The 97,838-nt window shown below is 70.0% G+C and carries 84 protein-coding genes, 1 tRNA gene, 4 pseudogenes and 1 riboswitch (1 of these 90 running past the window's edge); of the genes and pseudogenes, 42 read left to right on the plus strand and 47 right to left on the minus strand.

The window, feature by feature from the left end; translation table 11 throughout:
• From ACIQBL_RS35475 to ACIQBL_RS35485, 3 genes are all read right to left on the minus strand, one after another.
• A protein-coding gene (locus tag ACIQBL_RS35475; protein ID WP_401949405.1) for a methionine synthase crosses the window boundary here: on the minus strand, nt 1–901 show its 5' portion. It extends 107 nt beyond the left edge of the window; the window shows 901 of its 1,008 coding nt (coding positions 1–901); its start codon is at nt 899–901; its stop codon lies off the left edge, out of view.
• Between the two features lie 115 nt (nt 902–1,016).
• Complete coding sequence (locus ACIQBL_RS35480; RefSeq protein WP_401949407.1) at nt 1,017–1,715, minus strand: SDR family oxidoreductase; 699 nt, start codon at nt 1,713–1,715, stop codon at nt 1,017–1,019.
• Between the two features lie 7 nt (nt 1,716–1,722).
• Nucleotides 1,723–2,262 (minus strand): TIGR00730 family Rossman fold protein, encoded by a 540-nt coding sequence (locus ACIQBL_RS35485; protein ID WP_401949410.1) that lies wholly within the window; start codon nt 2,260–2,262, stop codon nt 1,723–1,725.
• Nucleotides 2,263–2,312: 50 nt separating this feature from the next.
• Between ACIQBL_RS35485 and ACIQBL_RS35490 the strand changes: the two genes are divergently transcribed.
• Complete coding sequence (locus ACIQBL_RS35490) at nt 2,313–2,636, plus strand: DUF427 domain-containing protein (RefSeq protein ID WP_401949413.1); 324 nt, start codon at nt 2,313–2,315, stop codon at nt 2,634–2,636.
• A gap of 55 nt (nt 2,637–2,691) precedes the next feature.
• Nucleotides 2,692–3,391, plus strand: a pseudogene (locus tag ACIQBL_RS35495) (alpha/beta fold hydrolase); the annotation flags it as partial.
• 28 nt (nt 3,392–3,419) lie between these two features.
• Here the strand turns inward: ACIQBL_RS35495 and mnmA are convergent.
• Nucleotides 3,420–4,550, minus strand: coding sequence for a tRNA 2-thiouridine(34) synthase MnmA (gene mnmA / locus ACIQBL_RS35500; RefSeq protein ID WP_401949416.1), 1,131 nt, complete (start codon nt 4,548–4,550; stop codon nt 3,420–3,422).
• 60 nt (nt 4,551–4,610) lie between these two features.
• Between mnmA and ACIQBL_RS35505 the strand changes: the two genes are divergently transcribed.
• Both ACIQBL_RS35505 and ACIQBL_RS35510 read left to right on the plus strand, forming a co-directional pair.
• Entirely contained in the window at nt 4,611–5,279 is a 669-nt protein-coding gene (locus tag ACIQBL_RS35505; RefSeq protein ID WP_401949419.1) for an N-acetylmuramoyl-L-alanine amidase, read from the plus strand.
• A gap of 214 nt (nt 5,280–5,493) precedes the next feature.
• Nucleotides 5,494–7,053 (plus strand): multicopper oxidase family protein, encoded by a 1,560-nt coding sequence (locus ACIQBL_RS35510; RefSeq protein ID WP_401949422.1) that lies wholly within the window; start codon nt 5,494–5,496, stop codon nt 7,051–7,053.
• Between the two features lie 10 nt (nt 7,054–7,063).
• Here the strand turns inward: ACIQBL_RS35510 and ACIQBL_RS35515 are convergent, their stop codons facing one another.
• The 3 genes from ACIQBL_RS35515 to ACIQBL_RS35525 form a co-directional block, all read right to left on the minus strand.
• Complete coding sequence (locus ACIQBL_RS35515; protein WP_401949424.1) at nt 7,064–8,227, minus strand: cysteine desulfurase family protein; 1,164 nt, start codon at nt 8,225–8,227, stop codon at nt 7,064–7,066.
• Between the two features lie 74 nt (nt 8,228–8,301).
• Nucleotides 8,302–8,586, minus strand: coding sequence for a DUF4190 domain-containing protein (locus ACIQBL_RS35520; RefSeq protein WP_401949427.1), 285 nt, complete (start codon nt 8,584–8,586; stop codon nt 8,302–8,304).
• Between the two features lie 49 nt (nt 8,587–8,635).
• On the minus strand, nt 8,636–8,803 hold the full coding sequence (locus ACIQBL_RS35525) for a hypothetical protein (RefSeq protein ID WP_401949429.1): 168 nt from the start codon (nt 8,801–8,803) through the stop codon (nt 8,636–8,638).
• A 152-nt stretch (nt 8,804–8,955) separates the two neighbouring features.
• Here ACIQBL_RS35525 and ACIQBL_RS35530 point away from each other — a divergent pair, with 152 nt between their 5' ends.
• A complete protein-coding gene (locus tag ACIQBL_RS35530) occupies nt 8,956–9,579 on the plus strand; it encodes a TetR family transcriptional regulator (RefSeq protein WP_401949431.1) in 624 nt (207 codons plus the stop codon).
• Between the two features lie 82 nt (nt 9,580–9,661).
• On the opposite strand, the gene ACIQBL_RS35535 is transcribed toward ACIQBL_RS35530, so the two are convergent.
• Both ACIQBL_RS35535 and ACIQBL_RS35540 read right to left on the minus strand, forming a co-directional pair.
• Complete coding sequence (locus ACIQBL_RS35535) at nt 9,662–10,027, minus strand: hypothetical protein (protein WP_401949434.1); 366 nt, start codon at nt 10,025–10,027, stop codon at nt 9,662–9,664.
• 140 nt (nt 10,028–10,167) lie between these two features.
• On the minus strand, nt 10,168–11,157 hold the full coding sequence (locus ACIQBL_RS35540) for a helix-turn-helix transcriptional regulator (RefSeq protein ID WP_401949436.1): 990 nt from the start codon (nt 11,155–11,157) through the stop codon (nt 10,168–10,170).
• Between the two features lie 78 nt (nt 11,158–11,235).
• Between ACIQBL_RS35540 and ACIQBL_RS35545 the strand changes: the two genes are divergently transcribed.
• Nucleotides 11,236–11,823, plus strand: a complete 588-nt coding sequence (locus ACIQBL_RS35545; RefSeq protein WP_401949439.1) for a TIGR03086 family metal-binding protein — start codon at nt 11,236–11,238, stop codon at nt 11,821–11,823.
• On the opposite strand, the gene ACIQBL_RS35550 is transcribed toward ACIQBL_RS35545, so the two are convergent.
• Complete coding sequence (locus tag ACIQBL_RS35550; RefSeq protein WP_401949441.1) at nt 11,816–12,688, minus strand: thioesterase family protein; 873 nt, start codon at nt 12,686–12,688, stop codon at nt 11,816–11,818. The genes ACIQBL_RS35545 and ACIQBL_RS35550 overlap by 8 nt on opposite strands.
• Before the next feature lie 163 nt (nt 12,689–12,851).
• On the opposite strand from ACIQBL_RS35550, the gene ACIQBL_RS35555 reads away from it, so the two are divergent.
• Entirely contained in the window at nt 12,852–14,090 is a 1,239-nt protein-coding gene (locus tag ACIQBL_RS35555; RefSeq protein ID WP_401949630.1) for an alpha/beta hydrolase, read from the plus strand.
• On the opposite strand, the gene ACIQBL_RS35560 is transcribed toward ACIQBL_RS35555, so the two are convergent.
• Together ACIQBL_RS35560 and ACIQBL_RS35565 are read right to left on the minus strand one after the other, a co-directional pair.
• Complete coding sequence (locus tag ACIQBL_RS35560; protein WP_401949443.1) at nt 13,984–14,655, minus strand: trimeric intracellular cation channel family protein; 672 nt, start codon at nt 14,653–14,655, stop codon at nt 13,984–13,986. The two genes, ACIQBL_RS35555 and ACIQBL_RS35560, sit on opposite strands and share 107 nt — an antisense overlap.
• Before the next feature lie 36 nt (nt 14,656–14,691).
• Complete coding sequence (locus tag ACIQBL_RS35565; protein ID WP_401949446.1) at nt 14,692–16,083, minus strand: M1 family metallopeptidase; 1,392 nt, start codon at nt 16,081–16,083, stop codon at nt 14,692–14,694.
• Nucleotides 16,084–16,375: 292 nt separating this feature from the next.
• Between ACIQBL_RS35565 and ACIQBL_RS35570 the strand changes: the two genes are divergently transcribed.
• Entirely contained in the window at nt 16,376–16,672 is a 297-nt protein-coding gene (locus ACIQBL_RS35570) for a hypothetical protein (RefSeq protein ID WP_401949448.1), read from the plus strand.
• Nucleotides 16,669–16,896, plus strand: a complete 228-nt coding sequence (locus ACIQBL_RS35575; RefSeq protein ID WP_401949451.1) for a hypothetical protein — start codon at nt 16,669–16,671, stop codon at nt 16,894–16,896. The genes ACIQBL_RS35570 and ACIQBL_RS35575 overlap by 4 nt, the downstream gene beginning before the upstream one ends.
• Before the next feature lie 89 nt (nt 16,897–16,985).
• Here the strand turns inward: ACIQBL_RS35575 and ACIQBL_RS35580 are convergent, their stop codons facing one another.
• The 8 genes from ACIQBL_RS35580 to ACIQBL_RS35615 form a co-directional block, all read right to left on the minus strand.
• Nucleotides 16,986–18,224, minus strand: coding sequence for an ABC transporter ATP-binding protein (locus tag ACIQBL_RS35580; RefSeq protein WP_401949454.1), 1,239 nt, complete (start codon nt 18,222–18,224; stop codon nt 16,986–16,988).
• 23 nt (nt 18,225–18,247) lie between these two features.
• A complete protein-coding gene (locus ACIQBL_RS35585; protein WP_401949457.1) occupies nt 18,248–19,345 on the minus strand; it encodes an ABC transporter ATP-binding protein in 1,098 nt (365 codons plus the stop codon).
• The gene (locus tag ACIQBL_RS35590; protein WP_401949460.1) at nt 19,342–20,340 is read right to left on the minus strand and encodes an ABC transporter permease; all 999 of its coding nucleotides are present in this window, start codon (nt 20,338–20,340) and stop codon (nt 19,342–19,344) included. Before ACIQBL_RS35590 ends, ACIQBL_RS35585 begins: the two co-directional genes overlap by 4 nt.
• Before the next feature lie 143 nt (nt 20,341–20,483).
• Complete coding sequence (locus ACIQBL_RS35595; protein ID WP_401949462.1) at nt 20,484–22,277, minus strand: ABC transporter substrate-binding protein; 1,794 nt, start codon at nt 22,275–22,277, stop codon at nt 20,484–20,486.
• 69 nt (nt 22,278–22,346) lie between these two features.
• Nucleotides 22,347–23,354, minus strand: coding sequence for an ABC transporter permease (locus ACIQBL_RS35600; RefSeq protein ID WP_401949464.1), 1,008 nt, complete (start codon nt 23,352–23,354; stop codon nt 22,347–22,349).
• 347 nt (nt 23,355–23,701) lie between these two features.
• Nucleotides 23,702–24,490, minus strand: coding sequence for an enhanced serine sensitivity protein SseB C-terminal domain-containing protein (locus ACIQBL_RS35605; protein ID WP_401949467.1), 789 nt, complete (start codon nt 24,488–24,490; stop codon nt 23,702–23,704).
• Between the two features lie 170 nt (nt 24,491–24,660).
• Nucleotides 24,661–25,446 (minus strand): enhanced serine sensitivity protein SseB, encoded by a 786-nt coding sequence (locus tag ACIQBL_RS35610; protein WP_401949470.1) that lies wholly within the window; start codon nt 25,444–25,446, stop codon nt 24,661–24,663.
• Nucleotides 25,447–25,510: 64 nt separating this feature from the next.
• Nucleotides 25,511–26,200: an AAA family ATPase gene (locus ACIQBL_RS35615; protein ID WP_401949632.1), complete on the minus strand. Its 690-nt coding sequence runs from the start codon at nt 26,198–26,200 to the stop codon at nt 25,511–25,513.
• A gap of 148 nt (nt 26,201–26,348) precedes the next feature.
• Nucleotides 26,349–26,462, plus strand: a riboswitch (glycine riboswitch).
• Nucleotides 26,463–26,615: 153 nt separating this feature from the next.
• Between ACIQBL_RS35615 and gcvT the strand changes: the two genes are divergently transcribed.
• The 6 genes and pseudogenes from gcvT to ACIQBL_RS35645 all read left to right on the plus strand — a co-directional run bounded on the left by gcvT (nt 26,616) and on the right by ACIQBL_RS35645 (nt 32,853).
• Nucleotides 26,616–27,782: a glycine cleavage system aminomethyltransferase GcvT gene (gene gcvT / locus ACIQBL_RS35620; RefSeq protein WP_401949472.1), complete on the plus strand. Its 1,167-nt coding sequence runs from the start codon at nt 26,616–26,618 to the stop codon at nt 27,780–27,782.
• A 111-nt stretch (nt 27,783–27,893) separates the two neighbouring features.
• Nucleotides 27,894–28,271 (plus strand): glycine cleavage system protein GcvH, encoded by a 378-nt coding sequence (gene gcvH / locus ACIQBL_RS35625; RefSeq protein WP_401949475.1) that lies wholly within the window; start codon nt 27,894–27,896, stop codon nt 28,269–28,271.
• Between the two features lie 27 nt (nt 28,272–28,298).
• A complete protein-coding gene (glyA, locus tag ACIQBL_RS35630) occupies nt 28,299–29,573 on the plus strand; it encodes a serine hydroxymethyltransferase (protein ID WP_401949635.1) in 1,275 nt (424 codons plus the stop codon).
• Nucleotides 29,574–29,754: 181 nt separating this feature from the next.
• Nucleotides 29,755–31,122, plus strand: a complete 1,368-nt coding sequence (locus tag ACIQBL_RS35635; protein ID WP_401949478.1) for an L-serine ammonia-lyase — start codon at nt 29,755–29,757, stop codon at nt 31,120–31,122.
• A 218-nt stretch (nt 31,123–31,340) separates the two neighbouring features.
• Nucleotides 31,341–31,955, plus strand: coding sequence for a type IV toxin-antitoxin system AbiEi family antitoxin domain-containing protein (locus tag ACIQBL_RS35640; RefSeq protein WP_401949481.1), 615 nt, complete (start codon nt 31,341–31,343; stop codon nt 31,953–31,955).
• 92 nt (nt 31,956–32,047) lie between these two features.
• Nucleotides 32,048–32,853, plus strand: a pseudogene (locus ACIQBL_RS35645) (nucleotidyl transferase AbiEii/AbiGii toxin family protein).
• A gap of 430 nt (nt 32,854–33,283) precedes the next feature.
• Here ACIQBL_RS35645 and ACIQBL_RS35650 read toward each other — a convergent pair.
• Both ACIQBL_RS35650 and ACIQBL_RS35655 read right to left on the minus strand, forming a co-directional pair.
• Nucleotides 33,284–34,015, minus strand: a complete 732-nt coding sequence (locus ACIQBL_RS35650; RefSeq protein ID WP_401949484.1) for a nucleotidyl transferase AbiEii/AbiGii toxin family protein — start codon at nt 34,013–34,015, stop codon at nt 33,284–33,286.
• Entirely contained in the window at nt 33,934–34,257 is a 324-nt protein-coding gene (locus ACIQBL_RS35655) for a hypothetical protein (protein ID WP_401949486.1), read from the minus strand. The genes ACIQBL_RS35650 and ACIQBL_RS35655 overlap by 82 nt, the downstream gene beginning before the upstream one ends.
• A gap of 583 nt (nt 34,258–34,840) precedes the next feature.
• Here ACIQBL_RS35655 and ACIQBL_RS35660 point away from each other — a divergent pair.
• The 7 genes from ACIQBL_RS35660 (at nt 34,841) to ACIQBL_RS35690 (ending at nt 41,104) form a co-directional block, all read left to right on the plus strand.
• The gene (locus tag ACIQBL_RS35660; protein WP_401949489.1) at nt 34,841–36,226 is read left to right on the plus strand and encodes a TOTE conflict system archaeo-eukaryotic primase domain-containing protein; all 1,386 of its coding nucleotides are present in this window, start codon (nt 34,841–34,843) and stop codon (nt 36,224–36,226) included.
• Complete coding sequence (locus ACIQBL_RS35665; RefSeq protein ID WP_401949492.1) at nt 36,223–37,083, plus strand: DEAD/DEAH box helicase; 861 nt, start codon at nt 36,223–36,225, stop codon at nt 37,081–37,083. Before ACIQBL_RS35660 ends, ACIQBL_RS35665 begins: the two co-directional genes overlap by 4 nt.
• A 115-nt stretch (nt 37,084–37,198) precedes the next feature.
• Nucleotides 37,199–38,266, plus strand: coding sequence for a tyrosine-type recombinase/integrase (locus ACIQBL_RS35670; RefSeq protein ID WP_401949495.1), 1,068 nt, complete (start codon nt 37,199–37,201; stop codon nt 38,264–38,266).
• The gene (locus tag ACIQBL_RS35675) at nt 38,263–38,598 is read left to right on the plus strand and encodes a helix-turn-helix domain-containing protein (protein WP_401949498.1); all 336 of its coding nucleotides are present in this window, start codon (nt 38,263–38,265) and stop codon (nt 38,596–38,598) included. Before ACIQBL_RS35670 ends, ACIQBL_RS35675 begins: the two co-directional genes overlap by 4 nt.
• A gap of 242 nt (nt 38,599–38,840) precedes the next feature.
• Entirely contained in the window at nt 38,841–40,232 is a 1,392-nt protein-coding gene (locus ACIQBL_RS35680; RefSeq protein ID WP_401949500.1) for a hypothetical protein, read from the plus strand.
• Nucleotides 40,233–40,308: 76 nt separating this feature from the next.
• A complete protein-coding gene (locus tag ACIQBL_RS35685) occupies nt 40,309–40,773 on the plus strand; it encodes a histone-like nucleoid-structuring protein Lsr2 (RefSeq protein ID WP_401949503.1) in 465 nt (154 codons plus the stop codon).
• Nucleotides 40,774–40,870: 97 nt separating this feature from the next.
• On the plus strand, nt 40,871–41,104 hold the full coding sequence (locus tag ACIQBL_RS35690; RefSeq protein ID WP_401949505.1) for a histidine kinase: 234 nt from the start codon (nt 40,871–40,873) through the stop codon (nt 41,102–41,104).
• 195 nt (nt 41,105–41,299) lie between these two features.
• Here the strand turns inward: ACIQBL_RS35690 and ACIQBL_RS35695 are convergent, their stop codons facing one another.
• Nucleotides 41,300–43,594: a 2OG-Fe(II) oxygenase gene (locus ACIQBL_RS35695; RefSeq protein WP_401949508.1), complete on the minus strand. Its 2,295-nt coding sequence runs from the start codon at nt 43,592–43,594 to the stop codon at nt 41,300–41,302.
• 158 nt (nt 43,595–43,752) lie between these two features.
• Here ACIQBL_RS35695 and ACIQBL_RS35700 point away from each other — a divergent pair, with 158 nt between their 5' ends.
• On the plus strand, nt 43,753–44,922 hold the full coding sequence (locus ACIQBL_RS35700) for a hypothetical protein (RefSeq protein WP_401949511.1): 1,170 nt from the start codon (nt 43,753–43,755) through the stop codon (nt 44,920–44,922).
• A gap of 67 nt (nt 44,923–44,989) precedes the next feature.
• On the opposite strand, the pseudogene ACIQBL_RS35705 reads toward ACIQBL_RS35700, so the two are convergent.
• The 3 genes and pseudogenes from ACIQBL_RS35705 to ACIQBL_RS35715 form a co-directional block, all read right to left on the minus strand.
• A pseudogene (locus ACIQBL_RS35705) lies at nt 44,990–45,264 on the minus strand (ATP-dependent RecD-like DNA helicase); the annotation flags it as partial.
• Nucleotides 45,265–45,686: 422 nt separating this feature from the next.
• Nucleotides 45,687–45,788: transfer RNA gene (locus tag ACIQBL_RS35710), tRNA-Thr, on the minus strand.
• A 415-nt stretch (nt 45,789–46,203) separates the two neighbouring features.
• A complete protein-coding gene (locus ACIQBL_RS35715) occupies nt 46,204–47,226 on the minus strand; it encodes an LLM class flavin-dependent oxidoreductase (RefSeq protein ID WP_401949514.1) in 1,023 nt (340 codons plus the stop codon).
• Between the two features lie 221 nt (nt 47,227–47,447).
• Between ACIQBL_RS35715 and ACIQBL_RS35720 the strand changes: the two genes are divergently transcribed.
• A complete protein-coding gene (locus ACIQBL_RS35720) occupies nt 47,448–49,031 on the plus strand; it encodes a protein kinase (protein ID WP_401949517.1) in 1,584 nt (527 codons plus the stop codon).
• Here the strand turns inward: ACIQBL_RS35720 and ACIQBL_RS35725 are convergent.
• Together ACIQBL_RS35725 and ACIQBL_RS35730 are read right to left on the minus strand one after the other, a co-directional pair.
• The gene (locus tag ACIQBL_RS35725; protein ID WP_401949520.1) at nt 49,011–49,418 is read right to left on the minus strand and encodes a hypothetical protein; all 408 of its coding nucleotides are present in this window, start codon (nt 49,416–49,418) and stop codon (nt 49,011–49,013) included. The genes ACIQBL_RS35720 and ACIQBL_RS35725 overlap by 21 nt on opposite strands.
• 662 nt (nt 49,419–50,080) lie before the next feature.
• Nucleotides 50,081–50,503 (minus strand): hypothetical protein, encoded by a 423-nt coding sequence (locus ACIQBL_RS35730; protein ID WP_401949523.1) that lies wholly within the window; start codon nt 50,501–50,503, stop codon nt 50,081–50,083.
• Between the two features lie 190 nt (nt 50,504–50,693).
• On the opposite strand from ACIQBL_RS35730, the gene ACIQBL_RS35735 reads away from it, so the two are divergent.
• Complete coding sequence (locus tag ACIQBL_RS35735) at nt 50,694–52,460, plus strand: translation initiation factor 2 (protein WP_401949525.1); 1,767 nt, start codon at nt 50,694–50,696, stop codon at nt 52,458–52,460.
• On the opposite strand, the gene ACIQBL_RS35740 is transcribed toward ACIQBL_RS35735, so the two are convergent.
• Nucleotides 52,457–54,442: a tetratricopeptide repeat protein gene (locus ACIQBL_RS35740; protein ID WP_401949527.1), complete on the minus strand. Its 1,986-nt coding sequence runs from the start codon at nt 54,440–54,442 to the stop codon at nt 52,457–52,459. The two genes, ACIQBL_RS35735 and ACIQBL_RS35740, sit on opposite strands and share 4 nt — an antisense overlap.
• 267 nt (nt 54,443–54,709) lie before the next feature.
• Here ACIQBL_RS35740 and ACIQBL_RS35745 point away from each other — a divergent pair.
• Nucleotides 54,710–55,846, plus strand: a pseudogene (locus ACIQBL_RS35745) (N(5)-(carboxyethyl)ornithine synthase); the annotation flags it as partial.
• Between the two features lie 39 nt (nt 55,847–55,885).
• On the opposite strand, the gene ACIQBL_RS35750 reads toward ACIQBL_RS35745, so the two are convergent.
• A complete protein-coding gene (locus ACIQBL_RS35750) occupies nt 55,886–56,173 on the minus strand; it encodes a hypothetical protein (RefSeq protein ID WP_401949530.1) in 288 nt (95 codons plus the stop codon).
• Nucleotides 56,174–56,366: 193 nt separating this feature from the next.
• Entirely contained in the window at nt 56,367–56,645 is a 279-nt protein-coding gene (locus ACIQBL_RS35755) for a hypothetical protein (protein WP_401949533.1), read from the minus strand.
• Nucleotides 56,646–57,287: 642 nt separating this feature from the next.
• Between ACIQBL_RS35755 and ACIQBL_RS35760 the strand changes: the two genes are divergently transcribed.
• The 3 genes from ACIQBL_RS35760 (at nt 57,288) to ACIQBL_RS35770 (ending at nt 59,956) form a co-directional block, all read left to right on the plus strand.
• Nucleotides 57,288–58,208 (plus strand): aminoglycoside phosphotransferase family protein, encoded by a 921-nt coding sequence (locus ACIQBL_RS35760; protein WP_401949536.1) that lies wholly within the window; start codon nt 57,288–57,290, stop codon nt 58,206–58,208.
• A gap of 114 nt (nt 58,209–58,322) precedes the next feature.
• Nucleotides 58,323–59,363: a phosphatidylinositol-specific phospholipase C domain-containing protein gene (locus ACIQBL_RS35765; RefSeq protein WP_401949538.1), complete on the plus strand. Its 1,041-nt coding sequence runs from the start codon at nt 58,323–58,325 to the stop codon at nt 59,361–59,363.
• A 35-nt stretch (nt 59,364–59,398) separates the two neighbouring features.
• The gene (locus ACIQBL_RS35770; protein WP_401949541.1) at nt 59,399–59,956 is read left to right on the plus strand and encodes a GH25 family lysozyme; all 558 of its coding nucleotides are present in this window, start codon (nt 59,399–59,401) and stop codon (nt 59,954–59,956) included.
• 55 nt (nt 59,957–60,011) lie between these two features.
• On the opposite strand, the gene ACIQBL_RS35775 is transcribed toward ACIQBL_RS35770, so the two are convergent.
• Both ACIQBL_RS35775 and ACIQBL_RS35780 read right to left on the minus strand, forming a co-directional pair.
• Nucleotides 60,012–60,671 (minus strand): NADPH-dependent F420 reductase, encoded by a 660-nt coding sequence (locus tag ACIQBL_RS35775; protein WP_401949543.1) that lies wholly within the window; start codon nt 60,669–60,671, stop codon nt 60,012–60,014.
• A gap of 151 nt (nt 60,672–60,822) precedes the next feature.
• The gene (locus ACIQBL_RS35780; RefSeq protein ID WP_401949545.1) at nt 60,823–61,035 is read right to left on the minus strand and encodes an EF-hand domain-containing protein; all 213 of its coding nucleotides are present in this window, start codon (nt 61,033–61,035) and stop codon (nt 60,823–60,825) included.
• Between the two features lie 276 nt (nt 61,036–61,311).
• Here ACIQBL_RS35780 and ACIQBL_RS35785 point away from each other — a divergent pair, with 276 nt between their 5' ends.
• Nucleotides 61,312–61,947 carry a GNAT family N-acetyltransferase gene (locus ACIQBL_RS35785; RefSeq protein WP_401949547.1) on the plus strand — a complete coding sequence of 212 codons (636 nt, stop codon included), beginning with the start codon at nt 61,312–61,314 and terminating at the stop codon, nt 61,945–61,947.
• Nucleotides 61,948–61,981: 34 nt separating this feature from the next.
• Here ACIQBL_RS35785 and ACIQBL_RS35790 read toward each other — a convergent pair whose 3' ends face one another.
• The 7 genes from ACIQBL_RS35790 to ACIQBL_RS35820 all read right to left on the minus strand — a co-directional run bounded on the left by ACIQBL_RS35790 (nt 61,982) and on the right by ACIQBL_RS35820 (nt 69,143).
• Nucleotides 61,982–62,584 carry an ADP-ribosyltransferase gene (locus tag ACIQBL_RS35790; RefSeq protein WP_401949549.1) on the minus strand — a complete coding sequence of 201 codons (603 nt, stop codon included), beginning with the start codon at nt 62,582–62,584 and terminating at the stop codon, nt 61,982–61,984.
• Between the two features lie 88 nt (nt 62,585–62,672).
• Entirely contained in the window at nt 62,673–63,872 is a 1,200-nt protein-coding gene (locus ACIQBL_RS35795) for a YncE family protein (protein WP_401949552.1), read from the minus strand.
• Entirely contained in the window at nt 63,872–64,678 is an 807-nt protein-coding gene (locus ACIQBL_RS35800) for a polysaccharide deacetylase family protein (RefSeq protein WP_401949554.1), read from the minus strand. The genes ACIQBL_RS35795 and ACIQBL_RS35800 overlap by 1 nt, the downstream gene beginning before the upstream one ends.
• A 147-nt stretch (nt 64,679–64,825) precedes the next feature.
• Nucleotides 64,826–65,434, minus strand: coding sequence for an ATP-binding protein (locus ACIQBL_RS35805; RefSeq protein ID WP_401949638.1), 609 nt, complete (start codon nt 65,432–65,434; stop codon nt 64,826–64,828).
• Nucleotides 65,435–65,614: 180 nt separating this feature from the next.
• The gene (locus tag ACIQBL_RS35810) at nt 65,615–66,382 is read right to left on the minus strand and encodes an enoyl-CoA hydratase/isomerase family protein (protein WP_401949556.1); all 768 of its coding nucleotides are present in this window, start codon (nt 66,380–66,382) and stop codon (nt 65,615–65,617) included.
• A gap of 79 nt (nt 66,383–66,461) precedes the next feature.
• Nucleotides 66,462–67,709, minus strand: coding sequence for an Ig-like domain-containing protein (locus tag ACIQBL_RS35815; protein WP_401949558.1), 1,248 nt, complete (start codon nt 67,707–67,709; stop codon nt 66,462–66,464).
• A gap of 201 nt (nt 67,710–67,910) precedes the next feature.
• Complete coding sequence (locus ACIQBL_RS35820; RefSeq protein WP_401949560.1) at nt 67,911–69,143, minus strand: Ig-like domain-containing protein; 1,233 nt, start codon at nt 69,141–69,143, stop codon at nt 67,911–67,913.
• Between the two features lie 152 nt (nt 69,144–69,295).
• Between ACIQBL_RS35820 and glgX the strand changes: the two genes are divergently transcribed.
• The 3 genes from glgX (at nt 69,296) to ACIQBL_RS35835 (ending at nt 73,447) form a co-directional block, all read left to right on the plus strand.
• On the plus strand, nt 69,296–71,593 hold the full coding sequence (glgX, locus tag ACIQBL_RS35825; protein WP_401949562.1) for a glycogen debranching protein GlgX: 2,298 nt from the start codon (nt 69,296–69,298) through the stop codon (nt 71,591–71,593).
• Nucleotides 71,594–71,755: 162 nt separating this feature from the next.
• The gene (locus tag ACIQBL_RS35830; protein ID WP_401949564.1) at nt 71,756–72,706 is read left to right on the plus strand and encodes a hypothetical protein; all 951 of its coding nucleotides are present in this window, start codon (nt 71,756–71,758) and stop codon (nt 72,704–72,706) included.
• A gap of 9 nt (nt 72,707–72,715) precedes the next feature.
• Entirely contained in the window at nt 72,716–73,447 is a 732-nt protein-coding gene (locus ACIQBL_RS35835) for a hypothetical protein (RefSeq protein ID WP_401949566.1), read from the plus strand.
• Nucleotides 73,448–73,456: 9 nt separating this feature from the next.
• Here the strand turns inward: ACIQBL_RS35835 and ACIQBL_RS35840 are convergent, their stop codons facing one another.
• The 4 genes from ACIQBL_RS35840 to ACIQBL_RS35855 are packed head-to-tail and all read right to left on the minus strand — an operon-like array spanning nt 73,457 to nt 77,037.
• On the minus strand, nt 73,457–74,110 hold the full coding sequence (locus ACIQBL_RS35840) for a response regulator (protein ID WP_401949568.1): 654 nt from the start codon (nt 74,108–74,110) through the stop codon (nt 73,457–73,459).
• A complete protein-coding gene (locus tag ACIQBL_RS35845) occupies nt 74,103–75,368 on the minus strand; it encodes a sensor histidine kinase (protein WP_401949571.1) in 1,266 nt (421 codons plus the stop codon). Before ACIQBL_RS35845 ends, ACIQBL_RS35840 begins: the two co-directional genes overlap by 8 nt.
• A 26-nt stretch (nt 75,369–75,394) precedes the next feature.
• On the minus strand, nt 75,395–76,129 hold the full coding sequence (locus ACIQBL_RS35850) for an ABC transporter permease (RefSeq protein ID WP_401949574.1): 735 nt from the start codon (nt 76,127–76,129) through the stop codon (nt 75,395–75,397).
• Entirely contained in the window at nt 76,126–77,037 is a 912-nt protein-coding gene (locus ACIQBL_RS35855; RefSeq protein ID WP_401949577.1) for an ATP-binding cassette domain-containing protein, read from the minus strand. The genes ACIQBL_RS35850 and ACIQBL_RS35855 overlap by 4 nt, the downstream gene beginning before the upstream one ends.
• A 183-nt stretch (nt 77,038–77,220) precedes the next feature.
• Here ACIQBL_RS35855 and ACIQBL_RS35860 point away from each other — a divergent pair, with 183 nt between their 5' ends.
• The 4 genes from ACIQBL_RS35860 to ACIQBL_RS35875 are packed head-to-tail and all read left to right on the plus strand — an operon-like array spanning nt 77,221 to nt 84,422.
• On the plus strand, nt 77,221–79,062 hold the full coding sequence (locus ACIQBL_RS35860; RefSeq protein ID WP_401949580.1) for an ABC transporter ATP-binding protein: 1,842 nt from the start codon (nt 77,221–77,223) through the stop codon (nt 79,060–79,062).
• The gene (locus tag ACIQBL_RS35865) at nt 79,059–80,921 is read left to right on the plus strand and encodes an ABC transporter ATP-binding protein (protein WP_401949582.1); all 1,863 of its coding nucleotides are present in this window, start codon (nt 79,059–79,061) and stop codon (nt 80,919–80,921) included. Before ACIQBL_RS35860 ends, ACIQBL_RS35865 begins: the two co-directional genes overlap by 4 nt.
• A gap of 25 nt (nt 80,922–80,946) precedes the next feature.
• Nucleotides 80,947–82,659 carry an ABC transporter ATP-binding protein gene (locus ACIQBL_RS35870; protein WP_401949585.1) on the plus strand — a complete coding sequence of 571 codons (1,713 nt, stop codon included), beginning with the start codon at nt 80,947–80,949 and terminating at the stop codon, nt 82,657–82,659.
• Nucleotides 82,656–84,422: an ABC transporter ATP-binding protein gene (locus ACIQBL_RS35875; protein WP_401949587.1), complete on the plus strand. Its 1,767-nt coding sequence runs from the start codon at nt 82,656–82,658 to the stop codon at nt 84,420–84,422. Before ACIQBL_RS35870 ends, ACIQBL_RS35875 begins: the two co-directional genes overlap by 4 nt.
• A gap of 103 nt (nt 84,423–84,525) precedes the next feature.
• On the opposite strand, the gene ACIQBL_RS35880 is transcribed toward ACIQBL_RS35875, so the two are convergent.
• Both ACIQBL_RS35880 and ACIQBL_RS35885 read right to left on the minus strand, forming a co-directional pair.
• Nucleotides 84,526–84,861: a P-II family nitrogen regulator gene (locus ACIQBL_RS35880; protein ID WP_401949590.1), complete on the minus strand. Its 336-nt coding sequence runs from the start codon at nt 84,859–84,861 to the stop codon at nt 84,526–84,528.
• Nucleotides 84,862–84,885: 24 nt separating this feature from the next.
• Nucleotides 84,886–86,322, minus strand: coding sequence for an ammonium transporter (locus ACIQBL_RS35885; protein WP_401949593.1), 1,437 nt, complete (start codon nt 86,320–86,322; stop codon nt 84,886–84,888).
• A gap of 340 nt (nt 86,323–86,662) precedes the next feature.
• On the opposite strand from ACIQBL_RS35885, the gene ACIQBL_RS35890 reads away from it, so the two are divergent.
• From ACIQBL_RS35890 to ACIQBL_RS35900, 3 genes are all read left to right on the plus strand, one after another.
• Complete coding sequence (locus tag ACIQBL_RS35890) at nt 86,663–88,693, plus strand: M4 family metallopeptidase (protein WP_401949595.1); 2,031 nt, start codon at nt 86,663–86,665, stop codon at nt 88,691–88,693.
• A 257-nt stretch (nt 88,694–88,950) separates the two neighbouring features.
• Complete coding sequence (locus tag ACIQBL_RS35895; protein WP_401949597.1) at nt 88,951–90,609, plus strand: M4 family metallopeptidase; 1,659 nt, start codon at nt 88,951–88,953, stop codon at nt 90,607–90,609.
• Between the two features lie 82 nt (nt 90,610–90,691).
• Nucleotides 90,692–91,201 (plus strand): DUF1990 family protein, encoded by a 510-nt coding sequence (locus tag ACIQBL_RS35900; protein WP_401949600.1) that lies wholly within the window; start codon nt 90,692–90,694, stop codon nt 91,199–91,201.
• 114 nt (nt 91,202–91,315) lie between these two features.
• Here ACIQBL_RS35900 and ACIQBL_RS35905 read toward each other — a convergent pair whose 3' ends face one another.
• Nucleotides 91,316–93,934, minus strand: coding sequence for a glycosyltransferase family 1 protein (locus ACIQBL_RS35905; protein ID WP_401949602.1), 2,619 nt, complete (start codon nt 93,932–93,934; stop codon nt 91,316–91,318).
• A gap of 260 nt (nt 93,935–94,194) precedes the next feature.
• Here ACIQBL_RS35905 and ACIQBL_RS35910 point away from each other — a divergent pair, with 260 nt between their 5' ends.
• Both ACIQBL_RS35910 and ACIQBL_RS35915 read left to right on the plus strand, forming a co-directional pair.
• Entirely contained in the window at nt 94,195–95,406 is a 1,212-nt protein-coding gene (locus ACIQBL_RS35910) for a S8 family peptidase (RefSeq protein WP_401949605.1), read from the plus strand.
• 217 nt (nt 95,407–95,623) lie between these two features.
• Entirely contained in the window at nt 95,624–97,723 is a 2,100-nt protein-coding gene (locus tag ACIQBL_RS35915; protein ID WP_401949608.1) for an alpha-1,4-glucan--maltose-1-phosphate maltosyltransferase, read from the plus strand.
• Nucleotides 97,724–97,838 lie beyond the last annotated feature (115 nt).

Below are 97,838 nucleotides of genomic sequence, written 5' to 3' on the forward strand. Positions count from 1 at the left end.
TGACCGCCTCCGCGAGAAGTCCCGGTCGCAGCCCCAGCCTGCGCCACAGCGTCCTGACACCCATGACGCTACCGGCAGGGTCTGACAATGCGGTGTCCGTGCCCGGCACGACACCGGCGAACAGCCGGGTACCGGCCTCGACCGCCTCACCGATCACGTCGTCGTCACGCTCGGTGAGGAGCGAGAAGTCGAAGGAGACCCCGGTGGCGCCCGCCCGGCGCAACAGGGCGAACGGCACGTCCGGCGCGCAGGAGTGCACGACGACCGGGCCGCGCTCGTGCACCCCGACGACCTCGCGGAGCGTGCCCTCGACGAGTTGGCGGTCGACGGCGCGGTGCGTGCGGTAGCCGCTGGCGGACCTGATGTGTCCGCGCAGGACGGCGATGAGGGACGGCTCGTCGAGTTGCAGCACGATCTGGGCGCCCGGGACGCGGCGCTGGACGTCGTCGAGATGGTTGCGCAGGCCCTCGGCGAGCGAGCCGGCGAGGTCCCGGCAGGCGCCGAGGTCGGAGAGCACGGCCTCGCCGTTCCTCAACTCCAGATTGGCGGCGAGGGTCCAGGGCCCCACGGCCTGCACCTTGAGCGGGCCCTCGTACCCCTGCGTGAACTCCTCGAAGGCGTCGAGGTCCTCCCCCAGCCACGCCCACGCCCGCTTCGTGTCCCGCCCCGGCCGGTCCCCGATCCGCCACCCGCTGGGCTCCACACGCGCGTACACCTCGACGAGCAGCCCGGCGGTCCGCCCGATCATGTCCGCGCCGGGTCCCCGGGCGGGCAGCTCGGGCAGGAACGGGAAGTCCTCGAAGGCCCCGGTCGCGGTCTTCGCGGCCTCACGGGCGTCGGTGCCGGGCAGGGAACCGATGCCGGTGGCTGCGCCGAAGCTGAACGTAGGTTTGTTGCTCACCCGGGCAGCCTACGGAACCCTGGGGCACGCGCACCGCCCCTGGGGGCTCCGCCCCCAGACCCCCGGCCTTTGCCCACCCACCACCCGACTCGGTTGCCTGAATGGTTGAGCAACCTCAGCGTCCCGGTCGTACCGTCACGTCGTTGACCTCGGCGTCCCCCGGCAGATCGATCGCCATCAGGATCGTCGTCGCGACCGACTCGGGGTCGATCCACTGGGCGGGGTCGTACTGCTTGCCCTCCTGTTGGTGGACCTTGGCCTGCATGGGGCTGGCGGTGCGGCCGGGGTAGACCGAGGTGACGCGGACGCCGTGGGGGTGTTCCTCGTGGCGGAGGGAGTCCGCCAGGGCCTTCAGGCCGTGTTTGGAGGCGGCGTACGCGGACCAGTCGGCGCTCGCCCGCAAACCGGCGCCGGAGTTCACGAAGAGGACATGGCCGCCGGACACCCGCAGTTGGGGCAGGAAGTGCCGGGTCAGTTCGGCGGGGGCGATCAGGTTGACGTTGAGCTGGTGGCGCCAGGTCTTCGGGGTCAGGTCGCCCACCGGGCCGAGGTCGACGACCCCGGCGATGTGCAGGAGCGTGTCCACCCGGTCGGGCAGGCCCTGGTGCGAGAACGCCCAGCTGAGCCGGTCCGGGTCCGCGAGGTCGCCGACCAGGGTGCCCGCTCCGGGAAACCGCGCCGCGAGTTCCTTCGCGCGGCCCGCGTCGCGCGCGTGGAGCACGAGTTCGTCCCCGCGCGCGTGCAGCCGGCGGGCGACGGCCGCGCCGATGCCGGAACCGGCCCCGGTGATCACATGTGTAGCCATGTGCGCCATGCTCGCATCAGCGGGTACCGACCGACGCCTCCAGGTAGGCCAGCGCCCCCACCGGCTCCTCCGCGAAGAACACCAGGTCGGTGAGCGGGACGGGCAGGAACCCCTCGTCCTCCATGCGCCGGAACTGCGTCTTCAGGCCGTCGTAGAAGCCCGCCGTGTTGAGCAGGACGACCGGCTTGCCGGTGTGGCCGTGCTTCTTCAGTTCCAGGATCTCGGTCGCCTCGTCCAGCGTCCCGGTACCGCCCACCATGATCACCACAGCGTCGGCCTTCTCCAGGAGCAGCTTCTTACGTTCGGCGAGGTCGGCCGCGATCACCATCTCGTCGGCGCCCGGACGCGTCTTCGCCGCCAGGAAGTCCACCGAGACGCCCACCAGCCGTCCGCCGGCCGCCTGTACACCGTCGGCGACCACCTTCATCAGGCCGACGTCGGAACCGCCCCACACGAGGGTGTGCCCGCCCTTGCCGACGAGTTCCGCGAACTCCCGCGCGGGGCGCGTGTAGCGCTCGTCCAGGTCGGCGGCCGAGAGAAAGACACAGATCTTCATGTCGTCACCGTACGCGGGAAGAACCAGGGGCCCGCGAGTGCTTTTCCGGTATGGCTGACGGACACACGATCACGATCGAGCAGGGCGACAAGCACGTACGCGTCGTCCACGGCGACCAGGTGCTGGCGGAGACCGACCGGGCCCTCGTCCTCAAGGAGACCGGCTGTCCCGTGCGGTACTACCTCCCCCCGGAGGACGTACGACTGGACCTGCTGACCCCCTCCGAGACCCACACCCACTGCCCCTTCAAGGGCGACGCGTCCTACTGGTCCCTGCCGGACGCGCCGGACCTGGTGTGGGCGTACCCCGACCCCAAGCCGGACGTGGCGCAGATCAAGGACCACCTCTGCTTCTACGTATTAGAAGTGTCGTGACCGATTAGTCGGCGTTCCTTGGGCAGTCTTCACGGACATGGACAAGAAGACTGTTTCGGGCTACGGCCTGCTGCCGCTGGCCGCGCAGCTCGCGCACCGATGCGGTCGTACGCGAGGGCGGTGCCGTCCCGTACGACCGCCGGGGTCGTGGCGCCAGCGGCGACACGGCCCCGTTCTCGGTGGCCCGCGAGGTCGAGGGCCTCGCGGCGCTGATCGACGCCGTGGGCGGCAGCGCGGCCCTGTACGGCCACTCCTCGGGCGCCGCCCTGGTCCTGCACGCGGCGGCGAGCGGCCTGCCGGTCACCGAAGTCGCCCTGTACGAGCCGCCGTTCGCCCTCGACGCGTCCGGCGCCAAGGAGCGCGCCGAATACACCGAGCGGCTGACCGAACTACTCGCCGAAGGCCGTCACGGAGACGCCGTGGAGCTGTTCATGGCGCTCACCGGCGCGCCCCCGGAGATGATCGCGGGCGCCCGCCGCTCCCCCATGTGGTCCGGTATGGAGGCCATCGCCCCCACCCTCGCCTACGACGACGCGGCCATGGGTGACGGTCTGGTGCCGGCGGAGCGGCTGGCGTCGCTGTCCGTCCCGGTGCTCACGATCGCGGGCGGCGCGAGCCCGGAGTGGATGCGGCAGGCCGCGCGGGCCGCGGCGGAGGCGGCGCCGGACGGGACGTATCGCACCCTGGACGGTCAGACCCACATGGTGGACCCGGCCGTCCTGGCGCCGCTGCTCACGGAGTTCTTCGCGGGTTAGCCGCGAACCGGCCCTGTACGGAGCCGTGTCACGCCATCGCCGTCGCCGCGCGCGTGGTCGTCGCGATCGTCGCGGAGCCGACCACGCGTGTGCCGTCGTAGAGCACGATCGCCTGGCCGGGGGCCACGCCCCGCACCGGCTCCCTGAACGACACCTCCAGCGTGCCGTCGACGAGTTCGGCGGTGACCTCGGTCTCGCCGCCGTGGGCGCGGAGCTGGGCGGTGTAGGTGCCGGGGCCGGAGGGCGCTGTGCCGCACCAGCGCGGCTTGACGGCCGTCAGGGCGCTGACGTCCAGGGAGGCGGCCGGGCCCACCGTCACCGTGTTGTCGACCGGGGAGATGTCCAGGACGTAGCGCGGCTTGCCGTCGGCGGCCGGGGTGCCGATGCGCAGGCCCTTGCGCTGGCCGATGGTGAAGCCGTAGGCGCCCTCGTGGGAGCCGATGACGGAGCCGGACTCGTCGACGATGTCGCCCTCGGCCTTGCCCAGGCGGTTCGCGAGGAAGCCCTGGGTGTCGCCGTCGGCGATGAAGCAGATGTCGTGCGAGTCGGGCTTCTTGGCGACCGCGAGGCCGCGGCGCTCGGCCTCCGCGCGGATCTCGTCCTTCGTCGTCACCGTGTCGCCGAGCGGGAACAGCGCGTGCGCGAGCTGCCGCTCGTCCAGGACGCCGAGGACGTACGACTGGTCCTTGGCCATGTCGGAGGCGCGGTGGAGTTCGCGGGTGCCGTCCTCGTTCACGATCACCTGGGCGTAGTGGCCGGTACAGACGGCGTCGAAACCGAGGGCGAGCGCCTTGTCGAGGAGCGCGGCGAACTTGATCTTCTCGTTGCAGCGCAGGCAGGGGTTCGGGGTGCGGCCGGCCTCGTACTCGGCGACGAAGTCCTCGACGACGTCCTCGCGGAAGCGGTCGGCGAGGTCCCAGACGTAGAACGGGATGCCGATGACGTCGGCGGCGCGGCGGGCGTCCCGTGAGTCCTCGATGGTGCAGCAGCCACGCGCGCCCGTGCGGAACGATTGCGGGTTCGCGGAGAGCGCGAGGTGGACGCCGGTCACGTCGTGGCCGGCTTCGGCGGCTCGGGCGGCGGCGACGGCCGAGTCGACCCCGCCGGACATGGCGGCGAGTACGCGAAGGGAGCGGGGGCGCTGGGAGGTCTCAGTCATAACCCTTCCAGGGTACGGGGCGTCGGGAACCGGAACCCGCGAGTATCCGTTGACGATCACATGGGGGACACGAAGGACGACGGGGAAGCTAAGGGCGGGCGGCCCGGGCGGCGCGCGCTGCTGATCGGCGGGGCGGTGGCCGCCGCGGGGACGGCCGCGTTGGCGCGGGACGAGTTGTCGCGGTTGTGGTGGCGGCTGCCGGGGGTGGAGAAGCCGCGGACTCCGGGAGCGGTCGACTTCGCGGGGGCGTCGTGGGTGGCGGCGTCCTCGGCGAACTACCGGCGGGCGGACCGGCCGGACGACTACGCCATAGACCGGGTGGTCATCCATGTCACGCAGGGCAGTTTCGATAGTGCGGTGAAGGCCTTCCAGGACCCCGCGCACGCGGCGGCGGCGCACTACATAGTCCGGAAGAGCGGGCACGTCACACAGATGATCCGCGAGCTGGACGTGGCCTTCCATGCGGGCAACCGCGAGTACAACGAACGCAGTGTCGGCATCGAGCACGAGGGCTTCGTGGAGCGGGCGTCCTCGTTCACGGACGCGATGTACGCAGGCTCCGCGCGGCTGACGGCCCGGATCTGCCGGCGGTACGGCATGCCCGTCGACCGCAAGCACGTCATCGGGCACGTGGAGGTGCCGGGGACGGATCACACGGACCCCGGGCGGTACTGGGACTGGGACCGGTACATGGCGCTCGTAAGGCGGGCACACCGGACACAAGTGTGACTCTGGTCACACCTCGGTTTGGCTATGAGTCATTTCAGTCACGGCCGTGTCCGATGCGTCCCCCGCTCCGGATGTGACCTGGGGTACGCCAACTCGACTTCCGGCCAAGGGGAGTTGGGGAGGGATCGGGCACGCTCACCTTTCACAGGTCGCCTTGCCCGCTCCTAATTACCGCCCAGTTTTTACACAGTCCTTAGGTCAAATCTCTGGCGCCATGACACACACCAGCGAGCCCGCGTCCGGAGCGAACGACAAGGGCATCCACCGGAAGAACACGGCCGAGAAGCGCGAACACGGCAAGGAGATCGCGGCCCGGGGCAAGGGTCTGCACCGGCGCAAGTTCCTCGGCGGCATGGCCGGAGCCGGTATCGCGGCGGTCGCCGCGGCCGGAGGCGCCTTCTCGCTGCTGAACGACGCGGCGAAGAACAAGGCGTCCGCGGCGGACACCACCCTCACGATCCCGGATCTCCTGGAGGGCACCACCTCCGACAGCACCACCACCTTCACCCTGGAGGCCAAGACCGGCACCAGTGAGGTGCTGAGCGGTGTCACCAGCTCGACCATGGGCTACAACCAGTCGTTCCTCGGCCCCACCATGAAGTGGACCAACGGCGACGTGGTCCTGCTGAACATCACCAACAGCCTCGGCGCGGACACCACGGTCCACTTCCACGGCGCGCACGTCCCGGCCAAGATGGACGGCGGCCCCCAGGTGGCCTTCTCCAGCGGCACGACCTGGTCCCCCACCTTCACGGTCAAGGACGACGCCAAGACCCTCTGGTACCACCCGCACGCGCTGGGCACCACGGCGCAGCAGGCGGTGCACGGGCTGGCCGGCATGATCATCGTCGAGGACGACTCGACCACCTCCTCGGACCTGCCGAGCGACTACGGCGTGGACGACATCCCGCTGATCTTCCAGTGTCTCGCCGTCGACAGCGCCGGCGACATCAAGTACGACCTCACCGGCTACCTGAGCAGCGGACTCAGCTACCCGGTGCTGCTGAACGGCACGAACGTCGACTCCACCACGCTCGGCTTCACCGCCACCAAGACCCGCACCCGGTTCCGGGCGCTGAACGCCTCGCCGTCGGACATCATCACCATCCAGCGCAGCGACGGCGGCACGCTCACCCAGATCGCCTCCGACCAGGGCTACCTCGCCGAAGCCGTCGACGTGACGACGATCCGCCTGGTGGCGGGCGCCCGCGCCGAGTTCGTGATGGACCTGACGGCGGACGCCACGCTCCAGGCCGTCATCACCACCGGCTGGGTCCGCGGTGGCAGCGGCACCTACGACGTCCTCGCGATCACCGCCAGCGGCACGGACACCCCGGACGACCTGCCGACCACCCTCAACACCATCGACCGCTACGACACCAGCGACTTCACCGCCCGCACCATCACGCTCGGCCAGAGCGGCACGAAGATGCTGATCAACGGCTCGGCCGGCACCAGCATGTCGTCCATGGCGATGATCAGCACCACGGTGGGGGCGAAGGAGGTCTGGACGATCAAGAACAGCACCCAGCTGGAACACTCGTTCCATCTCCACGACGTGCCGTACCAGCTCATATCGATCAACGGCGACACCCCGACCGGGGTCGAACTCGGCTGGTACGACACCTACGAAGTCGTCGGTGGCGGCTCGATCGAGATCGCCATGGAGTTCACCGACTTCAGCGACGACACGTACATGTACATGCTGCACTGCCATCTCCTCCAGCACGAGGACGAAGGCATGATGGCCGCCCTCATGGTGACGGAAAGTTAGGGACCGGCCGTCAGGTCAGCCCGGCGGCGCGCGCACGCTCCACCGCCGGGCCGATCGCCTTCGCGACGGCCTCCACGTCGGCCTCCGTGGAGGTGTGGCCGAGGGAGAAGCGCAGGGTGCCGCGGGCCAGGTCGGGATCGGTGCCCGTGGCGAGCAGGACATGGCTGGGCTGGGCGACGCCCGCCGTGCAGGCGGAACCGGTGGAGCACTCGATGCCCTGGGCGTCCAGCAGGAGCAGCAGGGAGTCGCCCTCGCAGCCCGGGAACGTGAAGTGGGCGTTGGCCGGCAGCCGGTCCACCGGGTCGCCGCCGAGGATCGCGTCCGGGACCGCCGTACGCACCGCGTCGACCAGGCTGTCGCGCAGGGCGCCGATCTCGCGGGCGAACCACTCGCGCTGTTCGGCGGCGAGGCGGCCGGCGACCGCGAAGGAGGCGATCGCGGGGACGTCGAGGGTGCCGGAGCGGACATGGCGTTCCTGGCCGCCGCCGTGCAGGACGGGTACGGGGGTGTACTCGCGGCCCAGCAGCAGGGCGCCGATGCCGTACGGGCCGCCGATCTTGTGCCCGGAGACCGTCGCCGCGGCGAGGCCGGAGGCGGCGAAGTCGACGGGGACCTGGCCGAATGCCTGGACCGCGTCCGCGTGCAGCGGGATGCCGAACTCCCCTGCCACCTCGGCGAGTTCACGGACCGGCAGGACCGTGCCGATCTCGTTGTTGGCCCACATCACGGTGGCCAGGGCCACGTCCTCGGGGTTGCGGGCGATCGCCTCGCGCAGTGCCCCGGGGTGGACACGGCCGTAGGAGTCGACCGGGAGGTACTCGACGGTGGCGCCCTCGTGCTCGCCCAGCCAGTGCACGGCGTCCAGGACGGCGTGGTGCTCGACGGGGCTGGCCAGGACGCGGGTGCGGGCCGGGTCGGCGTCGCGGCGGGACCAGTACAGGCCCTTCACCGCGAGGTTGTCGGCCTCGGTGCCGCCGGAGGTGAACACCACCTCGCTGGGCCGGGCGCCGAGCGCCTCGGCGAGCGTTTCCCGGGCCTCTTCGACCGTACGGCGGGCCTTGCGGCCGGAAGCGTGGAGGGCGGAGGCGTTGCCCGTGATGCTCAGGTGGGCCGTCATCGCCTCGACTGCCTCGGGAAGCATCGGGGTGGTCGCGGCGTGGTCGAGGTATGCCATGGTGACGCCGATTCTACGGGCCCCGGTGCGCGCCTCGAAGGGGCGGGCGCCTCGATGGGATCCGGCCCTGCCTCCTAGAAGCTCCAGGAGAGCGTGCTGTCGATCTGCATGAAGGCGACGAGGACCAGCAGATCGGCGATGCCGAGCCCCAGTCCGAGGAGGGCACGGCCGCGACGGGCGGTGCCGCGCCACAGCGCCGCGCCGGCCAGGGCGATGGCGATCGGGCCGAGGAAGACGTTGAGCACGAGCAGGCCGACGAGGCCGAGGATGAAGGACGCGACGGCCATGCCGTCGGCGTCGCGGCGGCCGGTGGGCTTGACGGCGGCGGCGCTGCCGGCTGCCGGTGCGGTGAGCTGCATGGTGGATCGACTCCCGACGATCGGGGGGTGGACGGGTGTGGGCGGGCGGTCAGTTGGCGGGCGTACGGCCGCGGCGGCCGTGCCGCTCGCGGAGCGCGAAGATGCCCAGCCATACGGCGATGACGGTGGCGGCGACTGCGGTGAAGGCGAGCGGCGCGTGGGCCACGGCGCCCACCACGACGCCGAACAGCAGGAGCGCCACGACGAGGAACAGCATGGGATGAATCCCCCTCCGAGAGGTCCGGGACGGCTCTCGTCTCGTTGTCGTTTCGTTTCGGTGAACGGTTGTAGTAACACTTGTTCACTGAACTTGAGTCTAGCGCGTCCGGCGACTTTCCAATTACGGAGAACAGTTGTTAACTGGATGACATGAGTCACACCCTCGGCATCCGGCAGGTACAGAAGCAGAAGACCCGACAGGCGTTGCTGGACGCCGCGTTGGGACTGCTGGAGGAGCAGAGCCTGAGCAGTCTCGGCCTGCGCGAGGTCACCCGGGCCGTCGGTGTCGCCCCGACCGCCTTCTACCGGCACTTCCGCTCCACGGCCGACCTCGGGGTCGCGCTCGTGGAGGAGGCGCTGGGCAGTCTGCATCCGATGATCCGGCAGACGGTGTCCCCGGCGGACAGCGACCAACGCATCGCGCGCGCCGTCCAGTTGATCGCCCATCACGTGGAGACGTACCCGGCCCACGTCCGCTTCCTCGCGCGCGAGCGGCACGGCGGGGTGCAGCCGGTGCGGGAGGCCATCCGGGAGCAACTCGCCCGGTTCGCCGAGGAGGTGAAGGCCGAACTCGCCGAGGACCCGGAGTCCGGCGGCTGGAACGACGACGACCTGCTGATGCTGGCCCACCTCTATGTCGACCAGATGCTCGTCACGGCCTCGCTCTTCCTGGAGGCTCAGGAGGCACCGGCCGAGGAGCGCGAGCGGGTCACCCGACTCGCCACGCGCCAGATGCGGTTGATCAGCGTCGGCCGCCGCCACTGGCTCGGCTGACCGCCGCACCGGAGACGGGCATACGACAGGGGCGGCACGCCCGGTGTACGAGCGTGCCGCCCCTGTCGTGCGGGAGCCGCGGTCAGCCCTGCTGCGGGGCCCCGCTCATCCGGCCGCCGCCCTGCCCGCCGCCGCACCCGCCGCCGGGGCCGCCGCCCTGGCCGCCGCCTCCGCCGGGGCCGCCGCTCGGCATGCCGGAGGGGTTGCCGGTCGGCATGCCCGTCGGCTTGCCCGAGGCCGCGGCACCCGTGGGCGCACCGGACGGGGCGCCGGACGGAGCCCCGCTGGGCCGTGCCGTCGCGTTGCCGGTCGGCGCCGAACAGGACTGTGTGGAGCCGGAGTTGCCGCTGCCGGAGGACGACGAGGAGCCGCTGGAGCCACAGGCCGCCAGGGCCAGGGGCGAGAGCGCCAGCAGGGCCACTGCGGGGACGAGACGCGCACGCTTCATGAGAAACAACTCCAAAAACGATGAGGAGGCCTTGTGGCGGGAACTCAATCAACGCCGCTTAGGGCTTCCTTGTCGGCGCCCTGTCCCCACCCTGTACGCCGAGTAAAGGGCAGCCCAAGAGACCGTGCTGACCTGCGACTTCACAAACGAGCCTCGCCTACTCGCTGGTACAGCTCCGTGACAGAAGCGGCTGCCGCGGCCACCTCCGCGCGTACCTCGGGCGGCGATACGACCTCCAACGCGTCGGCGAACTGCAGCAGTTGACGCGCCTGGCGGACGAAGCCGTACGACAGCCGGACCGTCACCCAGTCGTCCTCGCCGTCGACAGCGCTGTCGGGCGTGGGGAGTTCCGCCAGCGAGGAGCCGCTGAGGCGTACGAACATGTCGAGGCGGGAGCGGCGGACGCGGACGGTGACGTCGATTCCGCCGGGGCGGTCCTCGACCTGGCGGCGCAACTCCTCCCAGGCGTGGGCGAGTTCGACGCCCGGGCGGCGCTTCACCGGGTCGGGCAGGAGGGTGGCCGAGTGCACCCGGTCGGCGCGGAAGAGACGGGGTCGCGCACGGCGGTCGGCGACCAGGTACCAGACGCCCGCCTTGGAGACCAGGCCGTACGGGTCGACGGTGTAGGTGCTGGGCTCCTTGGCGCCGCTGTGCCGGTAGCGCAGGCGCAGCCGCCGGTCGGCGAAGACCGCGTCCTGCAACACGTCCAGATCCGCGGCGGGTTGGGGCCCGCCCTTCCAGCGCGTGGCGTCGACCAGGATCCGCCGGGAGGTCACCTCGGCCGCCGGTCGGTAGGGCGCCGGCAGCGCGGCCATCACCTTGCGCAGCGCGGAACCGAGCGCCGCGTCGAGACCCAGCGCGGCGTGGGCGCCCCGCGCGGCCAGGATGAACAGGGCGCGTGACTCGTCGGCGGTCAGTCCCGTGACGTCCGTACGGAACCCGGCGAGCAGCTCGATCCCGCCGTGCCGCCCGCGCTCGGCGTACACCGGCACCCCGGAGGCGGACAGCGCCTCGACGTCCCGGTAGACGGTCCGCACCGACACCTCCAGCCGGTCGGCGAGTTCATGCGCGGGAACGCGGCCCCGGGTCTGCAGGAGCAGCAGGATCGAGAGCAGTCGGTCGGCCTTCACACCCCCAGGATCCGCCTCCCGAAAACCCCGCGCAAATGTTGACGGGAACTGTCAGGTTATGGATCCAGCATTGCCGCCATGAACCCAAACACCACGGACCCCCGCCCCCTCTACACCCGCACCACCGAGCAGGCCGCCGCGCTGATCAGGACGGTACGACCGGAGCAGCTCACCTCCCCCACCCCCTGCACGGAGTTCGACGTACGCACCCTGCTGAGCCATCTCGTCGGCGGCACCCACCGCATCGCGACCGTCGGCGAGGGCGGCGACGGCATGGCCGTACACCCCTTCGTGGACGGAGTCGCCGACGAGGGCTGGCCGGCCGTGTACGACGAGGCCCGCGTCCGGGTCCTGAAGGCCTGGGCGGACGACACCCGCCTGGACGCCCTGGTCCAGGTGCCCTGGGGCGAGACCCCCGGCCGCATCGCACTCTCCGGCTACGTGATGGAAGCGGTCACCCACACCTGGGACCTCTCCGAGTCCCTCGGCCACCCCGTCCCACTCGACCCGGAACTCGCCGAGTTCGCCCTCACCATCGCCCGCCGCGTCCTCCCGGACGAGCAACGGGACGCCGACACACCCTTCGACACGGCACAGCCGGTGCACGAAGGAGCCGACGCCTACGGGCAGTTGGCGGCCTGGCTGGGGCGGAAGCCGGTCAGGTGAGTCTGGCTCGGGCCAGTTGCCGTGACTGGGCGACCAGTCGGTCGGTGGTGTCCCAGACCTCGGCGTCCTCCTCCAGGAAGCCGCCGGCCAGGTTGCGGGTGGTGATGGAGACCCGGAGGGGGCCCGGGGCCGGGCGGGAGCGGACGTGGACCGTCAACTCCACCGTGGGGACCCAGCCCTTGAGGCCGATCTCGAACGCGGTCGGGGGCAGGGCGTCCACCGCGAGGAGGAGGGAGAGGGGGTCGGCGTCGCGGCCGTCCGCGAGGCCGAACCAGGAGCGCATCTCCCCCTTGCCGGAGGGGGCGCCCAGGGCCCAGCCGAGGGTGGACGGGTCGAGCTTGAGCATCAGGCGGTCGACGATGGCCGAGCTGCCGGAGACCGGGGCCGGTCCGTCCTCGGGGCCGAAGCACTGGTCCATGGGCGGGAAGGAGGGCGGGCGGGCCGTCGTGCGCACGTCGTCCGGGAGGGTGTCCAGGTCGCCGTAGGAAGCCAGGACGCGGATGCGCTCGACCTCTCCGCCCTCCTCGTCGTACTGGAAGAGGGAGGCCTGGCCCGTGGAGAGGGTGCGGCCGGTGCGGACGGTGTCCGTGCGGATGACCGCGGGGCCCGGCTGGGACGCCGTCAGGTAGTGCGCGGAGATCGTGAACGGGTCGCTGTGGGGCAGGGCGTCCGCGAGGGCTCGGCCCAGGACGGCGAGGAGGTACCCGCCGTTGACGGCGTCGATGATCGTCCAGCCGGCCGAGAGGTCGAGGTCGTAGACGCCCGGGGCGCGACGGGTGACCGCCGTGTCGCGGTCGAACTCGCTGTCGCCGATCGTGGCCCGTGGAGCCCGCGTGGCCGTCGGCGCGGATGCTGCTTCTCGCATGGATGAACCGTACAACAGTCGATTACTAAGCGGTAGCTTTGTTGTTGCGGATATATGAACACACCGGCATATCATCGGCCGCCCGGGTGAGGAACCGGCAATTTCTTGGTAAGTGTCCGTACTCGTCCGTGACCTCGGGCCCGTGATCCCCCTCTTTGGGGACATGAGCCTCACCGGGACTCCGTTCCTCTACACCGCCATCGTGCTGTCCGTCGTCGCCCTCATACTGCCGCTCGTGCTGTGGTCGAGACTGCGCGGCCCCAAGGCCGTACGAGTGGCGGCACGGACCCTGATGCTGCTGTTCGCCCAGGGCACGGCCGTCACCCTGGTGTTCGTCCTGGTCAACAACCAGAACAACCTCTACGACAACTGGGCCGACCTCCTCGGCACCGGCAACCACGTCCAGCAGGCCGCAAACCTCGGCAAGGACGGCACCGGCGGGATCGCCCTGAAGCGGCTGCCCAAGGTGAAGCAGGCGTTCGCCCCGGCCACGGGTCCCGGCATGAGTTCCGCGGGCCAGGTGGAGGTCACCCAGCTCAAGGGCCGGGTGTCGGGCGTGAACGCCGAGGTCTACGTCTGGACCCCGCCGCAGTACAAGGAAGCGGCCTACCGCCACAAGAAGTTCCCCGTCGTGGAACTGCTGCCGGGCTGGCCCGGCTCGGCGAAGGCCTGGTTCGGGTCGATGCACGTGACCCAGCAGCTGGAGCCGCTGATGAGGAGCGGACGGATCGCGCCCTTCATCCTCGTCGCGCCGCGCTACAACCTGCTGGCCGGCGTGGACACCGGCTGCGCCAACATCCCCGGCACGGTCAACGCCGACACCTGGCTCAGCATCGACGTGCCGAAGATGGTCACGGACAACTTCCGCACCCAGCCCGCGCCGAAGGGCTGGGGGGTCGCCGGTTACTCGGCCGGCGCGCACTGCGCGGTCAAGCTCGCCGTCGCCCACCCCGACCGCTACCAGGCCGCGGTGAGCATGTCCGGCTACAACGACCCGATCGGCGAGCGCAACTCGCTGGCCGCGCAGAACATGGCCCTGCGCGACGCGAACAACCCGTACCTGCTGCTCAAGAAGGCGGCGACGCCGCCGCCGATCGCGATGTACCTCTCCGGCGAGTCCGGCGACGGTTATCAGGCGGCCGTGGGCCTCGAACAGATCGCGAAGGCGCCGACGAGCGTGCACGTGGTGTTCCTGCCGCGCAGCGACGGCGGGCACACCATGGCGCTGTGGCGGCCACAGGTGAAGACGGTCTTCCGCTGGCTGACCCTGGAGCTGGGCCAGAACCACCCCAGGATCACGAAGTCGGCGTCCGATCCTCTCGGACATTCGACCGCCGGTTCCACGCGCGAGGCGCTCGCCAGTGGAACCTCATCGCGAGCAGGCGCAACACGAAAGCGGTGACGACCGCGAGCCCGCTGGTGAACGGGCCCACCAGGTCGTAGCGGATGCACAGGGCGATCATGGTGGCGCCGACGATCGCGGGGACCGCGTACAGGTCGCGGTCCCAGCGCAGCAGCGACGGCACCTCGTTGGCCAGCACGTCCCGCAGCACACCGCCACCGACGGCGGACCCGAGACCCAGGGCGACGGAGGAGGTCAGGCCGAGCCCGTAGTCGTACGCCTTCACCGTGCCCGTGACGCAGAACAGGCCGAGGCCCGCCGCGTCGAAGACGTTCACCCCGAACTGGATCCGCTCCACCTGCGGGTGGAGGAAGAAGACGAGCAGGGCGGCGAGGAACGGAGTGAGGAAGTACCCCAGGTCGGTGAAGGCGGCCGGGGGCACCGCCCCGATGACGAGGTCCCGGAAGACCCCTCCGCCCAGCGCGGTGACCTCGGCGAGCACGGCGATGCCGAACACGTCGAAGTTCTTGCGGACGGCCAGCAGCGCGCCGGAGATGGCGAACACGAAGATGCCGACGAGGTCGAGCGTGTGCTGGACGGAGGGGCTGAACAGTTGCTGAAGCACCCCACATTGTTACCCGTGGGAATCAGCGGGGTGGAGCTACAGGGTGGGCTTGCCCGGTGTGGAGAGCCAGGTCCGGAACAGGTCGTCGAGCTGCTGCCCGCTGATCTTCTCGGCCAGCTGGATGAAGTCGGCGGTGCTCGCGTTGCCGTAGCGGTGCAGCTTCGTCCAGGTCGGCAGCAGCTTGAAGAACGCGGTGTCGCCGATGCGTTCGCGGAGCATCTGGAGGGTCATCGCGCCGCGCTGGTAGACCGCGGAGGAGAACATCGTGTCGCGCTGCGGGTCGGCGACGGTGATCTGCCAGAAGGCGGCGTCGGCCGGGCGGGCGTTGTAGCCGGCCAGGAACGAGTCGTGCGCGGTGCGGGTGCCCTGGTGTTCGGCCCACAGCCACTGGGCGTAGGTCGCGAAGCCCTCGTTGAGCCAGATGTCCTTCCAGTGCGCCACCGACACGGAGTCCCCGAACCACTGGTGGGACAGCTCGTGCACGATCGTCGACTCGCTGCGCACGGCCGAGTAGGCGGGCTTGCTCTGCACCTCCAGCGAGAACCCCGCCTCCGGCATGTCGTCGACGATCGCGCCGGTCTCCTCGAAGGGGTACGGCCCGAAGACCTGCGACCAGTAGTCGGTGGCGGCGGCCGTCACGGCGTACACGTCGACGCTGTTGCTGTTGGCGAGGACGGGGTCGATGGCGACGTAGATCGGGGTGCCGCCGGGGGTCGTCCCCGTCTTCACGTCGAACTTCCCGATGGTGGCGGTGGCGAGATAGGTCGCCATGGGCTTCGACTCCCGCCAGTGGGTGTACGTCGAGTCGCCCTTGTCGTACGTCGAGACGAGCCGGCCGTTGGAGACGCCCGTGAGCCCCTTGGGGGCCTTGATGCGGATGTCGTAGGTGGCCTTGTCGGAGGGGTGGTCGCTGGACGGGAACCAGGTGGAGGCGGCGTTGGGTTCGCAGGCGACGAAGACGCCGTCGGTGGTCTTCATCCAGCCGTAGTCGGAGCCGAACACGATGGGTCCGTTGAGGGGTTCGGGCACTCCGCCGTAGGTGACGGCGACCGTGAAGTCCCTGCCCTTGCGGAGGAAGTCCCTTGGGGTGATGCGCAGTTCGTCACCGGTACGGGTGAAGTCGGCCCGTCTTCCGTTCACTTGGACCTTGGTGACCTCCAGCTTCTGCAGGTCCAGGTCGAAGGAGGAGAGGTTCTGGGTGGCGCGGGCGGTGAGTGTCGTACGGCCGTCGAGGCGGTCGGTGTCGGGGTTGTAGGCGACGTCGAGGGCGTAGTGCCGGGCGTCGAAGCCGCCGTTGCCGAGCTGCGGGAAGTAGCTGTCACCGATGCCGTCGGCGCCGGGGGTGGGGGCGGAGGAAGCGGCTATGACAAGAAAAGAGGCCGCCGCGGTCGCGAGGGCCCCTAAACGTGCCGAACGGGAGAGTGCCATGAGTCGTCCCTTCGGGTGCGTTTCCGATCAGTCGGACACGCTCGACTCTGCCGCACCTCCGTGCGTCATGTCCATGACTTTACCAACTCGCCATACGCCTCGCGGTAGTTGACCACGACGGCCGCAGGGTTTTTTCGACATCTTTGCCAGAGATTTCACCGCACAATGCGGCAACCTCAATTCTTGCTCAACGCTCCCATTATCGATTGACCTGCCTCCGTCAAAGTCCATAGTGTCGCCCGCACTTGAAGTTTTCGCGGGAGCGGAAACAGAAAACTCACAGGGGGAATTCATGCGCAAGAGCGCGAAGCTCGCCACGCTCATTCTGGCCGGGACCATGCCCATGGTCGCCGGCGCGGCGCCGGCGTCCGCGATCGTCACACCGAAGAGATCCTGCCCGATCACCTACGGGGTTCTCATCACTTCCCACTCGCAGTACCGGCTTCCCGCGAAGGGTGCCTACTTCAAGGACGGCCCGGGCGGAACCATCACGGCCTCGGTGACCAAGGCCACCACCATCTCCTACAGCGTCTCCGGCTCCCTGGAGGTGAGCGCGAGCACCTGGTCGCCTCGGTCAAGGCGAACGTGAGCAAGACCGTCACCAAGTCCGTCGCGGTCACCACCGGGCACACGTACTCGCACAACATCAGCGCGCACAAGTACGGCAACCTGCAGTACGGCTCCAACGGCTTCAAGGTCGGCTGGCAGTCGAACAAGACGAACCCGAACTGCAGCAATACGGTTCTGGCGACAGGGACGGCCAAGTTTCCGGTGACTTCCGTCGGCTGGTACTACTGGGAAACCAAGTCGTGAATGAGGAATACCCGGTAAAACCCCGGCATGACATGGGAATGCCCCGGCGACCTTTCGGCCGCCGGGGCATTCCCGTGCTCGAATTCCCTTTACTTGTCGCCGTCGGTCTCCGACTCGGCTGATTCCGCGACCGGCTCTACGGCGTCCGCGACCGGTTCGGCGGTCTCTTCGGCGAGCGTGGCCGCCACCGCCACCGACGTCTCCGCCGACTCCTGGAGCGCCGTCTCGCCGACCAGCTTCTCGGCCTCCTTCGCGGCCGTCAGCAGCACGGTGTCCTGCGGGGCCTGGTCCGCGAAGTTCTCCGGGTGGTGGCACGCGACCTGCTGGCCCGGCTTCAGCTCCAGCAGCGGCGGCTCGGTCGTCGTGCAGATCTCCGTCGCCTTCCAGCACCGGGTGTGGAAGCGGCAACCGCTCGGCGGGGAGATCGGCGAGGGCACGTCACCCTTGAGCAGGATGCGGTCGCTCTTCGCGTTCTTCCGCCTCGGGTCCGGGATCGGCACCGCCGACATCAGCGCCTTGGTGTACGGGTGCATCGGCGCCTTGTACAGGGCCTCGCGGTCGGCCAGCTCGACGATCTTGCCGAGGTACATCACCGCGATGCGGTCCGAGACGTGCCGGACGACCGAGAGGTCGTGCGCGATGATCACATACGTCAGGCCGAGCTCCTGCTGGAGGTCGTCCAGCAGGTTCACCACCTGCGCCTGGATCGACACGTCGAGCGCGGACACCGGCTCGTCCGCAACGACCAGCCGCGGGTTGAGCGCGAGCGCGCGGGCGATGCCGATGCGCTGACGCTGGCCGCCGGAGAACTCGTGCGGATAGCGGTTGTAGTGCTCGGGGTTGAGCCCGACCACCTCCAGCATCCGCTGCACTTCCTTCTTGATCCCGCCCTCGGGCTCGACGCCCTGGAGCTTGAAGGGAGCGCCGACGATCGTGCCGATGGTGTGGCGCGGGTTCAGCGAGGAGTACGGGTCCTGGAAGATCATCTGCATGTCGCGGCGCAGCGGACGCATCCCGCCGACCCCGAGGTGCGTGATGTCCCTGCCCTGGAACTCGACCTTGCCGCCGGTCGGCTCCAGCAGCCGGGTGATCAGCCGGCCCATCGTCGACTTGCCGCAGCCGGACTCGCCCACCACGCCCAGCGTCTCGCCGGCCTTGACCTCGAAATCGAGACCGTCGACCGCGTGCACGGCGCCGACCTGCCGCTGAAGCAGGCCCTTTTTGATCGGGAAGTGCTTCTGGAGCCCGGTCACCTTCAGCAGGGTCTCGCCGGGGGCGACACCGTCCTTGGCGGCCACGGTGCCTTCACTGTGCACAGGGATGCTCACTGCTGTGTCCTTGGGTTTCTCGCTCACAGCTTCGGCGCAATCTCTTCGGTCCAGATACGCTCCCGCTGCTCCGCGCTCAGGTGGCAGGCGGCCCAGTGCTGGCTGCCGACCTCGCTCAGCTCGGGGCGGACCGTACGGGTGACGTTGTCCTTCGGGATGTCGGCGTACGGGCACCGCGGGTTGAAGGCACAGCCGGACGGGATGTTGATCAGGGAGGGCGGGGAGCCCTTGACCGGGATCAGGCGCTCCTGCTGCTCGCGGTCCAGCCGGGGCATCGAGCCCAACAGGCCCCAGGTGTAGGGGTGTCGGGGCTCGTAGAAGACCTTCTCGGCCGGGCCGCGCTCGACGCAACGGCCGCCGTACATCACCAGGATGTCGTCCGCGAGCTCCGCGACGACGCCCAGGTCGTGGGTGATGATGACGACCGCGGAGCCGAACTCCGTCTGCAGATCGCGGATCAGGTCGAGGATCTGCGCCTGGACGGTCACGTCGAGGGCGGTCGTCGGCTCGTCCGCGATGAGCAGTTCGGGGTTGTTGACCAGCGACATCGCGATCATCGCGCGCTGGCGCATACCGCCGGAGAACTCGTGCGGGTAGCTGTCCACGCGCTTGTCCGGCTGCGGGATGCCCACCCGGTCGAGCATCTCGACCGCGCGGCGCTTGGCGGTCTTCTTGTCCACGTTGTGGTGGATCCGGTACGCCTCCACGATCTGCGCGCCGATCGTGTAGTACGGGTGCAGCGCCGACAGCGGGTCCTGGAAGATCATCGACATCTGACGGCCGCGCAGCTTGCGCACGTGGTCGGGGTCGGCGGACAGCAGCTCGGTGCCGTCCAGCCAGATCTCGCCGGAGATCTGCGCCTTGCGCTTGCCGTACTGGCCGGCGGTGTGCAGGCCCATGATGCCGAGCGAGGTCACCGACTTGCCGGAACCCGACTCGCCCACGATGCCGAGGGTCTTGCCCTTCTCCAGCTGGAAGCTGAGCCCGTCGACGGACTTGACCAGGCCGTCGTCGGTCGGGAAGTGCACCTTCAGGTCGCGCACTTCCAGGAAGGCCGTGGGCGCGGGAGAGGCGGACGTGGGTTCGCCCACCGCGGCCCCGCTCTTGCTGAGTTCCGTCATGAGAGCCTCACTCGGGGGTCGATCACGGCGTACAGGATGTCCACCACGAGGTTGGCGAGAAGCACCGCGAGAGAAGTGATGAGGGTGACGCCCAGAATGATGGGCAGGTCCTGGTTCTTGATGGCGGTGAGCACCGCCTGGCCGAGGCCGGGCAGGCTGAACGTCGTCTCCGTCAGGATGGCGCCGCCGATGAGGGCGCCGAGGTCCATGCCGAGCATGGTCAGGATCGGCGTCATCGTGGAGCGCATGGCGTGCTTGCCGATGACGACCGGTTCGGTCAGGCCCTTCGCGCGGGCGGTCCGGATGTAGTCCTCACCGAGGATCTCCAGCATGGTGGCGCGGGTGATGCGGGCGTACATCGCGGCATAGAGGAAGGCGAGGGTGATCCAGGGCAGGATCATGCCGCCGAGCCAGCCGGAGAAGCTCTGGTCCAGTGGCACGTACTGGCCATTGATCCATTTCAGCCCGTAACTGAAGACCGCCAGCGAGAGCAGACCCGTGAAGTAGATGGGCAGGGACACACCACCGAGCGCGACGACCATGGCCGTACGGTCCCAGACGGAGCCCCGCTTGAGCGCGGAGAGCACACCCGCCGCGACACCGAAGACCAGCCACAGCACGGCGGCACCGAGCGCGAGACCCAGGGTCACCGGGAAGCGGTCGGTCAGCACCGGCCATACGGACTGCTCGCTACGGAAGGAGTAGCCGAAGCAGGGGGCGGCACAGTGGGTGACGTCGCCGCCGGCCGAGTAGGTGCGGCCGACGAAGATGCCCTTGAAGAAGTGCCAGACCTGCACGAAGATCGGGTCGCTCAGACCCAGCTTCTCCCGCACCGCCGCGACGGCGTGCGGGTCGGCCTGCTTGCCCACGAAACTCGTGGCGATGTCCACGCCCGCCCACTTGGGGACGAGGAAGAAGATGCTGAAGACCACCAGGATGATGACCACCAGCATCACTGCGGCGGCGAACAGCCGCCTGATGAGGTAAGCGAGCACAGCTAACGGCCCGCTGCGGGGCCGGGGCCACCGGTGGGGGTCCCCCCACGCCTTTTGGGCTGTGGGGGAGTCTTCCGGTGGCCCACGGCCCCGCCGCGCCGGCCTTCACCTGCCTTTCGTGCCGTACGGCGGGTGTGCCGGGATTACTTCGTGGACTTCAGACCGATGTTGACGAAGTCGTAGTAGCCGCTGTACGCGTTCGTCGTGTACACGTTGGCGATACGCGAGGAGCGCCAGTTCAGGAGCCGCTCGAAGGTGAAGGGCAGGTAGTACGCGCCCTCGCTCACCTTGTGGTTGATCTCCGTGGCGATCTGCGTCTTCTTCGACTCGTCCAGCGCGGCGTTGTACTGGTTGAACAGCCCGTCGATCGTCTTGTCCTTGATCAGGCCGAAGTTGTTGTTGCCGCTCTGCAGGATGTAGTTGCTGTCCCACAGCGGGGCGCCGTAGCCCTGGACGGTCGGGAAGTCCGCACCCCAGCCCATGATGATGATGCCGAGCTTCTTCTTCGCGACGTTCGAGGGGGAGCCGATGATGCCGGAGCTCTGCGAACCGTCGTACTGGTAGATGTCGGCCTGGATGCCGACCTTCTTCAGCGCCGCCTGCAGGGACGTGGCCGTGGCCACCTCCTGCTGCTTGTTGTTGCGGACGGCGATGGTGGTCTTGAAACCGTTCGGCTGACCGCAGGCCTTCAGCGCCGTCTTGGCCAGGCCGTCGTTGCCGGTCTTGTTGGCACCGGAGATCCCGTACGGGTCGTACTTCTGGCCCTCGCCACCGGCGATGGAAGGCGGGAGCATGTTGGTGCCGATGTCACCACCGGCGATCGGGCCACCGCGCGCGGTCTGCAGCGACACGTGGTCGGCCGCGTAGATGACCGCCTTGCGGCACTCGATGTTGTCGAACGGCTTGACGCTCTGCGGGAAGACCGCGTAGCGGATGAAGCCGGAGATCGGGTTGTCCAGGTTGGCCTTGTGCTGCTTCAGGGCGATGGTGCGGCCCTGCGGACCCAGACCCGTCTGGCCGGCGTCGATGTCGTAGTCGCCGTTGATCAGACGCTGGTCCATGTCGGACTGGTTCGAGGAGATCGTCAGCGAGATCGTGTCCGGGTACGCCTTGCGCACCGGGTCGGACGACGCCTTCCAGTTGGTGTTGCGCACCAGCACCAGCTTCTTGCCGGGGCTGTACGACTGGAACTTGTACGGGCCGGAGGAGAAGGGGTGCAGCGTGTACTTCGCCTTGGTGTCCATGTCCTGGCGGACCGGGGACGCCGTGACCATGGCGAGGACCTGCTTGAAGTCCGAGTTCGCCGTGGGCAGGTGGAAGATGATCGTCTTGGCGTCGGGCGTGGAGATCGCCTTCAGGCCGAGCTTGTCCTTCGAGGTGTCCTTGTAGGGACCCTTGTAGGTGTTCTTCGGGTCGAGCATCTGCTGGAGGTAGATCGGACCGCCGGACAGCACGTCCTGCGCCCAGACCCGCTCGATGCCGTACTTGATGTCCTGGGAGGTGATGGCCTTGCCGTCCTCCCAGGTGATCCCGTCACGCAGGTGGAACGTGTAGGTCTTGCCGTCGGCCGAGACCTGGCCCATGTCGGTGGAGAGGTCGGGCGTGAGCTCGGCGCCCGCGGCGCCCGGCTCGGTCTTGAAGGTGAGCAGCTGACGGCTGTAGTACCGCGAGAAGTCCCACATGAAGCCGTAGTAACCGCGCGTGGTGTCCCAGAAGTCGGCGTCCTGGGCGGAGACGAACTTCAGCTCGCCGCCCTTCTTGACCAGCGAGGCCTGGGCGACCTTGTTGTTCGCCGCGTCGAAGCCGGCGGCGCCGCTCTTCGTACCGCCGTCGCTGCTGCCGCTGCCGCCGCACGCCGCCAAGGCCAGCATGCCTGCGACCGCGGCAGCAGCGGCCAGTGCCTGCTTACGCCGCCCTGAGGTGCGTTGGGTAGTCACGATCTCGGATCCTCCGGATTTGATGAGAGACCCCGTGTAGATGGCACGGGAGGCTTGGGGTAACGCGGTTCAGCGGGAGCCCTTCGGGTCCAGCGCGTCCCGCACGCCGTCGCCGAGGAGGTTGAAGGCCAGAACGGTGATGAAGATCGCCACGCCGGGGACGACCATGTACATGGGGTCCGAGTCGTAGTAGTCGATCGCGGTGGAGAGCATCTGGCCCCAGGAGGACGTGGGCGGCTTGACGCCCACGCCCAGGAAGCTGAGGGCCGCCTCGGTGAGGATGTTCGTGGGGATCATCATCGTCGTGTAGACGATGATCGGCGCGACCAGGTTGGGCAGCAGCTCCTTGAACAGGATGTAGAAGCGCCCGGCGCCCAGCGATCGGGCGGCCTCGACGTACTCGCGCTCACGCATCGAGAGCGTCTGGCCGCGCACCACGCGTCCGATGTACGGCCAGCCGAAGAAGCCGATGACCAGGATCATCACGAACACACGCACGTTGGACCCGCTCAGGCCCAGCATCTCGTTCGGCATCACGGAGACCAGCGCGATGATGAAGAGCAGCTGCGGGAAGGCCAGCAGACCGTCCATGACGCGGCTGATCGCCGAGTCGACCCAGCCGCCGAAGAAGCCGGCCAGGATGCCGAGGACGGTGCCGAGCACGATGGCGACGATCGCGGACAGGAAGCCGACGAGGAGCGAGATCCGGGAGCCGTAGAGGATTCGCGCGAAGATGTCGCGGCCGTTGACGGGCTCGACGCCCAGCAGGTGGTCGCCGCTGATGCCGCCGAGGGACCCCTTGGGGGTGCCGAACAGCGGGTCGATCAGGCTCTCGTGGAAGGTGTCCGGATCCTGCCCGATCAGGTTGGCGATCACGGGGGCGAGGATCGCGACGAGCACGAGGAGGAGCACGACGATGCCGCCCGCGAGGGCGAGCTTGTCGCGCTTCAGGCGCTCCCACGCGATCCGGCCCAGGGAACGGCCCTGTACGCCCTTCGTATCGGCGCTCGCTACCGCCGCTTCCTCGGCCGCACTCGGGGCCGTATCCGCAGTCGGCTCGTGCAATGGTGCCGTCATCTGGCAGGGACCCCTCTCAACCGGCGGTAGCCGGCCCACACTTGCCGCTGTGGCGGCATGATCAGTCCGTCGTACACGGGGGCGAACCGCCCCTGGTGCGGGAGTCTTCAACGCTTTGGTGATCTGTTGCCAGACTTGGCGGTGAATGGATGCGTAAACGTGATGCGGGCTGGAGGGTTCCGTTATACGGACACGGGGTAACGCCCCCCGGACGCCGGGCAGTTTGGACAGAACGACAATTCAGCGACTTTTACGGCATCCCGTCGCGATCTACGCGCGAAGAAATGTGTCGTAGACGTAAATCCTGCGGAGAGGCTGAGAAGAGGCTGAGAAGAAGACTCGCGGGCTCAGTATCCACCACGGGCGGGCGGGTATCCGTACCCACCCGCCTGGGCGGGTGCCGCGTGGGCCTCGCGGTCGTAGAACGGGCGGGCGTTCGCCCGCAGCCAGAGCGCCACCGGGTCGTAGTCGTCGGACATCGCCACGGTCGACACCGGCAGCCCCTCCGGGACCGCGCCGATGGACTGCTGCATCATGCCGCGCACCGAGTCCACGGCGGGCGGGCTGGTGTCGTAGACGTCCAGACCGATCGCGAGATACGGCGCCCCGAGCGCGGGCTGCACCCAGGCGCGGCGGAGGGTGCGGACCGCCGGGGTGCGGTGGGCGTTCTGCGTGAGCAGGGCGTAGAACTGCGGGACCTCGATCGCCGGTTCCGTCAGGCGCAGCGGGCCCGCGGGCTGGCGCTCCAGGCCGGTGGCGATCCGGCGCAGGTCGAGCCAGGGGATGCCGACGCCGCCGCCGGGGGCGTGCGGGTTGAGCCAGAGGCCGAAGTGGTCGGGGTAGAGGGTGCGGGCCACGTCCAGGCCGTCGACCACCTCGTACGAGCGGTTCCAGCCGCTGGCCGACAGCTCCTGGGCGGAGGTGACGCAGGGGGCGTAGCCGTACCCCTCGACGTGCATGTTCCCGTACTGGGCGTCCGGGGAGCCGGACTGGCCGTGCCACAGGAGCATCCAGATCTGGCCGGAGTGGGGGGTCGCGAGGGCGCGGAGGAGTGCCTCGTAGGCGTCGTAGCGCCCGGGCGTCACCTGGCGCAGCATGTGCTCGACCTGGCCGGTCGCGGTGCCGCTGGCGCTCACGTGTCCGCTCCTTTTGGTAGGTGCCCTGCGTTTCTGCGGTGATGGAAACAGCTTAAGCGCCCAAGGGGTGGGGGCCTCGGGTGCGTTGGCGAGTGCGGGTGCGTCGTGGCTGGGTGCTCGCAGCGGCGGAGCCGCGCATCGACACAGCCCCGCGCCCCTTTGGGGCGCTCTCAGTGACCCTGTGTATAGAAGGGGCGCACCGTCTGGCGCATCCAGTCCGCCACCGGGTCCTGGGTTACGTCCAGGAGGACCAGGTTGACCGGCCATTTGACCTGGGTCGTGGTGAGGGCCCGGGACAGGGCGTCCATGGGGGCCGCCCTCAAGTCGCCGTCCCAGTTGGTGAGTTCTACACCTACGAACATCACGGGGGCCGCGGTTTCGATGGCGGCGAGGCAGCGGCGCGCCGTGCCGACCACGCCCGTGCCGGCGAACTCGGCGGAGGCCGCGGCGAGGAAGTCGACCGGGTCGTCCTGCCAGTCGGGTTCGAAGAGGCGGACCCGGCCGCCGCTGGTGGGGCCGTCGAGGGCGCTGCGGCCGACGCGGCACAGCTCGGCGACGGCGGGCGGGGGAAGGGGAACGCCGACCATGCCGTCCGGGTTCACCGCGAGGCCGACCTGCGGGGGCAGCCCGCGGGCGAACTCCACCGCGGGCGCGATGGTGAACGACAGATGCGAGCCGACGACCCGGCGGAACTGCTCCTCCGAGCTGAAGACCGGGACGTAGGCCTGCCCGTCGATCTCCAGCGTGGGCAGGTCCAGGGGGCCGCTCTGCGGGCCGCCGCCGTTGGGCAGCGGGATCCAGATGAAGCTGCGGCCGAGCACCTCGATGATCCGGCCGCCGGCCGAGGGCATGCCCAGGGAGACCGAGAGTACCTCCTCCAGCTCGTTGCCGGGCCATCCGCCGTGCGGATGGGGGTGGGGGTACGCCTGTCCGGGGAAGTCCGCCGGGAAGTCCATCTACCTACCGCCTGCTGGTGAAACCGCCTGCTGTAACCCTGCTGTGGCTCAAAAGGCTAGCGGCTCAGTCCCCGAAGTCGATCCGGCGCAGCACGTCCGCCGCGTCCCGGTCCAGCAGGACCGCCGAGGCGACACCCCGGGGCAGGTCACCGCGCTCCACGGCTCGGAGCAGACCGGTGGCCGCCCGGCGGTGGCGCAGGAACGCGTACCGCGAGACTCCGCGACCCCGTTCGCGCTGGCCGTCGAGCGCGGTGTCCGGGCTGACGTCGAGGAACACCAGGTGCAGCGAGCCGCCCCGGCGGTGCGCCGCGCGGGCCAGCCAGCCGCGCACCCAGCTCTGCGTGCCGCAGTCGTGCACGACGGCTCCGGACGCGGAGCGCAGGACGCGGTGCAGCCCGGCGTAGTGGGCTAGGCGGACCAGGGGGCGGTAGACCGCGTACGGAAGGAGACCGGACATGCGGGACATACGGGCGTCCCAGCGGTCGCGGGTGTCCTGGCTGTCCACGCGGACCGCGTCGCCCGCGACCGCGCGCCGCATCAGCGTGGACTTGCCGCTGCCGGGCAGGCCCGTGACGACGACCAGGTCACGGGGGCCGAAGAGGAGTCCGTGCGGGCTGTGTCCGGCGCGCTCGCGAAGATCGCGGACTGTCGGTACCGGGCGGGCCGGGCATGCCTCCCTGGCCGGGGCCGAGGGCTGCTTGGGCAGCGCGACGGCCGAGGTCGTGGCGTACGCCGTGGTCCTTGTCACCGTGATCGTCCTCCCTGCGGGGTCAGGAAAGGTTCTCCCCACTTAATGTAAAGAGAAGGTAATGCACGGTGTCTCGCGGTTCCGTTCGCTTCCGGCCACAGGCCTGTTACAAAGCCTGTGCGATGATGTGCGCGCCAACTGCATACCGGCCGCTTGAATCCGCGCGGGAGAGTCCCCAGTCATACGTCGTCAGGCGTACGACGTCCGGGGCGCCGAAGGAGCAAGTCCCTCCCTTGAATCTCTCAGGCCCAGTTACCGCGCGGGCGAGGCACATCTGAAAAGCGGACCGCCCGTCCCGGTGGTCCCACCCAAGGTGCAACCCATGTCCCGTGCGTATCCCGTGCGGTCATGGCGAACCTCTCAGGTTCCGATGACAGATGGGGAGGAACGACCTCGCCGTCATGCCTTGGGAGACCGACCGATGAGCAGTACCGCCACCCCTGAGAAGCGCCGCACCGCGCTCGACGCGCTGCACCGCTCGCTCGGTGCGACGATGACCGACTTCGCCGGCTGGGACATGCCGCTGCGCTACGGCTCGGAGCGCGACGAGCACCTCGCCGTCCGTACGAAGGCCGGCCTCTTCGACCTCTCGCACATGGGCGAGATCACGGTCACGGGACCGGACGCGGCCCGTCTCCTCAACTACGCCCTCGTCGGCAACATCGCTTCCGTGGGCGTCGGCCGCGCCCGCTACACCATGATCTGCCAGGCCGACGGCGGGATTCTTGACGACCTGATCGTCTATCGGCTGGCCGACCACGAGTACATGGTGGTGGCCAACGCGTCCAACGCGCAGATTGTCCTGGACTCGTTGGTGGAGCGCGCCGAGGGCTTCGACGCCGTCGTCCGCGACGACCGTGACGCGTACGCGCTGCTCGCCGTGCAGGGCCCCGAGTCCCCCGGCATCCTCGCCTCGCTGTCCCCCAGAGTCTCGACTTCGCTCGATCCGGGAGGTGCCCCCATCGCCGACCTCGACGGCCTGAAGTACTACGCCGGTCTGCCCGGCACGGTCGCGGGTGTCCCGGCGCTGATCGCGCGCACCGGCTACACCGGCGAGGACGGCTTCGAGCTGTTCGTCGCCCCCGGTGACGCGGAGAAGCTGTGGGAGGCGCTGACCGAGGCAGGCGCGGGCACCGGGCTGATCCCGTGCGGCCTGTCCTGCCGGGACACGCTGCGCCTGGAGGCGGGCATGCCGCTGTACGGGCACGAACTGTCCACCTCCCTCACCCCGTTCGACGCCGGGCTCGGCCGGGTCGTCAAGTTCGAGAAGGACGGCGACTTCGTCGGGCGCGGCGCCCTGGAGGCCGCCGCCGAGCGCGCCGCCTCGCAGCCCCCGCGCGTCCTGGTCGGACTCGTCGCCGAGGGCCGCCGGGTCCCGCGCGCCGGGTACTCCGTGGTCGCCGGCGGACAGGTGATCGGCGAGATCACCTCCGGCGCCCCCTCCCCCACCCTGGGCAGGCCCATCGCCATGGCCTACGTCGACGCGGCGCACTCGGCGCCGGGCACGACCGGTGTCGGCGTGGACATCCGGGGCAGTCACGAGCCGTACGAGGTCGTGGCACTGCCGTTCTACAAGCGCGAGAAGTGACAGTCGTCGTAGCGTCACGTCTGTGACCCGGGGCGGATCGCCCCTGTTCGCCGATGCCCTCCGCAGTGCCCCATTCATCAGCACTCCCCCGCGTACAGGAGAATTCAGGCCATGAACAACCCCCAGCAGCTGCGCTACAGCAAGGAGCACGAGTGGCTGTCGGTCGCCGAGGACGGCGTCTCGACGGTCGGCATCACCGAGTTCGCGGCCAACGCGCTCGGCGATGTCGTCTACGCCCAGCTTCCCGAGGTGGGCTCCACCGTGACCGCGGGCGAGTCCTGCGGTGAGCTGGAGTCGACCAAGTCGGTGTCCGACCTGTACTCGCCGGTCGGCGGCGAGGTCACCGAGATCAACGAGGACGTGGTGAACGACCCGTCGCTGGTGAACTCGGCTCCCTTCGAAGGGGGTTGGCTGTTCAAGGTGCGTGTCGCGGAGGAGCCGGCCGACCTGCTCTCCGCCGACGAGTACACCGCTTTTTCCGCCGGCTGAGGAGTCGTACCACCGATGTCTGATCACCTGTCCGTCCTGAACACTCCCCTGCACGAGCTCGACCCGGACATCGCCGCCGCGGTCGACGCCGAGCTGCGCCGGCAGCAGTCCACGCTGGAGATGATCGCCTCGGAGAACTTCGCTCCGGTCGCGGTCATGGAGGCGCAGGGCTCGGTCCTCACCAACAAGTACGCCGAGGGCTACCCGGGCCGCCGTTACTACGGCGGCTGCGAGCACGTCGACGTGGCCGAGCAGATCGCGATCGACCGGGTCAAGGAGCTGTTCGGCGCCGAGTACGCCAACGTGCAGCCGCACTCGGGCGCCTCCGCCAACCAGGCCGCCCTGTTCGCGCTGGCCCAGCCCGGCGACACGATCCTCGGCCTGGACCTGGCGCACGGCGGCCACCTCACCCACGGGATGCGGCTGAACTTCTCCGGCAAGCAGTTCAACGTGGTCGCCTACCACGTGGACGCGCAGACCGGTCTGGTCGACATGGCCGAGCTGGAGAAGCTCGCCAAGGAGCACCGCCCGAAGGTCATCATCGCGGGCTGGTCGGCGTATCCGCGGCAGCTGGACTTCGCCGAGTTCCGCCGGATCGCGGACGAGGTCGAGGCCTTTCTGTGGGTCGACATGGCGCACTTCGCGGGTCTGGTGGCCGCGGGTCTGCACCCGAACCCGGTCCCGTACGCGGACGTCGTGACGTCCACGACCCACAAGACGCTGGGCGGCCCGCGCGGCGGAATCATCCTCGCGAAGCAGTCGTTCGCGAAGAAGCTCAACTCCTCCGTCTTCCCGGGCTTCCAGGGCGGTCCGCTGGAGCATGTGATCGCCGCGAAGGCGGTCTCCTTCAAAGTCGCGGCGGGCGAGGACTTCAAGGAGCGCCAGCGGCGTACCGTGGAGGGGGCGCGGCTGCTGGCCGAGCGCCTGGTGCGGGACGACGTGAAGGCCGTAGGCGTCGATGTCCTGTCCGGCGGCACGGACGTGCACCTCGTCCTGGTCGATCTGCGGAAATCCGAACTGGACGGTCAGCAGGCCGAGGACCGGCTCCACGAGGTCGGCATCACGGTCAACCGCAACGCCGTCCCGAACGACCCGCGTCCGCCGATGGTCACCTCGGGCCTGCGCATCGGCACGCCGGCGCTGGCGACCCGCGGCTTCACGGCCGAGGACTTCGCCGAGGTCGCGGACGTCATCGCGGAGACGCTGAAGGCGCCCTCTCCCTTCGGGGAGGCCGACGTGGAGGATCTGAAGGCCCGCGTGACCGCGCTGGCGGAGAAGTACCCGCTGTATCCCGGGCTGTAGGTCGGCCCACCGGGCGCTGCAGTCGACCCACCGGGCTGTAGTCGCCCGCCCGGGGCGCCGCGCACACTGGAAGGTGCGCGCGGTGCCCCGCCCACCCGTCGCCCGCCACCGCCCTGTTCGAAGCGCTTCGCGCCCTTGAATCCCGCACCACCCCGCACGTCCTGCGTTCTGAGGAGTCTCCGTGGCCATCTCGGTCTTCGACCTGTTCTCGATCGGCATCGGCCCGTCCAGCTCCCATACGGTCGGCCCGATGCGGGCGGCCCGCATGTTCGCGCGCCGGCTGCGCAACGACGAACTGCTGGACGCCGTCGCCTCGGTCCGCACCGAGCTGTACGGCTCCCTCGGCGCGACCGGCCACGGGCACGGCACCCCCAAGGCGGTGCTGCTCGGCCTGGAGGGCGAGTCTCCGCGCACGGTGGATGTGGAGGGGGCCGATGAACGGGTCGAGCGGATCAAGGAGTCGGGACGCATCAGCCTCCTCGGCGAGCACGAGATCCCGTTCTCCTTCGACGCCGACCTGAAGCTGCACCGCCGTAAAGCCCTGCCGTACCACGCGAACGGCATGACGCTGTGGGCGTACGACGCGGCCGGCGAGGAACTGCTGTCGAAGACGTACTACTCGGTGGGCGGCGGTTTCGTCGTCGACGAGGAGGCGGTGGGCGCCGATCGCATCAAGCTGGACGACACGGTCCTCAAGTACCCGTTCCGCACGGGCGACGAGTTGCTGCGCCTGACGCAGGAGACCGGTCTGTCGATCTCCGCGCTGATGCTGGAGAACGAGCGCGCCTGGCGCACGGAGGAGGAGATCCGGACCGGGCTGCTGGAGATCTGGCGCGTGATGCAGGCGTGCGTGTCGCGGGGCATGTCGCGGGAGGGCATCCTGCCCGGCGGCCTCCGGGTCCGGCGCAGGGCCGCCATGTCGGCACGTCAACTCCGGGCGGAGGGCGACCCGTTGGCACACGCGATGGAGTGGATCACGCTCTACGCGATGGCGGTGAACGAGGAGAACGCGGCGGGCGGACGCGTGGTCACCGCCCCCACGAACGGTGCCGCCGGCATCATCCCGGCGGTCCTGCACTACTACATCAACTTCGTGCCCGGCGCCGACGAGGAGGGCGTGGTCCGCTTCATGCTCGCGGCCGGCGCGATCGGCATGCTCTTCAAGGAGAACGCCTCCATCTCCGGCGCCGAGGTCGGCTGCCAGGGTGAGGTCGGCTCCGCCTGCTCCATGGCGGCGGGCGCCCTCGCCGAAGTCCTGGGCGGCAGCCCGGAACAGGTCGAGAACGCGGCCGAGATCGGCATGGAACACAACCTCGGCCTCACGTGCGACCCCGTCGGCGGCCTCGTCCAGATCCCCTGCATCGAACGCAACGGCATGGCGGCGGTGAAGGCGGTGACCGCTGCGCGGATGGCGATGCGGGGGGACGGATCACACAAGGTGTCCCTGGACAAGGTCATCAAGACCATGAAGGAGACGGGGGCGGATATGAGCGTGAAGTACAAGGAGACGGCGCGGGGCGGGCTTGCGGTGAACATCATCGAGTGTTGAGGGGGTGGGGGCTGAGCTGTGCGTTCTTGTCTTTCGGCGCTGTCGGGAGCTTGCGTGTCCACGCGGTGGAAAGTCCTCAGGAAATCCCACAGGATGTGCGTCTGACCTGGGGATCCGCAACACCTTCGATCACTGTCCCTCTTCGACAGGGCCGCCGACAGTCGCAAGACTGTATCAAATCGATCCCCCATGACCGCCAGAGGGGTACCATTCGATACATGAGTGCTGCGGAGAACTCGCGCCTGGAGCAGCGGCTGGCAAGCCTGCCCCCCACGTTCACGACGGCGCAGGCACGCCAGGTCCTGCTCTCCCCCCGTGATCTGGCGTCCTTGGTCACGGCGGGAGAGATAGACGAACTGTCCCGGGGGGTCTACCGGCGGGCAGACGCACCGGAGACCGCGCACGCAGATCTGCTGGCCGTGTGCGCACGAGCTCCGCGTGCCGTCGTGTGCGGTGAGTCCGCCCTGGCCCTGCATGAGCTCATCGACGACATCCCTACAGCGGTACACATCGCCGTGCCGCGCGGTACACGCCGCCCCACAATTTCCTACCCGCCGACCGTAGTGGCGCAGTACGCCCCGACGACCTTCGCCCTCGGCGTCGAACGATTCGCAACAGCCCCGGGAGAAACCTTCCCCGTGTACAACGCCGCCCGCAGCGTCGTCGACGCGATGCGCCACCGCAGCCGCGTCGGCGAGACCCTCGCCCTGTCCGCGCTCGGCCGCTATCTGCGCCGGGGCGGACGCCGTAGCGTCGGCGAACTCCAGGACGTCGCACGCGAGTTGGGTGCCCTCTCCGTCATCCGCCCTGCCGTTGAGGCGGTGCTCGCCTGATGGCCAACCCCACGCGTGACACCACCGCCGGCCACGTCTACAACGACCTGCGCAACCTGGCCCGCCGCACCGGCCGGTCCACGGACGAGATCATGGTCGAGTACGTCCTCGAACGCTTCCTCTACCGCCTGGCCGCATCGCCCCTCGGTCAGGAACACTTCGTCCTCAAGGGTGGCCTGCTCCTCGCCCAGTTCGGCGCACGCCGGATGACCCGCGACATCGACATCCTCGGCCGCTCGTTCCCAGGCACCGAAACCGAGATCGTCCACAGGATCGCGGCCATCGCCGCCACCGAGATCGACGACGGAGTCGTATTCGATCCCGCGACGCTCAAGACCGTGCCCATCCGCGAGGAGGACGAGTACCACGGTCTACGCCTGTCGATGGCCGCATCCATCGCCCGAGCACGACTCAAGCTCCCATTGGACGTCAGCTTCGGCGACCCCGTCACCCCCGGCCTCAGACCATCAACTACCCGCAGCACCTCACCGCGGAGAGCTTCCCACTCTTCGGCTACCCGCTCGCTACGGTCATCGCCGAGAAACTCTCCACCGCCGTCTCACTCGGCGATCTCAACACCCGCGACCGCGACTACGGCGACCTCTACCGCCTGCTCACCCTCAACGACCTCGACGGCCAGGAACTCACCACGGCGCTGACCGCCACGGCCGCACACCGCGGCATCACCCTGAAACCCCTCAGCACCGCCATCAGCGACCTGGGCGAACGTCGCCAGACCTCGTACGCCGCCTGGCGCCGCAGACAGGGCCCTGCCGCGACCGGCTACCCCGAACGCTTCACCGACGTCGTCCGGCAGGTCACCACCTTCGCAGACACACTTCTCAACGGCGACGCCGCCACCCGTACATGGAGCGCAGCAACCCTCACATGGTCATGAACCAGTCCTGGCCGACCGACCAAGCCTTCGGGCGCGAACCCGAGACCTACGCATCACGAGACCATGAGGGCTCGTGTTGCGTGGTGTTTCGTCGTGCTGCCCGGTGACGTTCTGCCTGATCAGAGCACATGCGACAGGTTGACCCGTGCTACCTCGTGACGCACCGTCCAAAGGCGTCTGTCCACCGGTTGTCCACCGACAGGGTTGTCACCGGCCCACCATAGAGACTGGAACTAGGCTCCCGACGGCGCTGTCGACCGATAGGAGAGTCGCACGGAAGCCGCTGTAGGACCTCCACCAGCGCCCCTTCTCCGGAGTTCCGACGCTCTGTCCTCCCCTGTGCAGATGGTCGACGCCGTAGCTGCGAAGGAGCCGCGCCAGTTCGCGCTCAGGTCAACACGGCCGATTGGGTCATTTCTCGTCGAGCCGTTCATCGAGGATCTCGGCAGCCCAGGCGCGCAACCGCCGGCGCATGTCCTCCACCTGGCCGCCGTTGATGCCGTATGCCTCGTACTCCCGGTCCGGCCAACGGTCGACCGCCCTCAGCCGCTTGGGCGAAGTAACGCGGATCGAACCCGGCGTCGTGCTCCAACGCCAACTCCAGCAGTTGCCCACCCGAGTACCGTCCGGAGGCGAGCGCGGCATTCACGTCGAGGTAATCCCGTGGCGCGGCCCGTCCGAAGAGGGTGGTCACTTTGTTGGCCACGGCGTCATCGGCATGCAGGACCGGACCGATCTCCAACACGGCAGGCGGGTGAGCCCTCCAGTCGCACCCGAACTCCACCTTCGCCGTGCGCCCCTGTCCATCAGCAACCGCGAACCGGGCGAACACCCCACCGGACTTCTCCACCTCAACGGTGAGGCCCGCCGCCCGGTAGGCCGCAGCCACCGCATCGACGGCCTCGGAGAAGGCGACCGGGTCAGCGATGTCCGTGAAGAGGTCGACGTCATCCGACAGCCGTTCCAGGAACCCGTGCGCCTGAACCGCGTACCCGCCGGCCAGGACGAAGCCGTATCCCGCGGCGGCTCCAAGACCGATACGGGCAAGACGGGCATGAAAGGGATCCATACAGGCGGATACTACGCAGCCCTGCGGGCCAGTTGCGGGAATCGCCCTTCCCACATCAACCGCGCGCGCGGCGGAAGCCACAGCCTCTGCCACACGGCCGAGAGCAGCACCGGGTCCAGGAACTTCCGCAGCTCCCCCGCATGCATGGCCTCCCGGATGACCGTCTCATAGAACATCCGCAGGTCCACGTCGTCCGACAGGTCGTAGACACGCTTCGGCGTCCAGTCCAGCACAGTCGGCAAAGCCACCACCCCGGCTGCCGGACCGGCCAGCTCCTCCAGCGTCTCCGGAACCGTGTAGGGCCGGATCTCCGCGTACCGCACCCGAGACTCCATACGCTCAGTATGCCCCTGCACGAGACCTGTCCGCCGGTCGCTGTGGTGTCCATGACGTCATCGACGCCCGTGTGGAGAGCACCCACCAGGAGCGCGCCCTCCACAGGCTCACCCCCTACCGATTGCACCAGCTGAGAGCCCCAGTGCTGCGCCTGTCCCTGGACGTACGGCGCGGAAAGCGACGCTACCCGCTGGACCTGGACTGGCTGCTGCCCGCCGAGGGGTTCGCCCCGCTGCGCTGCCCGGCCTGCGCCCAGAGCGGTGCCCCGCTCGTCGCGGCCAAGACCCACCTGGGCTGCGCCTGGTGCCTGGTTCCCAAGCGCCTGGCCACGCCTCCGACCGGGGAAACCGTGCCGCCACCTTGCCTTGGCACCGCCGCGGACACTGTCTACTTTCGAAGTGGATGGCCCTGCGGATCGGCGCGCCTTCCTGGTCGCTGGTCCTGCATGCCCGACTACCTTCCTCGTAGAGCCCTCATTGGTCGATGTCTCCGGCGGCCACGCGGACCAGAAGTGCGATGGACACGAGGACGGAAATGCCGTGATCGGCTGCGGTCCGGTCAGGATTTTTGGATCATTGACCCGTGGATGACTGGTCCGGGTGGGACGACCCCGCCGAGTTGCGGATCCGGCTCGACGTCGCGCTCGAGCAGATCGCCGAGCTGACGGACGAGAATCGGCGGCTCCGGGAACGTCTCGGAATGCCGGCACCCGACACCGTGCCCGAGCGGCCCGAGGCGGTGGAAAGGCCGGCGCCGCCCACGTTGCCCGAGATACTGCACGGCAGCGGCCTGCCCTATGCGGACGCTGCCTCCGCCCCGCAGGCCAAGGTCGCCCTGTTTCGCGCACTGTTCGTCGGCCGCACGGACGTGTACGCGAACCGGTGGGTGAGCGCGAAGAACGGCCGGATCGGATGGAGCCCGGCCGAGGAGAACCCCTGGGACAAGGCCAAGTCGGAAGCTGAGCGGGTGTTCTTCCCGCTCACCGACCAGGTGATCTTCCAGCACCTGAGTCGGCCCGAGGCGGGACAGCGCGAGCTACATGTGGGCCTGTACCCGATGTTCCCCGACGACACGACCCAGTTGCTGGCGTGCGACTTCGACGACAAGGACTGGCAGGGCGACGCCGCCGCCTACGTGGCGGCCTGCACGGAAGCCGGAGTCCCCGCCTTGGCGGAGGTCTCCCGCTCCGGGTCCGGCGCACACGTATGGATCTTCTTCACCGCGCCGGTACCGGCCAGCCTGGCCCGCGCACTGGGCATGGCCTTGCTGCGGCGCGCGATCGACGCTCGCGACGGGATGTCCCTGGCCAGTTACGACCGGCTCTTCCCCGCCCAGGACTTCCTTCCCACGCACTCCAAGGGCGGGGCCCGGTTCGGGAATCTGATCGCGCTGCCGATGCACGGAGTCTCCCGCACCTCGGGCACCACGCTCTTCTGCGACCCTGCCACCTGGACGCCGTACGAGGACCAGTTCGCTTACCTGTCGCGCACCGAACGCCTGACGCCCGAGCGAGTGCAGGAGTTGGTGGAAACGTTGGGCCCGCTGCAGGCCGGCCCCAGCCCGACCACGCCGGTGCTGCCGGCCCGGCCGCGCCGCAGCGCGCTGGGCAAGGCCCCCAAGACGGTCAGGGCCAAGGCAGGAGCGATGCTCCACGTCTCCACCACCGGACTGCCACCGCAACTGATCGCGGCGCTCAAGCACGCCGCGTCCTTCCACAACCCCGAGTTCTACCGACGCCAGAACCAGCGGTTCTCCACCTTCAACACCCCACGCCTGATCTGCTGCTTCGACGCCACCGACCCGAAGTGGATCGCCCTGCCCCGGGGGCTTCGCGACGAAGCCGCCAGCCTGGTCACCGCCGCCGGCGGCACCTTGAAGTCACCGGCGCCTTCCCCGACCGGGCCCCGATCGGTGCCCGGTTCACCGGCGAACTCACCGCCGTACAGGCCCGGGCCGTCGAAGCGATGATCGCCCACCCCACTGGAGTCCTGGTCGCCCAACCCGGTGCGGGTAAAACAGTGATGGCCTGTGCGCTGATCGCGGTTCATGCCCGGCCCACAGCGATCATCGTCAACCGGGCCGAGCTGCTGGCCCAGTGGCGCGAGCGTCTGGCGACGTTTCTCGACCTCGGTGAGCACACAGTCGGGTCGCTCGGTGCGGGCAAGGACCGCCGCGGCGGTGTGGTTGACCTGATCATGCTGCAGTCCCTGGCCCATCGTGAGGCTGCCGCAGGGCTACTGGACGGCTACGGCTTGATTGTCGTCGACGAGTGCCACGCCATCGGGGCTCCGGCCGCCGAGGCCGCGATCCGCAAGGTCAAGGCTGAGCGGTGGATCGGCCTGTCCGCCACCCCGTACCGGGCCGACCAGATGGACGCTCTGATCACCATGCAGTGCGGTCCGATCCGCCACGAGATCGAAGATGAGAGCCGCTTCGCCAAACACCTCATCGTGCACCGCTGCCACTTCACCACCGAAGAGCCCGGCACCGACGGCGCTTCCATCCAGGCCATCTACGGCGAACTCGCCGCCGACCAGGCGCGCAACCAGCAGATCGCCGCCGACTACCGGCGTGGCCGGTGCAGCCTGACCCTCACCAATCGCATCGAGCACGTCAACCAACTCTCATCTGCGCTCCAAGGGCACGGCATCGAAGCACTGCTCCTGCACGGCGGCCTCCCCACGGCCGATCGGGACCGCGTCCGTGCCGCGCTGTCCGGCGCCCGTACCGGTCCCTTGGTGCTGCTGGCGATCGACAAGGTTGACCCTCCTCCCGAGAGTTCCCGGCCCCCGGCCCAGCGTGCCCTTGCCCTTGCGGGCACGTGACCTGCAGATCTGATCCCCCCACCACAGACCGGTGATGGACCGATGATCACTCGGGATTCCTGAGATGTTATCGTCTATCTCGATCAAGATGTCAGATAGTCGAGCTGGAGGTTCCGTGTCCCTGGCGGTCGTACGGGACATGCGCCCCGAACTGCGTCTGTCCACCCCGGAGGAGGTAGCGGACTTCGAGCAGGACCTGCTGTCGGAGTTCGTGCTCGCCCGGGCCTCGGCGGGTACGGGCGACGGCACGATCTCCGGCGACGTGTATGTGATCGTCGAGGTCCGCTCGTGGTTCGGCCGGCCGCTGTGGGAGATGGAGCCCCGCGACCTCGACCGGTTCTTCGGCGAGCACCAGAAGGGGCTGGAGAACGCGACGAAGGTCCGCAAGGCCCAGTCGCTGAGCGTCTACTTCGAGTTCCTCGAACTCCGCCACAAGCCCGCCATCCACGCGGCGACCGGCTACGTCGTCGAGTCCCCGCTGGACGAGATCAACCGGCCTCGCGGGTCGGCACTGTCCCGGTTGAGGATTCCGCCCCCGGCCCGGCAGATCGACCATCTGTTCACGTCGTGGCGGGATGAGATACCCAAGGCCCGCAAGCCGTTGCCGGTCGTACGCAGTTACACCGCGATGCGGCTGGCGAGCCTGATCGGGCCACGCGTGTCGGAGCTGACCCTGGCGAACGTGGACGATATCCACTGGGACCTCGGGCAGTTCGGCAAGATCCTGCTGAAGGGCAAGGGGAAGCGGGGCAAGAAGAAGGAGCGACTGGTCCCGCTGATCAACGGGAGCCGTCAGCTGCTGGAGTGGTGGGTCGACGGACCCCGGTGGGAGTACGACAACCGGGTCAACGAGCCCGGGGCGCCGCTGTTTCCCTCGGAGCGGCGTGCGGCCGACGGCAGCAGCCTGCGGGCGGACACGGACACACTCCGCCTACACCTGAAGCAGAAGGTCGCGCTCTATCTGCCCTCTCAGGCTGGCAACCTGACGCCGCACACGATGAGGCACTTCGCGGCCTCCGAGCTCTACCGGCAGGGCGTGGACGTGGTCGCGATCCAGGAACTGCTCGGACACAAGTGGATCAGCACGACCATGATTTATGTGCATGTCAACCAGACTCACATCGAGGACGCGTGGGTCCGCGCCGGCCAGCGGGCGCACACGCGGTTCGGAGGGACATCATGAAGTGGAACCTGCGGATGGCCGCGGCCAAGCGGGACATCTGGAAGTCCTCCGAGCTCCAGCGCATGCTGGCCGAGGCGGGCCTGGTGATCAGCGCGGGCAAGATGTCCAACCTGTGGGCCGGACAGCCGGTGACGATCCGTCTGGACGACCTCGACGTGATCTGCGAAGTACTGCACTGCGAGCCCAATGACCTTCTCGTCCGTGAACCCGAGAAGGCCCGCGCGCGACGTCCAGAGCAGGCCGGCGACGCGGCGGAACTCCGTCCGGCCGTCGGCGAGCACCGTCGGCACGGTGGCGGAGCGGCCCCACGAGGGCTGGTCCCACCGCTGTGAAGAAGTCGCGGAAGCACATTCGGAGCGCGGTCGCGGACAGCTGCGAGACCTGCGGTGCGTGGGGGTTGCACCTCCACCCCCACGCCTCCAGCACTCTGTGCGTGCCATGCCGAACGTGGCGCCACAGGTACCCCAGCGGTTCCTGCGGCACCTGTCGGAGAACGGCCCCGCTGTGGCATGGAGTCTGCCGGACCTGCCGCCACCAGGCCGCGTTCATCGTCGGTCGCGTTAAAGATCCCTCCGTGGGAAAGCCCAGGCTCGATCTCAAGGCCGCGGCCGCGACCGGCCAGCAGATGTTCCTCGCCAGCCTGATTCATTGGGGCGGACGCTCCAACAAGACAGTAGATACTGGCCAGTTGATGTTGGCCGTGGATGCAGCGACTGCTGTTCGTCCGGCGTTGCTGACAGCGCCGCGAGGCAGACAACTCGCACTCTTCGAACCCGTCTGGGACTTCCGCCACCTGAGCACCTGCGAGCGCCAGAAGGGACGGGCCTGGAACGGCACCACTCCAATTGATCCGCAGTACGCAGACTTCCTCACCCACCGGGCCAGGGAACTCGCAGTGTCCCGCGGCTGGGGTCATGACACCCACAAGAGAGTCAAGCGCGGCTTGATGCTCCTGGCCGCACTGCATCAGCCCTTCGAGAAGATCAAAGCGACCACCGTGCACGCACTCGCCCAGCACACAGAAGTCTCCGTCATCCACCTCATCGACATGCTCGACGACCTGGAGCTGCTGCTGGACGACGCCCCCGACACCGTCGCCGAGCTCGTCAACACCCACCTCGCGCCGCTTCCCGACCAGATACGCAGCGAAGCCGCCGCCTACTTCGACGTCCTCCGCAACGGCACCGACCGCCGCCGCCCCAGATCACGCGACACGGTCGACGTCCACCTGCGAATGATCGTCCCGTTCGCCCTCGAATACTGCGCTCCGCGCTACTCGACGCTGCGGCAGGTCACGCGCAACGACCTGACGGACTGGCTCTCCACCCGCAAAGAGCACACCCAGCGTGAACTCGTCGCGCTGCGCGACCTGTTCAAGGTCCTCAAGGCCCAGCGGCTGATCTTCGTCGACCCGGCCCGAGGCATCAAGCCTGGAACCACCCACGTCAACCTGCCCACGCCCCTCCCCGAAGACGGGATACAGCAGGTCGCCACGGCCGCTCGCAGCAGCCTGCCGCTTCGAGTCGTCCTCGCGCTGGCCGGCATCCACGCACTCTTCCCCCGCGAGATCAGGCTCCTCCAGGACGCAGACATCGACCTGGGCGCTCGCCGTCTCCGCCGAGGCGACAGCAGCCGGCCGCTGGACGACTTCACGGCCCAGGCCATCCGCGAGTACCGGTGCTACCGCGATACGCGCTGGCCCAGCTCGTCGAACCCACACCTCCTCCGCACCCAGCAGACCGCCCGGCGCGACACTCCCGTCAGCAAATTCTGGCTCAAGGGGCTCTTCAAGAACCTGCCTGCCACAGCCGACAGCCTCCGCCAGGACCGCGTCCTCGAAGAGGCCACCGCAGTCGGCCCGGATCCTCTCCACATCGCCACCATGTTCAACCTCAGCTCCGAGACCAGCATGCGCTACATCCGCGCCACAGCCCCCGAGGACGCCGGCAGCACCGCAACCGCATAGCCCTCGAACCCACGGCCAAGGAGCCCCAAATGGCCACACCACACCTACAGTTCACCCCTCGACACCTTCAGAAATCGTGAACTCTCGGGGATTCGCCGGGGAAGGGCTGGACGCACCCGTGTTGGACACGTTGTTCCTGGCCAGCCCCATCTCGTTCAAGGGCCGGGTGATTCAGCAGGTCGGCCGGATCATGCGCAACACCGAGGCCAAGAAGAGCCACGTCGAGGTCCACGACTACCTCGACTCGGAGGTACCGCTGCTGGAGCGAATGCACCACAAACGCCGCAGGATCCTCGACCGCCGAGGATTCACCACCGCGGCCCCGCCACGATCGGACCCGCAGCCGAGTCGGACACCGCGTCCCGGCGGCGAATGTGGCACGCCCCGCGAGGCCCCCGTAGCCGAGGACGGAGCGCAGGAACCAACCACCGCCCAGATCCGCTCGTGGGCCCGAGGCCAGGGGATCGACGTCCCGCCCCGGGGAAAGCTGCGGGCGGCGATCTGGGACGCCTACCAAGCCGCCCACCCCACACGTCCGTGAGGATGAACCGTTCCGGGTGCGGTGGACAACTCTGAAAGCACCGGCGCTGGTGCAGCCGAAGCCCAGCGCTGGCACCGTGATTTGTCCGAAGCCACCTATGCCTGCGGACAGCGGGCCAGCTGTCGCCAAGGCCGACGGCGCCGCGGCCCTCGCTGCCCACCCCAACGAGCGGTCCGCCGAAGCCCTGCACATCCTGGTCGATGCCGGCCGCCAGGCCATGGGCGAGCTACGCCGCGTCCTGGGCGTGCTGCGCGAGGAGCAGGAGAGCGAGGGGCTACGCAGCCCGCAGCCCAGGGTCCGTGACGTGGACCTCCGTTGGGCGCGGGGCTGACCGTGGCTACCGGGCCGTGGGCGATCTCGACGCGCCGGGCAGCGGTGTCCAGCTCGCCGTCCACCGCACAGCCCAGGAAGCCCGGACCAACACGCTCAAGCACGCCAGCACCGACTCCACCGCCGCAGTGACTGCGGCCGCACACGCCGACCGGGGCGTATCCGCGCGACAAGGCCGCCGAGCCGGAAGCCGCGGTCATCCATTCCGCAGGGACATCAGCCATGCCAGGTCCGCCGCGGCCTGACTGCGGACCGTCTGTTCACGGGTGAACAGCTCCTGGGTCTTCGTCAGTACCAGCGTGTACGGGCGCCCCTGCCGCCTGGTCCGGTGGCGCACCGGCAGCTCGGCGGAGTCGAGCCTGGCGTGCACATGCCGCCGCCCCTCCTTCGCCAGCGGCCATTCAAAGACCCGCCGGGACCGGGAGCCGAGGAACGCACCGAGGACACCGCACAGCTCGCAGCCGCACCCGTCCCAGGCCGCTGACCAGTCGTCAGCAGCGCGCGACGGCCGCTCGCACACCGCGCGGAGCCGGTCCGCGCTGTCCTGTGCGATCGCGTCGAGCCCCGCCACGCCCCACTCGGCCGACGTGCTCGCCTCCGCGGCGCGGCGCAGCAGTGGCATCAGGCACTCGAGTACCGTGTCCCCGCGTTCGCGCAGCGCTGCCAGGATCCCGTCCCGCAGCTCTTCGTCGGCCGCCGCCAGGACGTGTCGCAGCGGCAGGGCCAACTGCTGCAGTTGCGCTCGGCGGATCTCGGCCGGCCCGGTCGTGGTCCACAACCGCAGGCCACTGTCCACCGCAGCCCAGACCCCGGCGGACAGCCGCCGTGCCACCGCCGGCGCCCGATGGGCGCGCAGCGCCGCGCACAGTTCCGGCAACCGCTCGGTCCACTGGTACTGCTCCGGTCGGAGGCGGTCCTCCGATACGAACCAGGCGTCGACGACCCGGCCCGTCCACCCGGTTCCGTACCGCTCGGCTGCCGCGGCCAGTGCGCCCGCGTGCTCCGGGCTGAGCCCGCCCGCCGTGAACGGCTCCAGCAGCATCGCTGCGGTCTCGGCCGCATCCAGGCCCCCGGCCACCTGCAGCGCGCAGTCCAGCAGCTCGGGTTGCGGACAGGTGTGCTTCCAGAACGGTGCGAGGGTCTGGGCTTGGTTGCGCGCCCGGTCCAGGTCGCCCCGCGCGATGCCGACGCGCAGTTCCTCCAGGGCCCACCGCGATCCGGCCTCGCCGCGTGCCGCGAAGGCTCGCTCACGCGGCCACACGACAACCGCGGCCCGCCGGTACCACCGGTCCAGCGTGTTGCCGTAGTTGCCCATGTATCCCTCGTACTGGGAGTCGTAGGGCGTCAGGTCCGCGCTTTCGGTACTCGCGCACACCTCGTAGTCCTGAACCCGCAACAAGATCTCTTCGCCACCGGTGCCGTCCGGACCGGTCCACCAGCCCAGGGTGATCTCGTCGTCGATCAGCTCCTGGAGGACGTAGTCCCCGTCCTCGCCGGCCTCGCCCGCATCACCGTCGTCGTCCTCGCCGTACCCGTCGTACCCGTGGTCGTCCCAGGGATCGTCCCCTTCGGGATAGGCATCCCAGGTCTCCTTCACCTCGGCCAGGGCGAGCACCGACTCGCACCCGGCCTGCCCGGAGGCGGCACGCAGCAGAGCGGCACGCCCCGCGTCGGCGCCCTTGAGCCGCTCCCAACTCAGACCCCGCTGGGTGTACTCGTGATCGAGCAGGTACACGAGCCGGGTCGGCGGATCCAACTCGCGGGTGCCGTAGCGCGGTTTGGCGGGCGAGCCGAAGTGCCGACCCAGACTGTGTGCCAGCTCCGCCAGCGGTCCGGACGCCTCCGCCGAAGTCCCCGGCTCGGCGAGCAGGTTGAAGGTGAGCGTCACCCGGTACCCGGTTCGGACCGGAGTGACCTGGTGCCGGCAGTCGGCGTAGAAGGCGACGAGGGTCAGGTCCGTCTTCGAGGCACGGTATGCGCACTGGTGCCCGGCGTGCTCGATGACCAGCTCTCCCCCCGTGTGCGCCGAGGGCAGGGAGAGCACCAGCGTGCCCACCATGGCGTCGTCCTTCTCCGAATCCTGGTGCGGAAGGAAGAACTGGCCCTTGCCATACACCAGCATCGCGTGCGGCTCAGCCCGCAGCCGGGTCGCCGGCGGGAGACCGAGAGCGTCCCGAAAATGCTCCAGCGCGCCGCTCAGCAGCGACGACCAGGAAGGACCGGCAAGACTGATCTGATCCGGCAGGATCTGCCAGGTGTCACGCACACTGGTGTCGCTCAGCGTCTGTTCGCCCCGCCCGAACAACGCAGGCCGTGCCACCGAGATCAGCCGCTTCACCTGGGGCGCCCGCAGCGGAAGGTTCACCGGCCCGACCCCTGCCACCTCAAAGCCCAGTCCGGCCACAGGTGCCTCCAGCCGGGCACTGAAAGCCCCCGCCTTCTTCGCCCCGCCGAGCAGCCCAGCCAGCCGTTCCCTCGGTGTCACCACCACGTGCCTGCCCTCCGCCCCCTGCGGGTCCGTCGTTCTCGGCTCGATCCTACGAACCCGACGGCACCGCCAGGACCGTAACCGTGGATGGGCCCCGAACGAGGCATCACAGCCAGGTTCCGTGAGATGAGCCGCAGCGCCTGTCGGTAGGCTGAACGGCCGTGAGCGAGTACCAGTACTACGAGTTCCAGGCCATCGACCGACCGTTGACCAAGGATGAGCTCGAAGGGGTGCGGGCGCTGTCGAGCCGAGCCAGGATCAGCGCGACGCACTTCGTCAACGAGTACCAGTACGGCAACTTCCGCGGCGATGAGCACAGACTGATGGAGCAGCTGTACGACGCCCACTTGTACTTCGCCAACTGGGGCTCGCGGCGCCTGATGCTGCGCCTGCCCACCACGCTGCTGCCCGCCCGCAGCGCCGAACCGTACTGTGTGGAAGACGCCTTGACCTGCTGGACCAGGAACGGGCATCTGCTGCTCGACTTTGCCTACTCGTCCGAAGACGGCGGCGAGTGGGACTTCGAGACCTCCTTCACCCTCGCCTCATTTACCACCCTGCGTACCGAACTCGCCGCGGGCGACCTGCGTCCCCTCTATCTGGCCTGGCTTTCCGCGCTCACCCGCTGGGAGCTGGAGGAGGACGTCGACGAGGACGAGTACACCTCCACCGTCGAGCCGCCCGTACCCGCAGGCCTTGCCCAACTCACCGGTCCGCAGCAGACCTTGGCCGACTTCCTGCACATCGACCCGCACCTGCTCACCGCTGCTGCCCACGCCAGCGGTGCCGCCCCTTCCCAGGCAATCGACAAGGACGCACTCGCCGCCTGGATCCGCGCCCTGCCACCACGCGAGAAGGACACCCTGCTGCTGGACGCCGCCCTGGGCACCGCCCCACAGCCGGGCCCCGCACTCCTGGCCCGCCACCGCGCCGCGTCCCACGGCACAGCCGAACCGTCCACGGCCGCCCGGCGCCGCTCAGCCGCAGAGCTCCTCGACGCCGCCCACGAGGTGCGCAGCGAGCACACACGGCAGCAAGAGCAGGCCCGCGCCCAGGCCCGCCGAGCCGAGCAGCGGGCTCACGAGAGCCACCTGAACGCCCTGGCCGAGAACGCCGAGCAAGCCTGGCAGAACATCGCCCACCTGATCGGGCAGAAACAGCCCGGCCCCTACGACAACGCCGTCACCCTCCTGAAGGATCTCCGCGAGGTCCACGACCGGGCGGGTACCCCCGAGGAGTTCGCCCGGCGCCTCCACGACCTGCGCGATCAGCACCGCGCCAAGTCCTCGCTGATGCGACGCCTCACCAACGCCGGCCTGACGGCCCGCTGAGGCGCGCTCAGATCTGGTCGCGTGAACCCTCGGTCAGGAGGCGGAGGGCGGCGAGAGCGGTAGGGCGGCCGGTGGGGCAGCGGTGCATGAGGGCCAGCGCCTGGACGTCGCGGCGCGGGTCGAGGCCGAATTTCCGCGGGATCCGCCTGGCCACCACGTCGACGTTAAGACCGGCCGCATCAATGTCGGTGCCGTCCTCCACGAAGACGAAGAAGTCGGGCAGGCCGTCTGTCAGCGGGGGCAGGCCCTGGTTGATCCGGTGGGTGCTCGTCACCACCCCGGCCTGTCGGCGACGGGCCGCTGGGCCTGTCGGAAGATCCTGGTCAGCCGTACCGAGGGGATCGAACCGTGAGGGGGGCCACCCATGAAGCGTCTGCACGAGTTCATTGACGCTCACCACAGAAACCCGCCAAGCCCAGCAACCAGCCTTGCTGTCTGTCGAAACTGCACAGCCCCATGCCGCCGGTCCCCTTCGGACACGCAACCCGTCACACACCGGTCGAGACGAGCGAGAGAATTCTGACGAAGCATCACGCACAGCTGTCCACCGGCTGTCCACCGGACGCGCCGCCCCTCGGACCAATTCAACGCTTCAGTGCAGCAAAACTGCAGGTCAAGACCCCTTGGACTACCCAGACCCGACAGGTAGTAGATCAACGACCTACGCATTGCGATGCATAGAAGCCAACTGACCGAATAACCCGAATTCCAAGGTCACCCAAAAGAAGAAACCCCAGGTCAGAGGCCCAACCTGGGGTTCACCATGGAGCCGCCTTCGGGATTCGAACCCGAGACCTACGCATTACGAGTACGCCGGTTCGTCGGATCGAGCGTCCGCAAGAAGTCCCCGACGCCACGTAAGCCGCGCTTATCGAAACAAAACCCCAAGTCAACACCGTGATCACAGACAGCCGACATGTCCGTGACGTACAAGGAGACGGCGCGGGGCGAGCTCGCGGTGGACATCATCGAGTGTTGAGGGGGTGGGGGCTGAGCAGCGCGTTCGTGTCTTTCGGCGCTGTCGGGGCCTTGCGTGTCCACGCGGTGGAAGGTCCCGCCCGAGCTTGGTGATCCCGTGGGTGCCGGACGCCGCCGGTGCCTGCGGAGGCAGGAAGCCGTCGGTACCGGCCGCATCGGCCGCCTCGGGGCGGGCGATGTGGCGGTGCGCGTCGCCTCGGCAGTCGGCTTGGGGAAGGCGGGTCCGCTGATCCGTCGGGCATGCGAGGTCGCCCGACCACCACCACGGTGCCGAGCCGCCCCGCGCGCAGGGCGGCAGAGCACTCAGCGCCAGCCGAGCTCCGGTGCCACCTGGGTCAGGATGCTCTCCAGCACGTGGGCGTTGTAGTCGACCCCGAGCTGGTTCGGGACGGTCAGCAGGAGGGTGTCCGCGGCCTGGATGGCCTCGTCCTCCCGGAGTTGCTTGACCAGCGCGTCCGGCTCGGCGGCGTACGAGCGTCCGAAGATCGCCCTGGTCGTGTCGTCGATCATGCCGACCTGGTCCCGCGAGTCGCGGTCGCGGCCGAAGTAGGCCCGGTCCACGTCGTCGGTCAGGGCGAAGATGCTGCGGCTGACCGACACGCGCGGCTCGCGCGCGTGGCCCGCCTCCTTGTACGCCTCGCGGTACGCCTCGATCTGCTTGCGCTGCTGGACGTGCAGCGGCTCGCCCGTCTCGTCGTCCTTCAGGGTGGAACTCTGCAGGTTCATCCCCAGCGTCGCGGCCCAGACGGCGGTCGCGTTCGAGCTGGAGCCCCACCAGATCCGTTCGCGCAGCCCCTCGGAGTGCGGCTCGACGCGCAGCAGCCCCGGCGGGTTGGGGAACATCGGCCGCGGGTTCGGCCGCGCGAAACCCTCGCCCTCGATCACCTTGAGGAACGTCTCGGCGTGCCGGCGGGCCATGTCCGCGCCGCTCTCCCCCTCCTCAGGCGCGTAACCGAAGTAGCGCCAGCCGTCGATCACCTGTTCCGGTGAGCCACGGCTGATGCCGAGCTGCAGCCTGCCGCCGGAGATGAGGTCGGCGGCGCCCGCGTTCTCGGCCATGTACAGCGGGTTCTCATAGCGCATGTCGATCACGCCGGTGCCGATCTCGATCTTCGAGGTCCGCGCGCCGATGGCCGAGAGCAGCGGGAACGGGCTGCCCGCCTGCTGCGCGAAGTGGTGCACCCGGAAGTACGCGCCGTCCACGCCCAGCTCCTCGGCGGCGACCGCCAGGTCGATGGACTGGTGCAGGAAGTCGGCGGCGGACCGGGTCTGGGAATGCGGACTCGGCGACCAGTGACCGAACGAAAGAAAACCTATCTTCTTCACGCAGGCCAGAGCGCCCGGAGGCCACGATTGATTCCCCGCGCCGGCACACCGTGACCAGGCCAACCGGCATCACCCTGCGGAAGCGCCTCACGTCGTGTTGACGCATGGCCTTCATGGTCCGGTTCGGCGCGACAACGCCGAGCGGTCGGCACAGCATGGAAGGAGGCGGGATCCTCGGCCGCGTCGCGGCGGAAGTGAGGAACCATGAACATGCATACACCATGAGCGGCGAGGAGCAGCGGCTGCTGGCCGGAAGGTATCTCCTCGTCGAGCAGCTCGGCCGCGGTGGGATGGGGACCGTGTGGCGGGCCCGGGATCAGGTGCTCGGCCGCGAGGTGGCGGTGAAGGAGCTGACGGTCAGCGGTCTGCCGCGCGAAGAGCTCGCGGTACTGCACACCCGGATGGAGCAGGAGGCTCGGGCCGCGGCGCGGGTCAAGCATCCAGGGGTCGTCACCGTATTCGACGTGCTGGAAGAGGACGGCCGGCCGTGGATCGTGATGGAGCTGATCGACGGACGGTCGCTGGCCGACGTCCTCGCCACTGAGGGGACGCTGCTGCCACGGGACGCCGCCCGACTCGGGGTGCAGCTGCTGTCGGCGCTTGACCGCGCGCATCAACTGGGGGTTCTCCACCGGGATGTGAAACCCGCCAACGTGCTGCTCGAGCGTGGCGGCCGGGTGGTGCTCACCGACTTCGGCATCGCCGTCGTGGAAGGCTCCAGCGGTCCGACTCGCACCGGCGACGTCGTCGGTTCGCCGGACTATCTCGCTCCGGAGCGCGCCATGGGCCACCGCCCGGGTCCGGAGTCCGATCTGTGGTCGCTCGGTGTGACGCTTTACGCCGCGGTGGAGGGGGAGTCCCCGTTCCACCGCACTACGACGATGAGCACCTTGCAGGCGGTGGTCGCCGAGGAGCTTCCCGAACCTCGGCACGCGGGCCCCCTCGCTCCTGTCATCGAAGCACTGCTTCGCAAGGACCCGACCGAACGGCCCACCGCTGAGCAGGCCCGGCGCATGCTGAACGAGGTGGCGGCCGAGCTGCCGGTGGACGCGGCGGCAGCCGGGGCAGCGGCGCATCCGGCCACGCAGGTGGTGGTGTCGGCGGAAGGCACCGCCGAGGAACGTCTCCCCCAGGCACCCACCCGGGCCACACCTCCCACACCGGTGCCCTCGCAGGCGCCGGTCGACCGACCCGAGGCCGATCCGGCGGCGTACGACCAACAGCGGGGGCCCACGCGGAGGCGACGCACGTCGCTGCTGATCGCCGGGGCCGCACTCGCGGTGGCCCTGGTGGGAGGCGGCGGCGCGGCCATGGTGCTGAGCGGCACTTCCCATGACCCCTCCCAGTCAGCGCCCGCCACCTCCCGGAGCACGGCCCGGACGGCCGCGCAGACCCCTCCCCGTGCGGCCGTCCGGACTGCGGTGCCAGTGCCAGTGCCAGTGCCGGTGCGGACGGTGACCAGCACCCCGACGGTGACGAAAGCGCCGCCGGTCACGGTGACGGCGACGGTCGCCCCGCCGACGGGCACCTTGCCACGGGGCCCTGCCACGTCCTGCGGCTACACCGACAGCCGTCCGACGATCAAGAATGGCTCATCCGGCGCGGCGGTCCAGCAGGCGCAGTGCTATCTCAACCTTTCGATGGCAGGAGGCACGATTCCCGAGGACGGGGACTTCGGGCCCGTCACGGAGGCGGCGACGAGGCGGTTCCAGGCCTGCGCGGCCATCACGGTGGACGGGCTCATCGGCCCGGAGACATGGTCCTACCTCGTCTACTGGGCCAGTTCACCGAACTACCTGTGCTGAGTCCGATGCCGGGGGTGTCGTGGGACAGGAACTCGCGGCGGGCGGGTCCCAGTCGAAGGTGAGGCACACGTGCTGCTTCCTGATGACGGCCGGTTCCTCGCCCGGTGTGCCACCCGGTGCGGGACGGACCGTCAGGCGTGGCCGGTGTCCGCGCGTGCCTCGCGGCCCCAGGAACTCCCACAACGGCGAGCCGGATGTGCGGAGCGGGAGTTTCCGGGTCAGGAGGCGGGCGGGGGAACGGTCCCGGACGTGGCCGGCGGCATCCCAACTGCCGGTCCGGGTGAGGATGTCGGGGTCGTGGCCGGGGGCGACGGAGACGCGAGCGAAGCCGGCGAGGCGGGTCGCCGGCCACAGCAGGAGCGTGTCGAAGGGCGTGCCGCTGGGCATGGTGATGCCGGTCCAGTGTTCCGGGGGGCATGTCGAGGGCGTCGTCGAGCCGGCTGGTGTCGGCGGGGGTGTTGTCGGCGAGCCGTACGGTGACTTCGCCGCCGCAGAGCGGGGTGACGGCGTCCTGGCGCTGGCCGGGCCTTGGAGGGGCCGAACCCGCACACCGTGTACGTGTCCGCGGTCAGCAGCCCGTCGCGTTGGATGAGATGAAGGGGATGGACCAGGTCTAGCCGTGGTCTAGCCGTGGATGCGCAGCGGCACCACGAGGTGGCCGCCCTCGGTGAGCCGATCGGTCCAGGAGGGTGGGATGTCGCGGCCTCGACGGTGACGATGACGGCGTCCACGCTGTCGGGGGCGGCAAGTTGAGCGGGGCGCGGTCGCCGTCGCCGTCGCCGAGGTGGACGCGGACCTGCTGGTAGCCGGTGTCGTCGAGGAAGCGGCGGGCGCGGTCGGTGACGTAGGGGGCGATGTCGATCGTCGGACGAAAGTTCGAGGATGCGGGTGTTGCCCCAGGGGCCGCCGGGAGGTGCGATCACCATGTGGTGTTCGATCGGCCGCGCGGAGAGCTGTCACCTGATCGAGGATTGCCGGACCGCCCGGCGTGCACCCTGCCCGGACGCCGGGCACCTCGCGGATGCCTCACCGGCGCCGGCCCCGGACAGTCACCGGGACGCACAGCACTCCTGTGCCACCGAGACGAACGTCAGCTTCGCGCGGTTGAGTTCGTCCGGCTTCTCGTGGCGTCGCAGGCAGTCGACGAGGTGCTGTGCCGCCGCGACGGCATCGGCGGGGCCCTCCAACAGGACTCCGCTCAGGGCCCGTTGGAGCAGAACCTCGTCGTCGGGCCCGCCCCGGCCGTTCCGCTCGGCGAGGATCCTGGCCTCCGCCGCGCCGAGGAACTCCGCGTAGGTCTGACGGCGGAGGGCGAACTCGCGGTGGTCGGACTCCGCGCGGAGCGTCATCCGCACCGATTCGAGCAGCGCGTCCGCCTGGCGGATGCCGGCGCTCCGGGTGTACCAGCCGGTCACGACGCTGCCCGCGATCGCCGATGCCGCGGCGATCAGCGCGATTGCCCACTCACTCATTCCGCCATCCTCGCGATCGGCCACGGCCTGTCACACCACCCTTGCCCAATGTACGGCGCGGATCACTCCCGGCGACCTTCGAACAGCGCGCGATAGGATCGGATCATGTCGCCCGACGACGTGAACGAACCTCCCCCGACCAGCGGAAACAGCTCCTTCCGCGCACCGGATGGCAGTAGGCTGGAGACTCATGCACGACGGGCGACGGGCGACGGGCGACGGGCGACGGGCGACGGGCGACGGGCGACGGGCGACGGGCGACGGGCGACGGGCGACGGGCGACGGGCGGTCGGTGTTGTTCGCGGCTCGGTCAGCCGTGGCCCTGTACCGCCTGCTCGATGTGCTCCCCGTCTTCTCCGGTGACGACCGGATCAGCCGCCGCTTCACCCTCGTCCCCGGCTCCGCCTTCGGAGCCGACGCTCTCGCCGCGCTAGACGCCCTCGGCGGCCGGACCGTGCCCTGGAGCGAAGCGCTCACGCGCACCTACGACCTGGTCGTCGCCGCGAGCCCGAAGGGCGACCTGAGGCTGCTGCGCGGCCCGCACGTCCTCCTCCCGCACGGCGCGGGCTTCAACAAGTCGATCCCCGGCGAGGGTTCGGCCGACTCGGCGTCCGGACTGGACCGGTCCTACCTCCAACGCGCCGACCACGACGCCCCGATAGCGCTGCACGCCCTCGCCCACCCCGACCAGGTCACCAGGCTGGCCGCGACGAACCCGCAGGCCGCCCGGCAGGCGAAGGTGATCGGCGATCTCACCCTGGAACGCGTCCTCGCCTCGTCGCCTCTACGGGAGCGCTACCGGGCCGCGTTGGGCACCGGAGCCCGCAAACTCCTGGTCCTGAACTCCACTTGGGGCCCCGAGTCCCTCATCCGGCGACACCCCGGACTGCCGGCCGAACTCGCGGCCCGACTCCCCTACGACGAGTACCAGTTGGCGCTCGTGATCCACCCCAACGAACGCAGCCGCCTCGGCACCCACGAACTGACCGAACGGCTCGCACCCGCCGTCGACGCCGGGCTGATCCTCCCGGACCCCTACGAGGAGTGGGCCTCCGTCCTCATCGCCGCCGACGCCCTGGTCACCGACCACGGATCGGCCGCCCTGTACTACTGCGCCGCCGCCCAGGACCGCCCCGTCGTGAGCGTCCACCCCGGCGGCGGCGAGCTGATCCCCACCAGCCCGATGGGTCAACTCCTCGACTGTGTAACGAAGTTGAGAAACACGGAGGGCATAGAGAACATCGGGGACATCGAGGGCATCGGCGAAGCGCTGCGGTCGTACCGTCCGGGCCCCGGACGCACCGCCGCTCAGGCCGCGTTCGCACCCCCGGGCGATGCCATGGACCGCCTGCGAACCGAGATCTACGCCCTGCTCGCCCTCGCACCGCCCGCTCACGGCGTCACACCCCGGCTCCTGCCCGCGCCCGCGCCCGCCGCCCGCGTCCCGGCCGCGTTCGACGTCCAGGTGGAGGCGGTCCCGACCGGTCTGCGTATCACCCGGCACCCGGCGGGCACCGGCCCGCCCGGTCACCACCTGGCCGTGGAGTTCGGTGCCGCCGCCGAGCAACTCACGCGTTCCGCAGGCCTGTTGTACCGGCGCCGGCTCCTCCCGGCATCCGGCGTCCCCGTGGACGTGGCCTGGACCGCCGACGGCTGGACCCGGCACGCCCTGTCCGCGTACCCCAACTGCCGTTCGGCGGCGGCCCTGTTGCCGGACGGCGGGTGCCTGCTCAGGTTCCGGGGCCACGAGCAGCCGTACGCCGTCGAGGTCGCACCGCGGTCCGAGGACGGCCGGGTCGTACGGCTCGACCCGGCCGTCGCGCTGTCGGCCGTGCACGCCCGGCTGGTCTCCCGGGACCCCGCCGACGACGCCACGCTGAACTGCCTTGTCGGGGAACGGAGTTTCCGTGTCGCCCTCCGCCCGGCCACGGACGCCGAAACGGAACAGCTGATCTAGAGCAGGCCGTTGCTCCGCCGAAGCGCCTGGGCCTCCGCCCGGTGTTCCTCGGCTTGCGCCAAGTTCCCTTCCCCTGCGTCCAGTTCGGCGAGCGCGTCGTGGACACGGGCCAGGTCGAAGCCCGAGCGGCGCCGGTCGGCGCGAGCGAGCGACTCCTGGTACAAGGCGCGGGCCTCGTCCGGCAGACCCAGGCGGGACAGGACGCCGGCGAGGGCGAACGCCGAGCGGCCGATGAGCCGTTCGCGCCCCTTCGCCACGAACCCCGCGTGTGCTTCGGCCAGCAGGGACCGCGCGGCATCGAGGTCCCCCGTCCGCGCGCTCGCCTCCCCCATCCGATAGGTCTGGAGCAGGACGCCGTAGGGATTGGGGATCGCCCGGTGCCTCTCGCGGGAGTCCGAGAAGTCGGCCAGGGCCGAACTCCAGTCGCCCTGTGCGCTGTTGAGCATGCCGCGGAACTCGACGGCCGAGGCGGCGAGTTTGCGGTCGCGTTTGGAGTCTCCCAGCAGTTCGAGGGCTGACATCGCCCTGTCGATCTGTTCCCGCGCCTCGTTCAGGTCTCCCGACTCCCAGAGCGGGCGGGCCAGTTGGCAGCGGGTGCGGACCAGCCAGGCCGCGTTCCCGCCGTGCCGGACGGCCGAGTCGACCGCGCGTCGGAAGACCTCGACGACCTCGGACTGGTGGGGCCGGTCCAGGGCGTGCGTCCACACGGGCTCGGACAGGGCGACGACCTCGGTGTCCATCCCCCGGCCGTGGGCCAGGCGCGAGCACGCGAACAGCACATGGCGTTCCTCGTCCAGCCAGCGGGCCGCGCGTTCGGCCCGCTCGGTCCGGGCCGCGCCGTCCACGGCCGCCCCCGGATCCTCCAGCGGCGCGTCCGGCACACCGGGAACGGGATCGAGGAGGTCCACGACGGTCAGCCGCTCGCCGGCCGCGAACCGGTCGGCGAGCTGGGCCTGGCGGACGATCCAGCGCAGCAGCCTGGCCTGCGCCTCGGCGACGACGTCGTCCGGTGTCTCCCGGCGGGAGCGGCGCAGGGCGTGTCCGCGTTGCGGGCCCGGCAGCCGCATCTGGCCGGCCTCCGTCAGGGGCAGCCGGCGCAGGTCGAGTAAGCCGGCCCGGTCCAGTTCCTCCAGGGCGTCCTGGCAGGCCTCCGGCGCCAGTCCCGACAGCGCGACGGCGGAGTGGAGGGTGAACGTCTCGCCGGGGTGGTGCGCCAGCAGGCGGTAGACGTGGGCCGCCGGGCGGGACAGGTCGTCGTAGACCGTGTCCCAGATCTGTTCCACGCCGGACACGCCCTTCTCGTCCAACTCGGCCTGGAGATCGGCGAGTAGGCGGGAGAGCGGGCGCAGCCGGTGCGCGCGTACCCAGCGGCCGGCCGCGTGCAGGGCCGCGGGGAGGCCGTCGCACAACCGGACCACGGCCCGCGCCGCCTCCGGGTCTGCGGCCAGGCGGTGGTCGCGGGCGACCAGCTCCAGCAGCTGTGTCGCGGCCCGCTCGTCCAGTGGCGGCAGGGCCAGATCCAGCGCGGCACCGGATTCGAGGTCGTGCAGCGGGCCGTGGCTCGTGACGATCACGACGCTGGTGCCCGACGCCGGGAGCAGGGGGACGATCTCGGAGGCGTAGCGCGCGTTGTCGAGCAGGAGGACGAGTTTCGCCTCGGAGGTCCTGTTCCAGTACTGCCGGCACCGGGCCGCGTACTGGGCCTGCACCTGGTCCGGCGCCACGTCGAGGGACGTGGTGAGCAGCTGGGAGAGCACATCGCCGGGGTCCAGCACGCCGTCCGCCCGGAAGTCGTCGAGATCGACGGAGAGCAGCCCGTCCGTGAAGCGGTGGTGCTCGCCCAGGGTGCGGGCGATCAGGACGGCCAGTTCCGTCTTGCCCAGACCGCCCGGCCCGCTCAGCGCCAGAACCAGCGGCCGGGACGGGCTCCGCCATTCCGCCACGGCGTGCAGCGCGCGTTCCCGCTCGTCGTCACGGTTCACGAAGTGCAGTGTCCCCGGCGGAAGTTCGACCCTCACAGCAGCCCCCTCGGCCATCCGTCATCGCCTGTGCGCCTACCCGACGATCATGCACTCTAGGGACTTTCGCCGCCCGGCGTCCGGCAGGCGCGCAAACCGCGCCTTTCCGGACTGGAGTAACGTGGGCCTTACCGAGCGCACCTCGCACGCCGTCAGCCGTTTCGGCGTCGCCCTCGGGGAACGGCAAGGCCGGAGCGCCTCTTGTGTCCGGTCGGAAATGAGCCGCCCCACATGAGTCTGATGAGTCTCGGAGTACTTGCCTCCTCCCGCAAGGAGAACGAGTTCCGTCTGCCGCTGCACCCCCGCCACCTCGACCGGATCGCCCCGGACATAAGGCAACGGATCTTCCTCGAAGAGGGCTACGGCGAACGGTTCGGCGTCGCGGACGACGCGCTGCGACCACTCGTGGCGGGCCTGCGGTCCCGTGAGCGACTGGTCGCCGAGTGCGACATCATGCTGCTGCCCAAACCCATGCACGAGGACCTCGCGGAGCTGCGCGAGGGCCAGGTGCTGTGGGGCTGGCCGCACTGCGTGCAGGACGAGAAGACGACGCAGATCGGCATCGACCGACGGCTGACCCTGATCGCCTGGGAAGCCATGAACCACTGGACGTCCACCGGCGCCTTCAGCGTCCATGTGTTCCACAAGAACAACGAGCTGGCCGGCTACTGCTCGGTGCTGCACGCCCTCCAGCTGGGCGGCCTGACCGGCAGCTACGGGCGCCGCCTGCGGGCCTGCGTCATCAGCTTCGGCGCCACCGCGCGCGGCGCGGTCACCGGCCTGGGCGCGATGGGGGTCTCCGACGTCACGGTGCTCACCCAGCGTGCCGCCGCGGCCGTGGCCTCGCCGATGCCGTCGGTCGTGATGGGGCACTTCGAGGAGCAGGAGGACGATCCGACGCGGCTCCAGGCGGTCACCGGGCTCGGGCCCGTGCCGCTCGCGCAGTACCTCGCCGGGTTCGACATCGTCGTCAACTGCGTCCTCCAGGACACCGACGCGCCGCTCATGTTCGTCAACAACGAGGAACTGGGCCTGTTCCAGCCGGGGACCTTCTTCATCGACGTCGCCTGCGACGAGGGCATGGGCTTCGCCTGGGCCCGGCCGAGCGGCTTCGGCGACCCGATGTCCACGGTGGGGCCGGGCTGCCACTACTACGCGGTGGACCACAGCCCGTCCCACCTGTGGGACTCCGCCACCTGGGAGATCAGCGAGGCGCTCCTGCCCTATCTGCTCAAGGTCATGAGCGGCCCCGCCTCGTGGGACGGCGACGTCACGGTCAGGAAGGCCATCGAGATCCGGGACGGTGTCGTCCAGAACCCGAAGATCCTCTCCTTCCAGCACCGGTCGGCCGCCTACCCCCACGCCCCCGAGGCCCAAGGGCTCCAGGGGCTTCAGGGGTCCGGCGGTCTAGGCCCTGTTGACCCCGGTGGCCACCGCGTGACCGATGAACAGGTAAAGGAGGGCGGGCAGGCCGTAGTTGACCACGGTGCGCCAGTCCGCCGAGTGGATGGTGAAGAGGTTGTGCGACCAGCCGGATAGCCAGTCGGCCGCGTCGTGGACCCAGGAGACCGTGGTGTTCGCGCTGTTGGCGTCGAACAGGTAGAGGACGATCCACAGGATCAGGATCAGTGCCGCGATGTCGGCGATGAGGGAGACGACCGTCCCCGCGGGGCTTCCGCCGTAGCGTCTGGACATGTTCAACGGGTGGCCCGTAAAGCCGAGTTGAAACCTCGCGGTACGCCAGACGGACGTTCTCCTCGCGGACGGCTGCTCGACGGGTGGCACCGGTGGCACGGGGACAATGGGTGGCGCCGGTGCCCGCACCCGGCGGGTCCGACTGGGCCGGGGCCCCGGCGCCGGCTCCCCACAGGTTCATGGGTTTCATCGGTCACCCACGGCGTTCACGGTCCCGGCGGTCCTCGCGGCGCCGGCGTGCCCGGTGCCGGCGGCTGTAGCGGCGGTCCCAGCGGTCCTGACGGTCACGGCGGTCCGCGTAGTCCCGGTAGTCCCGGAGATCGGACCCGTCACCGCGGATCCAGCCGCCCCCGCCTCCCCGGCCGTGCCGGGTGGCGCCGAAGACCAGCACGGCCGCGGCCACCCACCAGAGGGCGTTGCCGAAGCCGAGGCCGAACAGGACCACGATCAGGACGACGAGCAGAACGAACACGGCGGGCCTCCCCGGAGCGGAGCGAAGTCTCACTGCCGGGGGCCGGGGCCTGTGCCGCCAGCGTAGTCCCCGCCGGAGGCAACCGGCAGCGATCCGGGTCCCGGGCTTCCGCGGAACCGGCCGATGCCCCCCAGCTCCCCTCGCCGCCCCGGATGGCCACTTGCCGTCTGTCCCGTACGGGCGGCGGGGGCTAGCGTGTGCGGTACGGCCCGAGCCCCCGGCAGCGTCGACCACCTCTCGCGCTCCCTCGTGGGCGCACCTCGCGCACCGGTGCCGGATCCCCACGCGGCATCGATACGCCCCGTGCGGGCACCCTTCCGTTGCCCGCCGCCTCGCACGTGTTCCACGACAGGCGGCACACATGTACGCGCTGATCGTCCCGGCTTCGACCCCCTTCGTCCTGCTCGCCACCGTGCTGGGCCTGTCCTGGTGGGAGGACCGCATCCTGCCGACACCGCCAACGGCCCCGGCCTCGGACCCGGATGAGACCCCCGCTCCCCGAACTCCTCGGCGCCGACGCCCCGTTGACAAGAGAAGTCGCCCGACGCCGACCGACGGCACCGGCCTCCCCGCCGGTAATTCCCGTGACCACCGCACCATCCGCTGCCAACCTTGACCGGTACACACCCGGGAAAGGGAAAGATGACCACCGCCTCCACCAACGCCCCCGCCCTCGACCCCACCCTCGTCCGCCGCCTGCTCGCCGCCCAGTTTCCGCAGTGGGCCGCGTTGCCCCTGACCCTCCTGGAGCCCGCCGGTTCCGATCACGTCATCTACCGGCTCGGCGAGACGATGACCGTGCGGCTGCCCCGGAGCGACTGGGCGGACGGCGAGGCCGCCAAGGAGCACACCTGGCTACGGCACCTGGCCCCTCGGCTGCCGCTGGCCGTCCCGGAACCGCTGGGGCTCGGCACACCGGGCCCCGGCTACCCCTGGCACTGGTCCGTGACCCGCTGGCTCGACGGCACGACACCGACCGCGGACGACCTCGCGGACCCCGACGCTACCGCGCATCAACTGGCTTACTTTCTACGGCAGTTGCAGAGCCTCCCCGCCGCCGCGACCCTGCTTCCCGGAGCCCACCCCGAGCTGAACCGCGCCCCGTTGGCCGACCGCGACCACGCGACCCGGGCGGCGATCGAGGCCGTGGAGGGGGTGTTCGACACGGCCGCCATGACGGAGGTCTGGGACAACGCGCTCCGCGCCCCCGCCTGGGACCGCGAACCGGTCTGGTGCCACGGGGACTTCCACACCGGCAACCTGCTCACCGTCGACGGCCGCCTCTCCGCCGTCATCGACTTCGGCGGCCTGGGCATGGGCGATCCCGCCTGCGATCTGGTCATCGCCTACACCCTGCTGTCGGCCACGACCCGCCCGCTCTTCCGCACCGCCCTCGGCCCGGACGACGCCACCTGGACCCGCGGCATGGGCTGGGCCCTGGCCACCGGCCTGAACGCGTACACGAGTCACGCGGCCACCGAACCCCGCGTCGCGCGACAGACCACCCGCCAGCTCACCGAGGTCCTCACGGAGCACACCGCAGTCACGTCCACCAGCCCCTGACGCCGACCCGGGACGGGCGGCAGCCGATGTTCCTCCAGGGACTACCGGACAGTAACCGCTCGCCCCTACGCTGCTGCCGCCCAACGAGGCCACGGCGAAGGGGACTTGAGACCCATGAAGGCGATAAGACGGCTGGCTGCGCTGCTGGGCGCCGCCGCTCTGCTGGTGACGGGGGCCGCGGGCAATGCCCACGCGGCGGCGCCGAAGTTCTCCGAGACGACGACGATCGGCACGCACAACGCGTACGAGAAGGACAAGTACACGTACTGGGCACAGGCGTTGGACTCGGGGGCCTCGCTGCTCGAACTCGACGTCTACGTCGACAGTCTGAGCAAGCGGTGGCGGGTCAGCCACAGCAACCCGCTCGGCAACGACAACAACTGCGAGTACGCGAGCACCCCCGCCGACCTGTACAGCAAGGACCGCAATCAGGACCTCGGCAGTTGCCTGGACAACATGGCCGCCTGGAACACCCTCCACCCGGACCACGCGCCCGTCATCGTCAAGGTGGAGATGAAGGTGGGCTTCAACCAGACCATCGGTCTCGGCCCGACCGCGTTCGACACCCTGGTCTCGCAGAAGCTCGGCAGCAGCGTCTACAAGCCGTCCGACCTGCTGGGCTCCTCGTACTCCACGCTCGACGCGGCGGCCCAGGCAAACGCGTGGCCCTCGCGCGACGCCCTCAAGGGCAAGTTCGTCTTCGAGCTGATCCCGGGCACGGTGGAGCAGGCGAACCCGTTCGACCACTACTGGACGGACCAGGAGTACGGCGACCACCTGCGCGACCTGTACGCGGCCGGCACCATCTCGCAGGCGCAGGCATTCCCGGCGGTGCTGGGCGCGGCGAACGGCGATCCGAGGGCGAGCCGCTGGACCTCCGACACGTCGATCCGCCCGTGGTTCGTCTTCTTCGACGGTGACGCGGCGACGTACGTCAACAACGGTTACGACACGTCGTTCTACTCCGCGAACCACTACATCCTGATCATGACGGACGCGTACGCGGTGGCCCCGGCGATCTCCTCCACGACGCCCACGGACGCGGAAGTCGCCGCCAAGCTGGCCCTGTTGGCGGCGGACCACGCGAGCGTGATCACCTCGGACTGGTCGTCGAAGCCGGCGTCGGTCCTCGGCTCGGTGGCCACGAGAAGCTGAGGTTCCGGATGCCGGGGACAGGGCACAAGTCCCCCATGTTGCATGGCATCGACGTAAGCGCGTACCAGCCCACCGCGTACGACACGGACGGCTCCTCCTTCGTCTTCATCAAGGCGACGGAGGGCCGCTCGTACGTCAACCCGAGACTCACCGCCCAGACGAAGACGGGCCGGGACGCGGGTCTGGTCGTCGGTTTCTACCACTTCCTCTGGCCCGGCGACATCACGGCCCAGGTGGAGTACTTCGTGAGCGAGACCCCTGAGAAGGCAGGGGATTTGCTGGCCGTGGACTGGGAGACGACCGGCGACGGCACCCGCGCGACGAACGCGGAGAAGGACGGCTTCATCCGCAAGCTGAAGGCACTTCGGCCGGACAACCGGGTCGTCCTGTACACCAACCGCGACTTCTGGCTGAACATCGACACGACGTCCTACGCGGGCGACGGCCTGTGGATCGCCGACTACACGACGGCCGGCAAGCCCCGTATCAAGGCGGACTGGACCTTCCACCAGTACACGTCCGAGCCCCACGACAAGAACGTCGCGGACTTCCCGAGCAAGGCCGCCCTGCGGACGTGGGCCGAGAGCGCCTGAGCCGGCGGGGTCCGGGAACACCGCCCGGCTCTCGGCGCGCGTGCGGGCCGACTCCTCAGCCCTTGAAGTCGCCCGTCCGCTCCTTCGATGCCTCCGCCAGCCCCTTGGTGATCGCGTCCACGCCCTCCTGGAGCCCGTACACCGGTGTCCCCGGCTGCTGGCGCCAGGACTCGTCGAGGCCGCCCGCGTCGACCGTGTCGAAGCCGAGGTCGTCGATCAGGGCCCTGACCACACGCTTCGCCGCCTCGTCGTCGCCGGCCACCGGGAGCGCGAGGCGGTCGGGGGCGCCGGCCGGGCGGTGGCGGTCCAGGATGTCCTGGGCGAAGGTGCCGTTGAACGCCTTGATCACGGTGTGGCCGATCCGCTCCGCCGTCCAGCGGCTCTCGGTGAGCCCCTCGTCCAGGATGGCGGCGATCCGGCCGTCCCGCCCGGGGTAGTAGTTGCCGGTGTCGATGACCGCGACGTTCTCCGCCGCGCCGTCGAGGAAGCCCTGGGGCAGGTCCGGTACCGCCTTCAACGGGACGGTGACCACGACGACTTCGGCGCCCCGCGCCGCCTCCTCGGCCGGTACGGGGGTCGCGCCCGTCTCCTCGGCCAGTGCGGTGAGTGTCTGCGGGCCACGCGAGTTGGCGACGGAGACGTCGTGACCGAGAGCGGTGAGCCGCCGGGTGAGGTTGCCGCCGATGTGTCCCGCGCCGATGATGCCGATCTTCATGACAGACCCTTCGCCGATCCAGAACCGATGCATGTGCATGCGTCTGGAGGGTCACAACCTCGTGCGGCCGTCGGCTATTCCGGACCCGCCACCGTACGGGTGACGGAAGGGGCGCCCGTCCACCGAAGGACGGGCGCCCCTTCCGCTCGGCTCACTTGTTCAGGTGGGCCCAGAACTCGTCGAACGACAGGACCTTGTCCCCGTTGAGGTCCCGGCTCTTGATGATGGCCTCGGCGACCGCCTCGGTCACGTTCCAGTCGCCTCCCTGGGCCAGGGCGGTCTTGAACTCGGCCGCGGTGATGAAGCCGTCACCATCCGTGTCGATCCGCTCGAACTGCTTACGTGCTTCCTCGATGTCCGCCACCGGATCCGCCCCTTCGTAACGCTTTACCGCCTGTTGACGCAGGCCAGGTTAACCGGCCACCCCAGCACGCAGTGCGGCGACCACCCCCACGCACTCCTCCCGGCACCGGGCGAGCCGGTCGTTGGACGCCGGCTCCATCCGTTCCAGTCTCCGATGGTGAGAAGTCCGGTGCCGTCGTTCGGGGGGTCTGGGGGGTTGCCCCCCAGACAGCTCGGCAGGTCTGCGAGTGTGGGCCTTCCAGTGGGTGGAGACTCAGGCGGCGCGAGGAGCTTGGTGATGGAGACTCTGCGGGACATTCTCGACGCGGTGGCCCGGGACGACCTCCCCCCGCCGGACGGTCGTACGACCGTCGTGCCGCAGATGTCCGAGCGGGACGCGGGCGTGCTCGCCTTCACCGCGCACGCGGTGGTCTTCACGGACGAGGACCCGCAGTGGGTCCACGACACCCTGGCCGCCGTTCCGTGCGACGCGCTCGCGGCGCCGATGAACCCCCGGTTCCTGACGGCCCTCCTCGACCGCACGGGCCGCAGGGCCGAGACCATCGACGCGATGCTCGTGGGTTCCCCGCTGCCGGGCGAACCGCCGCTCCCCCTGCGGGAGATCACGGACGGCGACCATCCCCGGATCGTGTACGCCCGCGGCCGGCGCGACGACGTCCGCGCCTGGACGACGGACGGCGGTGTGCTGGTGACGGGCCGCGGGGTCGCGGGCCGCCTGGAGGTCTCCGTCGAGATCGAGGAGGGCGTACGGCACCGGGGGCTGGGGCGGTCGTTGGTGGCCGCCGCCCGCCACCTCGCCGCGGAGCCGCTCTGGGCGCAGGTCGCGCCGGGGAACGCCCGCAGCATGCGGGCGTTCCTGGCGGCGGGTTACCGTCCGGTGGGTTCGGAGGCGGTGCTGCTCAGCGCCACGTAGGCGGCACGCCCATAGGCGTCCCGCCGGATCGGCGTCAGTGCCACGGGCGGTAGTACGGGTTGCTCTCGCAGTCGCTCATGATCTCGACCTTGGTCTTCTTGTCGACCGGGCAGACGCCGATGATGTACTGGCGCGCGATACCGCCGGGGAAGGCGACCTCGACCTGGTCGGCCCACTTGTGGGTGTCGCCGATGGTCTTGTTGACGTCCACACCGCCGGGGGCGTCGATGTAGTAGTTGTAGCCCGACTTGTACCAGGTCTTGTACAGGTCGTGGTCGTAGGTCGTCGAGACGTACGGCGAGGGCTGGTTGACGAGGACGTACTTCTCGATGTCGTACTGGCCGTTGACGACGTCCTTGGGTGCGAAGCCCTGGTCGAAGACGATCGCCGGGCCTCGGCTGTCGCTGCGGTAGAGGGTGCCGCAGGTCGTGCGCCAGACCGGGTCGGGGGTGATGCGGCTGATGTCCACGCGCTGGTCGACGGCGGCCATCGCGGGGTCGGCGACCTCGGGACAGGCCGGGGCGGCGGCGGCCCGGACGGGCGGGTGCGTGGGGACGGTCGCGGCCGTGGTGGCGAAGACGGCCGCGAGGGACAGGACGGCGGCGGCGGTCCGCCGCCGCAGGTGAAGGGTGATCATGCGGGGCACGATTCCGGTTCTGCGGCGACGAGTCGCGGATCATCACCCATATGGGGGCGTGTCCAACTGACCGCATTCCACATCGGCTTCAGCGGAAGATACCCGTGTGGCCCAGCGAGTAGCGGCCCGGCTGCGGATACACCGCGAGGCCGTGCGGGCCGCCGCCGACCTTGATGCGGGCGAGCTGGGTGCCGGTGCGGGTGTCGATGGCGTAGACCTCGGAGTTGTAGCGGCCGGAGAGCCACAGGACCTTGCCGTCGGCCGAGACGCCGCCCATGTCGGGGCTGCCGCCGTGCGGGAGGTGCCACTTCTTGGTGAGCTTGTTCTGGGGGAAGTCGAAGACGGAGACGGTGCCTTCGCCCCGGTTGGAGATGTACATCTCGCGCGAGTCCCGGCTGATGTACAGGCCGTGGCAGCCCTTTCCGGTGGGCAGGAAGTCCGGCTTGGCGAAGGTGTCGCCGTCGAGCACCCACATGCCGTTGGCCATCATGTCGGCGATGTAGAACTTCTTGCCGTCGGGCGAGACCTTGACGTCCTGCGGCATCGAGCCGTGGAACGGCAGCTTCTGGTGGGCGATCACCGTCATCTTCTCGGTGTCGACCTTGAGCAGTTCCCCGCTGAACTCGCAGGAGACGATGAAGTACCGCCCGTCCAGGGAGAAGTCGGCGTGGTTGACGCCGTAGCAGCCGACCGGGACGGCCTTCACGGTCTTCATGGTGTGCGCGTCGCGGAACACGAGCTGTCGGTCGAGGGAGGCCATGACGATCGCGTACTTGCCGTTGGGCGTGAAGTACAGGTTGTACGGGTCGTGCACGGCGACCGGCTTGCCCGCCTTCCCGGTCCTCGGGTCGATCGGGGTGAGGGTGTTGCCCCGGTCGTTGTTGACCCACAGCGTCTTCAAGTCCCAGGAGGGGACGACGTGTTGGGGCTGCGCGCCGACCGGGATGGTCTCGATGACCTTGTACGTCCTCGGGTCGATCACCGAGACCGTGTTGGAGGCGGTGTTGGGGACGTAGACCCGGGACGGGAAGTCCTTGACCACCGGGGAGAGGCGGCCCGGGCGGTCGGCCGCGTACACGTCGGTCGGGTCGAGCACCGGCGGCATACCGGGCAACGCCTGCGCCGCCTCCCGCTGTTTCTTCTGCTGCTGCGGCTGGAGCGCGGCCTTGGTGCCGAGGGCCTCGTCGGCGTGGTCCTGCGAGCTGCAGCCGGCGAGGGCGGCCAGCGCGGCGAGGGCGGCGCCGGTGACCAGGACACGGGCGGCGCGGGTGAGGGGGGTGGGAGACATCAGCTCAGCAGCTCCGTGGTCGTCACCGCGCGCAGTCCGCGACGGTGGAGTTCTTCCAGTACGGCGGGGAGCGCGGCGACCGTGTCGGGGTACCCGAAGTGCATGCTCACGACGGAGCCGTTGCGGACCTCGGCGAGCACCTTGCGGGTGACGGCGGGGGCGCCGGGCGCGGTGAAGTCGAGGGAGTCGACGTCGTAGGACAGCACGTGCGGGTAGCCCACGCGGTGGGCCAGGCGCTCGACGAGCGGGGACGCGGCCGGGGCGCGCGAGGGGCGGAACCACGTGCCGATCGAGCCGGTGAGCCGCTTGAGGCGGTCGGCGCAGCCGGTGATCTCGGCCAGGGCGTCGGCCTCGGACAGGGTGTTGACGGCGATGTGCCGCTGGGTGTGGTTGCCGAGGTCGTGACCGCCGTCGAGGATGCGGCGGGCCATCTCGGGGTGGGTGTCGAGCCAGGTGCCGACGGCGAGGACGGTGACGTGGGCACCGTGTTTCTCGGCCTCGGTGAGGAGGGCGGTGGCGACCTTGGGGTCGCCCTGGCCGTGGAAGGTGAGCGCGACCCGGGGGTGGTCGCGGGGTCCGTGGGTGATCTGCGCGGGCTGCCGGGGGAAGGCGCGCGGGGCGGGGGCGGTGAGCGGGGTCGCCTTGGCGGCGGGTGCCGGTTTGCCGGCGGAGGGGTGCGTGGTGGCGGCGGCGGGGGGTGCGGCGGGGCCGGTCGTGGCACATCCGGCGGCGAGTGCGCCCCCGGCGACGAGCCCGGCACCCGCACGCAACGCCGTGCGGCGGTCGGTCGTGGTCACCCGAACCATTTAAGGCGCGTTGGGTAAGAAAGCGGGGCATTAACCCGAACGAGGGACCCACACGGGTCGCGCTTCGAACGGGGGTCCGCACAGGGAGCGAACGGTCATCCGCATGGAGATACCTGGCGCCCGAACTGCCGTACGCACAGGGGGTGTTCAGCGGTCGGCGACCCGCATCTCGAACCACGTGGTCTTGCCGCGCGGCAGCAGGTCGACGCCCCAGCGGTCGGAGAGTTTGTCGACGAGGAACAGGCCGCGCCCGCTGATGTCCATCTCCTGGACCGGCATCAGACAGGGCAGGCCGCGGGAGGGGTCGCGGACCTCGACGCGGATCCAGCCGCGCCGGCGCCGCATCCGCAGGCCGAACACCCGGGCGCCCGTGTGCCGTACGGCGTTTCCGACGAGTTCCGAGACGAGCAGGACGGCGTCCTCGGTCAGCTTCGGGGTGAGTCCCCAGTGGCGCAGGACGACGATCTGGGTGAGTCTGCGGGCGGTGGCGGCGGACTCGGGGCGGGACGGCAGCGGAACCTCCGCCTCCGTCGGATTGCCGAACAGCTCGATCGCCTTGAGTGCCCGCTCGTCCTCGACCGCAGGCGACCAGCGCGCCGCGGTCGCACGGCCTTGTCCCCGCGGCTGTCCGATACCTTCCAGCCCCGCCATGCGTCCATCATGGCCGCCCCGAACGGCCTCCGGGGCGGTTCCGGAGGAATACGCCCCCCGGAAGCCCCCGCTCCGCGACATCCGATTGACATATGCCAGGGGCATTTCAGTGCTTGCCATACCCCCTCCGACCTGCGGTGAAGGCTCTGTTGGAGGCAATCGACAGGCTCCCTCGACAAGGCAGGCTTAAGGTCACGTTAAGGTTCCCATAAACCGCCCCGCCGAGGGACCCGGATGAGACATCGCGTCAATTGCGAGGAACCGAGCGTGATGTGAGCGCCGGGTTCAGAGGAACTTCGCCTTGCCGGGGCCCTCTTCGACGAAGCTGCGCATCCCGCGCTCACGGTCCTCGGTCGCGAACAGCCCCGCGAACCAGGTGCGTTCGACCGCCAGACCCGTCTCGATGTCCGTCTCCAGACCGGTGTCGATCGCTTCCTTCGCGGCACGCAGCGCGAGCGCCGGTCCCTGCGCCAGCTTCGCCGCCCACGCGTGCGCTTCCGTGTACACGTCGGCGGCCGGCACCAACCGGTCCACCAGGCCCAGTTCGAGCGCCTCGTCGGCCTTGACCATCCGGCCGGTGAAGATCAGGTCCTTCGCCTTGGAGGGACCGATCAGCCGGGCCAGCCGCTGTGTGCCGCCCGCGCCCGGAATCAGGCCGAGCAGGATCTCCGGCTGCCCGAGCTTCGCGTTGTCCGCCGCGACACGGAAGTCCGCGCACAGCGCCAACTCGCAGCCCCCGCCCAGCGCATAGCCCGTGACGGCCGCGACGACCGGCTTGGGGATGCGGGCCACCGCCGTGAACGACTCCTGCAACGCCCGCGACCTTACGACCATCGCCGCGTGGTCCATGCGCTGCATCTCCTTGATGTCCGCGCCCGCGGCGAACACCTTCTCCCCGCCGTAGACCACCACGGCGCGCACGTCGTCGCGCCGCGTCGCCTCCTCGGCGAGTTCCCTGAGCCGGTCCTGCGTGGCGGTGTCCAGCGCGTTCATCGGCGGGCGGTCGAGGCGGATCGTGCCGACGCCCTCGGCGACTTCGAGATTCACGGTCATGCCGGAAGGTTAACGGGGACTAACGACAACGGGCCCGGTGCTGTCGGTCACAGCACCGGGCCCGTACCTCGGTCGAGGCTTACGCCTTCCACTTCTCCCACGACATGTTCCAGCCGTTGAGCCCGTTGTCCGGTGCCACGGTCGCGTCGTTGGAGTTCTTGACGACCACGACGTCACCGAGGATCGAGTGGTTGAAGAACCACGCGGCCGGGACTGTCTTGCTGTAACCGCCCTTGACGTCCTGGAGGCCTATGCAGCCGTGGCTGGCGTTGTAGTTGCCGAAGGCGCCGCCGCCCCAGTAGTTGCCGTGCACGAAGGTGCCGGAGTCGGTCAGGCGGGTGGCGTGCGGGACGTCCTTGATGTCGTACTCGCCGCCGTAGCCGACCGTGTCGCCGTTCATCCGGGTCACGGTGAGCTTCTCGCTCATGACCATCTGGCCGTTCCAGGTGTCGTAGCCGGGCTTGCCGGTGGTGACCGGGATGGTCTTGATGGTTTTGCCGTCCTGGGTGACCTTCATCGTGTGCTTCTTGGCGTCGACGATGGAGACCTGGTTGCGGCCGATGGTGAAGTCGACCGTCTTGATCTGCTTGCCGTAGACGCCCGAACGGCCCTCGACGCCGTCGAGGTTGAGCTTGATCGTGACCTTGGTGCCGGACTTCCAGTAGTTCTCCGGGCGGAAGTCGAGGCGGTCGTTGCCGAACCAGTGGCCCTCGACGTCGACGGCCGGCGAGGTCGTGATGCTGATCGCCTTCTTCACGTCGTCGGGGTGGGTGATGCCCCGGGTGAAGCGGATGGAGAACGGCATGCCGACGCCGACCGTGGAGCCGTCCTCGGGGGTGAAGTAGCCGACGAAGGTGTTCTTCGGGGTCAGCGTGGTGAAGCTGGAGTCCTCGGCGGCGACCCGGCCGTCGGAGTCCTTGGCGACCGCGTGCACGGTGTACTTGGTGGCGGCGGCGAGATGCGTGGCGGGCGTCCAGGTCGCGCCGCCGCCGGTGATCGCGCCGCTGACGGCGGTGCCGTCGGCGTCCTTGACGGTGACCTCGGTCAGCTTGCCCTTCGCGGCGCTGATCTTGAGGGCGCCGCTGGTGTCGACGGACTTCGAGCCGTTCTTGGGGGCGATGGTGACGACGGCCTGCGACTGCTTGGTCTGGGTGGTGTCGGAGCCCTTGGCCTTGCTGTCGCCCGAGCCTGACCCGGAGGTGGAGCCTCCGCCTCCGCCGCACGCGGTGACGGCGAGCAGCAGCACACCGAGGATCAGCGCCAGCAAGCCCTTGTTTCTCCGGCCGCGCGCGTCAACCGACGCCCCCGATATCGGTCGCACGTTCAAGACTTTCTCCCCTCGCCGGGCCCGGTCCGGCCCGCACCCCTTCGTGCATCTGACGTGCACGTCCGCGCATATTAACCGCCAGGTTTTGAGCTTCATGTCAGGCGAATGTCACCGTTCGGTCGCAACTTCAACTGCCGCCCGGCACAGGCTCCCCGCCCCTTCGCCGATCACGTGCGGGCACTGCTCCCTCGAAGGCGCCGGTCACTTGAGCGCACTGCCCGCCTTCCACTCCTTCCAACCCATGTTCCACCCTCCGAGGCCATTGTCCGGAGCGACCTGTTTGTCGTTGCTGTGCACGACCTCGATCACGTCCCCGACGATGCTGCGGTCGAAGAACCACCCGGCGGGGGTGTCCGAGCCGCCGCCCTTCACGTCCCTCAACCCCACACAGCCGTGGCTGACGTTGACGCGTCCGGGGGCGGTCGGCGCCCAGTAGTTGCCGTGCAGGAATGTGCCGGAGTCGGTGAGCCGCATGGCGTGCGGGACGTCGGGGATGTCGTACTCGCCGCCGAAGCCGACCGTGCGGCTGTTCATGCGGGTCACCTCCAGCATCTCCATGACCACCATTTTCCCGTTGTACGTGGTGGTCTTGGGGCCGCCGGCCGTGATCGGCACGGTGGCCAGGAGGTCGCCGTCGCGCCGCACCTCCATGGTGTGCTTGACGGCGTCGACGAGGGAGACCTGGCTGCGGCCGACGGTGAAGGAGAACGTCTTGTACTGGAGGCCGTAGACGCCGGGTGCGCCCTCGACGTCGCGCAGGCGGAGGGAGACGGTGACCTGGGTGCCGGGTTTCCAGTAGTTCTCGGGGCGGAAGTCGAGGCGGGACCTGTCGAACCAGTGCGGGCGGATCTCGACGGCCGGTTTCGCGGTGACGTGGATGGCGCGTTCGACGGCGGCCCGGTTCTCGATGTCCCGGTTGAAGCCGAGGGAGACGATCATTCCGGTGCCGACGGTGGCGCGGTTCTCCGGGGTGACGTACGAGATGAACCGTTCGTCGGGGACGTAGGTCGTGAACGTGGTGTGCCGGGCGGAGCGGCGCCCGTGGCCGTCGAGGGCGACCGCGTCGACGGTGTACTCGGCGGCCAGCGCGAGCTTGGTGTCCTCGGGTTCCCAGCGCAGTCCGTCGTCGGAGATGTGCCCCGGGACCGGGGTGTCCTGGGCGTCCTGCTCCTTGACGACCTGCACGGACTCCAGGCGCCCACTGGGCACCCGGACCACCAGCCGCTGGTCGGGTTTCACGCCCTTGGCGGTGTCGTCGGGCGAGATCCGGATCACATCCTCGGGCGCCGGTGCCTTGCCGAAGAGCTCGTCGATACCGCCCCCGCCCGAGCCGTCGGAAGTACAGCCGGTGGCTCCGGCCAGCAGTCCTGCCCATGTCAGTACGGCGGCCAGTGCGACCCCCGCGCGCCGCGCGCGCCCTTGTGCATGCCTCACGGGGTGCTCAACGAGCGGCCCTGCCTCAGGGAAACGTGAGTGCGACCCAAGCTCTGGGCAGAACAGTGGGGAGGATGACAGGACAGGGGCTCGCGACCGGGACGTCGCATGGCCTTCACCTCGTCGTTCCATGAGCCGCGGGAGGCCGGACGGTGTCGAGCGCAGCCGAGCAGGAGGCCGTGCAGGAGGGGCGCGTCGACGGCGGCGTGCCGGTGGAGCGATCCGTCGACGACGCGGCCGTACCGTCGCCGCGCGCCGCCCCGACGCTGAACGGCGCCGTGCACAGCGCACCGCCGGTGCCCGTGTGGCCGGGGGCGCCGATGCCGTTGGGAGCCCGGTTCCGGGTCGGCCCGGACGGGGTGGCGGGCACCAACTTCGCACTGTGGGCGGGGGGCGCGGAGGCGGTCGAGCTGTGCCTCTTCGACCCGGAGGGCGTGGAGACGAAGGTCCCCCTCACCGAACTGACGCACGAGATCTGGCACGGCTTCCTGCCGGACGTCATGCCGGGACAGCGCTACGGCTTCCGGGTGCACGGCCGCTGGGACCCGTGGACCGGCGCCCGCTGGAACCCCGCGAAGCTGCTCCTCGACCCCTACGCGCGGGCGGTGGACGGAGAGTTCGGGCTACCGCCCGAGGTGTACGCGCACGTCCGGGACTGGCCGCAGCAGCAGGTCGCCGACACCGTGCGCGACGACCGGGACTCCGCGCCCTACGTCCCGAAGGGCGTCGTCGTCCACGACGACACCACCGACGACGAGTGGATGGACGACCGCCGCCCGAAGACACCGTGGGCGGACTCCGTCATCTACGAACTCCACGTGGGCGGCTTCACCAGGCTGCACCCCGGGATACCCGAGGAACTCCGGGGCACCTACGCCGGGTTGGCGCACCCGGCCGCCATAGAGCACCTGGTGAAACTGGGCGTCACGGCCGTGGAGCTGCTGCCCGTCCACCAGTTCGCGCACGAGGACCATCTGCTGCGCAAGGGCCTGAAGAACTACTGGGGTTACAACTCCATCGGCTACTTCGCCCCGCACGCGGCCTACGCGGCGACCGGCACGGCGGGCCAACAGGTCGGCGAGTTCAAGCGGATGGTGCGGGCCCTGCACGCGGCCGGTATCGAGGTCATCCTCGACGTGGTCTACAACCACACGGCGGAAGGGGGCGAGTTGGGGCCGATGCTCTCCCTCAAGGGCATCGACAACCGCGGCTACTACCGCCTCCAGAGCGACGCCCGCCGCTACACGGACTACACGGGCTGCGGCAACACCCTGCATGTCGTCCAACCGCACGTGCTCCGACTGATCACCGACTCCCTGCGCTACTGGGTCACCGAGATGGGCGTGGACGGCTTCCGCTTCGACCTCGCGGCGGCGCTGGCCCGCTCGATGCACGACGTCGACATGCTGTCCCCGTTCCTCGCCGTGATCGCTCAAGACCCGGTGCTACGACGGGTGAAGCTGATCGCCGAGCCCTGGGACGTCGGCTCGGGCGGCTACCAGGTCGGCGCGTTCCCGCCGCTGTGGACGGAGTGGAACGACCGCTATCGCAACGCCGTCCGGGACTTCTGGCGCGGCGCGCTGCCGGACGTACGGGACCTCGGATACCGCCTGTCGGGGTCGAGCGACCTGTACGCGTGGGGCGGCCGGCGCCCCTACGCCTCCGTCAACTTCGTTACCGCGCACGACGGTTACACCCTGCGCGACATGGTGTCGTACGAGCGCAAGCACAACGAGGCCAACGGCGAGGGGAACCGGGACGGCTCCGGGGACAACCGGTCCTGGAACTGCGGGGTCGAGGGCGAGACGGACGACGAGCGCGTGAAGGCGTTGCGGCGACGGCAGTTGAGGAACCTCCTCACCACGCTGCTCCTGTCCACGGGTGTGCCGATGCTGGTCGCGGGTGACGAGCTGGGGCGGACGCAGCGGGGCAACAACAACGCCTACTGCCAGGACAACGAGATCAGTTGGGTGGACTGGGGGCTGCTGGAGGACCCGGGCTGGCGGGCGCTGACCGACCTCACCGCGCGGCTGATCGACCTGCGCCACCGCCACCCGGTGCTGCGCCGCCGGGCGTTCTTCTCCGGGCGGGCCCATTCGGCGGACGGCATAAGGGACTTGGCCTGGTTCACCGCGCGGGGTGCGGAGATGACGGAACGGGACTGGTACGCGCCCGCCGCCACCCTGGGCATGTATCTCTCGGGGCGGGACATCCCGGGCCGGGACGAACGCGGGGCGCCGATCGTCGACGACAGCTTCCTCGCCGTCCTGCACGCCGGCGACCGCCCGGTGGGCTTCGTGCTACCGGGTCCGCCGTGGGCGGAGCGGTACGAGGTGGTCGTCGACACGTCGCGGGAGGAGCAGGGGGAGGCGCCGGGGGTGGTGCACCGGGCGGGGGCGGCGATCACCGTGCCTGCCAGGGCCGTGCTGTTGCTGAGGGTGGTGGGCTGACGCCGGGGATGGCCGGGGCGAACACGGCGACGGGGGTGAACGCGACGGCGCCGCGTTGACGGTCGAACGTTTCTTCCTCACCCGCGCGAGTGAGCCGCCGTGTCGGGCGCCTCGGCGCCGGGCACGGCTCGGGCAACGAGACGCACAACGGGTGGAGGGTCGATGGCGACCGTCGAGAACAGGACCAACGGCGAACCCGCTTTTCACGGGGTGTCCGAGGGGGACAGCATCGCCGTCTTCGGACAGGGCGGTTCCGTAGGGGTCCGTGGCGACGGCGGCACCTGGCACGGAGTCGCCGGCATCAGTTCCAGCACGACCGGCGGCGCCGGAGTCCACGGCAGCAGCACCAGCGGCGGCCCCGGCGTGATCGGGGAGAGCACCGGCGGCATGGGGATCTACGGCAGAACCGACAGCACCACGGGCGGCGCCGGCGTCATGGGCGAGGGCGTCGCGGGCGGCCCGGGGGTGATCGGCAAGAGCCGGCACTGGCACGGGGTCTACGGCGAGACCAGCTCCCCGGCCGCGACGGGCGCCGCAGCCGTGTGGGGCGAGAACAAGGCCGACGGCTCGGGAGTGGTCGGACAGAGTGTGAACGGCGCGGGCGTGTTCGGCACCAGCACGAACGGCCCGGCGGGCGTCTTCCAGGGAAAACTGGTGGTCCACGGCGACATCGAGGTCACCGGTGACATCCGGCTGACCGGCGGTGACCTCGCCGAACTCTTCGAGACCCGGGCCGAGGCCGGGACCTGTGCGCCGGGCACGCTGATGAGCCTGGACGAGGACGGCCGGATCGCACCGAGCGACCGCGCCTACGACAAGCGGGTCGTCGGTGTCGTCGCCGGCGCGGGCAGCTACCGGCCGGGCCTGATCCTCGACTCCGGCCGCCCGGCCGACGAGGCCCGGCCCATCGCCATGGTGGGCAAGGCGTACTGCCGGGTCGACGCCTCCTTCGGCGCGATCGAGGTGGGCGACCTCCTCACCTCGTCCCCCACCCCCGGACACGCCATGAAGGCCGCCGACGCGAACCGGACACCGGGCTCCGTGGTCGGCAAGGCGCTTGCCTCGATGACGGACGGTGCCGGGCTGCTGCCCGTCGTCGTCACGCTCCAGTAGGGGGCGGGCATGTCACGCAAACCACCCGCGAACATCGTCGGCAGCTTCACGGACGAGGGTGCCCTGCACCTGGAGTGGGACCTGGACCGGTTCTTCCCCGATCCCGAGGAACCCGACAACGTGTGGGTGGAGCTCCCGCACGGCATCGCCACCCCGATCATGGACGGGTCGGTCCGCTCGGCCGACCTGCCCAAGGCGGCACTCCAGCCGTACGCGGGGACCCTGGTGACGGGGGACGTGGTGTTCAAGTGGAACGGACCGCCGGACGACGTGCAGGCCGGCGCCTTCCAGGTCGTGGTTCCCGGCGGCGGCTCGCCCGGGAATCCGGAACCTGTGCCCCGCGTGCCCGTGCTGGGCCTGGTCGACCGGCAGCCGAGAACCCTCGGGCACGAGAACCTGATCACGATCTCCTGGGCGTCGTACTCCTACACCTCGGGCACGATCTTCTGGGGCCCGGACGATCAGCCACGGCACTACTCCCACGGCATCGACGCGTCCGGCGCACGCTACTCGGGCACGTTCACGACGGATCACCCGCTGCGTCCGCGCACGCCGTACCGGTTCCTCGTCCAGGTGACCAACGCCTTCGAGCACCGGACGGTCGAGGCCCGGATCACCGTCGAGAGCGCGGCGAACTTCACGTCGGTGCGCCAGTTCCTGGCCGCGAGTGGCGTCCACACCCCGACCGGGCTGCGTCGGCCACTGGGCCGGGTGCGCGGTCTGCGCGCGGCGATGGGCTGAGGGCCCGGTCTACCCGGGACGGCCCAGGATGCCCCGGTCGTAGGCCGCCGCGACCGCCGCCGCGCGGTCCTTGACGCCCAACTTGGTGTACAGGTGGGTGAGATGGGTCTTCACGGTCGCCTCGCTGATGAAGAGTTCGCGGGCGATCTCGCGGTTGGACGTGCCCTTGGCGACGAGAGCCAGCACTTCGCGTTCGCGGGCGGAGAGCGGCTCGTTGCCGGGGGTCTGGGGGCTGCGGACGGCGGAGACCAGGCGGGAGGCGACGGCGGGCGACAGGACCGTGCGGCCCTCCGCCGCCGCGCGGACGGCGGTGAAGAGCTCGTCGCGCGGCGCGTCCTTCAGCAGATAACCCGTCGCGCCCGCCTCGATCGCGGGCAGGGTGTCGGAGTCGGTGTCGTACGTCGTCAGGACGAGCACCTTGGCGCGGGCGGAGCGGCGGGTCAGCTCCCGGATGGCGTCGACTCCCCCGCCGCCCGGCATCCGCAGGTCCATCAGGACGACGTCCGGGTCGAGGGCGGCGGCCCGCTCCACGGCCTCGACGCCGTTGGACGCCTCGCCCAGGACGCGGAATCCGGGCGCGGACTCGAACATGCCGCGCAGACCGTCGCGTACGACGGGATGGTCGTCGACGATCAGAACGGAGATCAGCGGCTCGTCACTCATGGCGGACCAACGGTACGCGAGCCGACACGGCGGTGCCGTGACCGGGCTCGGTCTCGATCGTGAGGGAGCCCGCGATGCGTTCGGCGCGGGCGCGCATGCCGTCGAGGCCGAAGCCGCCGGTGCGGGTGCGTTCGGGAAGGGCGAGCGGGTCGAAGCCCTGTCCGTCGTCGCGGATGTCGAGGATGACCTCCTCGCCGAGGAAGGAGAGGGTGACGCCGACGCGGGTGGCGCGGGCGTGCCGGGCCGCGTTCGACAGGGCCTCCTGGGCGATGCGCAGCAGGGTCGCCGAGACCTCGTCGTGCAGTTGCTCGGTGATGCCCGTGACGGTGAACTCGGCGCGGATGCCGGTGCGTTCGCCCCACTCGGCGACCGTCTTCTTCAGCGCCTCGGGCAGTCCGTCGTTCTCCAGAGCGACGGGCGCGAGGTTCTGCACGGAGCGGCGGGCCTCGCCGAGGCTGTGCCGGGCGAGGGTGGAGGCGCGGTCGAGATGCGTACGGGCGGTCGTCAAGTCGGGTGCGTTCGCCACGACTTGGAGCTGGGCGATGATGCCGGTCAGGCCCTGCGCGATCGTGTCGTGGATCTCGGCGGCCAGCCGTCGGCGTTCGTCGGCGACCCCGGCCTCCCTTGCCTGGACGAGGAGTTGGGCGTGCAGGGCGGCGTTCTCGTCGAGGGCCTGCTGGAGCGCGGTGTTGGTGCGTTCGAGTTCGGTGATGGTCTCGCCGCGTTCGTGGGAGCGCCGCGTCTCCGCCTCCTGCAGATGGGCGACCACCATCTGCAGGGCGGACATGGCGACCAGGAGCGCGAGGAAGAGGATCCACTGGACCGCGCTCCCGAACGGCATCCCGCCGGCCTGCGCACCGGCCACGGTCACCGAGCTCGCGACCAGTGCGAGCCGCTGCCGGTTCCTGCCGGGGATCAGCTCGTCGGCGTCCATGTAGCCGGCGGCGGCGTAGAAGGCGAAGAACGGGTCGATCCAGGTGAGGACGAAGGCGAGGGCCCAGCGGAGGACGTAGTACAGGGTCCCCGCCCGCGACGGGGTCCGGCCGCGGTCGGGGCGGCGGGCACGGGTGCCGTGCCACCAGAGCTGGAGGACGAGCGCGGCGCCGGTCAGGGCCCAGCCGACGTACCACTCGGTGGTGTAGTCGAACAGACCGGCGGAGGCGACCGCGAGGACGACGCTGATACCGAGCAGCCCGTACGGCCCCCACGTGTGCAGCTGCTCCCAGCGGCGGTCGATCTGCCGGTCCCTCGTGGTCATCTCCCCAGTCTGCATGGCGGCCTTCCCTACTCCCAGCGGAACCAGCGGGAGGCACCGGCTGTCAGCAGTACGGTCCAGGCCACGAGGACGCCCAGATGGGTCCAGCCCGGCCAGTGCCCCGCCGCCGCCCGGTTCAGGGCCTCGGCGGCGGCGCCGAACGGCGTGTAGCCGACGATCCGGGCCATGACGTCCGGCATGGAGTTCACCGGGATCCACACGCCCGCGCAGAACATCATCGGGAAGAACACGGCCGACCCGATCGCACCGGCGATCTTCGTGGTCCGGGACAGCGCGGAGACCACCGCGCCCAGCGCGAGCGCGGCCAGGATCGCGAGCAGCAGGGCGAGGAGATAGCCGTAGGGCTGCTTCGGGAGGCGTACGGCGAAGGCGAGGCGGCCGACGAGCAGGGCGCACAGGGCGGAGGCCAGGGCCGCCGTGCCGTAGACCAGCATCTGGGCGGAGAGGAGGACGGACGGGCGGACCGGGGTGGCGGACATGCGGCGGAGGATGCCGCGTTCGCGGTAGCCGGTGAGGTTCTGGGGCATCGACTGGAGCGCGCCGACGATCATGCCGAGCAGGACGGTGACCGGGACGTACACGTCGATCGTGCGCAGGCCGCCCAGGTCGGGGTCGTGGTGGCGGAAGCCCGGGATGGAGCCCAGGATCACCAGGAGCAGGGTGGGGAAGAGCAGGATCCAGAAGAGGGCGCCCGGTTCGCGGCGGAAGAGGCGCAACTCGGTGCGCAGGACTGCGGTGTTCATCGGGCGACCTCCGTCAGGTCCAGGAACGCGTCGTCCAACGTGGCGTCGGAGACCCGGAGTTGGTGGGCGGTGATGTGGTTGCGGGCGAGCAGCGTGATGACGGCGTTGACGGTCTCGTCGGACCCGGAGAGCGTGATCCGGCCGTCCTTGTGCTCGACGGACTCGAGCGCGGGCAGCGCGTTCAGGTCACCGTCGTCGAGGGGCGCGGAGGGCGTGAAGCTGATGACCGTGGAACCGGCCGAGCGGCGGATCAGGCCCTCCGGGGTGTCCAGGGCGGCCACCTTGCCCTTGTCGATCACGGCGATCCGGTCGCAGAGGCGCTGCGCCTCCTCCATGAAGTGGGTGACGAGCAGGACGGTGACCCCGCCCGCCCGGACGTCCTCGATGAGCTGCCAGGTGTCGCGGCGGGCGCGCGGGTCCAGGCCGGTGGTCAGTTCGTCGAGGACGACGACCCGGGGGTTGCCGATGAGCGCGAGCGCGATGAACAGGCGCTGCTTCTGCCCGCCGGACAGCTTCGCGAACCGGGTGGTCAACTTGGCGGTCAGGCCGAGGCGTTCGGCCAGCGGCTGCCAGTCGGCGGGGTGCGGATAGAAGGACGCGTACAGCTCAAGGGCCTCGCGGACGGTGAGCTTGGCCTGGAGTTCGCTCTCCTGGAGCTGGGCGCCGAGGACCCGGGCGACCTGCTCGTGGTCGGCGACGGGATCGAGGCCGGTGACGCGGACCCGGCCCGCGTCGGGGACGCGCAGGCCCTCGACGCACTCGACGGTGGTGGTCTTGCCGGCGCCGTTCGGGCCGAGGATCCCGAAGATCTCGCCCTCCTCGACGGCGAAGGAGACACCGTCGACGACGGCCCGGCCGCCGTAGGACTTGCGCAGTGCGGTGACTTCGATGACAGGGGTGGCTGACATGCTTCGAGGGTCCCGTCGGGGGCGGGTCGGGCACATCGGCCATCGCGCTCGACCGCACATCAGCCGATCGGTTGATGCCGCCCTACGACCCGTCGCCCACGCCCGCGCCCACCCCCTCGTCCGACCCCTGGTCGGCCAAAACTCGGTGGGCACTGTCAGTGGCGGTCCGTAGGCTCGCCCGTGATGACCACGACACCCGCCTCCGCCGAGAACCGCTCCGGCCGGTCCGCCGTCCGCGTCCTGCTGCGGCTGTGGCCGTACGTCCGGCCCGTGCGGGTACGGCTGTTCAGCGCGGCCGGGGTCGCGATCGTCGCCTCCTGTACGGGGCTGGTGATCCCACTCGTCCTGAAGTGGATGGTGGACGGGCCGGTCGCCGACCGGGACCCGGCGGGCGTGTGGCTCGGCGCGCTGTATCTGCTGCTGCTCGGGCTCGCGGAGGCGCTGCTGTTCGGGCTGCGCCGCTGGCTGGTGGCGCGTCCGCTGTCGCGGGTCGAGGCGGACATGCGGGCGGATCTGTACCGGCGGCTCCAGCGGCTGCCGGTGGCCTTCCACGACCGGTGGCCCTCGGGCCAGCTGCTGTCCCGGGGCACCACGGACCTGATGCTGCTGCGCATGTTCCTCGCCTTCCCGCTGACGTTCCTGCTGGTCAACGCGGTGACGATCCTGGTGGGCGTGGTCATCCTGGTGCTTCAGGACTGGACGCTGGGGCTCGTGCTGCTGGGTCCCGCCGTGCCGGTGATGATCACCTGCGTGATCTTCGAGAGGCGGTACGCGCACGTGGCGCGCCTCGCGCAGGACCAGGTCGGCGACCTGACGACGGTCGTCGAGGAGAGCGTCCTGGGCATCCGCATCATCAAGGGCTTCGGCCGGCACCGCAGCCAGGCACACGCGTTCCGCGCCCTCACCCGGGAACTGCGCGGCACCGAGCTGCGCAAGGCCGGCCTGCTCGCCACGATCTGGGGCGTCATCGTGACGCTGCCCGAACTGTCCATCGGCGCGGCCCTGGTCCTCGGGACCGTCCAGGTGGCCGACGGCAACCTGTCGGCGGGAACCCTGGTGGCCTTCCTCTCCACAGCACTGGCCCTGCGCTGGCCGGTGGAGTCGATCGGCTTCCTACTGGCAATGAGCCAGGAGGCAGCAACGGCAACAGAGCGCTACTTCGAGGTAATGGACGAAATTCCGGAAGAGGAAACCCCCTCAAGGGGCGCGGGGCTGCATCGATGTGCGGCTCCGCCGCGGGGCGCGCCCAGCCCCCACGAGCCCGCACGCGACAACGATGGCATCCGTTTCTCCGCTGTCTCCTTCCGCTATCCCGACGCCCCCGCCGACTCCCCACCGATCCTCGAAAACATCGACCTGCACATCAGACCCGGCGAATCCATGGCCCTCGTCGGCGCAACCGGCACCGGCAAGACGACACTCACGGCACTCGTCCCCCGCCTCCACGAGGTCACCTCGGGCCGCATCACACTGGACGGCAAGGACATCACCGCCATGCCCCGCCAAACGCTGCGCGCACTCGTCGCCGTGGCCTTCGAGGAACCGACCCTGTTCTCGGCCAGTGTCGGGGAGAACGTACTGATGGGGGCCGAACACAGCGCAGGGCAAGCCGAGTTGGAACGCGCACTGGCCGTCGCACAGGCCGACTTCGCGTACGCGCTCCCCCAAGGCACGGACACCCAGGTAGGCGAACAGGGCCTGAGCCTCTCCGGCGGCCAGCGGCAACGACTCGCGCTGGCAAGGGCGGTGGTCGGCCGACCCCGGTTCCTCGTCCTCGACGACCCGCTCTCCGCGCTGGACGTCCACACCGAGGCCGCCGTAGAAGCCGCGCTGCGCCACGTCCTCGCGGACACCACGGCGTTGATCGTCGCCCACCGCCCGTCCACGGTGCTGCTCGCCGACCGCGTCGCCCTGCTGTCGGGCGGCCGTATCGCCGCGGTCGGCACCCATCACGAACTGCTGCGCACGAACGCGGAGTACGCGCGACTCATGTCGGGAGCCGACCACCAGGGGGACGAACGATGACCGCGGCCACCACCTCCGCACCCACCACCGGCGACGACGACCGGGAACCCCCGCGCCCGCCCGCCGCCGACGACCCCTTCGACCGGGACGTCCTGCCCACTCCCCCGGGCGCGACCAGGGCGCTGCTGGGCTCGCTGCTGGCGCCGATGAAGGCCCGGGTCGCCGTCACGTCGCTGCTCCTGCTGCTCCAGCAGGCGGCGGTGCAGGCGGGTCCGCTGCTGGTGGCGTACGCCATCGACCGTGCGGTACCGGCGTTCCGGGACCACGACCGCGGGCCGCTGATCGCCGTCGGGGTGGGTTATCTGCTGTGCGCGCTGGTCTCCGGCGGACTCCAGTACGCGTTCGTCGGCGCGTCCGCGCGCGTCAGCCAGGACGTGCTGCTCGATCTGCGCGGCCGGATCTTCCGGCACGCGCAGGCCCTCAGCATCGACTTCCACGAGCGCTACACCTCGGGCCGGCTGATCTCCCGCTCCACCGCGGACGTCGAGGCCCTGCGCGAACTGCTCAACGAGGGCCTCCAGGAACTGGTCGTGGTCGTCCTGTCCTTCGTCTACATCTCGGCGATGCTGCTCTGGCTTGACCTGGGTCTCGGCGCGGTCGCGGTGGCGTCCTTCGTGCCGCTGTACGTGCTGGTCCGGATCTACCAGCGGCGCGCGGTGCGGGTGTACGCGGCGCGGTCCACGGCCATCGCGCGGGTGATCGTGAAGTTCGTGGAGACGATGAACGGCATCCGGCCGGTGCGCGCGTTCCGCCGCGAGGACGTCAACGACGCCGACTTCGGCGTCCTCAACAAACGGCACGAACGCGCCAACGGCGACGCCCTGTTGGAGATGGCCCGCTATGTCACCGGCTCCCGCCTGGTCGCCAACACGACCGTCGCGGTGATCGTGCTGTGGGGCGCCTACCGGGTCGCGGACGGCTCGCTGGAACTGGGCGTGCTGGCGGCGGCCGTCCTGTATCTGCGGCGGCTCTACGACCCGATCGACCGGCTGGGCATGTTCCTCAACTCCTACCAGTCGGCGGCGGCCTCCCTGGAGAAGATCGCGGGCCTGCTGGCCCAGAGGCCCTCCGTCCCGGAGCCCTCAACACCCGTGCGGCTCCCCGCACTTGAGTCGGAGCAGCCGGGCCGCGAGGTCGTCTTCGACGGGGTTCGCTTCACCTACCGCACCGGCGGCGAGGTCCTCCCCCGCTTCGACCTCACCCTGCCCGCCGGACAGACGGTCGCCGTCGTCGGCTCCACCGGCGCCGGCAAGTCCACCCTGGCCAAGCTCCTGGCCCGCTTCTACGACCCCTCCGAGGGCCGGGTCCTGCTGGACGGCGTCGATCTGCGCGACCTAGCGGGGCCCGAACTGCGGCGCGGGGTGGTGATGGTGACGCAGGAGGCGTTCCTGTTCTCCGGCACGGTCGCCGAGAACATCGCGATCGGCCGCCCGGACGCGAGCCGTGCGGAGATCGAGGGCGCGGCGAAGGCGATCGGCGCGCACGACTTCATCAGCTCGCTGCCCGACGGCTACGACACGGACGTCCGCAAGCGGGGCGGCCGTATCTCGGCGGGGCAGCGTCAACTCGTCGCGTTCGCGCGGGCGTTGCTCGCCGACCCGGCGGTCCTCATCCTCGACGAGGCGACCAGCTCCCTCGACATCCCCGGCGAACGGGCCGTGCAGCGCGCCATGTCGACGGTCCTGCGCGGCCGTACGGCGGTCGTGATCGCGCACCGGCTGTCCACGGTCGGGATCGCGGACCGGGTGCTGGTCATGGAGCACGGCCGGGTCGTCGAGGACGGCGCACCGGCCGAACTCATCGCCGGCGCGGGGCGGTTCTCGGATCTGCACCGGGCGTGGCGGGACAGTCTGGCATGAGCCGGCGGACACGACGGGGGCGGCGATGATCCACGCGGACGAGGACCCCGGGGCACCCGACTGCCGGGGCGGCTGGCGGTTCCTGTGGTGGCTGGTGCTGCGGCAGCCGGGGCGGGCGGCCTCGGGCGCGCTGCTGTCGAGTGTGTGGATGGTGCTGATGGCGGCGGCGCCCTATCTGATGTCACGGGCGGTCGACGACGGGCTGGTGCCGGGGCACCTGGGCACGCTGGCCTGGTGGACCGGGGTGCTGTTCGTGGTCGGCGCGGTCAACTCGTGGCTGAGCATCATGCGGCACCGCACGATGACCCGGGTGCGGATCGACGCCAACTTCCGCACCGTGAAGCTGATCGTGGGGCAGGCGGTCCGGCTGGGCGCCGTGCTGTCGCGCCGGGCGCAGGCCGGTGAGGTCATCACGATCGGCGTCGGCGACGTGTGGACGATCGCCCAGTCCCTGACGGTCGTCGGCCCCGGCTTCGGCGCCCTCGTCGTCTACGGCGTGGTGGCGGGGGTGCTGCTGTCGATCTCGGCGCCGCTGGCCGCCGTAGTCCTGCTCGGCGTGCCGGTGATCGCGCTGCTCGCGGGACCGTTGACGGTGCGGCTGCAGGGCGTGGAGACGGAGTACCGGGAGCGGCAGAGCGTGCTGACCGCGCGCATCGGCGACCTCGCGGGCGGCCTGCGGGTCCTCAACGGCCTTGGCGGCAAAGGGCTGTTCGCGGACGCGTTCCGGCGCGACTCGCAGCGGCTGCGCGTCCAGGGGTACCGGGTGGGCTCGGTGGCCAGCTGGGTGCAGGCGATCGGCGTCGGGCTGCCGACGCTGTTCCTCGCCGTGGTGACCTGGCTCGCGGCCCGGCTGGCGGCCCAAGGGCGGCTCAGCATCGGCGAGTTGGTCGCCGTGTACGGCTATGTGGCGGTCCTGATCGGCCCGGTGGCCTTCTTCGTCCAGATGGTCTACGAGCTGAGCCGGGGCGTGGTGGCCGCGCGGCGCGTCGTGGCGCTGCTGCGGCTGGAGCCCGTGCTGGACACCGGGACGTCTGCCGCGCCCGCCGAACCGGCCGTGCTGCACGATCCGGACTCGGGGGTGCGGGTGCTGCCGGGGCGGCTGACGGCGTTGGTCGGGGCGCGGCCCGGGGACGCGTTGGCCGTGGTCGACCGGCTCGGCCGGTACGCGCCGTCCGCCGCGACCTGGGGCGGGGTGCGGCTGGACGCGGTTCCGCTGGCCGAGGTCCGGGCGCGGATCCTGGTCGCCGACAACGAGGCCGACCTGTTCGCCGGTTCGCTGCGGGAGGTGGTGGCCGGGCGCCGGGAGCGGTCGCCGGAGGCGGTGGCGAAGGCCGTGCGCGCGGGCGCCGCCGACGACATCGTGCAGGGGCTGCCGGAGGGCTTGGACTCGGCGGTGGCCGCCCAGGGGCGCAGCCTCTCCGGGGGACAACGTCAACGGGTGCGGCTGGTACGGGCGTTGCTCGCCGAGCCGGAGGTGCTGCTCGCGGTGGAGCCGACCTCGGCCCTCGACGCCCACACGGAGGCGGCGGTCGCGCGCCGGCTGCACGCGGAGCGCACGGGCCGTACGACGGTGGTGACCACGACGTCGCCGCTGGTCCTCGACCACGCGGACACCGTGCACTACCTGGTCGACGGCAAGGTCGCGGCCAGCGGCACGCACCGCGGGCTACTGGACTACGAGCCCGGCTACCGCGCCCTGGTTGCCCGGGACACGGATGCGGAGGAGATCGTACGGTGACGTCGTCCACGTCTTCCACGGGTCAACTGCCCGTCGCCGAACGGGCCGACGTGCGGCGGGCCGCGCTGCGGCTGGTGCGGGCCGACCGGCGGGCGTTCGTCGTCGTGCTGGTGGTGAACGCGCTGGCCGCCGGCGTCGGGCTGGCCGGGCCGTGGCTGCTCGGGCGGATCGTGGACGAGGTGCGGGCCGGGGCCGGGGTGGGGGCTGTCGACCGGCTGGCCCTTGTCATCGTGGTGTGCGCGCTGGCCCAGCTGCTGCTGGCGCGCTGGGCGCGGTACGTGGGGCACCGGTTCGGGGAGCGCACGCTGGCCCGGGTGCGGGAGGACTTCGTCGACCGGGCGCTGGCGCTGCCCGCGTCGGTGGTGGAGCGGGCCGGGACCGGCGACCTGACCGCGCGCGGCACCGCGGACGTGGCGATCGTGGGCACGACCCTGCGCGATGTCGGGCCCGATCTGCTGGTCAACTCGGTGCAGGCGCTGTTCGTGATGGGCGCGGTGTTCGCGCTCGACCCGCTGCTCGGTCTGTTCGGGGTGCTGGGTCTGACGCCGATCTGGTTCGCGCTGCGCTGGTATCTGCGCCGGGCCCGGGACGGCTATCTCGCGGAGGGCGCGGCCAATTCGGAGGTCGCCGAGATCCTCACGGCGACCGCGTCCGGGGCGCGCACGGTGGAGGCGTTCCGGCTCCGGGAACGGCGGGTCGCCGCGAGCCACGACACGCTGCGCACGGCACTGCGGAGCCGGCTGTACACGCTGTATCTGCGGACCGTGTTCTTCCCTGCGGTCGAGGTGTCGTACACCGTCCCGGTGGCGGGCGTGCTGCTCGTGGGCGGGTGGCTGCACGGGCGTGGGGCGGTGGGCGTGGGCGCGGTCGTCGCGGCGGCGCTGTATCTGCGGCAGTTCACCGAGCCGCTGGACCAGATCCTGATGCGGATCGAGCAACTCCAGAGCAGCGGCGCCTCGTTCGCCCGGGTGGAGGGCCTGGCCCGGGCACCCCGCGCGGACGGCGACGGGGACGCGCCCACTCCGACGGACGACCGGATCGACGTGACCGGTGTGCGGTACGCCTACGAGCGCGGCGGCGAGGTGCTGCACGGCGTCGACCTGACCGTACGGCCGGGCGAACGGCTCGCGGTCGTCGGCCCGTCCGGCGCCGGGAAGACCACGCTGAGCCGGCTGCTGGCGGGGGTCGACGCGCCGACCGAGGGGACGGTGACCGTGGGCGGGGTGCCGGTCTCGGGGCTGGCGCCGGAGACGCTGCGCCGCCAGGTCGTGCTGGTCACCCAGGAGCACCATGTGTTCCTGGGCTCGGTCCGCGACAACCTCCTGATCGCCGAACCGGCCGCCACGGACGAGGAGTTGTGGGCGGCGCTGGCGGCGGTCGGCGCGGAGGAGTGGGTACGGGAGCTGCCGGACGGGCTGAACACCGCGCTGGGTGCGGACGGTTCGGCGACGGACGGCTCGCAGGCTCAGCAACTCGCCCTGGCCCGCGTGGTGTTGGCCGACCCGCACACGCTGATCCTGGACGAGGCGACGGCCCTCCTCGACCCGGCCACCGCCCGGCACACCGAGCGCGCGCTGGCCGCCGTGCTGGAGGGCCGTACCGTCATCGCCATCGCCCACCGCCTCCACACCGCCCATGACGCGGACCGGGTGGCGGTGATGGAGAACGGGCTGCTGACCGAACTGGGGCCGCACGAGGAGCTGGTGGAGGCGGGTGGGGCGTATGCGGCGCTGTGGCACTCGTGGCATGGGGAACGTGGGTGAGCTTCGCTGAGCCCCGGTGCAGATCAGCGCACCGAAGGGGCGCGGGGAACTGCGCGACCAGCCCCCACCGGGCCGCAACTCGACGAACCGCATCCAGCGAAGCTCACACCGCGTCCGGCCCCCGCTCCCGCGTCCTGATCCGTACCACCTCCTCCACCGGAGTCACCCACACCGTGCCGCCGCCCGTGCCGCGGGTGCCGGCGGCGCGGATGACGCGGACGAGATCGGTCGCGTCGAAGTCGAGGGTGAGGATGTCGAGCCGGAGCCGCGGGGCGAGGGTCACCCGGTACTCGCTGCCCCGGTAGACCTCCACCCGGGCCGACCGGGGCTCGTAGGCCCGTACCTCGGTCACGGTCACTCCCCGCACCCCGAACGACTGAAGCGCCTTCATGACGTCCGGGACACGGTGGGGCGGGAGGACCGCGGTGACGAGTTTCACGGGTCGTCCTCAACTCCGGCCATTTCAGGTGGAGTCCGGTTCCTTGGCCTTCTCCGAGGCCGAGGCCGGGACCGGTGCCGACGCCGACGCCACAGCCACCGGTTCCGGCGCCGAAGTCACCGCCGACTCCGTCGGATACGCCTCCTCGTCGTGGACCGCGAGGTCGCCGCTCTCCAACACCTCGTCCGGTGCCCGGAGTTTCACGAACAGGCCGATCGCCTTGAGGATGAGGAAGGTCATCACGGCGTCGTAGAGGATGACCGTCCCGGCCGAACCCGCCTGTTTCCACAGCTGGTCGAGGTTGCCGTAGAGCCAGCCGCTGGTGGAGAACGCCGTGGAGCCGTCCTTGTTGAGGTACACGGCGACCGCCGGGTCGGCGAAGATGCCGACGAGTATGCCGCCGGCGAGGCCCGCGATGCCGTGGGTGTAGACGACGCCGAGCGCGTCGTCGACCTTGTTGAACGGCGGGACCTTGGAGAGGCGGTTCCAGGCCAGCCAGACGATCGACGACGCGATGATGCCGATGTAGATCGCGCCAATCCCGGTGACGAAACCGGCCGCCGGGGTGATCGCGACCAGGCCGACGATCATGCCGTTGATGCCGCCGAGGAAGGTCGGCTTGCGCTGGGGGCCGACGAACATGTCCCAGAAGACCCAGACGAGCAGGGCAACCGCCGTACAGAGGTTGGTGTTGAGGACCGCGAGCGCGGCGTTGTGGCCGCCGAAGTACATGTCGCCGCCGTTGAAGCCGTTCCAGCCGAGCCAGAGGATGCCCGCGCCGACGGCGACCATGGGGAGGTTGTTGGGCACGCCGTGGGCGCGGTCGCGGGCGAGACGGGGACCGACCACGGCCGCGGCGACGAAGCCCGAGGTTCCGGCGGCGAGGTGGATGACGTAGCCGCCGGAGTAGTCGAGCGCGCCCTTGGCCGCCCACCAGCCGCCGCCCCACAGCAGGAAGGCGTTGACCGTGTAGACGAGCGTCGACCACAGCGGGACGAACAGGAGCCACGCGCGGATGTTCATGCGGCCGATCACGCTGCCCATGAAGAGCAGGGGGGTGATCGCCGCGAACGCGAAGTGGAAGTAGGCGAGTGTGGACTGCGAGAAGCGGAAGCTCGGCATCAGGCCGTTGCCGTTGACGAGCGGTATCCACGCCTGCTGCTGTTCGCTCGCCGAACCGACGATGGTGCCGGGCCGGCCGACGAACGCGCCGAGGATGCCGGGCCAGTGGGAGTCCAGGGGCTCGCCGAACCCCATCTTGAACTCCCAGAGGACCCAGCCGACCAGGACCAGCGAGAAGCCGGTGAAGGCCATGAACATGGTGTTCACGACCCACTTGCGCTGGACCAGGCCGCCGTAGAGGATCGCGATGCCGGGGATGCTCATCAGGCCGACGAGTGTCGCCGCGACGAGCTGCCAGGCGTTGTCGCCCGCGTCCAGCCAGTTGGGATAAGGAATCACTGCAACCGTCAACTCCCCTCGTGGGAGCGGCGGTCCGGCAGGACCGCCGGTTGCACGGCAGGATCCCGCCGGATCTTTTACGGGTTGGTTCCGGGGGCATGTCGGCCGGGAAAATTTCTGTTCACGGTCACAGAGGCGTCAAACGGCGCTCCGTATAACGGACACGAACATCCGGACAACGAACGAATTCCGGCCAACTTCCTGACGCGCTCCTGACAGAAAGCGTGGGCTGCTGCCACTCTTCCCACTGGCGCTTCACAGCAACCCCACAGTTTCACTCCTGTGATCCCAGTGATCTCCCCTGGTCGCGCGATCCGCGACCGTCCTGAAGGAGTCAGTGTTGAGAAGCAATTCCTCGCGCAGACGCACCTCCCACATAGTCGCCGTAGCCGGCGTCACCGCTCTGCTCGCCGCAGCCGTCCAGGCCGGCGCGACCTCCTCCGCCGCACCGGCCAAACCCCTTGCCAGCAAGGGGAATCCGGCGCACATGGCCCTCTCGCTCTCCCCCTCGCAGCGCGCCGAGCTGCTCCGCGACGCCGAGTCGGCGCGGACCGGCACCGCCAAGGACATCGGTCTCGGCGCCAAGGAGACGCTCGTCGCCCGTGACGTCATCAAGGACGCCGACGGCACGGTCCACACCCGCTACGAGCGCACCTACGCCGGACTCCCCGTCCTCGGTGGCGACCTGGTCGTCGACACCGCCAAGTCGGGCGCCACCGAGCGCGTCATCAAGGCGACCAACGCCACCATCAAGGTCGCCGACCTCACCCCGGGCGTCGCCACGGCGACGGCCGAGAAGCAGGCCGTCTCCCGCGCCAAGGCCCTCGGCTCCACCAAGTCGGCCGCCGACTCGGCCCGCAAGGTGATCTGGGCGGCGAGCGGCAAGCCGGTCCTCGCCTACGAGACCGTCGTCGGCGGCCTCCAGGACGACGGCACCCCGAACGAACTCCACGTCATCACCGACGCGGCCACCGGCAAGAAGCTGTACGAGTACCAGGGCATCGAGAACGCCACCGGTACTGGCAACACCCAGTACAGCGGCGCGGTCTCGCTGACGACGACCCAGTCGGGCTCCAACTACAACCTGACCGACGGCGACCGCGGCGGCCACAAGACGTACAACCTGAACCACGGCACGTCCGGCACCGGCACCCTGTTCTCCCAGACCAGCAACACCTGGGGCAACGGCACCACATCGAACGCGGCGACGGCCGGCGCCGACGCGCACTACGGCGCGGCGGAGACCTGGGACTTCTACAAGAACACGTTCGGCCGCACCGGCATCAAGAACAACGGCGTCGGCGCCTACTCCCGTGTCCACTACGGGAATTCGTACGTCAACGCGTTCTGGGACGACAGCTGCTTCTGCATGACCTACGGCGACGGCACGAACAACGCGGACCCGCTGACGGCCCTCGACGTGGCGGGGCACGAAATGAGCCACGGCGTCACGGCGGCGACCGCGGGCCTCAACTACAGCGGTGAGTCGGGCGGGCTGAACGAGGCGACCTCCGACATCTTCGGCACCTCCGTCGAGTTCTACGCCAACAACTCGACCGACGTGGGCGACTACCTCATCGGCGAGAAGATCGACATCAACGGCGACGGCACGCCGCTGCGTTACATGGACAAGCCGAGCAAGGACGGCGGCTCCGCGGACAGTTGGTACTCGGGGGTCGGCAACCTCGACGTGCACTACTCGTCGGGTGTGGCCAACCACTTCTTCTACCTGCTGAGCGAGGGCAGCGGCGCCAAGGTCATCAACGGCGTCAGCTACAACTCGCCCACGTCGGACGGGCTTCCGGTCACCGGCATCGGCCGGGACAAGGCCGACCAGATCTGGTACCGGGCGCTCACCACGAAGTTCACGTCCACGACCAACTACGCGGCGGCCCGCACCGGGACGCTCGCGGCGGCCGGTGAGCTGTACGGCACGACGGGCGCCGAGTACAAGGCGGTGCAGGACGCGTGGGCGGCCGTCGCGGTCGGTGCGCGCTCCGGTGGCGGCGGCGGGGGCGGGGGTACGTCGTTCGAGAACACGACCGACGTGTCGATTCCGGACAACGGGCCGGCCGTCACCTCGTCGGTCACCGTGTCCGGGCGGACGGGCAACGCCCCGTCGAACCTCGCCGTCACGGTCGACATCGTGCACACCTGGCGCGGTGACCTGGTGATCGACCTGGTGGCCCCGGACGGGTCGACGTACCGCCTGAAGAACTCCAGCTCGTCCGACTCGGCGGACAACGTGCAGGCGACCTACACGGTCGACGCGTCCTCCGAAGTCGCCAACGGCGTCTGGAAGTTGAAGGTCCAGGACGTGGCCGCACAGGACACCGGCTACATCAACAGCTGGAAGCTTACGTTCCCGTAAAACCCGGCTGACGACTTCCGGCCGCACGGAAAAGGCGCCGCCCCGGGGTTTCAACTCCCGGGGCGGCGCCCTGTCTTGGCCGTTTACATTGCCGCAATGTTTACCGGACAGTCGATTTTCGGCCAACATCACTTCAGGGTCATGACATGTACGCGCCCCTGATGTCAGTCTTCCCTCACGCCGCTTCAGCACAGCAATTTCACAACCGCTCCGGTCAGTAACCCCACACTGCCGGACTCCCCCACAGAGGAGCTTGCGTGACCCCCCTCTACGCGCGTCACAAGCGCACCACCCTGGCCATCGCCACCGCGGTGGCGGCCGGAGCCCTGCTCGCCACCGGTGTCTCCACCGGCGCCTCCGCCCAGCCCGCCGCGGGCAAGGCGGCCCCCCTCGCCGCGGCCCCGCAGCTGCTCTCCAACTCCGCGCGTGCCGCGCTGGTCCAGGAGAAGCAGGCCGCGGCGCCCGAGACGGCCCAGCAGATAGGCCTCGGCACCAAGGAGAAGCTGGTCGTCAAGGACGTCGTCAAGGACGTCGACGGCACGGTCCACACCCGCTACGAGCGCACCTACGCGGGCCTCCCGGTCCTCGGCGGCGACCTCGTCGTCCACACCGCGCCGTCGGGCAGGACCGAGGGTGTCACCAAGGCGCACCAGGCGACCATCAAGGTGGCCTCCCTCACGCCGAAGATCACCACAGCCAAGGCCGAGAAGCAGGCGGTCACCGCCGCCAAGGCCGCAGGCTCCGCCAAGACCGCCGCCGACGGTGCCCGCAAGGTCATCTGGGCCGCGAGCGGCACCCCCGTCCTCGCCTACGAGACGGTCGTCGGCGGCCTCCAGGACGACGGCACCCCGAACAAGCTGCACGTCATCACCGACGCGGCCACCGGCAAGAAGCTCTTCGAGTACCAGGGCATCGAGAACGCCACCGGCACCGGCAAGACCCTGTACTCGGGCACGGTCAGCCTCACCACCACGCTGTCGGGCTCGACGTACTCGCTGACCGACGCCTCGCGCGGCGGCCACAAGACGTACAACCTGAAGCACACCACCAGCTCGGGCACCGGCACCCTGTTCACCAACACCACCAACTCGTGGGGCACCGGCGCCGCCTCCAGCTCCACCACCGACGTGACCGCCGCGGCCGACGCCGCCTACGGCGCGCAGGAGACGTGGGACTTCTACAAGAACACGTTCGGCCGCAGCGGCATCAAGAACGACGGTGTCGGCGCCTACTCCCGCGTCCACTACGGCAGTTCGTACGTCAACGCGTTCTGGGACGACGACTGCTTCTGCATGACCTACGGCGACGGGTCCAGCAACACCCACCCGCTGACCTCGCTGGACGTGGCCGGCCACGAGATGAGCCACGGCGTCACCGCCAACACCGCGGGCCTGAACTACTCGGGCGAGTCCGGCGGCCTGAACGAGGCGACCTCGGACATCATGGGCACCGGCGTGGAGTTCTACGCGGCCAACTCGTCCGACCCGGGTGACTACCTCATCGGCGAGAAGATCGACATCAACGGCGACGGCACCCCGCTGCGCTACATGGACCAGCCCAGCAAGGACGGCGGCTCCGCCAACTACTGGTCCTCCTCGGTCGGCAACCTCGACGTGCACTACTCGTCGGGCGTCGCCAACCACTTCTTCTACCTGCTGTCCGAGGGCAGCGGTGCGAAGACGATCAACGGCGTGAGCTACAACTCGCCCACGTACAACAGCTCCACGCTCACCGGCATCGGCCGGGACAAGGCGCTGCAGATCTGGTACAAGGCGCTGACCACGTACTTCACGTCGACGACCAACTACAAGTCGGCCCGCACCGGCACGCTCAGCGCGGCGGCGGCCCTGTACGGCTCCGGCTCCACCGAGTACAACGCGGTGGCGGCGGCCTGGACGGCCGTCAACGTCACCTGACACCAGGTGAGTTGACAGACAAGCGGTAAGGGCGGTACCCGGAGCGAAGGCATCTCCGGGTACCGCCCTACTCTTGGGTCCCATGTCCTTCACGTACGACGACGTCGGCGCGACCCGCGAACGCGGCTTCTGCCCCCCGGGCTTCCACCCCCTGTATGTGCGCACGCGTCTCGGCGAGGGCGAGAAGGTCTTCCGCCGGGCGTCCGAAGCGGTCCTCACCTGGGAACTGCACCGCGAGATGGGCATCGGCATCGAGGCGAGCGCCGACAAGGCGGCCCCCGGCGTCGACGTCACCGTCACCCTCGCCGGCCTGATCAGGGCCCCCTGCCGCATCGTCTGGACGGTCGAGGAACCCCGCAGGTCCGGCTGGGCCTACGGCACCCTCCCCGGCCACCCCGAATCCGGCGAGGAGGCCTTCGTGGTCGACCGCACGGGCGACGGCACGGTCTGGCTGACGGTCTCCGCGTTCAGCCGCGGCGCCAAGTGGTACACCCGCGTGGCCGGCCCGGCGGCACGGGGGTTCCAGCACGCGTATGCCCGCCGGATCGGCAGCACGCTGCGGCAGATGTGCGCGCCGTATTCGGAGGTGTAAAGGGGGGTGAGTGAAGTCCGGCGCCAGCGGACAGCGCCCCTTTTTTTTAGGGGCGCGGGGAACTGCGCGACCAGCCCCCACCGGCCCCGCAGCCGAAGCACCGGACTTCCACCACTACCTCATCAACACCCCGGCCCCCTCCACCTCGTCCTCGGAAGGCACCGCCACCAACCCCAACTCCGCACTGGACGCAAGCAGTCGGTGCGCGGGCAGGATACGGACCGTGTAGCCATAGGGCCCGGTGCGATCAAGGGAAAGCGGCCCCTCGAACAACCAGTGCCCCTCCGAATCCGGACCCCCCGCCGGTTTCAGCGGCACCGCCACCCCGTCCCCGATCCGGTCCTCCGGATCCACCCGCCCCGAGACCGCCTGCACTTCGACGTCGTCCGGGGCGAGCCCTCCCAGCCCCACCCGCACCCGGAGACTGAGCGTCGTACCGAGTTCGGCGGTGGCCGTAGCGGCGGACGTCTCCACGTGGTCGACCGTCACCCCGTGCCAAGCCGCCCGCACCCGCCCCTTCCAGGCGGCCAGTTCACGGGCCGCGTCCGGGGTCATCGCGCGGTGGGCGTGGGCCGCCGGGGCGTACAGGCGCTCCACGTACTCCCGGACCATGCGCCCCGCCAGGACCTTCGGGCCCAGCAACGTCAACGTCTGGCGGACCATTTCGATCCAGCGGTCCGGCAGACCGTCCTGGCCGCGTTCGTAGAAGCGCGGGGTGACGCGTTGCTCCAGGAGGTCGTAGAGCGCGGCGGCCTCCACGTCGTCGCGGTGGTCGGGGTCCGTGCCGGTGCCGTCCGCCGTGGGGATGGCCCAGCCGAAGTCGGGCTGGAACCACTCGTCCCACCAGCCGTCCAGGACCGAGAGGTTGAGACAGCCGTTCAGCGCTGCCTTCATCCCGCTCGTGCCGCACGCCTCCAGCGGGCGGAGCGGGTTGTTCAGCCAGATGTCGCAGCCGGGGTACAGCTTCTGCGCCATCGCCATGCCGTAGTCGGGGAGGAACACGATGCGGTGACGGACCCGCGGATCGTCCGCGAACTTCACCAACTCCTGGACCAGCCGCTTCCCTCCGTCGTCCGCCGGGTGCGCCTTGCCCGCGACCACTATCTGGATCGGCCGCTCCGGGTGCAGCAGGAGGTCCATCAACCGGTCGCGGTCGCGCAGCATCAACGTCAGGCGTTTGTACGACGGGACGCGGCGCGCGAAGCCGATGGTGAGGACGTCGGGGTCGAGGACGCCGTCGATCCAGCCCAACTCGGCCGATCCCGCGCCGCGTTGACGCCAGGAGGCGCGCAGCCGTTCCCGTACCTCCACGACCAGCTGCTCGCGCAGGTCGCGGCGCAGCTCCCAGATGTCCTGGTCGGGGATCTCCGCGACCGCGTCCCAGCGGTCCGAACCACCCACCGTCAGCGCGTCCTCCGTGCGCTGCGCGCCGATCTGCCGGGCGCCGAGCCGGAACACCTCGGGGGCGACCCAGGTCGGCGCGTGCACCCCGTTGGTCACGGAGGTGATCGGCACCTCCTCGGCGTCGAATCCCGGCCAGAGACCGGAGAACATCTCGCGGCTGACCTGGCCGTGCAACAGGGAGACGCCGTTGGCGCGTTGCCCCAGGCGCAGGCCCATCACGGCCATGTTGAACAGGTTGGGTTCGCCACCCGGGTAGGTCTCCATGCCCAGCCGCAGGATGTTTCCGACGTCCATGCGCGGGAGTTCGGCCTCGGGACCGAAGTGGTTCGCGACCAGCTCCCGGTCGAAGCGGTCGATTCCGGCCGGGACGGGGGTGTGCGTGGTGAACACCGTGCCGGCCCGCACCGCCTCCAGACCGGCGTCGAAGTCCAGCCCCGCGTCGCAGAGTTCGGCGATCCGCTCCAGGCCCAGGAACCCCGCGTGGCCCTCGTTCGTGTGGAACACCTCGGGCTCGGGGTGACCGGTCAGTCTGCAGTACGTCCGTACCGCGCGCACCCCGCCGATACCGAGCAACATCTCCTGGAGCAGCCGGTGTTCGCTGCCGCCGCCGTAGAGGACGTCGGTCACCCCGCGTTCGCCGAGGTCGTTCTCCTCGACGTCGGAGTCGAGCATCAGCAGCGGCACCCGGCCGACCTGGGCCAGCCAGATGCGGGCGCGCAGCGAACGGCCGCCGGGCAGGGCCAGGGAGACGTGCGCCGGGGAGCCGTCGGTCTCCCGCAGTAGCGCGACCGGGAGTTCGTTGGGATCGAGGACCGGATAGGTCTCCTGCTGCCAGCCGTCCCGGGACAGCGACTGGCGGAAGTAGCCGTGGCGGTACAGGAGTCCGACACCGATCAGCGGTACGCCGAGGTCGCTGGCCGATTTGAGATGGTCGCCGGCGAGGATGCCGAGGCCGCCGGAGTACTGCGGCAGGGCCGCCGTGACCCCGAACTCGGGTGAGAAGTAGGCGACGGCGGCGGGCAGTTCACCGGGCTGGGTCTGGTACCAGCGGTCACCGCCCACGTAGTCGGCGAGATCACCGGCGACCTCGGTGAGCCGGCGCAGGAAACGGCTGTCCCCGGCCAGCTCCGCGAGCCGCTCGGCCGACACGCTGCCGAGGAGTCGTACGGGATCGCGTTCCGAGGCGGCCCAGCGCTCGGGATCGACGGACTGGAAGAGATCACGGGTGTCGGCATGCCAGGACCAGCGCAGATTGCGCGCCAGGTCACTGAGAGGTCGGAGGGGTTCGGGGAGGACGGGACGGACGGTGAATCGACGGATCGCCTTCACAGCTCCACCTCGGCGCGTTCGCTGGATGACACACGGCGGTGTGTGTCGTCGTCTCTGATGAAGGTACCGGCGTTGGTGTGGGCGTCGCTGGGGGCTGCCGCCCCCAGGCCCCCGCTTCGGCCCCGAAAGGGCCTCGTCCTCAAACGCCGGACGGGCTGGTTACTACCACCCTGCACTAAAAGGGCCCCTCATGCGCCCTTGTGGTGCTTCGCCCCTCACGAGAGGCTGCCCAGTGGAGAGTTGGAGGAGGGGAACTCGACATGGCACGGACGCGCACGCGGCGTCTGCGCCGGGCGGGGGGTCTGACCGCGGTCACCACAGCCGTGGTGCTTTCGGCCATCACCCTGCCCGCGCACGCCGCACCGGAGGGGACCGTACTCGGCGCCGGTGCACCCGGCTCCGTCAGCGGTAGTTACCTGGTGACACTCAAGGGGGGAACAAAGGCTCCGTCGGCCGCCGGAAAGGGCCTGGCCGCGAAGTACGGGGCGAAAATAAGCCACACCTACGGCACGGCCCTCAACGGCTACGCCATAGAGGCGAACGAGAGACAGGCGAGACTCCTCGCGGCGGACTCGCGGGTGGCCTCCGTCGCCCAGGACACCCGGATCACCGTGGACAGTGGCAGCCGCGTCCAGCGCAACCCGCCGTCCTGGGGCCTGGACCGCCTCGACCAGCCGGGTCTGCCGCTGGACAAGAGCTACACCTCGCCGGATACCGGGGGCAGCGGCGTGACGGTGTACGTGATCGACACCGGCATCCGGATCACCCACAAGGACTTCGGCGGCCGGGCGAGCTACGGCTGGGACTTCGTCGACGACGACGCCACCGCCCAGGACGGCAACGGCCACGGCACCCATGTCGCCGGCACGATCGCCGGCACCACGTACGGCGTCGCGAAGAAGGCCAAGGTGGTCGCCGTACGGGTCATGGACGACACCGGAGCCGGTACGACCTCGCAGGTCATCGCCGGTATCGACTGGGTCACCCGGCACGCGCGCAAGCCCGCGGTCGCCAATCTCAGCCTGGGCGGCTACCACAACGCCCAGCTCGACGCGGCCGTACGCAACTCGATCGCCTCCGGAGTCACGTACACGGTCGCGGCGGGCAACGACGGGCTGCCGGCCGGCCTGTACTCCCCCGCCGACGTGAAGGAGGCCATCACGGTCGGCGCCACCGACAGGAACGACGCACGGGCCGCCTTCTCGAACATCGGCCCGGCCGTCGACCTGTTCGCCCCGGGCGTCGCGATCACCTCCGCGTCGTACGCGAGCGACACGGGGAAGGCGACCTTCTCCGGTACGTCGATGGCGTCCCCGCACGCGGCGGGCGCGGCGGCCGTCTATCTCGCCGATCACCCGCGCGCCACACCCGCACAGGTGTCCAGGGCGCTCGTCGCGGAGGCGGTTTCCGGCAAGGTGTCCGGTGAAGGACTCGGTTCGCCGGACAAACTCCTGCAGGTACCGCCGTCCTAGTGCGAGAGTGACGGCACCGGCCCCGTTCGCCCAGGACGGGGCCGGATCTCTGGTGGAGACCTGCGCGTAAGTAGTTGGCAACCTGCCGGATTGCCAACCCGAATAGGGTGGGAAGGCTCCACCGGTACACCCCCAGACGCGCCACGGATCCCCCTCGCAGGACCCACCTCGCCACATCCATCCGCCCACACCCACGTTGACGCGGACAGGAGCGGTCATGCCCGCCACGCACCACTCGTCAGCACCCCCGACATCCGGTACGGCCACGCCCCCCGTGCGCCCCGCCGGCACGGCGCCATCCGCCCCGGAGCCACCCTCCGTAGGCGGCACACCTCCCGGCATCGGACGCATCCCCGTCCTCGATGTCCGGCCGGTCGTCCAGCACGGCCACCGGTCCGCCAAGGCGGTCACCGGTGAGGCGTTCGAGGTCTCGGCCATCGTGTTCCGCGAGGGCCACGACGCGGTCGCCGCGAACGTCGTCCTCCACGATCCGGACGGCCTCCCCGGCCCCTGGACCCCGATGCGCGAACTCGCCCCGGGCACCGACCGCTGGGGCGCCACCGTCACACCCGGCGAACCGGGCCGGTGGACGTACACCGTGGAGGCCTGGAGCGACCCGGTCTCCACCTGGCGCCACCACGCGGGGATCAAGATCCCGGCCGGCCTGGACACGGACCTGGTCCTGGAGGAGGGCGCGAGACTGTACGAGCGCGCCATCGCCGGGGTACCGAAGGGCAAGGGCCTCCGGCCCGTCCTCCGCGCCGCCGTCACCGCCCTCCGCGACGAGACCCGCCCGGCCGCGTCCCGCCTCGCCGCCGCGTTGACACCGCAGGTGGACCGGATCCTGGCCAGGTATCCCCTGCGGGAGTTGGTGACGGTCTCCGAACCTCGTGTGTTGCTGGTGGAGCGGGAGCGGGCGTTGTACGGCGCCTGGTACGAGTTCTTCCCGCGTTCCGAGGGCACGGCGGCTCAGCCCCACGGCACGTTCCGTACGGCGGCGAAACGGCTCGCGGGGATCGCGGCGATGGGCTTCGACGTGGTGTATCTGCCGCCGATCCATCCGATCGGGACGACGTTCCGCAAGGGCCCGAACAACACCCTGTCCGCCGGGCGTGAGGACGTCGGTGTCCCGTGGGCGATCGGCTCGCCGGAGGGCGGTCACGACGCGATCCATCCGCTGCTGGGGACGCTGGAGGACTTCGACGCGTTCGTCGCGCGGGCCGCCGAGCTGGGCATGGAGATCGCGCTGGACTTCGCGCTCCAGTGCAGCCCGGACCATCCGTGGGTGGACAAGCACCCGGAGTGGTTCCACCACCGCCCCGACGGCACCATCGCCTACGCGGAGAACCCGCCGAAGAAGTACCAGGACATCTACCCGATCGCCTTCGACCGGGACCTGGACGGCCTGGTCGCCGAGACGGTCCGGGTGCTGCGGCACTGGATGGACCACGGGGTGCGGATCTTCCGCGTGGACAACCCGCACACCAAGCCGGTCGTCTTCTGGGAGCGGGTGATCGCCGAGGTCAACGGCGCCGACCCGGACGTGATCTTCCTGGCGGAGGCGTTCACCCGGCCCGCGATGATGGCCACCCTCGCCCAGGTCGGCTTCCAGCAGTCGTACACCTACTTCACCTGGCGCAACACCAAGCAGGAACTCACGGAGTATGTGAGCGAGTTGTCCGGTGAGGCGGCGGCGTACATGCGGCCGAACCTGTTCGTGAACACCCCGGACATCCTCCACGAGTTCCTCCAGCACGGCGGGCGGCCCGCGTTCGAACTGCGGGCGGTGCTCGCGGCGACGCTCTCGCCGACGTGGGGGGTGTACAGCGGGTATGAATTGTGCGAGAACACACCATTGCGGCCGGGGAGCGAGGAGTATCTCGACTCGGAGAAGTACCAACTCCGCCCCCGCGACTGGGTGTCGGCCGAGCGGGAAGGACGTAGCATCGCGCCATTGCTGGGCAAACTGAACGAGATCCGGCGCCGGAGCCCGGCGCTGCGGCAGTTGCGCGACCTCCACTTCCACCAGGTGGACCAGGAGGCGGTGATCGCGTACTCGAAGCGGAGCGGTTCGAACACGGTTCTGGTGGTCGTCAACCTCGACCCCCACCACACCCAGGAGGCCACGGTCTCGTTGGACATGCCGCAACTCGGCCTGGAATGGCACGAGTCGGTGCCGGTGCGCGACGAGCTCACCGGCGAGACCTATCACTGGGGCAGGGCCAACTATGTGCGCCTGGAACCGGGTAACCGGCCCGCACACATCCTCACCGTCCTGCGACCGTCCCCGCAGATCGGAGGGTCACCCACCATATGATCGTCAACGAGCCCGTCCCGGACACCTTCGAGGACACTCCCGCCAAGGACCGGGACCCCGAGTGGTTCAAACGCGCCGTCTTCTACGAGGTCCTGGTCCGCTCCTTCCAGGACAG

It is taken from the genome of Streptomyces sp. NPDC088350, from assembly GCF_044753545.1.
Lineage (GTDB): Bacteria > Actinomycetota > Actinomycetes > Streptomycetales > Streptomycetaceae > Streptomyces.

What these genes read in the sequence shown, in the direction of transcription:
- ACIQBL_RS35480 (WP_401949407.1), bottom strand. Translation starts at nt 1,715, where the DNA reads ATGGCGCACATGGCTACACATGTGATCACCGGGGCCGGTTCCGGCATC.
- ACIQBL_RS35485 (WP_401949410.1), bottom strand. Translation starts at nt 2,262, where the DNA reads ATGAAGATCTGTGTCTTTCTCTCGGCCGCCGACCTGGACGAGCGCTAC.
- ACIQBL_RS35490 (WP_401949413.1), top strand. Translation starts at nt 2,313, where the DNA reads ATGGCTGACGGACACACGATCACGATCGAGCAGGGCGACAAGCACGTA.
- mnmA (WP_401949416.1), bottom strand. Translation starts at nt 4,550, where the DNA reads ATGACTGAGACCTCCCAGCGCCCCCGCTCCCTTCGCGTACTCGCCGCC.
- ACIQBL_RS35505 (WP_401949419.1), top strand. Translation starts at nt 4,611, where the DNA reads ATGGGGGACACGAAGGACGACGGGGAAGCTAAGGGCGGGCGGCCCGGG.
- ACIQBL_RS35510 (WP_401949422.1), top strand. Translation starts at nt 5,494, where the DNA reads ATGACACACACCAGCGAGCCCGCGTCCGGAGCGAACGACAAGGGCATC.
- ACIQBL_RS35515 (WP_401949424.1), bottom strand. Translation starts at nt 8,227, where the DNA reads ATGGCATACCTCGACCACGCCGCGACCACCCCGATGCTTCCCGAGGCA.
- ACIQBL_RS35520 (WP_401949427.1), bottom strand. Translation starts at nt 8,586, where the DNA reads ATGCAGCTCACCGCACCGGCAGCCGGCAGCGCCGCCGCCGTCAAGCCC.
- ACIQBL_RS35525 (WP_401949429.1), bottom strand. Translation starts at nt 8,803, where the DNA reads ATGCTGTTCCTCGTCGTGGCGCTCCTGCTGTTCGGCGTCGTGGTGGGC.
- ACIQBL_RS35530 (WP_401949431.1), top strand. Translation starts at nt 8,956, where the DNA reads ATGAGTCACACCCTCGGCATCCGGCAGGTACAGAAGCAGAAGACCCGA.
- ACIQBL_RS35535 (WP_401949434.1), bottom strand. Translation starts at nt 10,027, where the DNA reads ATGAAGCGTGCGCGTCTCGTCCCCGCAGTGGCCCTGCTGGCGCTCTCG.
- ACIQBL_RS35545 (WP_401949439.1), top strand. Translation starts at nt 11,236, where the DNA reads ATGAACCCAAACACCACGGACCCCCGCCCCCTCTACACCCGCACCACC.
- ACIQBL_RS35550 (WP_401949441.1), bottom strand. Translation starts at nt 12,688, where the DNA reads ATGCGAGAAGCAGCATCCGCGCCGACGGCCACGCGGGCTCCACGGGCC.
- ACIQBL_RS35555 (WP_401949630.1), top strand. Translation starts at nt 12,852, where the DNA reads ATGAGCCTCACCGGGACTCCGTTCCTCTACACCGCCATCGTGCTGTCC.
- ACIQBL_RS35565 (WP_401949446.1), bottom strand. Translation starts at nt 16,083, where the DNA reads ATGGCACTCTCCCGTTCGGCACGTTTAGGGGCCCTCGCGACCGCGGCG.
- ACIQBL_RS35570 (WP_401949448.1), top strand. Translation starts at nt 16,376, where the DNA reads ATGCGCAAGAGCGCGAAGCTCGCCACGCTCATTCTGGCCGGGACCATG.
- ACIQBL_RS35585 (WP_401949457.1), bottom strand. Translation starts at nt 19,345, where the DNA reads ATGACGGAACTCAGCAAGAGCGGGGCCGCGGTGGGCGAACCCACGTCC.
- ACIQBL_RS35600 (WP_401949464.1), bottom strand. Translation starts at nt 23,354, where the DNA reads ATGACGGCACCATTGCACGAGCCGACTGCGGATACGGCCCCGAGTGCG.
- ACIQBL_RS35610 (WP_401949470.1), bottom strand. Translation starts at nt 25,446, where the DNA reads ATGGACTTCCCGGCGGACTTCCCCGGACAGGCGTACCCCCACCCCCAT.
- gcvT (WP_401949472.1), top strand. Translation starts at nt 26,616, where the DNA reads ATGAGCAGTACCGCCACCCCTGAGAAGCGCCGCACCGCGCTCGACGCG.
- gcvH (WP_401949475.1), top strand. Translation starts at nt 27,894, where the DNA reads ATGAACAACCCCCAGCAGCTGCGCTACAGCAAGGAGCACGAGTGGCTG.
- ACIQBL_RS35640 (WP_401949481.1), top strand. Translation starts at nt 31,341, where the DNA reads ATGAGTGCTGCGGAGAACTCGCGCCTGGAGCAGCGGCTGGCAAGCCTG.
- ACIQBL_RS35655 (WP_401949486.1), bottom strand. Translation starts at nt 34,257, where the DNA reads ATGGAGTCTCGGGTGCGGTACGCGGAGATCCGGCCCTACACGGTTCCG.
- ACIQBL_RS35665 (WP_401949492.1), top strand. Translation starts at nt 36,223, where the DNA reads ATGATCGCCCACCCCACTGGAGTCCTGGTCGCCCAACCCGGTGCGGGT.
- ACIQBL_RS35675 (WP_401949498.1), top strand. Translation starts at nt 38,263, where the DNA reads ATGAAGTGGAACCTGCGGATGGCCGCGGCCAAGCGGGACATCTGGAAG.
- ACIQBL_RS35690 (WP_401949505.1), top strand. Translation starts at nt 40,871, where the DNA reads ATGCCTGCGGACAGCGGGCCAGCTGTCGCCAAGGCCGACGGCGCCGCG.
- ACIQBL_RS35720 (WP_401949517.1), top strand. Translation starts at nt 47,448, where the DNA reads ATGAGCGGCGAGGAGCAGCGGCTGCTGGCCGGAAGGTATCTCCTCGTC.
- ACIQBL_RS35725 (WP_401949520.1), bottom strand. Translation starts at nt 49,418, where the DNA reads ATGCCCAGCGGCACGCCCTTCGACACGCTCCTGCTGTGGCCGGCGACC.
- ACIQBL_RS35730 (WP_401949523.1), bottom strand. Translation starts at nt 50,503, where the DNA reads ATGAGTGAGTGGGCAATCGCGCTGATCGCCGCGGCATCGGCGATCGCG.
- ACIQBL_RS35735 (WP_401949525.1), top strand. Translation starts at nt 50,694, where the DNA reads ATGCACGACGGGCGACGGGCGACGGGCGACGGGCGACGGGCGACGGGC.
- ACIQBL_RS35750 (WP_401949530.1), bottom strand. Translation starts at nt 56,173, where the DNA reads ATGTCCAGACGCTACGGCGGAAGCCCCGCGGGGACGGTCGTCTCCCTC.
- ACIQBL_RS35760 (WP_401949536.1), top strand. Translation starts at nt 57,288, where the DNA reads ATGACCACCGCCTCCACCAACGCCCCCGCCCTCGACCCCACCCTCGTC.
- ACIQBL_RS35765 (WP_401949538.1), top strand. Translation starts at nt 58,323, where the DNA reads ATGAAGGCGATAAGACGGCTGGCTGCGCTGCTGGGCGCCGCCGCTCTG.
- ACIQBL_RS35770 (WP_401949541.1), top strand. Translation starts at nt 59,399, where the DNA reads ATGTTGCATGGCATCGACGTAAGCGCGTACCAGCCCACCGCGTACGAC.
- ACIQBL_RS35775 (WP_401949543.1), bottom strand. Translation starts at nt 60,671, where the DNA reads ATGAAGATCGGCATCATCGGCGCGGGACACATCGGCGGCAACCTCACC.
- ACIQBL_RS35785 (WP_401949547.1), top strand. Translation starts at nt 61,312, where the DNA reads ATGGAGACTCTGCGGGACATTCTCGACGCGGTGGCCCGGGACGACCTC.
- ACIQBL_RS35790 (WP_401949549.1), bottom strand. Translation starts at nt 62,584, where the DNA reads ATGATCACCCTTCACCTGCGGCGGCGGACCGCCGCCGCCGTCCTGTCC.
- ACIQBL_RS35795 (WP_401949552.1), bottom strand. Translation starts at nt 63,872, where the DNA reads ATGTCTCCCACCCCCCTCACCCGCGCCGCCCGTGTCCTGGTCACCGGC.
- ACIQBL_RS35800 (WP_401949554.1), bottom strand. Translation starts at nt 64,678, where the DNA reads ATGGTTCGGGTGACCACGACCGACCGCCGCACGGCGTTGCGTGCGGGT.
- ACIQBL_RS35805 (WP_401949638.1), bottom strand. Translation starts at nt 65,434, where the DNA reads ATGCCCCTGGCATATGTCAATCGGATGTCGCGGAGCGGGGGCTTCCGG.
- ACIQBL_RS35810 (WP_401949556.1), bottom strand. Translation starts at nt 66,382, where the DNA reads ATGACCGTGAATCTCGAAGTCGCCGAGGGCGTCGGCACGATCCGCCTC.
- ACIQBL_RS35830 (WP_401949564.1), top strand. Translation starts at nt 71,756, where the DNA reads ATGGCGACCGTCGAGAACAGGACCAACGGCGAACCCGCTTTTCACGGG.
- ACIQBL_RS35835 (WP_401949566.1), top strand. Translation starts at nt 72,716, where the DNA reads ATGTCACGCAAACCACCCGCGAACATCGTCGGCAGCTTCACGGACGAG.
- ACIQBL_RS35840 (WP_401949568.1), bottom strand. Translation starts at nt 74,110, where the DNA reads ATGAGTGACGAGCCGCTGATCTCCGTTCTGATCGTCGACGACCATCCC.
- ACIQBL_RS35845 (WP_401949571.1), bottom strand. Translation starts at nt 75,368, where the DNA reads ATGACCACGAGGGACCGGCAGATCGACCGCCGCTGGGAGCAGCTGCAC.
- ACIQBL_RS35850 (WP_401949574.1), bottom strand. Translation starts at nt 76,129, where the DNA reads ATGAACACCGCAGTCCTGCGCACCGAGTTGCGCCTCTTCCGCCGCGAA.
- ACIQBL_RS35855 (WP_401949577.1), bottom strand. Translation starts at nt 77,037, where the DNA reads ATGTCAGCCACCCCTGTCATCGAAGTCACCGCACTGCGCAAGTCCTAC.
- ACIQBL_RS35860 (WP_401949580.1), top strand. Translation starts at nt 77,221, where the DNA reads ATGACCACGACACCCGCCTCCGCCGAGAACCGCTCCGGCCGGTCCGCC.
- ACIQBL_RS35865 (WP_401949582.1), top strand. Translation starts at nt 79,059, where the DNA reads ATGACCGCGGCCACCACCTCCGCACCCACCACCGGCGACGACGACCGG.
- ACIQBL_RS35870 (WP_401949585.1), top strand. Translation starts at nt 80,947, where the DNA reads ATGATCCACGCGGACGAGGACCCCGGGGCACCCGACTGCCGGGGCGGC.
- ACIQBL_RS35900 (WP_401949600.1), top strand. Translation starts at nt 90,692, where the DNA reads ATGTCCTTCACGTACGACGACGTCGGCGCGACCCGCGAACGCGGCTTC.
- ACIQBL_RS35910 (WP_401949605.1), top strand. Translation starts at nt 94,195, where the DNA reads ATGGCACGGACGCGCACGCGGCGTCTGCGCCGGGCGGGGGGTCTGACC.
- ACIQBL_RS35915 (WP_401949608.1), top strand. Translation starts at nt 95,624, where the DNA reads ATGCCCGCCACGCACCACTCGTCAGCACCCCCGACATCCGGTACGGCC.